Origin of the sequence: Wolbachia endosymbiont (group A) of Beris morrisii (assembly GCF_964028185.1) — a bacterium.
Lineage (GTDB): Bacteria > Pseudomonadota > Alphaproteobacteria > Rickettsiales > Anaplasmataceae > Wolbachia.
The window spans coordinates 402139-516866 of the sequence record NZ_OZ034760.1 but is presented as its reverse complement, the minus strand read 5'-3'; the positions used below and the strand labels follow the sequence as shown (position 1 = coordinate 516866).

The window sequence follows — 114728 nt, the reverse complement described above, 5'->3', positions numbered from 1 at the left end:
TTTTCATGCCTACCAAGAGAGATATGGTTTAGATATCAACACAGATCATACTTTTAAAGGCTTTACATATAACAACTTAGCAAATTTGTCTGACGATGATTATGATTCTATTACCGCGGATTATCACGAATACCATTATCACAGTGAGTCTATAGCTAATGATTTGACAACAATGATTTATGTTACTCTAAATTTGTATAATGAGAAAAATTACGGCACTTCTTCCCCAAGAGGCGAATTTATAAGAGATGTAGCAGAAGAATTAAAAAACATTGGATTAGACGATAATCAAGGAGAGTTAAATACAGAAGAGAGACCTAAAACAACAATTAATCAGGAGAAACAGGAAAAAGAATTAAAGGAATCTGATCAACAAGATGTTATAACAACTACTGATCACCCGCTAGATGATTATAATCATGATTATCACTTAATAGGCTAGCAAGTAGCGCTAGCAAAAATTAATCAGGAAAAAGGGTTAGAGAGAGCAAGATGTTATCTGATCACCCGCCAGATGAATTATAGTCGTGAGAACCTGTTTATAATCTTTTGAGGAGTAAAGGCTAGGTATACAGATTCCAAAATGAACGGTTCTCACAACCTTTAGTTTTTATTGCTGAAAATAATCATATTATCAAGTTTTTAACATTATTTAATACTAAGTTAATATTAATTCATTGATAAATTTTTAGCTATAGAAGCAGGTTTTTATTGAAGATAAAAGTATCTTCTATATGCTATATAGCAAAACATAGAATGCTCATGATTCCAACTATAGCAATTTTAAGTGGTGGATTTTCTTGTGAGAGAGAAGTGTCGCTTATGAGCGGAAAAGCAGTAAAGAAGGCGCTTGATAGCCTTTCATATAATGCAATAGAAATAGATGTTGACAGCAACATTGCTGAAAAGCTTAGAAAAATTAATTCGGGCCTTGCTTTTATCGCTCTGCATGGACCTTATGGTGAAGATGGCTGCATTCAAGGTTTATTGGAGATTTTAGGTATAAAATATACACACTCAGGAGTTATGGCTTCTGCTGTTGCTATGAATAAAGTGATGTCAAAGCATATATTTCGGTCCCTTAGTATCGACACTCCAAAAGGTTATGTAATTAGCCGAGAAGATCTACTAAAAAATAATATTAAAATCGATTATCCGTACGTCTTAAAGCCAATTAATGAAGGCTCTAGTATCGGAGTACACATAATTTTCTCGCATGAGGATCATTCAAAACTAAAAAACATGCTCCCAGCGCGTGACCAGGCAGTGTCTAGCTACTTGGATAACAAGAAAGGAGCTACTTGGATGACAAGAGACTTGATGATCGTAGAAGAATACATACCGGGCATAGAGTTACATACTGCTGTATTGCTGGATGAAGCAATTGGCACTATGGAAATACGACCAAAAAATAAATTCTATGATTATGAAGCAAAGTATACAGATGGATCTGCAGAACATATATTTCCTGCTGAAGTTCCTGACAATATATATAAAATGACCTTGGAACACGCATTGAAAGTTCATCAATTTTTAGGATGCAAAACTATTTCCCGCTCAGATTTCCGTTATAATCCCAAAAATAACACTTTAAAAATGCTTGAGATTAATACACATCCTGGCTTTACTGAGTTATCATTAGTGCCAGAAATTGCAAAATTGACAAAAGGAATCGATTTTAATGAATTAGTTAAAATTATTGTTGAAGCAGCACAAAAATGTTAGAGATTAAGTAAATGTTGAGCAATGTTACTAGAGGCCAAAGGAGTTTTTTGCGTAAGTGTGCCTTGGTTATTATCACAGCACTTTTTCTTACGCTAATACTCTACAGCTCACTTGATAAAATAATAAATCGATTTAATTACTACTTTACTTGGTATAATGACTGCCTATCCAGTTTATTACTCAGTAGTGGATTTTCAATCGACGAAGTAGTCGTGAGCGGCAATAAATTTACAAATAAAAAGGATATTCTAAGTTTGACAGATAGAATGCAACCTATCCTGTATATATCACTTTCAAAACTTGCCGGTAACATACAATCCGTAAGCAGATGGATAAAATACGTAAGAGTTCACAGAATTTTGCCCAATACTCTACACATTAATATAGATGAGCATAAACCGTTCGCTCTCTGGAAAGATAATAACAAAACTTCGGTAATTGATTTCGAAGGCAAAGTGATCATAGATGACTATCCAATAGATGATCTTGTTGTAATTACAGGACAAAACTCGTTATCAAACCTAGAATTTGTTAAAGATGTGTTAGAGAGTAAAGCTCAATTAAGTGACCACATTTCTTCTTTTGCTTATATAGGGAATAGAAGATGGAATATCATACTTGATAACGATTCCACAGTGAAACTGCCTGAAGATAACCCTTATAGTGCATGGGACTATTTAAACCACTTGCAAAATACAACTGATTTTACTTTCAGCAATTGGAGTATTATTGATATGCGTATTACTGATAAAATTTTTGTGAAGAGGTGATCTGCTGTCATCCAAGTAGCCCCTCTCCCTGTCATTCCAGTAGCCTCCTTCTCCTGTCATCCCAGTGCCCAGACTACTTGGATCCAGAAAAAAGAATGGTGTCATGAAAGTAGCTGACACTGGTTCCTTTATGACGGTGTCATTCCAGTGCTTGACACTGGAATGACAACTTAAGGTATCACCTATAATTACTAATCTAAAGCTGTAGCTAATTTTGCAAAAGCCCTATTGCAATTTAATTAATTGGCGTATAAGCTTTAAATAAAGCCTATGAAAAAAATGGAAGCTTGTTATTCGTTTGACGATATACTTCTTTTGCCAGCCTATTCTGATATATTACCTTACGATGCAGATACAAAAACTTATTTAACAAATAGTATAGAACTAAATATCCCTCTCATATCCTCTGCAATGGATACTGTTACTGAATCGGGCTTTGCAATAGCTATTGCCCAACATGGAGGGATAGGTTGCATACATAAGAATTTATCAATAGATGAACAAGTTTTAGAAGTGAGAAAGGTGAAAAAATATGAAAGTTGGATCGTATATAACCCAATTACGATTTCACCGGATAAAACAGTTGCGGAAGCAATTTCATTAATGAGAGAGCACAACTATTCTGGCATTCCTGTAGTCGATCAACGCAAGTTAGTTGGAATTTTAACTAACCGAGATGTGAGGTTTATTGAAGACCAGAACATGAATGTAAAAGTTTCCGAAGTGATGACAAAAGATAAGTTAGTGACAGTGCGGGAGCAGGGAGTAAATAGTGCCTCAGCAATGAAATTGTTGCATGAAAATAGAATAGAAAAGCTTTTGGTCGTAGATGAAAATTCTTGTTGTATAGGTTTAATTACGGTTAAAGACATTGAAAAATACAATAGATACCCAAATTCATGTAAAGACAGTAAAAGGCGGCTCAGAGTTGCCGCTGCAATTGGCACTGGTAAAAAAGATGGTATAGAAAGATGTGAAGCTTTGATCGGAGAAGAAGTTGATGTAGTAGTTGTGGATACTGCTCACGGTCATTCCGAAAACGTTATCAATACCATTAGGGAAATAAAAAAGATGTATCCTAATACGCAATTAATTGGCGGAAACATTGCAACAAAGGAGGCTGCTGAAGCGTTGATTGATGCGGGTGTTGATGCAGTGAAGGTTGGAATAGGACCAGGATCAATCTGTACAACCAGAATAGTTACAGGTGTTGGTGTGCCACAATTCTCTGCAATCAAGAATGTTGCAGAGGCGTGTAGAGCAAGAAACGTCAGACTAATTGCTGATGGTGGGGTAAAATACTCAGGAGATGTTGCAAAAGCTATTGCAGTTGGTGCTGACTCTGTGATGATTGGTTCGATTTTTGCTGGCACTGACGAAAGCCCAGGTGAGATTATCATGTATAAGGGCAGAGCATATAAAGGCTATCGAGGAATGGGATCTATTAGTGCAATGAAACGAGGTTCAGCTAGCCGTTATTTTCAAGATAAAGATTCAAAACTCAAATTAGTTCCACAAGGAGTGGAAGGAAGAGTTCCATTCAAAGGTCCGGCTTCAGGAGTAATCCATCAGTTGATTGGCGGATTGCAAGCTGCAATGGGATATACCGGTAACAGGAATATAGAAGAAATGAAGAAAAACTGCAAATTTGTGACTATTACTGCATCAGGATTAAGAGAGAGTCATGCTCATGATGTAGTCATTACACAAGAAGCTCCAAATTACGCTTATCAAACGTCCAATTTGTCAACCGATTCAGAGTAGTGACCGTTTATTATTTTGCACCCCAGTCTTTTTCAAATATTGCTAGCCCTTGGTCAGTAAGTGGGTGATTAATTAATTGTCTAAGTACTTTTGCTGGCACAGTAATTGAATCAGCACCAAGCCTTGCAGCTTCTATTACATGTGCTGGGCTTCTCACTGATGCAACAAGAACTTTAGTATCAAAACCGTAATTAGAATATATAGTACATATATCTTCTATTAGCGATAAGCCATCATAGCTTATATCATCAAGGCGACCAACAAAGGGAGAAATAAAACAAGCACCGGCCTTAGCGGCAAGCAGTGCTTGTCCAGGAGAAAAACATAATGTGATGTTAACAGGTATTTTATGCTCTGTCCACAATTTTTTACAAGAAATTAATCCTTCATATGTAAGGGGCAATTTTACCACAACATTATCAGCTATTTTAGCTAAGTTAAGACCTTCTTTGATCATCTCTTCATGCTTGTCAGCGACAACTTCAACACTAACAGGCCCTTTTATAATAGAGCATATTTCACGCACTAAATCCTCGTATTTATCTTTACGCCCGGACTTTGCTATTAAAGAAGGATTAGTTGTTATGCCGTCAATGAACTCCTTTAGTTCTTTAATTTCATTTAAATCAACGCTATCAAGAAAAATTTCCATATTAATATCCTATTAAAAAACTATCTTTACAAAACATTGTCATCTTTGAAGGCAAAAGTACAAAAATGGTGTTATCCCAGTGTCCGCTACAGAACTGCACGAACGTTCAGTAAGGCAAGGTGTCATTCCAGTGCGTGACACTGGAATCCAGCCTATTTCATCATAGAAATTGTTTTTGACATATGTTCCTAGAATCCCCTGCCAATTGCATGATTTGCAAATATTTTTATATCTGGATTCCAGTGTCACGCACTGGGATGACAAAGGTGAGCACTGGAATGACAGGGAAGAGAATACTGGATGACAGAAAAAAAAGCACTTGGATGACAAAAGTTGGGCTACTTGGATGACAAGAAAGTGATAACCGACTTTTTGCCTAAAACAACTAAGAAAGAAACTTCTCATCAAGATAACTTAAATATATACTAATTCTCTTATTTTTAAACGATTTCTCATCATGAATTGCACGATCAAAAACCTGAATTTGACTTGTTATAATGCTACAATTATTATTTGCAACTTCTAATACGCCACTATCAATTACAACCTTCTTTCCTGTTTGGTTACTCATTTTAACAGTAATCATACCAGGCAATAAATAAATTAAGTAAGGAGCATGGTGAGCTAAAATCATAAGCTCCCCTTCGAGCCCAGTTACTGAAAGAGAAACCACTCCACTGAATGAAATTTGATCGTCAGGAGAGAAAAATTGCACTTTAAAAGTATTCATAATCTTTAACTTTTATTTAGCTTCAGCTTGTATTAATTCAGCCTTTTTTATTGCTTCATCTACATTCCCCACCATATAAAAAGCAGCCTCTGGTAAGTGATCATATTTACCTTCAACAATCTCTTTAAAACTGGAAACAGTATCAGAAAGTGAAACAAATTTACCAGGCATACCAGTAAATATTTCTGCAACGTGAAAAGGTTGAGAAAGAAATTTCTGAATCTTACGAGCCCTATCAACAATAATTTTATCTTCATCAGATAGCTCATCCATACCAAGTATTGCGATAATATCTTGCAGTGATTTATAAGTTTGCAATATACGTTTCACCTCAGAAGCTACCTTATAATGTTCTTCACCAATGATTTCAGCAGATAAAGACTGAGAAGTTGAATCAAGTGGATCAACAGCAGGGTATATTCCCATTTCAGCTATTTGCCTTGACAACACTGTGGTGGCATCAAGATGAGAGAATGTAGTTGCTGGAGCTGGATCAGTTAAATCGTCCGCAGGAACATATATAGCTTGCACAGAAGTAATAGAGCCAGAAGTTGTTGAAGCTATTCTTTCTTGCATTGCACCCATATCAGTTGCAAGGGTTGGCTGATAACCAACAGCTGACGGTATTCTTCCAAGTAAAGCAGAAATTTCAGAACCAGCTTGTGTAAAACGGAAGATATTATCCACAAAAAACAGAACATCTTGGTTTTCACGGTCACGAAAATACTCTGCCATAGTAAGTGCTGTTAAAGCAACTCTAGCCCTTGCTCCAGGAGGCTCATTCATCTGACCATAAACCAAAACAGCTTGAGATTTTTCATGCTCATTTATATTTATTACATTTGAAGTGATCATCTCGTGATAAAGATCGTTACCTTCACGTGTTCTCTCCCCTACCCCGGCAAACACAGAAAATCCTTTATGAGCTTTTGCTATATTATTAATTAATTCCATTATCAGGACTGTTTTACCAACACCGGCTCCACCAAATAAGCCAATTTTTCCTCCTTTAAGATAAGGTGCAAGAAGATCTATAACTTTTATTCCCGTAACTAAAACTTCTTCCTGTATTCTCTGTTCAGTAAAACTTGGAGGTGCTCTGTGTATAGACTCTAAGTTATATTTTCCCTTCAGTGGACCACACTCATCTATAAGCTCTCCAACAACATTAAAAATCCTTCCTAAAGTTGAACGCCCAATTGGCACAGATATTGGTGCACCTGTATCAAAAAATTCATCCCCCCTTGACATGCCATCTGTGCTATCCATAGCAATACAACGAACTATATTGTCACCTATATGCTGCGAAACTTCTAAAACCAGCTCCTTATCCTTATATTTTAGTTTGCTTTTTAAAGCATTAAATATTTTAGGCAATTCACCTTCAAATTTTATATCAACAACTGCTTGAGTTACCTTAATCGCTCTACCTATATTCATCTCTTTACTTTTATCACCTAACACTATAATTCCATAAAAGAACTTCTAAAGAAAATAAATCTTATATTATTAATAGAAATTTTGCAACATTAAAACGCTTACTAGTTACGCTTCATTACAAACAATGCAAATGCATTTAATAGCCAAGTAATAATAAACAATACTAAGCTAAGCGCATAAGCAGCAAGAGTTTGTACACTATTGAAATCCTGATCTCCGGTAAGTAATGTAGCGATCTGCACGGTAATGGTAGTAACTGAATTAAGAGGGTTAAAAGTCAAATTTGCGTTGATTCCCACAGCCATTAGCACAATCATTGTTTCACCTATCACTCTTGAAATTGACAATAAAATTGCACTTAAAATTGTAGGCATTGCATAAGGTATTGTTATATGCCATATAGTTTCCGCTGGAGTTGCGCCAAGTGCCATGAAGCCATAACGCAAGCTTTTTGGAACAGATCTTATGGCATCTTCGAGTAAAGAAATAATAAAAGGAAGAATCATTATCCCAATCGATAAACCGGCAACTAAGGCACTTTCTGAGTGTATACTTAAACCAAAAAAATTTGCTACCTGCTTTATAAAGAAAGACAAAAACACAACCGCGAAATATCCATATACAACCGTAGGAATAGCAGACAAAACTTGCAAAGTTGTATTAACAATATAACGCACTTTCTCACTCGCATATTCACTAATATATATTGCAGAAAATAAACCAAGCGGAACGACAACTAACATTGCTATAATAGTTATAAGTAATGTACCCACTAAAAGCGGCGCTATACCAAAACATCCTACCTTCTCTTCATTGATAGTGACTACATTGTGGCCCCATTTCAAGCAAAACAAGAATTCTGAAATAGCTACTTTATTAAAAAAATTAATGGATTGAATAAAAATAGATAGCATTATAAATAAAGTGATAAAAAATGATATGGCCAAAGCCACAAATAACGAAAGTTTTATTATCTTATTTCTTTTATTTTTAAAGATAAAAGCAAGCATGAAAAAAAGTAACGCTATAGAAATAAAAGTTACAAAACAATTATTATAGAGTACTAACAACCAAGTTAGCATCCATACACAACTAAGATATAGATAAGATTTAACCTTATTTACCTCTTGAAACCTACTAAGACAAAATAAAAGGATTAGTAGGACAGGTATGACTATCACCGAATTCATTTTCCCATGCATCAAATTTTATTCTACAAAAATGTCATACAAGTTCACCATCATTTGACAATAAAGTAAAACAATTTAAAATAAATAATTATATTAATATAAAAACAATGAAGAGAACATTTCAACCAAAAAATTTGATAAGAAAGCGCAGACATGGATTTCGTTCACGTATGGCAACAAGAGCTGGAAGAAAAATCCTTAATAGGCGCCGTTCATTAGGGTGTAACAAATTATGCGCATAGTAAGTATAAAAAAAAAGATTTTTCCTTTGCTTTCAAAAATAAGTTAGCACTCAGCAGTCTTTTTTATCGTGGGCTTTATATATCACTGTATGCTATAAAAGAAAGAGAACCTGAAAAGTACATTCATACTATTAGAGTAGGTCTGGCTATCAGTAAAAAAGCCGGAAAAGCAGCAAAAAGAAATAAAATAAAAAGGCAACTACGAATACTTGCTAAAATTAGCATTTTAAATATAAGCAATATAGGGCACTACTACATAATACTAACTCATAGAAACATTATGCAAGCAAGTTATAAAAACTTACAAAAAGATCTAACTATTTGCTTAAAAAAGATAAAATAAAAAAAAATTTCAATTAAGGTATTTACAATTATATTTTTTATGATAACATAAGTAAAATTTTTAAAATAAATTAATGGGTGTGGGTGTTTAATGGTAGAAAGTAGAAAAGAACAAGATAAAAATCTCAATATAAATACAAATAATGTTAAAGAAGATTTTTATGAATATAAAGAATCTAGTTATCGTACACAATGGGAATTAGCATTTGAGCAAAGTCAATACTTAGAGCAGAATAAGAATAAGCCTAGACCGCAATTATTAGATTTGAACATAGAAGCGACTTCTCGTAATAAAAGAATTATTAAAAGGCGGTAAAAAGAAATTTTTATAAACTTGGCGGCGACCTACTCTCCCTTTTCAAGTACCATCAGCGCTAAAAAGTTTCACTTCCGAGTTCGGGATGAGATCGGGTGGTTCATTTTTGCTATAGCCACCAAGTCAATAAAAATTTCTAACTTAACAATTTTAACTTAATATTTAACACTGCATACACACATATAGAAAGCAAATAAATCAATCAGGCTATTAGTACTAGTTAGCTTCACATGTTACCATGCTTCCACACCTAGCCTATCAACGTGGTAGTCTTCCACGGCCTTAATTGGGAAATCTTTTTGAAGAGGGTTTCTTGCTTATATGCTTTCAGCAATTATCCCATCTATACATAGCCACCCAGCGATGCTATTGGCATAACAGCTGGTACACCAGAGGTATATCCATCTCGGTCCTCTCGTACTAGAGTCAGACCTTCTCAAATTTCCTTCACCCACGGCAGATAGAAACCGAACTGTCTCACGACGTTCTAAACCCAACTCACGTATCACTTTAATCGGCGAACAGCCGAACCCTTGGGACCTTCTTCAGCCCCAGGATGTGATGAGTCGACATCGAGGTGCCAAACGGTGTCGTCGCTATGAACGCTCGAACACCATCAGCCTGTTATCCCCGGCGTACCTTTTATCCGTTGAGCGATGACCCTTCCATACAGAATCACCGGATCACTATGACCGACTTTCGTCTCTGCTTGGCTTGTCAGCCTCGCAGTCAGGCAAGCTTATGCCATTATACTATCAAGCTGATTTCCGACCAGCTCTAGCTTACCTTCGCACGCCTCCGTTACTTTTTAGGAGGCGACCGCCCCAGTCAAACTACCCACCATACAATGTCCTAGTTCCAGATAATGAAACATAGTTAGATATCAAAAGTGTAAAGGGTGGTATCTCAAGGTTGACTCCATTATAGCTAGCGCCATAACTTCAAAGTCTCCCACCTATCCTGCACATCACACTTTTAATAGCAATGTAAAGCTATAGTAAAGGTGCACGGGGTCTCTTCGTCTAACCGCGGGTACCCCGCATCTGCACGGGGAATTCAATTTCGCTGAAGTGATGTTGGAGACAGTGGAGAAATCGTTACGCCATTCGTGCGGGTCGGAACTTACCCGACAAGGAATTTCGCTACCTTAGGACCGTCAGTGTTACGGCCGCCGTTTACTGGGGCTTCAATTCGGAGCTTGCACCCTTCCTATTAACCTTCCAGCACCGGGCAGGCGTCAGACCCTATACTTCCACTTACGTGTTTGCAGAGTCCTGTGTTTTTAGTAAACAGTCGCTACTCCCTATTTTGTGCCACCTACTCATAGTTACCTAAAAGCAGGTTACCCTTCTTCCGAAGTTACAGGTATAATTTGCCGAGTTCCTTCAACATCATTCTTTCAACACCTTAGTATACTCTACTCATCCACCAGTGTCGGTTTGCGGTACGGCCTCATAAATATAAGTGCTATTTCCTGGAGCTTCTTTTAAGCATAGATCAATCCAATAAGATCTATACAAATACGAAACCCGTCACACTTAAGAGGTTTAGGAATATTAACCTAATTGCCATCGACTACTCCTTTACGGACTCGCCTTAGGAACCGACTAACCCTACGCAGATTAACTTAACGTAGGAACCCTTAGATTTTTGGTGAGAGTGTTTTTCACACTCTTTTACGCTACTTATGTCAGCATTCTCACTTCCGATATCTCCAGCAGTTTTCACAAACCACCTTCACAGACTTACGGAACGCTCCGCTACCGCGCCTATTGATCGAAATCAATAAGCACTCACATCTTCGGTATACAGCTTTAGCCCCGGTACATTTTCGGCGCAGAAAAACTTATTTAGACAAGTGAGCTGTTACGCTTTCTTTAAAGGATGGCTGCTTCCAAGCCAACCTCCTAGCTGTAATGGTTTTTCTACTTCCTTCCCCACTTAGCTGTAATTTTGGGACCTTAGATAGTGATCTGGGTTGTTTCCCTTTCCACCACGGACTTAGCACCCGTAGTGTGCCTGCTGTATAATTAATTGTTGGTATTCGGAGTTTAGTTAGATTTGGTAAGACGGTGAATCCCCCTAGTCTATCCAGTGCTCTACCCCCAACAACATACATACAACGCTCTACCTAAATAGATTTCGCGGAGAACCAGCTATTTCCAAGTTTGATTGGCCTTTCACCCCTAATCACAACTCATCCAATAATGTTGCAACATTAACTGGTTCGATCCTCCAGTGTGTTTTACCACACCTTCAATCTGGTCATGACTAGATCACTTGGTTTCGGGTCTAATCCATAAAACTAAAACGCCCTATTCAGACTTGCTTTCGCTACGCCTACACCTAACGGCTTAAGCTTGCTTCATAGATTAACTCGCTGACCCATTATGCAAAAGGTACGCTGTCACTCTAAATATCAATAAATTGATATAGAGCTCCAACTGTTTGTAAGCACTTGATTTCAGATTCTATTTCACTCCCCTCCCGGGGTTCTTTTCACCTTTCCCTCACGGTACTTGTTCACTATCGGTCGTTAAGGAGTATTTAGGCTTGGAGGATGGTCCCCCCATATTCAAACAGGATTTCACGTGCCCCGCTCTACTCAAGGATTTAAAAGACTTTCTACTTATACAGGACTATCACCTTCTATGGTTACTATTTCCAGAGTATTCTAATTCTTATTCTTAAATCACTAGCCTTTTCCGCTTTCGCTCGTCACTACTAACAGAATCTCGGTTGATTTCTTTTCCTTTGGCTACTTAGATATTTCAGTTCACCAAGTTTGCTTTACATACTTAGTATGTAATAACTAGCTTAGCTAGTTGGGTTTCCCCATTCGGAAATCTGCGGATCAAAATTTGTTGACAATTCCCCACAGCTTATCGCAGCCTGCCACGTCCTTCATCGCCTCTTAACGCCAAGGCATCCATCAAGTGCTCTTAATAATTTATTTATCCGACTATATGTAGAATATGCAGAGTTAAATATTATTAAAATTGAATTGAGATTAAATTAATCTCTACCATAAAACTTGTCAAACATCTAAAAACTAAATTAATCTTTTATATATTATAACCTAACAAATAATATGTCAACGCCTTTTTGCACAAAACATTTACTTATATTATCAACAACAATATACTAGCAATCCTAAACAGTACAATCTGAGAAATATGCGGTAAACTTATATATACAGTAAAAATTAATGAAAAAGATATTTTGTAAGATAAAATGTGTTAAAATCAATTGCCTAAAAATGATAATGAACATTCGGAGTATTTCTAATGTATGAAAAGTAATCTCTCTTTTATAAAAAACGTTGCTTTAAATTGTATGTCTAAGCTCATTGGCGTATTAAATATTAAGAAAGTAAAACACTTCATTGTGAACAAATATAATACTCTTCATAAAGAAATGACAGTGCTTCTTGAAAAATCTAAAAACCTGTTAAATACCAACATTGAAATCGGTTTATATCACTTTTATAAAGGCAGCATATCAGATGCAAAGTTACGATTTTGGTTAATTAGCATATTTTACCCCCATCTACCTATAGTCTGGTATAACATCGGAAGGTGTCATTTTGCGGTAGGAAATACTAACAAAGCTTATAATTATTTAACAAAGACACTAAAATTAGATAGTGACCACGAGGAGGCGTCTTACTATATAAAAAAAATGACAAACTCAGCGCCTATTACAGAATTGCCAAAAAACCTCATAAGACAATATTTTGATTATACAGGTGAATATTTTGTTGAGCATTGGTTGATTGCTAAACAGTATAAAGGGCATGAACTTGTACACATGATAATTACAAAAATCTTCAACAACTCCACTTCTGAGCTCAATATACTTGACCTTGGTTGTGGAACTGGAATATGTGGTCATTTCTTGAAAATAAATAGTATTGGAAACCACATAACAGGAATTGACATTTCAAGTAGAATGCTAAATATTGCAAGAGGATGCTTTATAAAAGGTAAGCCTGTTTACAATGAATTAATACATATGGAAATGAAAGAGTTTCTTAAACAAGAGAAAAACCAGCAGTATGATGTAATTATCTTTGCTGAAGTGCTACATTATCTACATGACTTTCAAGAAGAGTTGGAATTAGCAAAAAGATCTACGAGCAAAAAAGGAGTTATTGTATGTTTAATAAGAAGAAAGGAAGGTGAAGGTATTGACTTTGTAAACAAAGGAGACTATTTTCGTCATTCAGAAAGTTATGTTCAACATGTTGCAAAAGAAATAAATATGCAAATAAGTTATATGAGTTACTGTAAAATATATGGCAGTCAGGTTGACGGTATCTTGTTTGCATTACAGCATCAACAAGAAAATCCGAAAAACCTAACTTAAAAATCGCTCAAAGTGGCTTTTAAGTATCTATATATAATAAAAGAATAAAAGGAATTTTATGAATAACATTACTATTAATTACGCAAAGGATAGCAAATTAACCGATTTTGGAAAAGCAGTTCTATCAGACAGGTATTTAATAGAAAATGAAAGTTATCAAGACCTCTTCATACGTATTGCCAATTACTACTCTGATAATAAAGAACATGCGCAGCGTCTTTATGACTACATGAGCAACTTGTGGTTCATGCCTTCAACACCAATACTCAGCAATGGTGGCACTAAGAGAGGGTTACCTATCTCTTGCTTTCTTAATGAAACCGAAGACAGCTTGCAGGGAATAGTTGACTTATGGAATGAAAATGTTTGGCTTGCTGCACGTGGAGGAGGCATAGGTAGTTATTGGGGAAATTTACGTTCAATTGGTGAGAGTGTAAAAGGCAGTGGTAAAACATCAGGAATTGTTCCATTTATTGTAGTGCAAAATGCTCTAACGCTTGCAATTAGTCAGGGATCCTTAAGGCGAGGAAGTTCAGCAGTTTATCTTCCTGTATTCCATCCGGAGATAGAAGAGTTTCTGGATTTACGTAAGCCAACAGGCGGTGACCCAAATCGCAAAGCGTTAAATATACATCATGCTGTAATAGTAACAGATAAATTTATGCAGGCTGTTGAGAATGATCAAGAATGGAATTTAATAAGCCCTCACAACAATAAGGTTATTTCAACTGTAAAAGCGCGGGATATATGGATCAAAATACTAACAGCAAGAGTTGAAACTGGAGAACCTTACATTATTTTCCTTGATGCAACAAATAACAATAAGCCAGAATCTTACAAAAAGCTCAACTTAGACATCAAGATGTCAAATCTATGCAGTGAAATAACTTTAACCACAGGTTATGATCACCTGAATAAGTCACGCACTGCTGTGTGTTGTCTATCATCCGTAAATCTTGAGTACTACGAAGAATGGAAAGACAATAAACTCTTCATAGAAGATATAATGCGTTTCCTTGATAATGTATTGGAAGATTTTATAAATAAAGCACCGAATGAAATGCAGCGAGCAAAATATTCTGCAGCCAGAGAACGCAGTATTGGTCTTGGTGTGATGGGTTTTCATTCATTTTTACAAAGCAAAATGGTTCCTTTTGAATCAGTAACAGCACAACAATGGAATAAAAAAATATTTAAGTATTTACGCGAGCAAGCAGATATAGTTTCTAAAAAATTGGCAGAAGAAAAGGGGGCATGTCCTGATGCCAAAGAAGTTGATCTAATGGAAAGGTTTACACACAAGCTCGCTATTGCTCCTACTGCCTCGATCTCCATTATTGCAGGCAATACCTCTCCTGGAATAGAACCATATGCAGCAAACGTATTCATACAAAAGACACTTACAGGCTCATTTGTAGTGCGAAATAAATTCTTGCAAAAACTATTAGCAGAAAAAAATCAAGACAATGATAAAGTATGGTCTTCAATTTCAACAAATGAGGGTTCCGTTCAGCATTTAGATTTTCTTAGTGAGCATGAAAAATTGACATTTAAAACAGCGTACGAGCTTGACCAAAGATGGATTATAGAACATGCAAGTGATAGAACTTCGTATATTTGCCAATCTCAATCAGTAAATCTGTTCTTACCTGCCAACGTACATAAACGTTACTTGCACAAAATACACATGCTTGCTTGGAAAAAAGGATTGAAGAGCTTATATTACTGCAGATCACAATCAATGCAGAGAGCTGACAAGGTTTCGCATGACATATTCAAAAAAAGTGAAATATTGCAACAAAAAACAGATATTGACTACGATGAATGTTTGTCATGCCAATAGTGACCTTATTCAGAAAAAGTAGAGAGAAAGTTAGGAGAGTAGACCAGGAAAACTTCCTTCCTGGCCCCTCGCAGAACCCTACGTGAGGTAGAGTGGGCAGCCAGCGAGTTACTTGTTAAGTACTTTTCCAACAACCCCTCTCCGAACCACGCATGATCGTTTCCGTATCACGTGGCTCTCCAATAATCTAACGTTTTAAGGAGTCACCATCATATTTTCCATATTGGATTTTCTTATGGCATTCATGACAAACAACAAGAGTTTTCCTCTGTCGTTCAATCATTCTCTTTTTCCATTCCGGTAGTTCAGTATTACGTTTACCTAGCAAATCAGCAAGTTTACGTACGTGATGTACTTCAATCTGCTCTTGTGATTTACATAATTCACAAGTTTGTGCCAATAGTCTTTGCTCTATTTCACTACGCTTATTCCATATTGGTATAAGGTTATCACTTATGCTTACCCATTTATTCCATTTTAGCGACACAGCACCAAAGTGTGTAATTAATGGTATCTTTGATGGTAAACGATCTACTCTGATTTGGATGACTTTTCGTTTTTCACCTTCATCGTTTTCAATCGTCGCACCAAATTTTCTATAAATTTTCCTGCAAGTTGTTTTGTATTTAGATGCTAAAGTCTTTACTAATGATACTTCCATCACATATTTCAGATAACTTAGTGTGTGAAGGTTGTAGGCCATTTTATAGTATTGTACAATTCCTCGATATTCAGTTTGATACTGAGCAACAATACTGTAAGCTGTATCAATTGTACGTTGAGGTAAATGTATCGGTTTACCACAACGCATATATTCAGAACACTTTTTCTGCTTTATATGATGTGGTACACGTAACCCAATACTACCGTTAATACATCGTTGTGTCCGATGATCATGTTTGTCATCTGCATGCAAAACATGTATTTCATAACCCAAAAAATTGGCTTTGCTATCACACGCATGTGTAATAAACGTTTTATCTTCATTAAGCATAAGTTTGAGCTCCTCATTGAGAAACCCAGCAATCTCATTCTTAATTTGTTCAGCTTCATTCTTTGGTCCTGCAAACCCTACCAGAAAATCATCAGCATACCTAACATACCAAAGACGTCGATAATTTAGATCGCAAGAATCCTTAGATGGCATACCCTGCACTAATTGACGCAGTTGTTTTGCTTGATCCCAGTTCCCTTGTTTTCTCATCATCGATACTTGCATGGTTAACCTTAAATATTTTGGATTTGTCCTTCTTCGCTTACCTCGGTTATTTGCTGGTATTAGTATATGCTCCACATGTTTATCTAACCGATCGAGTAATATGTTACTCAGAATTGGACCAATAATAGAACCTTGTGGTACCCCACTATGACTCTTATTGTACTTCCAATTTTCCATATATCCTGCTTTTAGCAGTCGATTGATTAGCTGAATAAAACGGTTATCTTGGAAGCTTTCACTCAGTATTTTCAACAACATAGTATGATCAATTGAGTCATAACATGCACTGAGATCTCCCTCTATAAACCATTTTGTACCTCTGCCTTTTTGCATTACTGCTCTTAATGCAGTGTGGCATCCACGCTTTGGTCGAAATCCATGTGAACATTCACTAAATTTAGGCTCATAGTAGGCTTCCAATATTAATCGGATTACTTCTTGAAGTAACTTATTTGACCATGTTGGCAACCCTAACGGCCTGCGTTTACCACTCTTCTTTAAAATATAGATACGTTTTACTGGTGTCCACCGATATCGCTCATAGCGTAAATCCTCTATGATTTTATCGATTTTCTCCAAAGACATACCATCAACTGTTTCAGTTGTCACACCTTCTGTCATAGCACCTTTATTACGACAAAGTTTGCCATACGCTCGAAGGTAAAGATCACTCTGATAAAGTAGGCGATATACGTTTTTAACCGGCAAATTTCTTTGTCCACGTTCACGTATAATGTTAAGTATTGTTTCAGCTTTCCGCATCTTGCGTACCTCCCAATTTCAACATTCAATTATCTGTCACCCTTTGCCCTGTATGTGGCTTTCCCACACTCCCCGGTGATTCGTTACTTTCACGACTACTACGATGACTCCGTAACCATAGAACTCGCGTTCCTTAGGTCATCCCATGTTCCGTCACTAAGAACTGTTCTAGATCAACTTAGGTTTTCCATTCATCCTCTTAAATAAGTTCACTACTTATCGTTCTACAGCCAGAATGTCACACAAACGAAAGTTTAATCTGTGCTTACCGTAGACATGGGGTTTTAAATGCGATACCCATGGATGTGAAGTCCCACCCCTGAAGATTAGAATTCAAGCAGTTTAGCTTTAACCATATTGATCAGGTGTTGCAAGCCGTTATCTTATACATCTTCAGATAACTCTCGCTTTACATACATGCTCTTGTCCTCCTTCCCTTTCGGGTTAAAGTTAGTTGTTCACCTCGAGGCCATTTATTCTGAACCCCGCTTAGCTCCGCTAAGTATTTCTTAATGCGTACCACGGCGCACACTCGCATCTCATAAAGCTCCCACTAATCATTGCCCTAGTCCTATACTTAATTTCCAGTGTACAAAAAGATTTGGTCTACTCTTTGCGATTCTTTCTAGTAACTTAGCTGCTTTGGTTTTATGCCCACTCAGCTTCTTATACTTTGTCTGAAACCACTTCCTGAGTTTTCTATTAAACATTCTTATTATGTCCTCTAGCGCAGTTATGTGATACTTCCCGTAATAGTTAAACCAACCCCTTAGAATTGGATTACATATTCGTGATATATCTTCTATTTCCAAGTTTGTTCTTCTAGCAAATTTCCAGCCTCTAATTTCTTTTCTCATCTTTTTCAAACTTTCTTTACTTACAGTCGGAGTAAAACTTACAAATAAACTACCATCTTTTCTATTTCGTACAAGTCTTTTTCGAAATTCGTACCCAAGGAATGTGAATGATACATTCTCATGATTCTCCTTCCGCTTTCCATCTTGACAATAGATAATTTTGGTCTTTGTATGTTTTATTTCCAATTTACAAATCTTCAGTCTCTGTTCAAGTTGACTCAAAATTAGTTGTGCTTGGTTCTTGCTTACACAATGTATAACACCATCATCAGCATATCTTGCCCACTTTATACTTGGATATTCTCTCCTCATCCATACATCAAAACTATAGTGCATAAATAGGTTGCTTAAGATAGGACTCACTACACCTCCCTGCGGTACTCCGCTGAGACGCTTTATCTTTGTTCCATCTTCAAGCTGTATATCTGCATCTAGCCATCTTTGTATGTATAAGAGAACCCATTTGTTTGCAGTGTGTTTTCTGACTGCTTTCATCAGTAGATTGTGGTCTATGTTATCAAACATTCCCTTGATATCAAACTCTATTAACCAATTTTGGTCGAAGCATCGCTTCCTGGTTTGTCCTATGGCATCTAATGCCGATTTATTTGGCCTATAACCATATGAATCTTCATCAAATACCTTCTCAAGCTCTGGTTCTAAAACACTTCTTACAACTTCCTGTGCTATACGATCGGAGACAGTTGGTATTCCAAGTGTCCTTGTCCCTCCATCTGTCTTAGTTATATCACAAGCCTTCACTGCGGGTGGAAAATAACTACCAGATGATAGCCTATTCCATAGCTTGTAAAGGTTCTTGCTTAAGTCTTGATCAAACTTTTCAATTGTTAGATCATCAATACCTGCTCCTCCTCTGTTTTCTTTAACTCTTTTATAAGCCAAAAACACTAGAGATTTTGGTATGTCAAAAGGCTTTGTTCGTTCAATCACTTTCATCCTCCTACAAGTTGAATGATTTACTAAAGTCGACTAGCTTAACCCCTTCGCTCCATGGTCATTACAACCACTTCTTCACTACTACGAGTTAATCCGCCCCAGTGATTTGTATCGCTACTCTAAAACTTGAGGATTAGCCTCTTGCTTATCTCGCTTTGCATCAAATCGACTGGTTCCTGCAGTTCCTTATCAAAGCCCAGATCAGACTCACGCCACCTTTATGCCGAACACCGCCTACACAGTAGTCAGGTTCCCTGTACGCTTTTAAGAGGAGAACGACTCACTCCCCCTTTCGATGTTCACTTCCCTTTTCGACACGTTCATCAGTGGTTCACTCACGTTCGTCTTTCTGATCCACACCTTCCAGCTTATATGCTGATTTTTCCTTAACGCTTATGACCCTATCTCTTGAATAGAGCCACTTAAGGTGGCTGCTCCTGAAAACCGATTTCGAAGGACCTTCCTTCATCTTCAATAAAGCTTCTCACAAACATTACTTTGTTTGTTACTGCAGCACACAGACGTTTTTGGAGTAAAATAAAACGTTTTTTCAAAATATGGCAAATAGAAGAGAATAGAAACAAAAACTTGCTTGACACCCTCCGCCAGCCCCCTTATCATGAAACTGAAGGTATTCAGTTATCTTCATCTGTGCAGATTAAACAGCAAGAAAACAACGTAGTTGGCGTCTTATTTTTAATTTTTTGCACTATGTGCACCTTATGTCTTCACAATATTTCTAGGTTTTTACCTATATAAGCTGAAACGCGCTTATAAGTCGTTTAAGACAGTATAGTACGCCAATTTGCAGGATTAGAGAGTGACAACTAGCTAACACGGGATTTCTTTTGCCTTTTTTTCTGCTTAGTAAATTTCTTAAACATTTAAACTAAGGTGAGTTGCATTTAAAAGCAGCTAAATTGCAGTGTTTAAGACTTTAAAAAACGCCAATACTGAAAATAGACAATGACTAGGGCTTCTTTTGCCTTTTTTTTCATTTGGTAAATTTCTTAATGTTTATAGCTAAAAGAGCCCAAGAGAGGTGTCATTCCAGTGCCCCTGTGATGTCATTCCAGTGCTTGACACTGGAATGGCTTTGTTGCATAGCAACCGAAAAAATCTGGTGGCTACTGACAAAATTCATTATAAATAACCATTTAACTGTTGAAGAAAAAATATGCCACAGAAAATGAAAGTCAGTAACCAAAACGAATATAACAAATTCCTTGAAAAAAGGGGAAATATTTTTCGTTACATCGATGAAGCTATCGAAAATTGGTATGAAAATAGTCCAAAAATGCAGGGCGGCAACTATATTTACAGTGATAAAGTCGTAATTTTGGTGCATATAATTGTCAATCTTTTTAGAATTGGTTTAAGACAAACGGTGGGGTTTATAAAAGGATATCTGCAACAAATAGGAAAAAAATTGGCAGTTATCAGCTATTCACAAGCATCAAGAAGGTTTAAAAAACTTAATATTAAGATAAATGATTGCAGGGTTGATAAAAGCAACATGGAAAATATTGAAATTATCATAGATAGCACAAGTATCAGCATTTACAGTAACACTCCTGGCCACAGTAAGGAAAACAGTGCAGATAGAAAGTACCGAAGCTACGAGCAAGTAAGAAAGTTACATGTTATGTTAAGTGTGAATAGTAAAAAAGCTATAGCTGCAAGATACAGTAATGGCGTCTACTCTGACCACTATGGAGCTTGCGATTTGCTTGAAGAAGTTAATTTTCAGCACAAAATTATATGCAGATAGGGCATACGATAGGCACAAACTTTATAAATTGTGTAAGAAATACGATATAAAGACAAAAGTTCTACCAAAAAAGGATGCAGCAGAACATTCAAAAATAGATTATATGTCTGACAGAAATGCTGCTATTAGGTTAATAAAATTATATGGACAAGATGGTGTAAAAGAGTGGAAAAAGGAAGCAATTTATGGAAAGAGATCTTACATAGAAGGATTTTTCTCAAGGTTGAAGCAAGTATTTGGATTTAGCTTTAGGAATAAATCTGAAGTAAATCGTGAAAAAGAATTACTAATTAAGTGCTATTTGCTCAACAAATTCACTGATATTGGTATGGCTAAATTTGAAATCATTACATAAATTTGTCGTAAACCATCACTGCTTAAGGTGCTATGCAACAAAGCCGTCTGGGATCCAGTTTTCTTTACAAATTCACCAAAAGTGTTTCATTCTATAACGCAAAACCCATACTCACCAAACCCAATGCATTACTTGCAATTAAGTTTCCTGGATCCCAAACTGGGATGACATCATAGGGGCGCTGGCCATAAGTGTTGAAAGTATCAAAAATAACGTGATATGAGATGATCAACGGCATGTAAATTACCTCCCGACAGTAAAACAATCGAACGTATAAAAGAGTCATTTAGATCCAATGTGAATTGCAGTAATGCTATTTTGAACCCATGTAGATTATTTTTGATTTTATAAACAAGAAATAACAAAGCAGATCATGTAAATATACACCTTCATGCCATTCATAGTATGGCTTAAAAAGTGCTTATATCCAAGATTTTGCTTTATAAATTTAAAGAACACTTCTATATCCCATCTGCGCCTATATAGCTCTGTTACTTCATAAGCTGGCATTTCAAACAAGTTTGTCAAAAACCATATTTCATCTCCAATTTTATTTCTGATTTTTATTAGCCGTAGATCATTGCCACTTTACCTCGTGCACGATAAAGATTAACTATTATATCTTCTAAAATCTCTGATCCATCCGATTTTTGTTCTCTTATAACTTTGTTCCTGCTTATAACATCATGTTTTCTTCCTACTTTAACTCTTGTGATAAATTTGTACTCCTTTTCATCAAATTCGGCAAAAGTTCCAACTTTTCTGATTCCTCTATCAAATAATAAAATATCCTCTTTTTCAACTTTAGCTTCATTAATTGCTCTCACTAATGCTATATCTTCACTACTTTCTTCTTGTCCTTTACAAAATCTTATACTTGTCGGCAATTGATCCTTTAATCCTACACTCACTTTAACTTGACTGTCGTTACTTTTACCGCCTATTTTTAGCCCATCTTTTATGAGATATCCCGATAAATTTATGATCGTCGAATCAAACTTATGTAAGTTATTTGATGTTTTTTGGGGTAATAGCTTTTTAATCTTGCTCATCAAATCAATATATACTCCCTTAAAATATTCTGGATTTATAACTTTTAACCTTTTTGACAAACCACTGTATGTTACTGTACTTTTATCGCTATTCTTATCCATTGTACACCTGTTTATTACCATTTCTAGCGCTCTTAGGCTTGTTTTTTGCCCCATTAATATTAACTTCATTAGACCTTTAAATATAATCTTGCCCAACAATTTAGTATTACATTTATCTACTTCACTTAATTTTCCTAGCCTTTCTAAATCCTCATCTTTTATTAAATTTAGTACTCTTTCTATTTGATCCATTATTGCCTCCTTTTTCTTGCAATAATAGTTCTTTATGTCTTTTTTGTGTTACTTTCAACACTTATGGGGCGCTGGCCTGACAATCGTCATCCCGCTACGTGCTAGCGGCTGAGATACCGCGGCGGTATGACGTAGGACTGCTGTCATCCCGCTGCTTGTTAGCGGCCGAGATACCGCGGCAGTATGACGTAGGACTGCTGTCATCCCGCTGCTTGTTAGCGGGATCTAGAGATACCGCGGCGGTATGACGGTTCGCGGCGGTATAGTAACTCGTCATTCCGCTACTTGTTAGCGAAATCTGCTGTGGCGACATAAACTCAAATCATTTCAAATTTCAATCCAAAGAGGTATCATCATGTCAAACAACTTCAATTTCAAAGAATTTTTTCACCATTACGAAGCAAACAGTACGTCAGATGATATACAACGGTACTGTATACTGTGGAAATCAGTGATAGCACAGGCAATGACTGATGCAGCAAGTAACTGTAAAAAAACAGAAAGCTTGGTGGAAAAACGTAAAGCAATTTCTTGGTTGTCAGACTTTAGTCAAGATTTTGTGCACACATGTATATTGGCTGATTGTGATCCGGTATACGTAAAAAACAAAATACAGCCAATCTTAAAAAGCCTTACTAGATAAAGCCTTTTTATATACTCAATGAGGTTTACTCCTTTTACCGAAAAAAATATCATGCAATCTCCTATCTATAGTTTTCTCTATATCTTTGACTAATAGCTGCTTTATCATGTTTACTTTCCGCTCTGCATCTTGAGCATGATGCTCATTGTTACCACTGTTATTGCTGTAATTATTCTTATCACTATAACTACTGCTACTTGGTTTACTACTGTTACTGAACTCACTACCCTTTTTTCTTCTTGTGATTATGAACTTGAGTATCTGCACTATCTTTTCCTTTAAAAAGGACTTCCAGCCTGTGCTAAGGAACAACTTATAGAGAAAATGCGGAGTAAGAAACGCCACTAATATTCGAATAGAAATTCCGTAACCGAGATCTTCCCTGTTTTCATAATACCACTTGCAATATTGAAACAAACGGTAAAACGCATTTTTGAAAGAGCCAAATTCTACAGCATACCAAAAACCATTGCTGAGAAACATGAGCATAATGCTGGATATATAAAGATACATTGTGAAGAGAAACAGTTTCACAGTTATATCTTTTAGACTACCTAATATATAATTTAATAATCTTAATCTATAGAAAAGTGATATCATTTTACACCCACTTCAACATGGCTGGGGTGGAAGGATTCGAACCTTCGCGTGGCGGTATCAAAAACCGCTGCCTTACCACTTGGCTACACCCCAATACTACTTACATCAATAACACTATTAGCCCAATTAGTAAAAGATTTATTTGCTTTTTCTATGGGCATCACAGCAATAGCTGGCTGATCATAAGAATGCATTGCTTCGATTTTTTCTACAATTTTATCAACTTGATCATTTTTGCTCTTCATAATTGCTACTACTTCACAACTATTACTAATTTTACCTTCCCATAAATACAGAGAATTCACTTCGGGAAATATATTGACACATACAATTAATTTCTCGTTTAACAATTCTTCAGAAACAGTTTTAGCTTCTTTAAAATTTGAAAAAGTTGTATAAACCAAAACTAAACTATTCATTAGAATCTATATAAACGCATTGCTACTATACTTCACTCAGGTTTATTCATCAAGAGAAAATAGATTAGATTTACTTCGAAATCCTGTCATTTCAGCGCGTGATGCTGGAACCTATAGCCAAAAGTTTACCTACAATCCGATAAGCAACAAATTCGTCATTCCGCTACTATAGTATTTCCCAAAACAAATGATAAAGGTATAATATGGAATTAATGAAATATGAGGTAAGTAATGGCATACAGTGTGGACTTAAGGGAGAAAGCTATCTCTTTGGTGGAAAGAGGGAAGTCAAAATCTGAAGTAGCAGATCTTCTAGAAATAGGAATTGCAACCTTGTACAGATGGCTGAAAAAGAAAGGAAACGGTGAAAGCCTGGAGGCAGGAAAGAATGGAAGTTTTATTCGAAAAATAGATCCAGAAGTACTCAAAGGATATGTCAAAAAACACCCAGCTAGCAGAAATGAAACAAAATCTAGGATTTGGAATAAATTCAATTTGGTATAGGTTAAAACAGCTAAAAATAACCTTAAAAAAAAGTCACAGAACGTAGTCAAGAAGATAGGCAGCGCTTTACCGATAAAATCTCAAAAATAGACCACTCTAGCATTTTATATATAGATGAAGCAGGAGTTGATAATAGATTATACCGAGAATATGGACGAGCTCCAAAAGGAGAAAAAATATATGCTCTGGAAAAAAGCGAGAGAGAGTAAGTATAATAGGCGGATGAGAAGTTCATTGCACCAATAAACTTTCACGGGAGAAAGAAGTATTTAATGCGTGAGATATTACTGCCACAGTTAAAGCGTGATAGTTATGGATAATGCTACATTTCATAAGACTCCTAAAACAAAGTCATTAATAGAGTCTTTTGGCTGTCATTTGTTGTACCTTCCAGCATATTTACCAGCTCACTTTTACCCACAAATATAAGAAGTGAGTAAGATAGATATTAAATAAAATTGGGACCAAAATGAATGAAGTAAGTACAAATGTGCAATATACTGATGGCTTAGGGGATAAATGGCTGGAAAGAGAGTTAAAACACGTTAACTTGGGGGATATAAGGCTTAATAAGAGACTTATTGAAACAAGCTATTGTATAGAGGGTAAGGCATCTGAATCAAAGCTGTAGTAGATGGAAAGAAGCCAAGGGTGCATACAAGCAATGAAAAGCTTAAGGATAAGGAAATTTATTTTTCCCATTATAAAGAAACTATGGAGAGAATAAAAGGAAATCAGTTCGTTTTTTCAGTTCAAGATACAAGTTCATATCTAAATGTGGTAAAAGTGGGCTAAAATGGCTGGTTTTGTATTATATTAAAACTATTATAAAGAAAAGTTCGAACAGATCTAGCAGTAGGGCACTGGGATGACACCTTTGTGTTTGAGGCAAAATCGGCTATAACACTTAACATACTGCCTTTGCAAACAAATGTTCGTACAGCTGTGTGCTTGACACTGGAATCTAGAAAACTTAATTGCAAGTAATGCATTGGGTTTGGTGAGTATGGGTTTTGCGTTATAGAATGAAGCACTGACCTTACCCATCACTGAATTAAAAGAAGTAGATATTCAAGCAACATAATGTTTGTAAAACTTAATTTGTACGCTTCCTAGTAATTCTGATATAGTTACTTTAGTTAAAGTCTACAAAAGTTTATAAATGGCAACCTTAAGTGTAAGAGAAGCTTTATGCACAGCAATCAGAGAAGAGATGCAAAACGACCCTGATGTGCTTATCATGGGTGAAGAAGTTGCAGAGTATGATGGTGCTTATAAAGTAACGAAAGGATTACTGAAAGAGTTTGGAGAAAACAGAGTAGTTGATACTCCTATTACCGAACATGGATTTGCTGGCCTTGCTGTTGGAGCGGCATTTGCTGGATTAAAGCCAATAGTCGAGTTTATGACTTTTAATTTTTCTATGCAGGCTATTGACCAAATTGTGAATTCCGCAGCAAAAACAAATTATATGTCAGGCGGACAACTTGGATGCCCTGTAGTATTTCGTGGACCAAATGGCGCAGCAGCAAGAGTTGCTGCACAACACTCTCAATGCTTTGCATCTTGGTATTCGCATATACCGGGGTTAAAAGTAATAGCACCCTATTTTGCCTCCGATTGCAGAGGTCTGCTTAAAGCTGCAATTCGTGACCCTAATCCGGTAATATTTCTAGAAAACGAAATAGCTTACGGACATGAACATGAAGTTTCTGACTCTGAGCTGTCAAATAAAGATTATCTACTTGAGATAGGCAAAGCTGCTGTTATACGAGAGGGAAAGGATGTAACTATCACTGCTTTCTCATTAAAATTAATGGATGCCTTAAATGCAGCAGATTTACTTTCTGATGAGGGCATAGAAGCTGAAGTTATTGACCTCAGAACCTTAAGACCACTTGACACTCAAACTGTTATTAACTCTATTCAGAAGACTAATAGGTTAGTTAGTGTAGAAGAAGGATGGCCATTTGCAGGAATAGGAGCAGAGCTGTCAGCCGTTGTCATGGAACAAGGATTTGACTACCTTGATGCTCCAGTTATACGCGTAACTGGCAAGGACATCCCCTTACCTTACGCTGCAAATCTGGAAAAAAAAGCATTACCGCAAGTGGAAGATATAGTTGAAGCCGTGTATCAGGTCTGTTTTAGAAAAAAATAACCCTATTAGTTCTTTTTTGTAATATCTCCTATTCCACATCGTTCCATAAAAGAAGCATCTGTAGTGTTTATACTAGCCATTACTTTCGTGACAATAGCTTTAGCACCGAAAAATACAGCACAAAATACACCTAGCGCAAAAAGAGCTGGCCATGGCATTCTACCAAATATCGCAAGCAAAGCTGCACCTATTATCACTACGGTCATAAGCGGTCCGCCTATTCCCCAAACGTAGCCAATAATATTACATATTACTTGAGCAGTTGTGTCAGCATTAGTGTCAGCAGCAGCACTCCCAACATGAGAAAAAGAAATAAATAATACTATAAGAAAAATATTGAAAATTCTCTTGATTGTAGGGTTCATCCCTATACCTTAAACTTAGATATTGTAATTATATCTAAAATACTATAATTTTTAGTAAAATTAGCATAAAGATTACTGCATAGCAAATGGTGTCATGCAAGTAGCTGACACTGGTTCCTTTACGACGGCAGCACTTTCTCCTGTCATCCCAGTGCCCAGACACTGGGATCCAGGAAAGTTTGCTTGTGGGCAAGCAAACTAGCATAGAAAGTAGCTAATTTATGTTAAATTCGATGAGATTGTGGAAAGTCTGGATCCCAGTGTCAAGCACTGGGATGACACCCTTCTTGGTGGAGATTGCTCTTAAATAACAATGCTCGTACAGTTGTGATTAAGCTAATGCATTGTCAATTCTTTTAGAATTGTCCTCAACATTATTTATTACTTGTTCAGCATTAACTTCATCAAAATTAGGAGAAGGCCATTTTGTTTGTACATAAAACACATCATGTATAGTTTTTGCAACAAGAAGAACTCCAGCAAGAGCAAATGCTGCCACTCCCGCATAACATGAGAAAGAGGCATCACATGAAGAGTACATCGCAAAAGCAACACAACTTATTAGAACTGCAAAAACTAACTGATGAAATACATTGGATTTATCGATTTTCCCATACTCGACTAATAATTTTTCAACTTCACTATCCCATACGTATGGTCCATTAATTTTTGTATTAGGATCTGCACCATTTTTTAAGAAAAGCTCTACAATTTCAATATTTCTACTCGATACAGCACGATATAATAGATTTTCCCCTTCATAAGGTTGGTTTATATAATCACCAAATTGTCCATTTTTGCTACTCTTGAACTTAGAAAAAAGCTTCTTTAGGTATTCTATATCGTTGCTAAAGGTAGCAGAACCGAAAACAGACTGTAGATCACTAAGAGAGTTAATATCATCATCTAAATCGACATAGTCAAAAGGCCTGGAATCTGGACCGATAAATTGTTCTGAAAGAGAGTCGAATGCAGTTGTTAATTCTCTATAAGTGAAAGACCATTTCTCCTGATGTCTTTCTTTCAATTCCCATTTTTCAGGATTATCACCCTCACTAAAACCTAATATTTTTAAAGCTTCCTTTCTATTCACAATAAATTTCCTACTGAAATATCTTAAGTTAATTATAACCCAAAATTTCAAAAAGCAAAGCTTTTTATATTAAATTGTGCCTATTGCACAATTCCATAACTGTACAAGCATTGTAATTTGATAGACTGGGAAAGGGTGTCATCCCAGTGCCCTGACTACTTGGATCCAGCTGAGTTGGTGAGTATAAAAGTATAGCTTCTACGTCATACCGCCGCGGTATCTCATCCGCTAACAAGCAGCGGGATGACGAAGTTATTATCATGCCGCTGCGAACCGTCATACCGCCGCGGTATCTCTTAGCCGCTAACAAGTAGCGGGATGACGAGGCTTATCGTCATGCCACCGCGAACCGTCATACTGCCGCAGACCGTCATACCGCGATTCATTCGCGGTATCTTTTAGCATAGATCCCGCTAACAAGCAGCGGGATGACGAGCTTATTGTCATACCGCCACGGTATCTCAGCCGCTAACACGTAGGGGAATGACGAATTACTTAACCATCATCTACACCGTCATACCGCCGCGGTATCTCTTAGCCGCTAACAAGTAGCGGGATGACGAGGTTATCGTCATGCCACCGCGAACCGTCATACTGCCGCAGACCGTCATACCGCGATTCATTCGCGGTATCTTTTAGCATAGATCCCGCTAACACGTAGGGGAATGACGAATTACTTAACCATCATCTACACCGTCATACCGCCGCGGTATCTCTTAGCCGCTAACACGTAGCGGGATGACGAGGTTATCGTCATTCCACCACGAACCGTCATACCGCCGCGGTATCTCTTAGCCGCTAACAAGTAGCGGGATGACGAGGCTTATCGTCATGCCACCGCGAACCGTCATACTGCCGCAGACCGTCATACCGCGATTCATTCGCGGTATCTTTTAGCATAGATCCCGCTAACAAGCAGCGGGATGACGGTTGTCAGGGTGTCATCCCAGTGCCTTGACACATAGCTGTACAAACGTTTTTGGCTTGACTCACCAGTGGGTGTCATGAAAGTAGCTGACACTGGAATCCAGGTTGCTCACAAGCAAACTAGCATAGAAAGTGGTTACAACGTTTTCGATGAGATTGCAGGAAGGCTGGATCCCAGTGTCAAGCACTGGGATGACACCCTACTAGCGGAAGTTACTCTCAAATGTTTGTTCATGTTAGCTATAAATATTAAGAAATTTACCAGATAAAAAAAAGGCAAAAGAAACCCCGTGGTTGGCTAATTACTTACATTATACTTTCAAGTATGGCGTTTTTTTATTCTAAACGCTTAATAACCGCGATTTAGCTGCTTTTAAGCTGCAACTAATCTAAATTATAAACGTTAAGAAATTTACTAAACAGAAAAAAAGGCAAAAGAAACCCTAGGGTAGCTAGTTATTCACTATCCATTTTTTAAGTTGGCGTTTTTTGATGTTTTAAATGCTTTATAAGCGTATTTCAGCTTGTGTAGGTAAAAACCTAGAAATTTGATAAAGACATAAGGTGCACATAGTGCAAAAAATTAAACATGAGACGCCAAATACGTTGAGTTTTTTTGTCATTTAATCTGTACAGAGAAGATAAATAAATAGCTTCAGTTTTCATGATAAGGGGGCTGGCAAAGGGTGTCAAGCAAGTTTTTTCGTTTAATCCGTTTCTATGAGCTACTTGGATGACGAGGAAGGAGCACTTACATATTTATGGCAACCTCATTACCTCCTCTCAAACAGTTTTTCAATATCACTGAGTTTCATTTCTATATAAGTTGGTCTTCCGTGGTTGCATTGCCCGGAATATGGGGTTTTTTCCATTTGCCTCAGCAACTCATTCATCTCCTCTAATCTCATTTTCCTGCCTGCTCTAATTGATCCATGACAAGCGATAGTAGCCAATATTTTGTTCACTTTATCCTCTACTGGCAATGTATCTTCTATTTCCGTTAATCTACCCACTATATTAATTAGCATCTCTTTCACATCTATTGCTCCCAAAATTGCAGGGATTTCTTTTACTATCACTTTATTCTCTGATTTGATTTCAATATCAAAACCCATTTCAAATAACTTATCTTTATAGATTTCAATCATCTCCATTCCAGCTTGATTTTTGATTTCAACCGTTTCAGGAAGAAGTAGTTTTTGTCTTTTTATACTTGATTTTTGTTTTAGGCATTCATATACTAGTCTTTCGTGGGCTGCATGCTGGTCGACTATAATCAATTTGTCTCTTACCTCGGCAATAATGTAAGTATTATAGACCTGACAGCGTGCAAACCCGAGTGGGTGGCTCTCTATCAAATCAACTTGCTCTAACACCTTTTTTTCTAGAACCATAGCCTCCGCTTGTGCTGGGAATTTCTGTATGCCGGTATAATTAAACGATTTTGACTGTTCTGATAAGCCTTTTGCTTTTTCATTTGGAGAGGCAAATTCTTTTATTAGTTGATTTTCAAAAGGACTTGGCCTCCTTTCGTAAAATTCTTTTTGAACATTAGACTTATCAAAAGGATCTGATAATGAACCTTTCACAAAACCCTCTATCGTATTAGTAGTTTTCTGGTCACTAGCTGGAATGACATCAAAGGTGCCTATCCTTCTTGACAACGCTTTAATTAATCCTCTTGTCACTATCTCATATATGAGCTTCTTATTCTGAAACCTTACTTCTGATTTATTTGGATGCACATTTACATCTACTTGATCATAAGGTATCTCTAAATGTAACGCTGCAAAAGGATACCTATCGCTTGGAATAAAATCATGATATGCATACCTAACCGCACCAATAAGTAAATTATCTTTAATTGGCCTTCCATTAACAAACGTATAGATCTGAGTTGACTTACCACGATTGACGGTCGGCTTACAGATGTGTCCCGTAAGTTTAATGCCGTCTTCTTCTTCATTGACCTCCAAAGAATTGCCCTGAAATTCTTCTTCTACTTCACACAATCTATGAAATAACGAAGTCTGCTTAGCGTATTTTAAGAGCTTTTTATTACCTGAAGTGAGAGTAAACCCTATATGATAGTTAATCATTGCTAGGTTATTTACAATATCAACAATGCTTTGAGTTTCTGCTCTTTCGGTTTTTAGAAATTTTAGTCTATTTGGGGTAGCGAAAAACAAATCTCGTACTTCAATATGTGTCCCTTGTGATAAAGAGTAAGGAGTTAGCTCCCCTATTTTCTCTCCACCTTCATAACTTATAGACCATGCTTCACTTGCTTCTCTTGCCTTAGACGATAATTTTATCCTACTTACTGCTGCAATTGAAGGTAGAGCTTCTCCTCTAAAGCCAAGATGCTTGATTTCTATCAACTCACTATCGCTCAATTTTGAAGTAGCATGGCGCATAAACGCAAGTTCTAAATCGTTTTTTTCTACTCCGTTACCATCATCTGTCACAATAATAAGGTTACGCCCACCACTTTCTATTTTGATCTCTATTTCTAAACTTCCAGCATCTATTGCATTTTCCACTAATTCCTTTACTACACTTGCTGGCCTTTCTATCACCTCCCCCGCTGCTATACGGTTTATGGTTTTTGTGTCTAAAAGAATTATTGCCATAGATTTATTATGAAACTGGTTTTTCTTTTACTTCTTTGGTCTGTTTCTCTCTCCACTTTTTTAACCTACCTGCAATTTCACTGTTGGAAATTGACAATATAGATACGGCGGTAATGGCAGCATTATATGCTCCATTTTCTCCTATAGACATGGTTGCAACTGGAACACCCTTTGGCATTTGAACTATAGAGAGTAGACTGTCCAGCCCATTTAATTGTTTACTATGCACAGGAACGCCGATAACTGGTAAACAAGTTAGTGACGCAACCATACCAGGTAAATGAGCTGCACCTCCTGCACCAGCTATAATAACCTTAAAACCTTCTTCTTGTGCAGATTTAGCAAAATTGAAGAGCCTTTCTGGTGTTCTATGTGCAGATATTATGAATATGTCATGTGAAACTTCTAATGCTTTTAACATACCGACGGTATGGATCATAGTGGTGTAATCTGACTCACTCCCCATAATAACAGCAACATCTTTTTTTATTTTTGTCATATTCAACACAATTTTACTTACTAACTAAATAATGTTCCAGCTAAAAAGCAACAAATATTTAAGTTATATTATAAATAGAATATATAGAATTCTCGTTAAAATGGAAATTTTAAAAATTTAAATAAATATCTATATTAAGATATAGAGTATAAACTTCTTATGTAAGATAAATTTATAAAATAATTATTTTTGTATTTCAAGCTTTGTAATTTTAGCTTGTTCTTTCTGTAAATGACTTTTTCAGATAGGCTGATAGTAAAATGATAATTTAAAGTTACTAGAAATTTGATTGAAATATTAATATACAATCAACTTAAAGTTTTAAATATTGATATCATATAATTATTGACAAGTTATATGATATTAATATCTTGGTATATTAAATATTATGTTATAATGTTTAATAAAGTTAATTGATATGTGAGTGTAAAAATTATGGAAATAATATCGTTAAATAACTTAGACAGTGCAGGAATAAAAACAAAGTTGCTTTATATAATAAATAAAATTATAGAAAAAAATGCTTGGACTCAGGCTTTTGCAGCTGAGAAACTTGGTATTGATCAGCCAAAGGTATCGCAAATTAAAAATGGTAAAATAGATGGTTTTTCTTTAGAGCGATTGTTAGGATTCCTAAAAAAACTTGATCATGAAATAACAATCACGATGACAGAAAGCCAAGAAATAAAATCTGAGGCAGAAAAAGTAAAACATGAAGTTGAATCGCAATAGATACAAAGTTGACAACTTGTTTTTTGTGATATAGTATAAAACTTATTAAGGTAGTATCTTATGGCTGAGTCTATTGTAGAAAAGTGTACAGAACAGGTAAGTAACCGTTTCAAATTGGTTCTATTGGCAAGTCAAAGAACACATGATTTAAATACAGGGGCAAGTAATCCAGTTCAAACAGCTCAGTTTAAAGACCATAAGAACACCATAGTTTCCTTACATGAAATAGCAGAAAAACAGGTGGATACTCATGACCTATTTAACCTTTTGGTAGGTAGATGCAAGGAGTACATGAAAGGAAATATGAATAATGTTTACAGCAGTAATACAAGTAAGCTAGCGAATTTATTAAATTTTTCTGATAACACAGATCTTGATGTAAGTCAAGAAAGCCAAGATTATGAAGTGGATGGTGAAATAAATGATCAAGATGGCGATGAAGAAGTATCTGTTTAGAAATCTACTGAAGTTACATAGTCTTTAAATGATTCACATTGCTATCTATACACTGTTGTTCTGTATGAGTGTAATGTTGTGTCGCATAGTCTCTAAGTCAAGTGATGTGTACAATAAGGTTTTAGCGTTCAATAATTTCTCAACGCAAGTAGTTGTACTCATAACAGCAATATCAATCATTCTGAATAATTTTTTTTTAATTGATATAGCATTGTTGTATGCTAGCGTTAGCTTTATATCAACTATAGCACTAATGAGATTAATGTTGTTTTAATAATTTATGATAGGATCCGTTCTTATATTTTTAGGCATTTGTTTAGTAATCATTTCAAGTGTGGGAGTAATTAGATTTCCTGATTTCTATACTAGGTTACATGCAGCAGGTATTACAGATTCTAGCGGTGCAACGTTATTGTTAATTGGTTTTGCTTTGCAGAATGGATTTTCAATCAATACTGTTAAAATAATATTATTAATTCTTATAATATGGGTAGCTAGCTCAACTAATGGCTATATTTTAGCGCGCACTTATTATAAAGTTAAGAAAAAAACTGTTAAAGAAGGTTAAGGTGTTAGAAATATTAAATGTAGTGCTACTTTTGTTGTTACTAACAGTTACGGTTTTTATAGTCTTCTCGCGACATTTAGTCGTAAGTGCTGTTCTAATGTGTGTATTTAGTTCACTTATTGCGCTTATATACTTAATTATGAATGCACCTGATGTTGCAATTACTGAAGCTTCTGTTGGTGCGGGGCTCAGTACGGTTTTTACGTTTGCAGCACTCTCCTTGATAAAGAATCATAAAGTAAATCTATCTCATAACCCTATAACGCTTTTTTTTATGTTATTTCTGGCTGTATGTTTGTCATATTTTATGATTCAATTGCCAGATTTTGGCAGCCACAATGCTCCGATCCACTTGCATGTTGCTCCTTATTATGTGGAAAATACCGAAAAAGCTACCGGTATTCCTAATATAGTGACAGCTGTTTTGGCAAGCTTTCGTGGTTATGACACGTTTGGAGAAACTATAGTAGTTTTTACTGCTGCGCTTTGTATAACGTTGATATTAAAAGAAGAAAAAGAAAATGATTAAAGATCCGATATTAAATGCAGTAACATTTTTGATGATACCTTTTATCATTTTATTTGGTTTATACATACAATTTCACGGTGATTACACTCCGGGTGGAGGTTTTCAAGCAGGAATAATTATTGCCTCCGGGATAATATTATATTCAATGCTATTTGGTGTATCTACAACTCTAAAAGCAATACCTTATTCTGTGATTAGATTGACTAACGTGTTAGGTATTTTAATTTATGGAGGAACGGGCGTTGCAACAACTTTACTTGGCCAAAGTTTTTTATCTTACGATATCTTGTCAGCCAATAATAGAACCGGTCAAAAATTGGGTATTTTTTTTGTGGAATTAGGTGTAGCATTTACTGTCTGCTCCTCTATGTTAATTATATATATAAATTTTGCTCGTAGGAAAAAACAATGACTTTATATAATTATACAATTATTATTATATTAATGGTGCTAGGTTTATATATTATTATAAACGATAAAAATTTAATCAAGAAAATGATAGGAGTAAGTGTCTTCCAAGCATCTGTTTTGTTGTTTTACATATCTCTAGGGTATATAAAAAGTTCCTTGCCTCCTATATTGGTTTCAAATTTTTATTCATATAGCAATCCTATACCCCATGTTTTAATGCTTACTGCTATAGTGGTTGGAATTGCAACATTTTCAGTTGGATTGTCCATAGCAGTAAAAATAGAAGAAAAGTATGGAACAATTGATCAAGACAAGTGTACATAAATTAACAGTATCTTAAACTATATGAAGTAACAAATAGCCACAAGTTAAAAGTAAAATTATAGACTTGCTCGTTGTAAGTTTGTTTGTTAATAAGGAATGAAATTATAAACTATAAAGGTAATGATGTCAACTATTAATGATGCAGAAGATAAGAAAAAAATTATCAGAGATCTTGTAACTAAAAGTATAAAAAAAGGTGGTTTTGTCACCTTTGATGATATAAATGATAAATTATCAGATGAAAATTTTTCGTCTGACTTTATAGATGATGCTATATCTTTATTGCAGGACTCCGGAATTAATGTGCTTGAAAGTAGCGAAGATGAAGAAGATGTTCCTTCCAACAGTGATGATAGTAAACTTGATGATGATGACACATCGCCAAATGTTACTGCAACTTTAGTACAAAATGATGATCCAGTAAGGATTTATTTACAAGACATGAGCTCTGTAAAGCTTTTGTCAAGGGCAGATGAAATCGAGATAGCAAAAAAAATTGAATCTGAAAAGCATAACATGTTACGTGCAATAATTGAAACATCAGTAACATTAAAGGTGATAAAAGTATGGCGTGATGATTTAAGTAGTGGAGCTCTCTTACTGAGAGAAATTATAGATCTGGATGCAATTTATAACTCTGATTTTAATGTGGTACCCAAAGAAGAGAGTGAAGAAAGTGCTGAAGATGTTGAGGATTCTGAGGATGTTTCTGAAGATGCTGAGTATTGTAGTGATGATGAGAAAGATAGTAAAAAAAGTGATGATGAGAAAGACGGTGATAATGAAGATATAAGTTCAGTCAATTTAAATGTTTCTATTCTTGAAATGGAAAGTGACTTATTGCCAAAGGTCATAGTTGCATTGGATGAGATAATTACTTTAACAAATGAAGCGTTGATATTAAGAAAAAATTCTAAAAATTTCTCTAATGAGCTAGAAATTTTGTATAATCAAATATGGTCTATGGCATTACAAATTAAGTTAAGTGATGCTGCTGTTGCCAGAATTACACAAGAACTTTATAAGATAAATAGATCCATCACGCTTGATGAGGCTAATCTTATTGCTGAGGCTAGAAAATACGATATCAATAGAGAAAGTTTCTATAAAGTTTATGATGACGTGCTTTTAAAGCACGAGTTGAAAGAGATAAGTCTTTTAAAGATCAATGAAAATCAGTCCTCTTTTACAGGTGAATTAAAAAACAAATTTTTAAGGTTTATAGACGATAACTCTGAACATATAGCTAGTACTTTGAACGGTATTAAGCAGCATATACAGGAAGATAACGTGCAAGAATTTAAGGAGCTAATCAGGAGAATACAAAAACACGAACGAGAAGTCTCTGAAGCAAAGCAAGAGATGATTAAGGCTAACTTAAGGCTAGTAGTTTCCATTGCTAAGAAGTATTCAAAAAGAGGCCTTGATCTGCTTGATTTGATACAAGAAGGCAATATTGGTCTTATGAAAGCCGTGGATAAGTTTGATTACAAACGTGGATATAAATTTTCAACTTATGGCACTTGGTGGGTAAGACAATCGATCACTAGGGCAATACCTGAGCAGTCTAAAGTAGTTAGAATACCAGTTCATATGGTGGAAATTATCAGTAAAATCAACAGAGCATTAAGAAAGATGACTCATGAGATGGGGAGAGAGCCGACGTTAGAGGAATTGAGTGTAGAACTGACAATGCCACTGGAAAGAATACGCAAAGTTATGAAAATAGCAAGGGATCCAGTAAGTCTTGAAGCTCCAACAGGAAAAGATGATAGTAGTACCTTCGGTGATTGTATAGAAGATAAGCGAGTCTCCAGACCAGAGGATGCTGCAATACTTGCTGACTTGCGTGGCATTACAACCAATGTTCTTGCAACTTTAACACCAAAGGAAGAAAGAATTCTAAGAATGCGTTTTGGCCTTGGTAAAGATGGGAAGGAGCATACCTTAGAAGAAGTAGGAAAAATTTTTAATGTAACACGTGAGAGAATTAGGCAAATAGAGGCAAAAGCACTGCGCAAGTTGAAACATCCAAGCCGCGCTAGAAAACTTAGAGGGTTCTTTTAAGTATACGTGTCAAGTTAAGAAGAAGCTGATTTTGCCCGGAAAAAGTGGAGAAAAAGTCAGAGCGTTTTTAAAATAAAACGTTTTTTCAAAAAGGTATGATATGAAGGAAATACACAATAAAGTTTAAAATGGGGGTTGTAAAAAAGTTGCACCGCTATTTTTCTTTTTTTACGAGCCTCATAAAACAACATGATAGGATACTAATCTACGGTAAATATTATGACAAACAAAAATGACAATTCTAATTCAAAGTATAGAAATTTTTATGTTCTGGGTGATAGTTTATCTGATAATGGCGCAATTATTGGAATTTTAAATAATTTATCCTTTGCAAAAAGCGTAAAGTTTGGTGACCCTTTTTATCAAGGAGGATCTTTTAGCGATGGCCCTACTGCTGTTGAATATGTAGCAAAATATTTAGATTTAGACGAATTTAAACCTGGGTGGAGTTATTCATTTTTTGGTAGATGCCACGAACAGCAAGGTCAAAACTATGCAGTTTCATGTGCAACAGCATCTGAAATTTTTGACCCTATTTTTTCTTATTTCTTCAATAAATTTCGTTTAGCTAACCAGCTAGATGCGGTAATTAAACATCATCCAGATATAGGTAAAGAAGATTTATTTTGCATCATAATCGGCGGAAATGATGTTATGATTGCCACTGCTTATGACGATACTAAAGCGGAAGAAGTGTTGGAACAAGCAGTGAGTGAAATATGTAATGCACTTAAGGTTCTAAATGAACATGGTGTTAAGCATGTAGTTGTTGCAAACGCACCTGAAGTTGGCTCAATACCAGCTTTTAATAGAGATGAAGAAGCAAGGGAACTAGCTACGAAGCTCACAGAGAGTTTCAATGCAAAATTGGCTAATGGCTTAGATTATATGAAGAAAAGTACAAATCTTGAAATAAAAGCATTTGATCTTAACTCTAAAATGAAAAGTATGCTTGGCGAATACAAGAGCAAAGGTTTAAATTGTCAAGATGCATGCACATCGAACATTGCAGACCAAATTGGGAGATTTAAAGAAAATATAAAAATACTCTTAAAGTTGATATTTAAAGGGGAACTTGACGTTCACTATAACCATGAGTGTAGCAAAGAAACACTAAAGGATTACTTCTTTTTTGATTATTTCCATCCAACTGCAGAACTTCATCATGAAGTTGGTAATGAAATGTATGAGTTGATTTGACACAGTTTTTTTGAACATATCCTTTTAAATAGTAACCGTTCACTCAATGGCGTCAACTTAAGAACTTTCATTAGCAAACTCTCCTAAAGACATGATGGCGTTTGGGCTTATCTACCTTATTGCGGCTGTCCTGGTCGGATTTTAACTTTAGCGCGTATACTTGCTCTATCAAAAAGGGCTTGAAAGTTTTTTGGCGCAATAAGTACCTGATAGAGTTTCTGCCTCATTACACCAAATAAAACTGAAAAATTTATCAGCAATTTTATCTGGATTCCAAGGCCCTTGTGATATGAAGCGACAATATATTACACATGACTAAGTTTGCCCAAAATTCTTGTAATACAGCCTCTAAATTTACGCCAGAAAAATTCTCTAACTCTGCACCTATTTTGAGTCGTTTATAGCACTCTTCTATATGCCACCTTAACACATAAGCTTTGCTCCAAAGTCTCGGTCAAAAACTCTGTTTCCCCATTGGCTAATGTAAGCACTATTACTCTTACTTTTTGGCTTTTCGTTTTATTTTCTAGCACAAAATCTAATTCACCAGATGAACCATAGCTTGCTATAATTTCTTTTTTGCAAGCGAAAAATAAAGTCTACTTTCAATTCATAATGCTGCTGAATAAATTTTAATGAAGACGGTCGTAGATAAATAATTTGATTTAATGAACGCATTTGAGTAACGACTTCAGGTTTCTGCTAACGTTTGCTCAATAGGCTGTTTGGATGCTTAAATTCTTTAAAACCTGTATTTATATCTTGCTTTAGAAAAAGCTTGCTTTGAGGGTGGAACTTAATGAGCTCACATTCTATTCCTAAACTTTTCTTAATTAACTTTAAAATCATAGAAAATACTGTCGTAAAAGCTTGTTCGTGTAAAACTCAACACAATGGATTCTCTGAAAAGCTTTCGAGTATATTATATTTTTAATTTGTAGAATAAGATTTTTTCCTTTTTGCATGTTTCACCTAAAAAGGACATATTTTAGACTTCTTTGTTGAAATAAAACAGAAACAAAAGTGCTGTTTATTGCAGCTTTTGGGTAATTTAATGGTAAAAAATTTAGAGAGAAGTTTTATACACAATCACTGATATTTTCCCTTAAGTTGACGCCATTGGCTGAACGGATACATCCGAGTAGCACATCCTTTACTTTGTGGGTATACTTTTTTTTGACATGTAGTTATATCTTTTTTAATACAAAGCATATATACTTATGCATTATATATTTTTTTGTATGAGGAGTTATATGAAAATAAAGAGATTGTGCGTTTTGGCTGTGTTGCTTACTTCATCTTTAGCAGGTGCAGCTAGTAATAGTGCAAGTAAGTCAGAAGATCAGTACTATGCAGGTTTAAACTTTGGTGCCGGATGGGGTGGCGGCTTAAAAATAAAACCTAGCGTTGTTTTTGGTTATCATTATGACAAAAACTCTAAGTTTGAACTTGAGGTTCTCACTGACATAAGTGATATAGCTGATAAAGAAAAAAGGAAAATAGGGGCTAGCTTATTGGCAAATTATCGTTATTATCCTGACCTTGATATTGATCCCGTTAAGCTATATGTCAGTGGAGGCTTAGGAGGATACCTACAAGTAATGCCTTTTAGCTTTGGTGAAGGTGAGGTAGTAGATAAAATACTGGGTTCTATTTCCTATAAACTGAAGGTTGGTGTTGATTATGAAATTACTCCACAGATAGTTGGTGCAGTTGGTATTACTGCAGGTGGACAACTAAGCGGTATAAAAGCATTACAAATACCAGATGCAACTCTGGAGGTAGGAATACGTTATAATTTTTAATGCTGCTAAATTGTAATTTAGTTCATAAAGGTAGAGACAATATTGAGGATGAAATAAACATCATTAAAAAAATCTGGAAATATATGAGATACTTTTCGAATATGGTTTTGAACGCTAACTATAGATTAGAAAAATAACAAGAAGAAGGGTAAACTCCAGTATTTGTAACCGTTCACGGATTGTGAGAATGAATAAAGAACTAGGTCCAAAGCGTGATGGTATGGATTTAGTATAAATAATACAGGATGCTTGTGTCCACTGGTTACATATAAATTCATAAGGTTTTGAGAGTTTTGAGTCTTTTTGCATAATATAACAAAGTTGTAAAGGTGATCTTTAAGTTGCTTATGTGATTGGTATACCTAAGCACTCCGTTCAACAAGCTAGAACTGCCATATTTGAATACATAGAAATTTTTACAATAAATAGCGTAGGCATTCTGCTATTAATTATTGCATTCCTGAACATTTTGATTCATCGTTCTTTTTGTAAAAAATTTTCTTAACTTTCTCTCTACTTTTTCTCCTATGATTGTTGTCCAATAAAAAATTCAAATTTTGTGAAATCTTTAAAAACCCAGTCATTTTTAAGAGTATAGAAAATAGTTGTAAGAAATTTCCTGGCAGTAGCAATAATAGCCTTAGCAGAACCACGCTTTTTTTTTACATAAGCTGTTCAGATAAGCGTATAGCAACCCAAGTACACTGCACTAAAGAATATCACGTTTGTTCCGATCGTGCACTGTTGATTAGATTTGTGGCACAATTCCAAAATATGCAGTAAGTTTCTCAGGCCTATGAAAATCATTAATGTCTCCAATTGTTGCAATAAAAATAGCTGCAGAAATTGGGCCAATTCCTTTTATGCTGATAAGGTTCAGGAAGCTGTTCGGCAAAAGCTATAATTTCCTTCTCAAGTTTTTTAAGACTTTCCCGAATAGCTTCCAAATGATAGCTAATTACTTCAATTTCAACCTTTTCTAAAGGATCCCAAGTATACTTTCCAATAGCACCCACCTTAGTTGTAAGTGCTTCCTTTTTAATTTTTATCCCATGGTAATTAAAAAGACCATGCATTTTATTGATTAAAGATACCCGTAACTGGTCTCTTGTTTGAAGAAGAGAAGCTAACTGCTTGCATTGTTTGCTTTGCTTCAGGCAACATACCTTTGCTTAGAAAAAAAGCAATAGCTCGCGCATCGTGCTTGTCCGTTTTGTTCACAGAGCGACGAACAACTTCAAACTGTCCAGGAGACCACGCTCTTAACATAAGGTGACACTGCGTCATAAAAAAAACAGCTATTGCCTGTTAGCTATTTCATCTGTTTCTTGAAGATTTCTGATAAAATTATTTAAGTCTTTTAAGCGAAACGTTTGAATATACTCCGATTTTCCTTCTTGCAAGTAACAAACAGTAAAACTATTGGTATAATGCCTATGTGACGCATATTTTTCCTCCAATTGCACATTTCAATATATCAGAGTACTGGTTGGTCCAAACTCCTATACGAGGTCATCACATTTTGTGAGCCTCACCGGTGGCAGAATCTGAGTAACGAGGTCTTCTTTCATATACTTTATACAAGAACACTCAGAAAAAGTGCCAACCTGCCACCTATCCACTCTGAGAAGTGATTATCTTCTCTTGCTTCCAACCAAGCAATACCTAATTCATACCTTCTGGGTAAGGTCAGTAGGTGGTAAAATATAAACATTTTATAAAGTGAAAAATGGACTTTTCAGGCCACTGCTGACTCAATACCCAGTCAATATCCTTTTTACCAGTTCTTTTACTGTCGGTACATAGCCATTCTCATAAAACGGATCTTGCTTGAATTTATATACATTATGTCCGGAAAACATGAGTTCATTTTCAATATCGCTGTCATGTATAATGTTTTGCAGTGTCTTTTGTATACAAAAACTCCGTGGATCTGGTTTTTGCCCTGTTGAATGGTCGCCATGATCTTTCCAATTGCTAAACAGGCAATGGCTCAAACATCCCATGCAATTGATTTGATCTTGTCTTATCTCTGCAAATTTGTCTGGCGTCACAAAAATAACAGTTGAATCTGGGGTTTTCATTGCTTCTGTGTACCCTGCTTTAGTCCATGTATTTGCCAGTTCTTTGTCTTTTGCAGTAAGGTAAATCTTCCTACCTCTGCTACCCATTGCAAATTCACTATTGAATTCCTTGCTGGCATTTTCTGAAAACTTTATTTGACGTGAATTCCGTTCCTGCAACTCACGTATGAAGTTATTTTCTACTGCAGATGAGTAAAATCCTGTTGGACTGAATTTATTTAAAAATACGTCACCTTCTTCTAAAGTGAGTAGCTTCTTTTTCCACTCTGCAGAAATTGGGCTTTCTTTCGTCAAAAGTGGACGAGTGCCAAACTGAAAAGCTATTGGTCCAATTTGCAGATTGTCAAACCAATGTTCCCAATCTTTCAAATGCCACACTCCTCCTGCCATAACAATTGGTGTTTCTGAAAGACCGATCTCGTTCATAAAAGATCTAAGCTCTGCAACTCTTTTAAATGGAGCCTGTGGTAGCTCTGGGTCTTCACTGTTACTCAGTCCATTGTGACCACCAGCAAGCCATGGATCCTCATAAACTACTCCACCTAGCCAATAAGAAGATATTTTTTGGTAAGCACGTTTCCATAATGCTTTAAAAGCACGCACCGATGAGATAATAGGGTAATAATAAACCTGATATTTAGCTGCAATTTCTCCAAGCCTATAAGGCATACCAGCACCGCAGGTAATACCATGAATCAAACCTTTCGCTCCTCCTAATATGCCATGAAGCACGCGTTCTGCTGTTCCCATCTCCCAAAGCACATTCATATGTACTCTTCCACGGCCTTTTGATATTTCATTCGCTATTTTTGCCTGACTGATTCCAGCTTTAATACTATACTCAATCAATTCACTGTGTTTTTCATTTCTTGTTTTGCCTTTGTAAATCAGCGGCACTAACTCACCATTATCATCAATAAGCTTAGCATTTGCACCAGAAAACGTACCCACAGCATCTGCTGCAGCAAATGCTCCGCTTGATCTCCCATCACTAACTGCAATGCCTTTGCCACCCTCGATGATTGGCCACACTTCCTTTCCTGAAACTACTATCTTTTTTATCTTATTTTTCAAAGCTTCCTCTTAATCTTTCACTCTATTTTACTTAATTACGAAAAAAATAATAGCTGTTTATTTTTTCTTGTGTCATTAAAGCTTCTATAGCTACTATCCTATCCACGCTGCACAAATATTGTAGTTTGAGAGCAATTTCCGCTAGGGAAGGGTGTCATCCAAGTAGCCTCTTCTTGTCATTCCAGTGCTTGACACTGGAATGGCTTTGTTGCATCGCTAGCTATGATGGATTAAAGATAAAAAAGATAGAGAATATCAGTAGCTTATTATTCTGGTATTTATAACAAGAACGGTCAGTGAATACCTAAATTTGAGTAAAAGAAATTTCACTACCACTCACTAATCCGGCTAAAATTCAAGAATTTCAATGCTTTAGCTATTTTCAATAGAATTAAATTTATTAATACAAATAACAAATTACTATTCTTAAATTTGATCAGATTGATTGCAAAAAAACAAGATTTTCTATAGGTTGCTTACAATCCTAACTATGTTAGCCTTTCATAGGTAGCGATACAACAAAGCCCACTGGAATCCAGGAATTTTGATTATAAGTAAGCATACTGAGCTGATGACTAAAGGTAGCTGTTTTATGCTAAAACAAACGTTTTTGATACAGAAGCTGGATCCCAGTGGGCTTTGTTGCATAGCAACTGAAAAAATCTGGTGGCTACTGACAAAATTCATTATAAAATAGCCATTTAACCTTTGAAGAAAAAATATGCCACAGAAAATGAAAGTCAGTAACCAAAACGAATATAACAAATTCCTTGAAAAAAGGGGAAATATTTTTCGTTACATCGATGAAGCTATCGAAAATTGGTATGAAATTGGGCCAAAAATGCAGGGCGGCAACTATATTTATAGTGATAAAGTGGTGATTTTGATACATATAACAACCCATCTATTCAGAATAGGTTTGAGTAGGATTTTTAGAGGGATACATTGAACAAATAGGAAAAAATTTGCAGCTATTCACAAGCATCAAAAGAAACTTAATATTAAGATCAATGATTGCAGAGTTGATAAAAATAATATGGAAGATATCGAAATTGCCATAGATAGCACAAGCATCAGCATTTATAACCTGGCCACAGCAAGGAAAATAGCGAAAATAGAAAGTATCGCAGCTATGAACAAGTAAAGAAACTACACGTAATGTTGAATATAAACAGCAAAAAAGCCATAGCTGCAAAATACAGTAACGGTCTGATCACTATGGAGCTTGCGATTTGCTTAAAGAAGTTCATGCCATAAAAGCACTATATGCAGACAGAGCATATGACAGACATAAACTCTATAAATTGTATGATGAATGCGGCATAAAGACAAAAATTCCTCCAAAAAACGATGCAGCAGAGCATCCAAAGTATGGCAGAGAGAAATGCTGCAATTAGACTAATAAAGTCATACAGCGAAGATGGAATGAAGAGGTGGAAAAGGCAAACAAACTACGGAAAAAGATCTTATGTAGAAAGTTTTTTCTCGCGACTGAAACAAACATTCGGGTTTAATTTTCGGAACAAATCTGAAATTAACCGTGGGAAGGAACTGCTACTCAAGTGTTATTTGCTGAATAAATTTATCGAAATAGGCGTGCCTAAGTTTGAAATGGCTACATAAGTTTTTCCTGATCTATCCAATACAAGGTGCTATGCAACAAAGCCATCCCAGTGTCAGCTACTTGGATGACACCATTTGCTGCACATTCAGGTTAAAACGTTCGCACAATTGTGTGCTTGACACTGGTCCTTTTTTCCAGATTCCAGCGTCATGTGCTGCCAAAAGGTAGGCTGTTAGTCTTTCACTTAAATCACAGTTGTACAAGAGATCTATTACATACTTGCTGTAAGAAATTTTAATTGTTGACATACCTAGTTAATAACAAGGTCTATTCTTTTTTAACCTGAGTGCAATTGCGTCTTCCCAAACTTCACCATTATGCAATAACTTTTCTTTATTGTACATTAGCTCCTCTCTTGTTTCAGTAGCAAATTCAAAGTTAGGACCCTCCACAATTGCATCAACTGGACATGCCTCTTGGCAAAGTCCGCAGTATATGCATTTTGTCATATCAATATCATAGCGCGTGGTACGGCGACTACCGTCTTCTCTTTCCTCTGCTTCAATCACTATTGCTTGAGCAGGGCAGATAACTTCGCATAATTTACAAGCTATGCATCGTTCTTCACCGTTTGAATACCTACGCAACGCATGCTCACCACGAAACCTTGGACTTAGAGGACCCTTCTCCATAGGATATCTCAACGTAACCTTTGGTTTGAACATATATTTCAATGTAATAGCAAACCCTTTAATTAACTCTACAAAAGACCAATACCAAGCTAATTTCTTGAGCATAAAATATTTAAAACTTGTGTCAGTCATTATAAATCATATTATCAGTTTTCAAAATAAATATTTTCACCTGGGTGACTTTTACAGCTTTTCTATATAATACATTCACTAGTATGATAGTACTGCATAAATATAAACTAGCAAGATAGATAAAAATTTTGAATATTTTCAAATTAGGTATTTTGGTTTCTTAAGTGTAATATTGCTAAGTAGTTTATATAAATAATGACAAACACAAATGAAACTATTTTCGCTTTATCGACCGTATTTGGTAAGTCAGGAGTTGCAGTAATTAGAATTTCAGGCAACTACGCGCTTAAAGCTTTAAATCATTTTCATATTAAGAAAGAAATTAAACCAAGATTTGCTACTTTAGTTGATCTATATGATGATTCCAATCAATTGATAGATAATGGAATAATCATCTATTTCCCTGCTCCAAACAGTTTCACTGGCGAGGACGTTATAGAGTTACAAGTGCATGGAAGCAAGGCAGTCATAAAAATCATCTTGGAGGAATTATCGAAAATTTTTGTTATGGCCAGACCAGGAGAATTCTCACTTAGGGCTTTTCTAAATGGTAAATTTGACTTAACGCAAATAGAAGGGATTGCAGACTTAATTGATGCTGAGACGAAAATGCAAGCTAAACAAGCGATTAAGCAGATATCAGGAGAATTGGAGAGACTATACAGCAATTGGAGGCAAAGATTAATAACGATACAATCCAAAATCGAAGCATATATAGACTTTCCAGAGGACATTTGGGCAGAAAAAAGTGAATTGGAAAAAATTAATAATGAAGTGCAATCTCTCGTGCAGTTGATACAAGAGCATTTAAATGATAATAGACGGGGCGAAAGGTTGCGTGAGGGTTTACATATTGTAATAACTGGTGAACCAAATGTCGGTAAATCAACTCTGTTTAATTTCTTAGCCAAGCGTGATATTGCTATTGTTTCTGAATATGCAGGCACAACAAGAGATATACTTGAAGCTCATATTGACATTGGCGGATACCCAATCATTCTCTCTGATACTGCTGGAATTCGTGAGAGTTCAGATCCAATAGAATCAGAAGGTATAAGTCGAGCGAAAAAGAGGTCTTTTGAAGCTGATTTAAGAATAGAACTATTTCCTTTTGAACAACGACACGATGTCAATTATCAAGCCACAGGCAATATACCATCTGTCGTTGACACACAACTATGCAAATATTGTAATCAACAAACGGTGTCATCCCAGTGCGTGACACTGGGATCCAGATATAAAAATACTTGCAAATTATGCAATAGACAATGGATTCTAGAAACATGTGCTGAAAACAATGTTCATGATGAGATAAGCTGGATTCCAGTGTCAGCTACTTGCATGACATCAGACCAAAATGACACCATTTATGTTCTGAGCAAAGCTGACGATGTTATCAATAATCACAATATAAAAATTAATGGCATAGATCTTTTACCCATTTCTATTCTAAAGGGAATAGGTACAAACAAGTTGATCTCTCTCATAAAAGAGAAGGCAGAGGAAAAATTTGGGCATGATAGAGACACTCCTGTGATTACTCGGCAAAGACATAGGAGTCACATGCAGAAAGCACTGGAACATTTACAACGTTTTAATATCGATAATCCAATTGAATTAATATCTGAAGATTTGAGGCTTGCTGCATTTGAACTTGGTGCGGTGATTGGAATTATTGATGTTGAGGAAATATTGGACAGTATATTTAGCAACTTTTGCGTGGGCAAGTAAAGCTTTTATAGATTGCTTAAAATCAAATGTTGTGATAGAAAAGAAATGGACGGATGGCCGAGCGGTTTAAGGCACCAGTCTTGAAAACTGACGTACGTGATGAGCGTACCATGGGTTCGAATCCCATTCCGTCCGCACGCTACTTTTAGCATCCCACTATGTTAGCTGATTTTTAGAGCTTATTTGGACTATGTGGTTTGTAACGCTGGAAATCTTATCTGATCTAGCCACATTTTTAAAAATACATCCCTTTGTAAATTGACCTTATTAGCGAAGAAAGCTAATATCTATAAATAGATTACCATCTGAATATGAAAACCGATATAGTAATAATAGGTGCAGGGCCTGTTGGAATATTCACTGCTTTTCAAGCGGGAATGCTTGATATGGGATGTCATATAATAGATGTTTTGGATCAAGCAGGAGGACAATGCACTGCTCTTTACCCAGAAAAGCCAATATACGATATACCTGGTTATCCTGTAATTACTGCCCAAAAATTAATTGAGCAGCTAATGGAGCAAGCTTCGCCATTTAAGCCTATTTACCATTTAAGTCAAAAAGTAGAAAAGATTTCGAATAACTGCGATCAAAGCTTTATTATCATAACTAATACAGGCACAGAGGTAAAATGTAAGGCTGTTATTGTTGCTGCAGGTAACGGAATGTTTGAACCTAACCGTCCACCCTTAAGTGGTATATTAGAATATGAAAATAAATCTGTATTTTACAGTGTAAATAAAATTTCTGATTTTCAGGACAAAACTATAGTCATTGCAGGGGGGGGTGATTCTGCAGCTGATTGGACTGTAGAACTTTCTAAAGTTGCAAAGAAAATTTATGTGATACATAGAAGAAAGGAATTTCGCTGCACTCCTGAAACTAGAAATAAATTAGAATCACTTGAAAATGATGGAAAGATAGAACTGGTAGTGCCATATCAATTACACGAACTAGCAGGAGGTAATGGGCAGTTGAGCGCAGTGATAGTAAAAAACATTGCCTCTAAGGAAGAAAAAGAAATATCCGCTGATTTTTTGCTGCCATTTTTTGGATTGTCAATGAATCTTGGTCCAATAAACAATTGGGGTATAGAGTTAGAACATAGCCGCATAGTTGTTGATCCGACTACCTTAAAAACCAGTAGAGATAGGATATATGCAATCGGAGATATAGCTACTTATTCAGGCAAACTAAAGTTAATATTAAGTGGTTTTGCTGAGAGTGCCATGGCTTGTTATGACATATACAAAGTAATCCACAACTCTCCAGTCAATTTTCAATACTCGACTTCAAAAGGAATTCACGGGAAAGAAAAACTTGCTTGACACCCTTCGCCAGCCCCCTTATCATGGTACTGAAGGTATTCATTTATCTTCAATCTGTGCAGATTAAACGACAACAGTATTACGTAATTGGCGTCTTATTTTTAATTTTTTGCACTATGCGCACCCTACGTCTTCACAACATTTCTGGGTTTTTACCTATATAAGCTGAAACGCGCTTATAAAGCGTTTAAGACAGTATAGCACGCCAATTTGCAGGATTAGAGAGTGACAACTAGCTAATACGGGATATCTTTTGCCTTTTTTTCTGCTTAGTAAATTTCTTAAACATTCAAACTAAGGTGAGTTGCATTTAAAAGCAGCTAAATTGCAGTGTTTAAGACTTAAAAAACGCCAATGTTCTAAAATAGATATTAATCGGGGCTTCTTTTGCCTTTTTTTTCATTTGGTAAATTTCTTAATGTTTGTGGCTAACATGAAGCTAAGTACGAACTTTGTTAAACACAACAAATGGTGTCATCCCAGTGCTCCTTTTTTTGTCATCCCAGTGCCCAGACACTGGGATCCAGTTGAGCTATTTCAACAAAAATACTGCATTTTGAGATGAACGTTTATTTTCACCAGACTTATTTACAAGTATAACAATTAAAGTCTGGATTCCAGACTGGAATGACATCATAGGGGCGCTGGGATGACACCATTCTTTTTCCTGGATCCCAGTGTCGGCTACTTGGATGATACCATTCTTTTTCCTGGATCCCAGTGTCAAGCACTGGGATGACAGGGGAGGGAGGCTACTTGGATGACAGGAGAAGGCACTAGCCTGACAACCGTCATCCCGCTACTCGTTAGCGGCTAAGAGATACCGCGGCGGTATGACGTAGATTGCTGTCATTCCAGTGCTTGGCACTGGAATCCAGCCTTTATTATGCAGCCACTTGGTTGAAATTAAGTCTTCTGGATCCCAGTGTCTGGGCACTGGGATGACACCATCATAAAGGAACCAGTGTCAGCTACTCGGATGACACCGTCATAAAGGAACCAGTGTCAGCTACTTGGATGACAGGGGAAGGTATTAGGATGACACCCTGACAACCGTCATCCCGCTACTTGTTAGCGGGATCTATGCTAAGCTTACTATTACCCACAAATAAAAACATAGTATTGTATTTACTCAAATAATTTAATTTTATTAACCTGAAAGCTTATTGGATTAAAATTATTAAACTAAGAGTTATAATTTTAGCAACTAAAAGCTGTAAATTGCACCATATAAACAATTATTTCAAGCAAAAGTTATGCCATTAAGAGCTATGCAACAAACATTTATATTTGTGGGTAATAGTAAGATGCTAAGAGATACCGCGGCGGCATGACAAGAAAGGAGTAGCAGGATGACAGAGAGTAATGCAAGAAAATAATTGGGTTTTTTGTAATGCTACAGAGTTCAGTGTTTTCTATAAATTTTCACGTAATTTGTTAGCAAAATTGACAGTTGCTGAAATACTGGGTAGAATGTTTACATAAATGAGCCTTCAAAGTCACTTGAAAATAGCAACGTCCAAGGGGTTTCTAAAACCCGTGAATAATCACTTTGTAAAATTCACAAGACCTATTAAAATATTTTTTTACTTTTCATCGTATATTTCTCAACATATTATCTTTAAAGTACTAAAATAATTAACAACATGGCATTATTAATAGTTGAATCACCTGCGAAAGCAAAGACAATAGGTAAATATTTGGGTAAAGAGTTCAAAGTAGCTGCATCCTTTGGACATGTGAGGGATCTTCCAGCAAAAAACGGTTCTGTCGATCCGGATAATGATTTTGTTATAAAGTATGAAATCATTGAAAAAGCAGAAAAATATATAAAAGAGTTAGTAAAAGCCGCAAGCAAAACATCAGATATATATCTTGCAACAGACCCAGACAGAGAAGGGGAAGCAATGGCTTGGCATGTGATAGAAACATTAAAAGAAAAGAAAGCAATCAATGATGAAAGCAACATTCATAGAGTAGTCTTTAATGAGATAACAAAGAGAGCAGTACAAGAGGCTATAAAAAATCCACGTGAAATAAATATGGACTTAGTGCGCGCACAGCAAACACGCAGAGCTTTGGATTATCTAGTTGGATTTAGTTTGTCACCACTGCTGTGGACGAAATTGTCGGGAAGCAAGTCTGCAGGACGCGTGCAGTCTGTTGCATTAAAGCTTATATGCGAACGAGAAGATGAAATCAGTAAGTTTATAACACAGGAGTATTGGAGCATAAAGGCAGAAATGCAAAATAGCAAAGATGAGGCTTTTTTTGCTATGCTAAGCCACTATGACAATAAAAAGCTAGAAAAATTTGATATTAAGAATGAAGAAGAAGCAAAGAACTTAGTTAGGGAGATTGAGTCAAGGCAATATGCTGTAAGCACAGTAGAACGCAAGCAAGTTAAGAGAAACCCTCTTCCTCCGTTTATTACTTCAAGTCTTCAGCAAGATGCAGTGAATAAACTGTATTTTAATGTGAAAAGTGTTATGCGCATAGCGCAAAATTTATATGAAGGTATCGATATTGGTGGTGAAACTGTAGGGTTGATAACTTACATGCGTACAGATGGGTTTCATATTGCAGATGAGGCTATAAACTCAATTAGAGGGTCAATTAAGTCATTATATGGTGATAAATATTTACCGCAGTCTCCTCGTAAATATGTAAAAAAGGTCAAAAATGCTCAAGAAGCACATGAAGCAATTCGTCCAACTGATATCAACAGAACGCCGGGTAGTATTAAGGATTACTTAACGCCAGAGCAATTTAAATTGTACGATTTAATCTGGAAAAGAACCATTGCAAGTCAGATGGAATCGGCGATCCTTGATCAAGTGGTAGTTGAAATTAGTTCTACTGACCAGAAAGTAATTCTGCGAGCAAGTGGATCAAGTATATTCTTTGATGGTTTTTATAGAGTCTACCAAGATAACATAGAAGCCGAAAATGAAGGCCTGCTACCTGTCATGAAAAAAGGGGAAGCGTGTAAGCTGATTTCAGTTGAGCCAAAACAGCACTTTACTCAACCGCCACCTCGTTATAGTGAAGCAAGTATCGTAAAAAAAATGGAAGAAATCGGTATAGGCCGCCCATCAACTTATGCAACAATTATTTCGGTATTACAAGATCGTGAGTACGTTTCATTGGATAGCAAAAGGTTTATTCCAAGCAGTCGTGGTAAAATCGTTACTATATTTTTAGAAACCTTTTTTCAGCGTTGTATAGAGTATGATTTCACAGCAAAAATGGAAGAAAAGCTTGATTTAATCTCAAATGGACATGCAGATTGGAAAAAAGAATTAGGCCACTTTTGGGTGCCATTTTTTGGTCATGTAAACTCTGTCAAGCAAATGACGCATGATGAAGTTTTTAGCGGCATTCACGATTTGGTAGTCGATTGGTTTTGTTCAGAAGAAGGAAGAAAAGAGGTGAATACGAAATGTCCTATTTGCTCTGATGGCATATTGAAATTGAACTTCGGGCGCGCGGGGGTATTTCTTGGATGTTCTAACTATCCTGAATGCAACCATACAAAAGAAATTACAGGTAGTAACGACAATTCAGAATATCCAAAAAGTTTAGGTGTAGATGATATAACAGGACAAGAGGTAGTAATTAAAAAAGGTCCTTTTGGGCTTTACCTGCAGTTTAATAATGAGTCAGAAAAGAAAAAAGCGGTTTCTATACCAAAAGATATAAATGTTAATGAGATTGATCTGAATACCGCTACTCAGTTACTTTCCTTGCCAAAAGTAATTGGAGAACACCCTGAAACCGGAAAGGAAGTAAAAATAGGCCTTGGACGATTTGGATACTATATTTTCTATGATGGTAAATACTTTTCTCTTAAGAAAAGCTCCAAAGAGGTGCTGAATACAGAATTGAGCGAAGCTGTACAAATTATTGCAAACAGTCCACGCAAAGAACTAAAGTCTCTCGGGGTTAATGAAAAGGGAAAAGAAGTTTTCATCTGCAACGGTAGGTACGGATTCTATATAAAATGCGGTAAAACAAACGTTGCTTTGGGCAAGAGTGCAGATATTGAAAGCATAGATTTGAAGAAGGCTTTAGAGTTGATTAAGGGTAAGAAATAGACTTCTTGCATAACCATATGCTCTTTATTGTCATTCCAGCGCGCGACGCTGGAATCTAGAAAAAAAGAACCTGGATGCCAGTGTCTGGGCACTGGCATGACACCCTTTCTGGTAGAGGTTGCTCTCAAATCACAACGTGCATACAACTGCAGCGGCATGATGTTTTATTTATTATAGCTATAACACTAAAGTTTACAGTTGAAACAAACCACTTGGCCACGTGGAACTGACTTCAGTTCATCAGTTGAAACTTGATTTGAGCAGAGTATGCATTTTATTGTGTTGCTTGGAGTAAGTGAGTTATCAACAGCAATTCTATCATCAAAAACAAAACACTCACCTTTCCAATTACCATTTTTATTATAAGTTTTTTCAAGGTAAGAAAGAATGCCGCCTTTCAGGTGGTACACATCGTTAAATCCAAGACTTTTCATATATGCTGTTGATTTTTCACATCTAATTCCACCAGTGCAGTACATAGCCACTTTCAGGTCTTTACTCTCAGAAAATGACTCTGCCCACTGAGGAAACTCACGGAAACATTGTGTATGTGGATTAATTGCATTTTTAAACTTGCCTAATTTCACTTCATACTCATTTCGTGTATCTATTACTAAAACGTCAGGTTGAGAAGTAAAATCATCCCAATGCTCTGGATCAACATATTTACCCTTAAGGGAAATATCAAGATTGCTTACACCAAGATTCACAATCTCTCTTTTTAATTTTACCTTCATCTTGCTAAATGGTTGATATTTTGCTGCACTCTCTTTCCATGTAAGATCTTTCAGCCTATAATCAGAATGTAGAAAATCAAATATTTCATCAATCGCGTTTCTTTTACCAGATATTGTTGCATTAACACCCTCTTCTGCAAGGAGTATAGTGCCCTTTAATTCAACGTTGTCGCATGCAGTTTTTATTTCGTCTTTCATGTCATAATAATTAGAAAGTTCTACAAAATGATAGAAAGTTGCAATGATGAAGCTCATGGTTACTAATCTATAAACTTAAAATATAATATATGAGATTATCAAGATATTCAATAGATCGGCTGTTAATTACTGGATATCTTCAGTTTTTACATATAACATTTTAATATTAAATATAGATTCAAATTAATGTTTTTAAGAGTATTTAAAAATATATTCTTATTTCTAGTAAGTATATTATTTGTCTGCCCAATATTATCATTAATATCAATTCTATTTACAGATACAGCGAATTCCGGATGGGTAATCAGCACACTTTTTCCTGAATATATACTGAGTACGTTAATTTTGATGATAGGAGTGGGGGGGATATCCTTCATATTTGGAGTAATTCCAGCTTGGCTCACCACATTTTTTTCATTCCCTGGAAGTAAAATTTTTGAGATTGCTTTATTCTTTCCGATATCGATTCCTGGATATATAGTAGCGTTCGTCTATGTAAATACGCTAGAGTTTTCAGGTCCGGTGCAAAGCTCATTAAGAGACATTTTAGATTGGAGCAAAGGTGACTATTGGTTTCCTGAAATAAAATCTCTAGGTGGTGGAATATTAGTGATGGGATTTAGCCTATATCCATACGTTTATATGTTAGTCCGCTCAAGTCTAAAGAATGTTAGTAACTCAGTCACTATTGCATCAACACTTGGTTTTTCCTCATTAAGGAGCTTACTTTTTGTCATTATACCCTCCATACGCCCATCAATTATAGCTGGGTTATCCTTGGTACTAATGGAAGTAATTACGGATTTCGGCACACCACAGTTTCTTGCTATTGATACTTTCACGACAGGAATATATCGCACCTGGTTTTTACTGCATGACAAATATTCAACTACTGTTTTAGCAGTTGCAGAATTGATTTTCGTTGCAACACTAATAGCTATCGAAAAAAAACTACAAAAAAAAGGAATATCCTACTCTTCAATCAATACCAATTCAGATTATCACAATAAACGGAGTATAAGTGGCGCTATACCGTTGATCTTTGCTTATCTTATGTGTGTATTGCCGATATTAATAGGTTTTATTTTGCCAATGATTCCGCTCATATATTGGAGCATAGAGAAGGGGTTTTTCATATACGAAGCAAGATTTTATAACATAATAGCAAATAGCGTTAGTTTATCATTTATCACCGCATTAATCTCAATTAGCATTGCAATAATGATTGGATATACGGCGCGTAAAAATAAGGTAATCAACAATATAGCGCGTCTCATTTCTCTGGGCTATGCGATTCCAAATGCAATTATCGCAATTAGTATAATAATATTTTTAAGCAAAATATCCTCTTTCATTACTCAATATATTGTGGAAATTAGCTTAGTAGGAACTATTGGTGCTTTAATTTACTCATATTTATTTCGTTTTTTTGCTATATCTTTCAAGGCAGTAGAATCAGGGCTCAAAAAAACACCAAATGAAATCGAGTGGACTGCATATACTATGGGTCATGGGCCTATTTCCACATGTTTGAATGTTCATATCCCTCTCATCAAGAAGAGTATATTATCGGGATTTTTGCTCGTATTTATGGATACTATCAAAGAGCTCACAGCAACACTCATTATAAGACCATTTAATTTTGAAACTATATCAACTAGAATATATGAACTTGTAAGCGATGAGCGTTATAGAGAAGCTGCACCATTTTCGTTAATGATAGTTATAATAGGATTAATTTCTACAGTCATCTTATTTAAACTTGATGATAAGGATAAAAAATAAACTATTTTGATAGTTAATGGGGTCTAGTGTTGACGTATGGACTATCCAAAGAAAAGGGTGGTATCATAACCTCAAAAATTTTTATGCTTTCTTCATTCAGAAATTCATACTTACCCTGCATTATTCCTGACGGTGCATTTAAGTATGCTCCACTTGTGTATTTGAATACCTCTCCAGATTTTATCACAGGTTGTTCTCCGATAACACCAACTCCGGCAATTTCATTTACTTTTCCCTTATAATCTATTATTTGCCAATGACGACTTAACAATTGAATAGTTGATTGGCTTTTGTTTTTTATCTTAACATTATACATCCATACATAGCAATTTTCATAAGGAATGGATTGCTCTTCAATGTAAATTGGTAAAACTGTAACTTCAACAAAGTTGGTAGTTAGTGTGTATTCTAGAATCATTATAGAATATTCATGATAAAAAGATGGTATTTTAATTATATACTTTTTTCATAGATTTTTCAAGTATACTTTAATTAGGAAATATCAATTTATAGTATGAATGAACCAGATGCGCTGAGCAAAAAAGTAATAGGAATAATAGGTGGTGGACAATTGGGTAAAATGGCTGCTATCGCTGCAACAAAACTTGGACAAAAAACACATGTCTTTGCCAGTGCTAAAGACGATCCGGCTTGCTCTGTTGCTGATGATTTCACAATAGCAGATTTCTCTGATAAGAAAGCGCTTGAATCTTTTGCACAGAGTGTGGATTTGGTCACTATTGAGTCTGAAAATATTCCATGTAGTGCAATTGATATCGATGTAAATTTTTATCCGGGTAAAAAAGCGTTACACATTGCGCAAAATAGGCTTAGAGAGAAAGATTTCATTAGAAGCTTGAGTATAAAAACTGCTGAATACAAAAGTATACAAAATTATAATGAGCTACTGAAAAGCAGTAGAGCTTTTGGCTATCCAACAAGGCTGAAAACAACAGAAATGGGTTATGATGGAAAAGGGCAATATGTGCTTGAGAATGATTCTGAAGTGAAGCAATTTGCTTCCTTTGATTGGAATACAGAGTACATTCTTGAAGCAAGTGTTGATTTACTGAAAGAGGTTTCAATAGTCGTTGCAAGAGATAAAAACGGTAAAGTAGCTTTTTTTCCTATAGCAGAAAATTACCACGTTGATGGAATACTTGATACTTCAACAGTGCCAGCTAGAATAGATAGTAAATTAACTCAAGAGGTACAACGAGCTGCAAAGAAAATAGCAAATGCGCTTGATGTAATAGGAATTCTGGCTATTGAATTTTTTATTACTAAGGATAACGAATTGTTAGTTAATGAACTAGCTCCAAGACCTCACAATTCTTGCCACTGGAGCTTGGATGCATGTAACGTTAGTCAGTTTGAACAGCTGGTTAGGATAATATGCGGGCTACCTATGCAGGAAGTAGTATTACGCTTTCCTTGTATGACAAAAAATATAATAGGTAATGATATATATGATTCTCATAAGTATTTGAGCAACGAAAAAGCTAGTTTAACCATATATGGGAAAAAAGAGGTTAGAGATAAGCGTAAAATGGGACATGTCAATATAGATTTAAGTTAACAGTTTTTCTACGTCATACCGCCACAACTGTACGAACATTGTGATATGATGAGATGTTACATAGTAAACGATGTCATTCTAGCGCGTGACACACAACTTGTACGAACATTGTTATTTAAGCACACCAGGAAGGATGTCTCCCAGTACCTCTTTTCCCGTCATCCCGCTAACACGTAGCGGGATCTCATTTCACTTTATGATGGCAGTGTCTCCTTCTCCCGTCATCCCAGTGCCCAGACACTGGAATCTACCGTCTTAAGAGTCAAGATAAAAATTGTTATTTTTTATCATGGCATTTAAACAAACGATAATTTTTCTCATGACAGCAACTAATGCAACCTTAGCAGCTTTGCCAGAATCAACCAAACGCTGCTTTCATTTTTCTGTTGTGGCGCATAGCAACAAGAGCTGACATGTATAGTGCTTTCCTTGCATCTCCTTTGATTTGAGCTTTGCCAACTTTTCTTCCACTTTCGCTAGTTTTAGGTGCAACTCCAACCAAGCATGCAATTTCTCTATTCTCTAATCTACCAAACCTCTGTCAGTAGAACGCTCGCCGTCTTTGACCCAATACCTTTATAGCTGATTAAAAGCTCATTTTTTCCTTTCAATTCAGCTATCACGTCTTCTATGTCTTGCCTAATTTCCTTCAATTGTTTTTCAGCAAACTCTATCTGTCTTTCTATATATTCTCTAGCTTTTCCCGTTGCATTTTGCAGACGACACTTATTTGCATGATTTAAATTACGCTCAACTGCTCCTAGCTCCTTTAATTCTTCTTGCTTTTGTACATCCTTTTACTTCACCGTCTTTACTGATAAATTCAGCGTATTTTTCCAGTAATTTAGCATCCAATTTGTCAGTTTTTGCGAAGTGATTGCAAGCTTTGGCAAATGCATATACCCGATTCGGGTGAGCTTTATGGACAGTTATCTTGTAACAATTTTGCAACGAGTTTTTCGTAGCCGCCGGTTTACACATAACTTGATGGGTAAATCGACTATATTTGTTTCTATAAACTTAGATATAGCATCATTCATGTTTGCTATGCGCTTATGCTTGCCATTAATTCAATGTTCCCTTGGAAACATCTACTCCCATAAAATTTATTCTAGCCATTTTTTTACCTATAAATATAATCAATGCAAATGTTGTATACAGGATTGTAATTCGATCTTTTAGATCCACCTACCGTTCGTACTACATTTTGCTTTAAGCCAGCAACGGTTTTTACCCAGACACAGTATCACTCCTTTGCTTATCATAGTCTTTTGACTTTTTTTAAGATACAATCCAGGTCTTTTTTTTTAGACTGGATCCTATCATAGGATGACAGAAGCAGACACTCCACATTGTCATTCCAGTGCTTTGACTACTTGGATCCAGCTGAGTTGGTGAGTATAAAAGTATAGCTAATGCGAGCTCTACGTCATGCCGCCGTGGTATCTCTTAGCCGCTAACACGTAGCGGGATGACGGTTGTCAGGGTGTCATCCAGTACCTTCTCTTGTCATCCCAGTGCCCAGACACTGGGATCCAGGAAAGTTTGCTTGTTTACAAGCAAACTAGCATAGAAAGTGGTTACAACGTTTTCGATGAGATTATATGGAAAACTGGATTCCAGTGTCAAGCACTGGAATGACATCACAGGGGCACTGGAATGACACCTCTCTTGGGCTCTTTTAGCTATAAACATTAAGAAATTTACCAAACGAAAAAAAAGGCAAAAGAAGCCCCGTGGTTATTATCCGCTTTAAAATATTGGCGTTTTTTATGTTTTAAACGCTTGACAAGCGAGATTCAGCTGCTTTTAATTGCAACTAACCTACGCTGCAAATGTTTAAGAAATTTACTAAGCAGAAAAAAAGACAAAGAATCCCCGAGTTAGCTAGTCTTTTACTATCTCTGTCGAGTATTGGCATTTTTTGATGTCTTGTAACGCTTTATAAGCGCGTTCAGCTTATTTAGATAAAAATCTAGATGTAGATGAAGTTTTGTAAAGACATACAGTATCTATATACTGCAAAAAATTAAACATAAGACGCCGATACATTAAGTAATCCTTACCTTTTAATCTGCAGATTGGCGAAAGCAAATACAATAGCTTCAGTTTCATGATAAGGGGGCTGGCGAAGCTTGTCAAGGAAGTTTTTGTTTCTACTGAATGACAGTTGTGGCTTGGGAGGTAGTGCAAGAAATCTGTTATTTTAATTGTGTGAAATTTAGTTTTGTGTTTCGTAATATTATACAATCAAATTGATAAAAGCTGTATTATCTCCTTGCAGCATTAAGTGTATATTTTTCGCTATTTTCTCTACTAAGGGAGTAACATTATCAAAATTTGAAAATTTTGATAACACATAATCTGCTAAGCTTCTTTGATCTTCAGGTCTACCCACTCCAAATCTCAAGCGCCAATAATCGTTGCCAATAAAACTATCTATGGATTTAAGTCCATTATGTCCAGCAGAGCTACCACCTTTCTTTATTTTTATTCTTCCAAGTTCCAAATCAGCGTCATCGTGTATGACAACGATATTATCTAGCGACAATTTGTAAAAGTTTCGTATTTTTGCAACAGGGATGCCTGAATTATTCATAAATGAATAAGGCTTTATTAACATGATTTTATTATCATTAATCATGCCAGAGGTTATTAGATAATCGGCTTTTTTAGAGAACGACTGGAAATTCCAATATTTGCAGATTGTATCAACGGTGATGAAGCCGATATTATGATGAGTTAGCTCATATTGACCACCAGGGTTACCAAGCCCAACTATCAGATGCACTATTCCTCTGTTTCTGCTTGAGGTTTTTCAACGTCACTATCGGCAGCAGAAATTGTAACAATGGTAAAATTTTCTTCTTCATGAGCTACAAACTTAACACCTTCTGGTAATTTTACATCATTAATATGTATAGACTGGCCAATCATTTTACCGGATAAATCAACTTCAATAACCTGAGGTATTTTATCAGGAGAGCATTTAACAGCAATAGAACGACACAAAACATTAAGCACTCCACCTAACTTGATTCCTGGAGCTTTACTTTCATTCACAAATGATAGAGGTATGTCTATTTTAATTTCGCTGCCTTTATCAACAAATTGAAAATCAACATGTTGCACAGTATCCTTCACTACATGCAATTGGATATCGCGAACAAGAGCATATTCCTTTTTGCCCGAAATATTCAGCTCTATCAAATGTGCAGAAAGAGAGCCTGATTTATATTGCTTCGTGAATTCCTTTGCAGACAATGTCAAATTTACATTATCATGGCCCTTTCCATATATGATCCCAGGAATGTTTCCTTTCTTCCTTAGAGAATGCATCGCTTTTGTTTTTGTTATATCACGTAACTCTGCATTAATTGTTACTATTTCTTGTTGCGTCATTGGTTACTCCTATTCAGCTAATCCTTTTAATATAATTTAGTAATAATATAACATAAAAATATTTATTTCAAACTTCATTCTTTCATACTAATTGTTTGTGAAAGGATTTATTTAGATATATATTTAAGCTTATTTAACAAGAACTATGGGCATTGATAATAAAGTAGTTTTTAGGATTTATAAACCAACAAGAACTGCAACACAATCTGGTTTAGGTAATACAAAATTCTGGCACCTAAAAATTGAATCTGGCTCTTACTACATTGAACCTTTAATGGGGTGGGTTGGCTCAAAAGATCCAAAAAAACAGATTGTATTAAAGTTTGATTCTCTTGAAAAAGCAGTATTCTACGCAAAAAAACGCAACGTTAAATACATAATTGAAATGCCAAAAAATGTTAAGAGGCTGCCAAAATCTTACGCAAGCAATTTCATACTAAAGTAAGTTGCACAACAAATGGTGTTATGCAAGTAGCTGACACTGCTCTCCTTTGTCATCCCAGTGCCCAGACACTGGGATCCAGGAATTTTATTAAGTTGGTAAGCATAAAAATAGCTGTTTTACGTTAAAATACAATGTTTTTGATGATTATGGAAAGGCTGGATCCCAGTGTCAAGCACTGGGATGACACCATTTGTTGTAAACTCACTTTTACTCTATGGTTATACTACCTTGCCGCTATCCTGAACGGATACAAAGTAAGTTTTATTGTGATGTGCTCATCTGTAAAAAATAAGACTTAATCTCACTGTTGATCATGGATTTTAAGTTGTGCTAGCACGCTGCGGCCATTTAAAGAGTCAAGATTTTTAACCTGGCTAGCCAGTATTAAAGAGTTATTTTTCAGGTATTTCTTTACAAGGCTTGCAAGTCTTTTTGGATTATTCAAATAGCTCCACTCTGCTTGTAAAACTTTTATATCACTTTGTACTAAACTAATTTCACTTTTTATTTTTATTAGCTCTCTATTTAACGACTGAACATGTAATTTTATCTTAAATAGTCCTACAATGCTAAGAAAAAACATAACTATTGAGATGATGCAGAAAGTTCTCACAACAACCTCTGTATAGCTCTTAGTTTTGCTGAGCGTGAACGCGGATTTGCACTTACTTCTTCTATACTTGCTTTGATCACTTTTTTATTTAGAAGAGAGAATGTCTTGCAATCAGTAGCACATAAATCTTTAAAAAAAGTTTTGACTATACGATCTTCTAAGGAATGAAAGGTGACGACAATTAATTTGCCATTCTCACTTAAAATCTCAGATGCAGCTTTAATGCCCTTTTCAAGTTCTCCCAGCTCATCGTTTACCCATATTCTGATTGCCTGAAATGTTCTGGTTGCAGGATCAATTTTGCTTTTTCCACGAAATACCACGGAACGTACAATATCCGCAAGCTCAAATGTAGTTTTGATAGTTTTTTTCTTCCGTGCACTTACTATTGCTCTTGCGATTTTGCGAGAATGACGTTCGCCTCCGTAGTTATATATAGTATTTGCGATTTCTTCTTCGCGTAAAGCGTTAACAAACGTTGAAGCGTTTATATAAGAAGAGTTATCCATGCTCATATCGAGTGGGCCATCATGTAAAAATGAGAACCCTCTATCTCCGTTATCAAGCTGCATAGATGAAACTCCGATGTCAAAGACCACTCCATCCACTCCATTTGATGTCATTCCAGCGCGTGACCAGTTATTTTTTCCAGTATCAAGTACTGGGATGACAGGAGATGACTCAACGCTGCTTAGTATACTTTTAATATTACTAAACTTCTCAATGAATAGTTTTATTCTATCGGGATATCTAACGATTAAATCATCATAAAACTTAGTTACCGTTTCATCTCTATCAATTGCATATACCTTGCAATCAGCTGACTCCAATATTGCTTTGCTATACCCTCCAGCTCCAAATGTGGCGTCTACGTATATACCACCATCCTGCGGTGATAGTAGTGATAGCATCTCTTTTAACAAAACTGGAGTGTGTGTCATAGTGCTCCATCAAGAGACTCTGTGCATACAAATAAAAATAACTTCCCACTAAAACATATGGAAGTATATAGGCAATAATATAAAAATACTTGAATATAGTCAATGATATAAAAATATTAAGATTCAATAAGATACTATTATTAATATAATGTTCAAATTTTTCTATTATATAAAAAAAAATAATGTATATTACTAAATACTAAACAAACTATAGAAAATTATGCAGCAAATAACAAAAGCAATATTCTCGAGTTTGATTTGTAACACTTTATTGTGGTATGACCACATGCTTTTTGGCCACTTAATAAACATAATAGGTGGTGTGTTTTTTCCATCGGATGATCAACTAACCAGCGTATTGAAGGCTTTTGGAGTGTTTGCAGTGGGTTTCTTAATGAGACCAGTCGGCGCTGCTATATTTGGTCACATTGGTGATAAGCATGGCAGAAGAGTTGCCTTATTGCTCTCGATTATATTAATGACTTTATCAACCGTATTAATTGCTTTTGTTCCAGGTTATCAAAGCATTGGAATACTAGCGTCAATACTGGTAGTTTGTTTAAGGTTATTGCAGGGTATATCCATTGGGGGAGAAGCAGGAAATGCACCATTTTTAATAGAACACGCTCCTAAAAACAAAAAAGGGTTTTTTGGCAGCATTGAAGTATTAAGCGCAATTTTTGGTTCAGTATTAAGCCTGATAGCGGTACTCATATGCAAAAAAGTATCTGATTTTGAATCTTGGGGGTGGAGATTACCTTTCATTTTCAGTTTAGCAATGGGATTAATTAGCATATATATGAGATATATACTTGATGAAAGTCCAGAGTATAAAAGACAAAAAAATCCGTCTAAATTGCCACTAAAAGAGTTATTAAACAATTACAAAAAGCCTGTTCTAATATCAATAGGTATTGACTTGGTTGAAAATGCGTCTCTCTATATATATTTGGTATTTTTCAATGTGCTTACGAATAAAATATTAACAGTAAATACTCATTTTAATCATATAGTGGAAATACTGAGTCAAATTGCGCTCGGAGGATTGACAATATTATTTGCTATACTTTCTGATAAGATAGGAAGAGAAAAAGTTATGAAGTTTGCATTTATAACTTTTGTAATAGTAAGTTATCCAGTTTTTTCAATGTTATGTACTGGCGATTACTTGCTCACTTTTATGGCACACATTCTTTTTATAATTCCAATAGCTGCATCGCTTGGTCCTGTCAGTGCACTTATGTGCGAATTATTTCCAACAAAGGTTCGGTACAGTGGATTTGGTTTATCAAGAAATATAGCTGCTGGATTTTTTGGTGGCCTTGCACCATTTATATGCACAACAATTATCAAGATTACAGGACAAGAGACTTCAGCTAGTTTTTACATGATTTTCTGTGCATTAATTGGGCTAGTTGCTATATCGCAAATTAAGGGTGAGCTTTCTTCAAAATCACCCAAAGTAAACCAAGTATAGTTGCAGTATAGCAGAATTTAAAAAAATCTAATTATAAGGTGGGAAATGCCAATTCTTAGGTGATAATGTGAATATTTCAGCACCATCTTTTGTTACTCCAATCGTATGCTCAAATTGAGCAGAAAGTGAAAGATCGCGTGTTGTTACTGTCCAGTCATCGAGTTTACTGAGCAGAGTCTCATGTTTTCCAGCATTAATCATTGGCTCTATTGTAAAAAACATACCTTCCTTCAAGACGAGATTTTCATCTTGATCATAGAAATGCACTACATTCGGTGGAGCATGAAAGACTTTTCCTATACCATGTCCGCAGTAGCTGCGTACGATAGAATATCCAAAACCTCTAATATATTTCTCTATAGCAAGCCCTATTTCATTTAGCTTATTGCCGGGCTTAACTTGTTTAATTGCTTCCATCAATGCATTATAAGTAGCGTCACACAAACGTTTTGCTTTTATTGATGGCTTGCCAACCCAAAACATGCGACTTGTATCACCATGCCAGCCATTTAAAATCACCGTAACGTCAATATTCAAAATATCTCCATCTTTAAGCGGTTTATCATCGGGAACACCATGGCACACAACTGCATTTTTTGAAGTGCAAATTGATTTTGGATACCCCCTATAGTTTAGTGGTGCTGGAATTGCACCTGCATTAATTATAAAGTCATGACATAGATCATTTAACTCATTAGTTGTCACCCCTACCTTTACGTACGGTGCAATGAAATCAAGAGTTTCAGCAGCAAGCCTGCCAGCCTTGCGCATAAATTCAAAATCTTCTTGTGAGTGTATAGTTATGTTCATATTCTCCATGTCTTATTGTAATTGGTGATCTTTTACGCTTACTCACAAGTACATAAACATAATAACTTTACATATTATAAAAATAAGTCCTATGGATCCTAGTGTCAAGTCATTTGTATGACAAGTGGTAAAACAGAAATCTAGACTGTAACTTTTGATTTAACCCAATTATACAATTTACTCATTTTACCATCCTGACCTAAAATACCAGAATTATTTTTATAAAAAGTGTCAACTATTAGCTTTATAGAACCTATAGCAGCAGAAAATACGGGATTTTTATCATACTCGCCATCAAGGCCACTAAGAGATTCAGGGCACCCAATTCGAACTTGTTTATTGAATATATAGCCTGCAATTTCCTTCATGCTTGTGAGTTGACTAGTTCCACCTGTGATCACTACTTTATTAATTGGATCTTTCTGCTCTTGAAATTGCTCTCTTACCATTTCAAGTATTTCTTCAACTCTTGGTCTTATGATGTTAATAAGCTCAGATTTGAATACTTGAGTAGGTTCATCATTTTCGTTGTTTTGCACTGTAATGTACTCATTCTCATCTATTGAAGTTACGATAGTGCTACCATACAGTATTTTTATATACTCTGCACGTTCTATGCTTGTGCATAGCCCGTAAGCAATATCTCGAGTGATATGAACACCACCAATTGGAACGCTGCTTGCATACACAAGTTTCCCTCTTTTGAAAATTCCAATTGCAGTGCATCCGCCTCCTATATCAACAATAGCAGTCCCGAGCTCTTTTTCATCTCCACTCAGACAGGCAAGACCTGCAGAATATGCAGAAGCAATACAACCTGCCATATTTAATCCACCATTATTGGTAATACAGTTTTCAATATTGGTAAGCGCTGGACGCGAAGCAGTGACAACATTAACATCAGCAGATAGTCTTTTTCCGTACAATCCACCAACCTCTTTTATGTCAGTCATGTCATCTAAGTGATATTTCAGTGGTATATTGTGAATGATAACATTGTCTTCAATATATTTCTCAAATGTTTGAAAAACTACACGTCTTATATCACGCTCAGAAATCTCATGGTTAGCTGCAATAATTTCATTATGTACATTGAAAGATGAGATGCCACATCCAGCAATGTTCACATATATCTGGTCTATAGTTTCTTCTGATACTTGCTCAGCTAAACCTATAGTTGATGAGATGGAGTAATTTGCGTGTTTTACATTAGTTATCGACCCACCGTTTACACCTTCTGCAATCTTATAACCCGTTCCTGTTACTTTATAGCTGAAGTTGCCATTTATCTTAACAATTAGACAAATAATCTTTGTTGTACCTATGTCTAAAACAGCAAAAACGTTTCTCTTTGGTTTTGCTATTACTGCAGAGTACATTAGTTAACCTTATTACGCAATTTCATTTAAATTGTAGCTTTCTTTTAATTTATATTTCTATTATAGATATAGCAACATTTTAATATACCCTAAATTCTGGACAAAAGGAAAAACAAAACATAGAATTATAATTTTTATGTCCATATTACCAATTGTAATTGCTCCTGATGAAAGACTAATCACACGTGCCAGTGAAGTAACAGATATAAACGATAAAATTAAAGAATTAGTAAATGACATGTTCGAAACTGTGTACGATGCAGAAGGTCTTGGCCTTGCTGCAGTGCAAGTGGGGGTGCTGAAGAGAGTTTTTGTTATGGACATTCAGCTAGAAACAATTGAAAATGAGCCAGCAGGATATGAATCAACTGGCAAATTTTGCATGATTAATCCAGAAATTACGGGATTATCCGATGAACAAGTGATTCTCAAAGAAGGGTGCCTTTCAATTCCAGAGCAAAGCTATGAAATTAAGCGTCCAAAGTATTTAACTGTGAAATATAAAGACTTAGATAATGAAGAACAAACACTAAAAGCTAGTGGTTGGCTTGCAAGGTGTATTCAGCATGAATTAGATCACTTAAACGGCATATTATATATTAGACATTTATCTAAGTTGAAGTATGATATGGCCATGAAAAAAGCACAGAAGGTTAAAAAGCATTATGAGTAATGAAGACCTAGAATTATTAAAATTTTACCATGAAGTGGGCGTTGATTGCACACTAACAGAGGGTGAAGAGGAAAAAAAGTTGGAGAGCAAAGAGGGTGTGCAACCCTCTGTTATCCAAACTGGGACCCAGAAGAAAGATGCAGATACGCGCTGGAATGACACTAAAGATGGAAAAGACATGTTTCCAAGTGACTGGATAATTGAAGCAAGGAAACTTGCAAGTAAATGTAGTAGTGTGGATGAATTAAGAAGTGCAGTTGAATCATTTGAAGGTTGTGAAATAAAAAAAACTGCAACTAATACTGTTTTTTCCGATGGTAATCCAAACGCAAAAATTATGCTCGTTGGTGAAGCTCCAGGGGCAAATGAAGACCTTCAAGGCATACCATTTTGTGGTGCAAGTGGAATGTTGCTCGATAAAATGTTAAATGCAATCAATCTTGATCGCACTAAGGTATACATAAGCAATACTGTATTTTGGCGCCCACCTGGCAATAGAAAGCCAACCGACCTAGAGCTTGATATGTGCAGACCATTTGTTGAGAAGCATGTTGCACTGGTTTCACCGCAAATTCTAATTTTGGTCGGGGGAATTGCGTGTTATAGCCTTCTTGACAGCACAAAAACTATATCGAATTTGCGTGGTAGATTTCATACGTACACTAACCAATATTTGTCCAATTCAATCACCACAGCCGCTATATTTCATCCAGCTTACCTACTTCGCCAACCGGCACAAAAACGTTTAGCCTGGGAGGATTTGAAGAAGATTAGGGAGTATCTTGATAACACCAATAACTGCACAAATACCTAATAAAGTGGTAGACCTCTTGCATAGTTTTTTGCAGCATGTTAACAATCGTTAGAAACGAAAAACCTACTTGACACCCTTCGCCAGCCCCTTTATCATGATAATGAAGGTATTCAGTTATCTTCATCTGTGCAGATTAAACAGCAAGAAAACAACGTAGTTGGCGTCTTATTTTTAATTTTTTGCACTATGTGCACCTTATGTCTTCACAATATTTCTAGGTTTTTACCTATATAAGCTGAAACGCGCTTATAAGTCGTTTAAGACAGTATAGTACGCCAATTTGCAGGATTAGGGAGTGAACACTAATTACCACGGGGTTTCTTTTGCCTTTTTTTCTGCTTAGTAAATTTCTTAAACATTTTAGCTAAAGTTAGTTGCACTTAAAAGCAGCTAAATTGCAGCGTTTAAGGCTTAAAAAACGCCAAATACTGAAAATAGACAATGACTAGGGTTTCTTTTGCCTTTTTTTCGTTTGGTAAATTTCTTAATGTTTGTAGCTAAAAGAGCCCAAGAGAGGTGTCATTCCAGTGCCCCTGTGATGTCATTCCAGCGCGTGACGCTGGAATCCAAAAAAAAGGATGATGTCATCCCAGTGCTTGACACTGGGATCCAGAAAACTTAACTTTAAATAAGTGGCTGCATAATAAAGACTAGATTCCAGTGTCAAGCACTGGAATGACACCGAAGGGGCTACTCGGATGACACCGTCATAAAGGAACCAGTGTCAGCTACTTTCATGACACCATTCTTTTTTCTGGATCCAAGTAGTCAGGGCGCTGGGATGACACCCTTTCCCAATCTATCAAATTACAATGTTCGTGCAGTTATGGAATTGTGCAACAGGCACAGTTTGACATAAAAAGCTTTGCTTTTTGAAATTTTGGGTTATACTTAACTTAAGATATTTCAGTAGGGGATTTATTGTGAATAGAAAGGAAGCTTTAAAAATATTAGGCTTTAATGAGGGCGATCACCCCAGTGAACGAGAAATTACAGTAGCATATAGAAAGTTAGCCCTTGAATATCATCCTGATAAACATTCAGGTGCGAGTAAGGATGTGCAAAAACAAAATGAGGAGAAATTTAAAGAATTAGGTGCTGCGTATAATTTTCTTACCGGAAATGATGTAAAAGAAGCTACAACATTTAGTGGTGAAGATTTAGATAGAGTTAGTTCTACCGATGATTTATTAATTCTTTTGCACTTTGCTATTTTCAATAAGCAAAAGGATTTTTTAGAAAAGTTACTTTCTAGGTTTAAAAGTGGTGAAGGCGAAGAGTTTGGTGATTATATTAACGAAAAGAACTTTACAACATTTGATAATTCACCGTTATATATTGCTTGCCTTCTGGGTTACACTGATATTGTAACACTGCTTTTAAAACACAAAGCAAACCCTGACTTATCAAAGGATTATACACCATTACTTACTGCATGTTCGATGGGTCGTGCTGATGTTGTAGAAATACTTTTAAAATACAAGGCGAACCCTAATTTATCAAGCGGGCCAAACAATTTTCTACCATTGCTTACCGTTATTTTTTCGCATACGAATGATAGTAATAAAGAAAATTACATTAAGATTACAGAGCTATTGCTAAAATATGCTGCAGATCCCAATACATTAGTAGAAGACAGTATTAGAGTTATAGAGTGTACTGAAAGCAACATCTTGAAGCGTACATTTATGTTGCATGGCAATAATAAGATTAAAAAATTAATGGTGCAATATGGTGGCGTTGACCGTCATTACCTTTTTACTTACGGGTTATTTGCCACTTGTTTTACTTCATGCATGATAATCCACGTTTCGTCTATTTATAAACTAAGTAATTATGAAATACCTATTTGTATATTTGCTATATTATTCTGTACATATAGGGCCTTAGAGGCAGCATTTTTTGCAAAAACAAAAGAACCTTCTCCTGAATTTGCTGAAGTTATTACTGAAAAAGTAGTAAATAATGTTGGGCTAAATGCCGAGGACAATTCTAAAAGAATTGACAATGCATTAGCTTAATCACAACTGTACGAGAATTGTTATTTAAGAGCAATCTCTACCAAGAAGGGTGTCATGCCAGTGCCCAGACACTGGCATCCAGATTGTAAGCAAGCAAACTAGCATAGAAAGTAGCTAATCTTATTTAAAACACAACGTTTTCGATGAGATTGCAGAAAGGCTGGATTCCAGTGTCAAGCACTGGAATGACATCTCCTGCTACGCGGATTACCTACAAATCATGATGTTTGTGCAGTCGTGAGCTTAATTCGCGGGCATCAAAAAAGTTCTTTTTTAAAAAACTTAAGTTATACTTATAAGTATTTGATACTTTTTATAGTGATTATGTCGAGTTTAAGCTGCCTTTATGGTGATAATGCAGAATTTGTGGAAGAAATGTATAGCCGTTATCTACAGGGCGATAAATCAATCGGGGAAGATTGGTATAGAATTTTTTCAAGCAATTTAGAAGTTAATAAAGCGGAGCCCTGCAATGCAACTAAGGTGGATGATTCAGTTTCTAGTTTGGCAAATTTTTTCAGGTCTTACGGTCATTTTTTTGCAGACCTTAATCCATTATCGCCAAATGAGAATCAATTAATAGATTATCAGAAATATTTGAGTATCTCTCCTACGGGTGACACTGGAATCTATAGAGATATTTACTGCAAGAATATCGGTTTTGAATTTATGCATATCTCCTCTTATGAAGAGAGAATGTGGCTGCAGGAAAAAATAGAAAGTCAGAGCTACAAACTGGATTCGCGAGACAAAAAAGAAATACTGAGGCACTTGGTCGAATCCGAAATGTTCGAGCAATTTCTCCATATGAAATTTCCTGGATATAAACGTTTTTCTATCGAAGGTGGGGAATCAGCTATCGTTGCAATTGAGAGAATCATTAGTGATTCTGCAGCTTTTAGTACTGAAGAAATAGTCCTTGGCATGGCTCATCGCGGACGACTCAATGTTCTAACCAAAGTTATGGGCAAAGAATATGCGGCAATGCTATCTGAATTTCAAGGCAATCTCGCATACCCAAGTGGTCTTGAGGTGTCCGGTGATGTTAAATATCACCTTGGTTACTCTTCTGATCGAACACTTGCCGGTGGTAAAAAAATACACTTAAGTTTATGTCCTAACCCATCTCACCTTGAGGCGGTAAATCCGGTTTTGGCTGGAAGAATAAGAGCAAAACAGAATATAAGGTCTGTGCTTGGCATATCAATTCATGGTGATGCGGCTTTCATCGGTCAAGGTGTCGTTGCCGAGACCTTGAGCCTAAGCAACATTGAAGGTTATAAAGTGGGTGGTATTGTGCACATTGTTATAAACAATCAAGTTGGTTTTACTGCTAACCCATGCTGCGCACGATCCTCTTTTTATTGCACTGATGTAGCAAAATCGATAGAAGCCCCAGTGTTTCACGTTAATGGAGATAACCCGGAAGCTGTGAGTTTTGCTGCAAGTCTGGCGATGAAATATAGACAGAAATTTAAAAAGGACGTAGTGATTGACATAATATGCTACCGCAAATACGGCCATAATGAAGGAGATGAACCGAATTTCACTCAGCCACTTATGTATAAGCTGATATCAAAACATAAAACTCCTGGAACATTGTATGAAGAAAAATTGACTGCAGAGAAAGTATTAAGCGGTGATGAGGTAAATAAATTACGCAGTGAATTCAGGGCAAAATTAGATAAAAGTCTTGCTGAATCAGCGGCTTATACTCCAAAAAAAGCTGACTGGTTCGGTGGAGTGTGGTCAAAATTAAGAAGAGCAAAGCTGAACGATTTGAGCGAATACTACACGGATTCTGGTGTTCCGCCAGATGAGTTGAAAAAATTAGGTGTGCATATAAATAGCAACATCCCAAGCAGCTTTAACATTAACAATAAGGTTAGAAAAATACTTGATGGCAGAATAGACAGTATAAATTCCGGTAGTAATATAGACTGGGCAACTGCCGAAAGTCTTGCGTTTGCATCACTGCTCACAGAAGGAATAGAAGTGCGTTTATCAGGACAAGATTCTGGTCGTGGGACTTTCTCGCACCGTCATTCAAGGCTTGTTGATCAGGTAACAGAAGAAGCGTTTATTCCGCTAAACAATATAAATGAAAAGCAAGCTCACTTTGAGGTCATAGATAGCGCTTTATCAGAGTATGCTGTAATGGGCTTTGAATATGGATATAGTCTTGATTCCCCGTATTCACTGGTGCTCTGGGAAGGACAATTTGGTGATTTTGCAAATGGTGCGCAAATTATGATCGACCAGTTTATCGCATCTGCAGAAACAAAGTGGTTGCGATCAAGCGGTCTAGTTTTGTTGCTGCCTCATGGTTATGAAGGGCAAGGACCTGAGCATAGCTCCGCACGTATAGAGAGATTTTTGCAACTCTGCGCAGAGGATAATATGCAGGTAGTTAATTGTTCCACTCCGGCAAATTACTTCCATGTCTTACGCAGACAAATGCATAGAGACTTTCGTAAGCCTCTGGTAGTGTTTACACCTAAATCGCTACTGCGTCATAGAAGAGCAGTTTCTAACCTATCTGACTTTGAAGGAAAATTCCTCACGGTAATCCCAGAATATAGAACAGGTTTAGTTTCGAATGATAAAATACGTAAAGTTGTAATATGCAGTGGTAAAGTTTATTACGACATAATTGAAGTATGTGAGGTACAAAAGGTAAACGATATAGCAATAATACGTTTAGAACAATTCTATCCATTTCCTGCCGATAAACTAAGCAGTGAACTTGAAAAGTACAAAAACGCTGAAATTATATGGTGTCAAGAAGAACCAAAAAATATGGGAGGATGGTTTTTTGTCAACCCATTGATAGAAGAAGTGTTGTCCAATCTCGATATTCAAGCAAAAAGACCTAAGTGTATCGCAAGACCTGCTGCTGCATCTCCTGCATGTGGCTATGCTAGTGTCCATGCTCAGCAACAGGAGGAAATTTTGAAGCAAGTTGTGCAGGGAATCTAGCACAATTGTACAAATATTGAGGTTTTTAAGCAAAAGTGGTGTCATCCCAGTGCCCTGACTACTTGGATTCAGGAATTTTATTAAGTTGGTAAGCATAAAAGTAGCCGTTTTATGTTAAAATACAACGTTTTGATGATTATGAAAAAGCTGGATTTCAGACTGGAATGACATCGTTTACTATGTGCCATATTGCAATGTTCGTACAGTAAGCCATAGGATGACAGAAGCGGAGCTATAGAAGCCGGTGTGGTTCTGTCGTATCCGTTCAGCCAATGGCGTCAACTTAAGGAAAAATATAAGCGATAGTGTGTAAAATTTCTCTCTAAATTTTTTATCATTAAATTATCCAAAGAGTGCAAGAAACAGCACTTTTGTTTCTATTTTATTTCAACAAAAAAGTTTAAAATGTGTCCTTTTTAGACGAGACGTGCAGAAAGGAAAAAATCTTATTTTACAAATTAAAAATACAATATACTCAAAAACTTTTCAGAAAATCCATAGGAGGGTTTGCTAATGAAGGCTCTTAAGTTGACGCCATTGGCTGAACGGATACCGTAACTTTTGGAAGGGATTTTGGCCATTGAGACGTGATTCAAAAATATTGACAACATTCTTTCCACGAACCTTTCCCCACGTTCTGACCAGGTGAAAAAGCTGTTTTTACGATAGCCGTCTAATTTGCCGTTCTGCAAGGTTGTTGATTGACTTCAGGCTTTCGTAAAAACTTCCACACCATATCCTCGGCCTTAACATCTTAGCAGCCATTCTCAAACCATTTACAAGCCTTGTCATTTCATGCCCCCCCTTTTTGCATTAGTTGTATAGCATCTTTTAATATTAACAAGGCCTATAATAGTGCAGCACTGCCTTACGTATTGCCAATCCGAATTCTACTTGCTGTAAAATAACACAATCTGCTACATCACTGCTAAGCTCAATCCCTCTGTTTATTGGCCCTGGGTGCATAACAATCGCATCTGGTTTTGCGTATGATAGCTTTTGTGAATCAAGTCCATACAAATGAAAATATTCTTTCTCTGAAGAACTATTATTCATGCGCTCTTTCTGCAGCCTCAAAAGCATAATTACGTCAGCATCCTTTATACCTTCAATTAATGAATAATGGACTGAATCTACTTCAGGAAAATGCTTACAAATCAAAGTTGGTGGTGCGACCAAGCATATTTTTGCTCCAAACATTTTTAGCAATCTTATATTTGATCTTGCAACTCTACTGTGCAGAATATCTCCACATATCACAACTTTGAGGTCCTTTATTTGCTTTTTATGATTGATGATTACAAGATAATCTGCAAGAGCTTGAGTTGGGTGTTCACTGCTTCCATCGCCTGCGTTGATTAGCGAGCAGCTAACATTCTTAGCCAGCATATTAACAGTACCGCTATTTTTTTGCCTGATTATCATGTAATCAGGATTCATTGCATTTAATGTTTTGATCATGTCTTTTAGATCTTCTCCCTTGTTAATAGAAGAAGATCTTATTGGCAAAGTTACAACATTTGCTCCAAGGCTTTTTGCTGCTATTTCAAAAGACGCAAGTGTACGCGTTGAATCTTCAAAAAATAAATTTATTACTGTCTTATTTTCCAAGATATGACTATTTGCAGCTTCTTTTTTAAGGTACTGGTTGGCCAACTTAGTTATATTTTCTACATCATCGACTGTAAGGTCTGAGATGTTTAACAAATTCCTTCTCTTGTTCATAGTTTCCTTTTCAACTACTTGAACCTATTCTACTTTCTTATTACCTTTTTTCAATAGACTTCTTGTGCAGCAATTGTTTTGGTGAAAGAACGGAAAAAGATAGTAAAGCCAAAATTAAGTTAGAAGGAAGAAAAAGTTCAGCGAGTCAAGAGTAAGGTATATTAGCATAAATCTTTCATCCCAATGTTTAGTGGCACTGGGATACCTTACACTATTTCCACTTACACTCATCCGCTATCATAACAGCCTCAAAAAGATGCCTCTCAAGTTCACTTAGAGGCAAATCACTTTGTGAATAATTTCCCCAAGATTTTAGTATATCGGAAGTTTCAACGCCTTCAATAATAGGGTATTCTTGGTTTTTTTTAGCGTATAACTCTTGGGCCTGCTTGCTTACTAAAAATTCCAATAAGACTATAGCATTTTCCCTGTTTTTTGCGTTTTTTGTTACTGCTGCACCACTGATGTTTACCATGACACCGTGATCGTTGCGATTAGGAAAAAAAGCCCCTAGCTTGTCTGCAACATTCTTTTTATTTTCTGATGAAAGAATTCTCGCAAAGTAGTAGCTGTTTACTATTGCAACATCTCCCTCACCAGCTGCTACGGCGTAAATTTGGTCAGTATCACCACCACTTGGTTTTCTTGCCATATTGCTCACAATTCCGCTTACCCATTCTTTCGTCTTTTCAAAACCATTATTTGCAATCATAAAAGCAATTAACGATCTGTTATATGGACTTGTAGAAGAACGCACTAATATTTTTCCTTTCCATTTTTCATTTGCTAAATCTTCATAAGTACTTAATTCCTTAGGGTCTACTGACTCTTTATTGTAAACCAATATCCTAGTTCTTTTTGTAAGACCAAACCAATAATCTTCACTGTCTCTAAATCTTGCAGGTATAACACTTTTTAAAACCTCTGAATCCACTTGAGATAAAAGCCCTCTTTTTTTTGCTAGAATTAAGTTGACTGCATCAGCAGTTAAAAATAAGTCAGCTTCACCCCCGTTTTCTATTCGTGAAAGTAGCTGAGAATAATCATCAATGATGTAACGTACTTTGATGCCTGTATTTTTCGTGAATTCATCAAACAAAGTACGTACTAATTCCTCTTTACGTGATGAATAAACATTTACCACTTGTGAGTCATTAGTTCCGTCGTTTCTGTATAAATAAGTAATAACTATCAATATAATTGCTATTAAGGACGTGAATATAAAGGCTTTTTTCATATTGGATAAAAAATAACTTCTTTCAGTTAAAGATACTCAAATAACGCAATCTTAGCAAGTGTAAAATTCGTTAGATAAGTCATGAGAGCTACAAAAACTTCCTTAACAAACTCCGCCAGTCCCCTTATCATGAAACTGAAGCTATTTATTTATCTTCTCTGTACAGATTAAATGACAAAAAAACTCAACGTATTTGGCGTCTCATGTTTAATTTTTTGCACTATGTGCACCTTATGTCTTTATCAAATTTCTGGGTTTTTACCTACATAAGCTGAAAAGCGCTTATAAAGCGTTTAAAACATAAAAAAACGCCAACTTAAAAAATGGATAGTGAGTAATTAGCTACCCTAGGGTTTCTTTTGCCTTTTTTTCTGTTTAGTAAATTTCTTAACGTTTATAATTTAGATTAGTTGCGGCTTAAAAGCAACTGAATCGCGGTTATTAAACGTTTAGAATAAAAAAACGCCATACTTGAAAGTATAATGTAAGTAACTAGCCAACCACGGGGCTTCTTTTGCCTTTTTTTTCATTTGGTAAATTTCCTAATATTTATAGCTAACATGAACAAACATTTGAGAGTAACTTCCGCTAGTAGGGTGTCATCCCAGTGCTTGACACTGGGATCCAGCCTTCCTGCAATCTCATCGAAAACGTTGTAACCACTTTCTATGCTAGTTTGCTTGTGAGCAACCTGGATTCCAGTGTCAAGCACTGGAATGACACCCACTGGTGAGTCAAGCCAAAAACGTTTGTACAGCTATGTGTCAAGGCACTGGGATGACACCCTGACAACCGTCATCCCGCTGCTTATTAGCGGCTGAGATACCGCGATTCATTCGCGGTATGACGGTTCGTGGTGGTATGACAGTTCGTGGCGGTATGACGGTTCGCAGCGGCATGATAATAACTTCGTCATCCCGCTGCTTGTTATCGGATGAGATACCGCGGCGGTATGACGTAGAAGCTATACTTTTATACTCACCAACTCAGCTGGATCCAAGTAGTCAGGGTGCTGGGATGACACCCTTTCCCAGTCTATCAAATTACAATGCTTGTACAGTTATGGAATTGTGCAACAGGCACAATTTAATATAAAAAGCTTTGCTTTTTGAAATTTTGGGTTATACTTAACTTAAGATATTTCAGTAGGAAATTTATTGTGAATAGAAAGGAAGCTTTAAAAATATTAGGTTTTAGTGAGGGTGATAACCCCAGTGAACGAGAAATTACAATAGCATATAGAAAATCAGCCCTTAAATATCATCCTGATAAACATTCAGGTGAGAGTAAGGATGTGCAAAAACAAAATGAGGAAAAATTTAAAGAATTAGGTGCTGCATATGAGTGCCTTACTGCACGAAGTTCAAAAACAATCGCAGAGATGACAGATGAAGAATTTGAAGATGTGATGGGGATGTCAGATGAGAGATTTGATATGTTCATGAAGAAGACAATGCAGTGTTGTATGAAGAACTTAGATGAGATTAACTCTGCTGACGATTTGAGTTCTTCTTTAAGTGCTGCTACCTTAGGCAGAGATGTAGAATACCTAAAGAAGCTTTTTTCTAAGTTCAAGAGTAGCAAGAATGGACAATTTGGTGATTATATAAACAAATCTTATGCAGGGGTAAGTCCATTAACTTGTGCTATATTGTCTCAAAATATTGAAATTGTAGAGCTTTGCTTAAAAAATGGTGCAGATCCTAACACAAAAATTGATGAATTATTCTTACGGAATAGTGAAGTTAAAAAATTATTAGTTGAATATGGGAGAATTGATAAATCCAGTGTATTTTGTCAGTTAGCTCTTGCAGTTCTAACAAGTTATGTTGCTTTTGCGATTTACTCTTCATGTGATGCCTCTTTCTTATGTTATGCGGGAGTGGCAGCATTTGCTCTTGCTGGAGTTCTTCTTGTTGCAAAAGCTATACATGATGTGTTTTATGTACAAACAAAATGGCCTTCTCCTAATTTTGATGAAGTTAATGCTGAACAAGTAATAAATAATGTTGAGCTAAATGCTGAGGACAATTCTAAAAGAATTGACAATGCATTAGCTTAATCACAACTGTACGAGCATTGTTATTTAAGAGCAATCTCCACCAAGAAGGGTGTCATCCCAGTGCCTTGACTACTTGGGTCCAGAAAACTTAGCTTTGAGTCAAGATAAAAACTGGATTCCAGCGGGCTTTGTTGCATCGCTAGCTATGATGGATTAAAGATAAAAAAGATAGAGAATATCAGTAGCTTATTATTCTGGTATTTATAACAAGAACGGTCAGTGAATACCTAAATTTGAGTAAAAGAAATTTCACTACCACTCACTAATCCGGCTAAAATTCAAGCATTTCAATGCTTTAGCTATTTTCAATAGAATTAAGTTTATTAATACAAATAACAAATTACTATTCTTAAATTTGATCAGATTGATTGCAAAAAAACAAGATTTTCAATAGGTTGCTTATAATCCTAACTATAGTTAGCCTTTCATAAGTAGCGATGCAACAAAGCCCACTGGGATCCAGTTTTCCATACAGTTTTATCAAAAATGCTTATTTTAGCATAAAGCAAGCTACTTTCTATGTTCTCCAACTTAGCGTCCAATCAAAATTCCTGGATTCCAGACTGGAATGACATCTTCATATTTGAGGGCATAGGGCTGAGCAAGCTGCTTTCGAATTATAATACAGTTGTTGTAGTATGATGTAGATCTATGCTCGCTTATAACTAAAATTTCACTTCCACTAGTGGAATGTTGTTCCAGCTATTGCTTCCATAGTCATCAATAGAAGCGTTTAAGTAATCTGTATCAAAGCGCACGGGCACATCAAATTCGAAGCTCGCAGTGATTATCGCATCTTTTACTGGTGGCTTCATAAATGTTATTTCTCCCGTTGAATAATTTACTGAATATTCACTCTCTTCTTTACCATTTGAATAAATCTTTACTGTCCCATGTACTGGCTTTTTGATCATGCGTATATGCTTATCTTCCCCACTTACATAAGTTTTGATTAGCTGAAAAGTCGTTTTTTTGTTATCTCCTATACCAATCTCTTGATTAATGGCTATAAAATCCGACCAATCCTTAAAACGAAACCCTATTGCTTTACCTTTTCGTGCATGAAAAAATGTTATTAATTCTAATAGCCGCTCGTTTGATCTGACCCCGTAAGCTATGTTGTATCTAGTACGTGCATGAGACCAATTGATGTTGCGCTGTTCACAACCATTATGAGTTGTTACAACGTCAGTGGAAAATTCCGGTCCTCCAGCGGAACCATAAGATATATTTTCTGGAAATCTAATTTCTGTGAATGACATATGTCCTCCTGTGAAAGTAAAATAGTTTGGTTGAAGAAAATGTTGTAATTTGAAAGTGTTTCACATAGTAAATGACGCTATGGAAAGTGGATAAGACCACTGAGTTAAACTGCTGTCATACCCACAATTACTATACTCAGGTTCATTTGAGTTGTCAAGCAAAAAAATAAAATTTTATGGCAAATTGAAACTAGCCTTGTTTATGACTTAATTCATCTACTTTTTTGCGTAATACATTCAAATCAGTTGCTCCTACAAACAGACTATCCCCAATTATTAAAAAAGGTGTACCACCTACTCCCAAATCTCTTACTAGGAGCTTACTGTCGTTTATCATTTGCTCAATTTTGTCTGCATTATTTTTCATGGAATTATTAAAATCGTCCTCATCAATCCCTATGCTTTTCACTATATCCAATATGCTTTCGTCTGAAAATCCTCCTTTGTGACTTAAAGCAGAATAGTGAAAGTCGAAATATTTTTCTTTATCAATAAAGTAAACAGCTAAAGCGCTTTTTGCTGCCCTTAAAGAGGCGTTACCAAGTATTGGAGCATCCCTAAAGATATACTTAATTTTACCGTCGTTAATTAACTGCTTTATATCATTCTTCATAGCTTTGCAATATCCACAAGAATAGTCAAAGAAGCCTGCAGCTACAACACTACTATTTTCATTTCCGGAGTAAGGATAAGTAAGGTCAAATATTTGATTCTTGTATTGTGAAATTTTACTTTTGGTCACATTATCTCGAGCAGCGTAACTACTTTTAATCGACTCCTCTTTGAGAGTTCTTACGATCTTATCAAAATTTCTACTGATATAATCATCTAATCTCTCACCTATATAATCATCGTTTAGCATTTGGCTGCGATTTGAAAGCCAATTATTTATTATCGGCAAGCTTGCTATTGCTATTATTAAAATCAATAAAAACGATACCCTAGACATACAATTTATTTAAAAACCTACAATATAAAACTTTTAGTACACATTTATCTGTATATTAAAAGAAGCATCTAATGTTAATACATAAAAACATTTGTATCAAGTGTATTTTATAGCCGGTTTTGTCTCAAATGCAAACTTTAACAATAAAAACTAAGCGTAAAACTAATCAGAAAGTTTAAGATGCAAACAGCAAAAGCGCGTGGAGCATAGATTTAAGTTGTTTGTTTTATTCCGCTGTGTATAATTTCAACAAACTCCGCGGAATAAACATATGAACGAGCCAATAATTGGTAGAGAAAAAGAAATAGCTATTCTACAAGACAAACTTCTTTCTCAATCAGCTGAATTTATTGCTGTTTATGGTCGCGTCGTGTGAATGTTGCATTATCTGCATTTTATCAGCATAATATAGAAGTAATGTAATGCAGATATTATGCCGATGCCAAATTATACGATTACCTCCAAAACCGCTAATTGCCTTATGAGGATTGAAGCAGCAAAAGAAAAAGTGTTACATTTGCCGCTCACTGTATCGATGCTTTCGTCTCTTCGTGAAACTGCACGGCTTTATACCACACACTACTCTACTATGATTGAAGGAAATCGACTTGAGCCTAAGCAGATTGAAGAGGTTTTAAGTGGTAAAAGCCACTTTCCAAAATATAGGAGAGATGAAAATGAGGTTAAAGGATATTATGCAGCTTTAACCCAAGTTGAACAATGGGCAGCGAGAACGATCCCTATTACTGAGAAAGCCATTCAAACGCTTCATGCTCTAGTAATGGCAAGTGGAAAATCTAAAGTCCCTTATCGTGATGGTCAAAACGTTATTCGTGATAGCCGTACACGTGCAATAATCTATATGCCACCTGAAGCAAAGGATGTATCAAAGCTTATGAGCAGTATGGTGGATTGGATTCGTGACAGTGAACAAGTGCCTTACCCAATTATTGCAGGTATTGCTCATTATCAATTTGTAACAATTCACCCTTACTATGATGGTAACGGTCGTACTGCAAGATTGTTGACTACATTAATTTTACACCTTGGTGGGTATGACCTAAAAGGGCTTTACTCATTGGAAGAATATTATGCTAAAAATCTAGGGGCTTATTATGAAGCAATAACATCGCACAACTATTACATGGGACGAGCTGAAGCAGATATCACTAAGTGGGTGGAGTATTTCATAGAAGGTATGGCAAATTCATTTGAGAACGTTTTACAACGTATAAATGAAGAAGAATACCACACTGATCAGACTGATCTTATACGTAAGCTTGATCCTAAACAACGCAAAGCTCTTGAGCTCTTCCAGGAGTTTTCCGCTATTACAGCTAGTCAGGTTGGCGAACTATTTAATTTTAAGCCTCGTACTAGTGCGCAACTTTGTAAAAAGTGGGTGGAAATGGGGTTTATCGAGATTGTAGATTTTTCCAATAGAGGAAGGAAATACAAACTTAGTAAGCAATATGAAGATTTGATCTCAAATTAACTGAAAGCTTGTTAGACAGAAAAGCAGTGCATAGATCAAATTTTAATAAAGTGCTTGAAAACTAAATGTAAACTTAAAATTTTAAAAACTGGAATATGTACAACAACTTACGCGACTTCATTAAAGCCTTAGAAGAAAAAAAAGATCTGATTAGGATTAAGGAGGAAGTTTCAACAGTTCTTGAAATGACAGAAATTCATCGCAGAGTTTTGTCAAACAAAGGGCCAGCTATCATTTTTGAAAATGTTGTCACAGAAAATGGCAAAAGTGCGATTCCTGTTTTGGTGAATTTATTCGGTACTATTGAAAGAATTGCGTTGGGACTGAACATCAACCCCGGTGAACTGAGAGATTTGGGTAAACTTCTCGCATTTTTGCGATCACCTGAGCCGCCAAAAAACTTTAAGGATGCTATAAAAATGTTTCCTCTATTAAAAGTCGTGTTATCGATGCGAAGCAAAGTCGTGAGCAAGGCTCCATGTCAAGAGGTAGTGCTAACCGGAGATGAAGTGGACCTAAGTCTACTGCCCATTCAAACATGCTGGCCAAATGAACCTGCACCACTTATCACCTGGCCGATTGTGGTAACAAAAGGACCCACGAAAGATAAACAAGATAATTTCAATCTTGGAATATATCGTATGCAGGTCATAGATAAAAAAACGACTCTAATGCGCTGGCTTGCACATCGTGGTGGTGCAGGTCACCATAAACGATGGAAAGAGAAGGAACAAAATATGAAATTTCCTGCTGCTGCTGTGATCGGTAGTGATCCTGCAACGATTATTGCTGCAGTAACCCCGGTGCCAGAAACATTGTCAGAATACCAATTTGCTGGACTACTGCGAAAGAAGCCGCTTGAGCTTGTAAATTGTAAGACTATTCCGCTTCAAGTGCCAGCTCACGCGGAAATCGTTCTGGAAGGCTATGTGAGTTTGGATAGATATCAAGACGAAGGGTCATACGGAGACCACACTGGCTACTATAATTCTGTTGAGCAATTTCCTGAATTTAATATTACTGCAATTACAATGCGTAAAAACCCGATATATCTTAGCACTTTCACTGGCAAGCCACCTGATGAACCATCAATTCTTGGTGAAGCACTCAATGAAATTTTTGTGCCCATTCTTATCAATCAATTTCCAGAGATAGTGGATTTTTATCTACCACCAGAAGGTTGTTCATATAGAATAGCGGTGGTATCGATAAAAAAGTCTTATCCAGGACACGCAAAAAGAATTGTTATGGGCATACTTTCTTTTCTCAAGCAGTTTTTATACACGAAGTTTATTATCGTTGTTGATGATGATATAAATGTACGTGATTGGAAGGAAGTGATGTGGGCAATATCAACGAGAATGGACCCTGTGCGTGATACAATCATGATAGAAAATGCACCTATTGATTATTTAGACTTTGCTTCCCCTGAAAGTGGCCTTGGAGGTAAAATGGGATTTGATGCGACAAATAAAATCCCGCCTGAAACCAAACGAGAGTGGGGAAAGAAAATTGAGATGAGTGAGGAAATAGTAAGAAAAGTTACGGAAAAGTGGGAAGAATATATGGACTAGACTTCTTGCATAAAAGCAGAAAAAAGTTTGGCGTTTTTTGTAATACCGCGATTGTATCCGTTCAGCCAATGGCGTCAACTTAAGGGAAAATATCAGTGATTGTGTGTAAAATTTCTCTCTAAATTTTTTATCATAAAATTATCCAAAGAGTGAAAAAAAACGCTGTTGTTTCTATAAAAAAGTTTAAAATGTGTCCTTTCTATAAGGAGACATGCAGAAAGGAAAAAATCTTATTTTACAAATTAAAAATACAATATACTCAAAAACTTTTCAGAAGATCCATAGGAGGGTTTGCTAATGAAGACTCTTAAGTTGACGCCATTGGCTGAACGGATACAAGTTACGACTGCTTAGTTCTTTATTCATTTTCACAATCCGTGAACGGTTACTTGTTTTTAGCGTTAAGCAGCAAAATTAATAATTTGAGAATTTTCCTGAAAAAACTTACCACAGACTGGTCATAATTTTCTGTGAAAGACAGATATAGAAAAACTAGAATATCCACCTTAAGTTCATTGAATTTTCTTACCTTTGCTTCTTAACTTGATGCGTATGAACGCTCCCTAAGTTCGCCATTGCCTGAACGGATACAATTATTTTAACTATAAGAGCGTTTTACTTTTTACTCAGCATATCCATCATAACTGGCTTACTTTTAGTGATTCATGGAGTTAAAAAAGTCAGCGTTGCTCTTTGTTAAAAGTAGTTTATCACGTAAAAATTCCATTGCTTCAACAGATCCCATAGGATTAAGTATTCTACGCAACACCCATATTTTATTTAGTATAGCCTTATCAACTAATAGCTCTTCCTTCCTTGTTCCGGATTTTGTAATATCAATAGCTGGAAATATACGTTTATCAGAAAGTTTTCTATCAAGTATGATCTCAGCGTTTCCTGTACCTTTAAACTCTTCAAAAATCACTTCATCCATTTTTGAACCAGTTTCTATAAGGGCTGTAGCGATGATTGTCAAAGAACCACCATTTTCAATATTACGAGCCGCTCCAAAAAAACGCTTTGGTCTCTGCAGTGCGTTTGAATCCACACCACCAGTTAGAACTTTCCCAGACGAAGGAATAACAGCATTATAGGCACGTGCAAGTCTAGTAATATTGTCAAGTAGAATTACCACATCTTTTTTATGCTCAACCATTCTTTTAGCTTTTTCTATTACTATTTCAGCAAGCTGTACGTGACGGTAAGCAGGCTCATCGAACGTAGAACTTACTACCTCACCTTTTACAGAACGTATCATATCTGTTACTTCTTCAGGTCTTTCATCTATAAGTAACACTATTAATTCTACTTCAGGGTGATTTATAGCTATAGAGTTAGCCATTTGCTGAAGCAATACAGTTTTTCCTGTGCGAGGTGGAGCAACTACTAACGCTCTTTGCCCTTTTCCAAGAGGAGCTACTATATCTATAGCACGCATGCTTAAGCCTTTTTTATCATCACCATTATTACACTCAAGTACTATGCTTTCCTCAGGATAAAGAGGAAGCAAATTATCAAAATGGACGTACTTTCTTAATTCACTTACTTCAGTAGAGTTTATACTTTGAACCTTAGTTAAAGTAAAATATCTTTCTTTATCACCAGGTGGCCTTATTTCTCCATATGCCATATCTCCTGTACGTAAATTAAACTTCTTTATTTGCCCGTTAGAAATATAAACATCATCGGTACTTGGGGCATAATTTGCACTTGCTGAACGTAAGAAACCAAAACCATCAGGCAATATTTCCACTATTCCACTCCCTGTGGTTATGCCTCCTTCTTCACTCATTTTCTTCATTAAGCTGAATATTATTTCCTGCTTTAGCATTCTACCATTGTTTTTACCGTTAGTTAAAATTTTTCTTTCTTCAGCTAACTCCAACAATTCTTCTGCTGTTTTCTCTTTTAATTCGCTCAGATCTAATGTTTTTCTGTTTTTTTCAGTACCTTCATTAGCTATCTGGTTTACTGTATCGTTATTGTGAACTCGTTCACTTGTTTCAGGTTGAGCTGTAACTTTTCCTTTTGCTAAAACATCTTCATTGATTGTTGTCATAATCCTCCAAAAATTTTAATTGATGCTTACTAACCTAAAATGTGACTACAAGATAATAAATTAGGCTGAGCTAGTTTTAGTGCGTATTAAGCTTAATTATCATTAAACTCCGTACTTTACTTATATTATACTAATAAACACTAGCAAGTCAAGTTAATTTAATGTTAACAAAGCACAAAAATTTGAGGATTTTCAATAGCTATTCTTTATATTTTTTAACCTTTCTTGCTTCTCTTCTTCTACTTTTGCTTTTTCCACTTCTGCTTCTAAATTTTCTTGGCTACATAAGCCAAGTAGTACAGGATCTTGGGGTTTTATATTTTGCATGTTATGATGAGATCCATCTCTTATCTGCTCAACTGTGTAATTTGTTGTACTAATTAATTTAGCTATAACGTTATTGTCCAAGATAGGAAATTTTTTTACTAGATAATAAATCGCATCAGGTTTATCTCTACGCCTTGCCGTAGAAGCAAAGCCAAGAATGTTACCAATCGCCTTACTCCTTTTTTTTATATTTTTTATAATCAAATTTGGTACACGATTTGGATTTTTTTTGCAATCATCGATTTCTTTTTCAGTAATTATCCCAGAAATAATAGGGTTATATTTTTCAACTTCTATTTCCTCATCAGCTATGTCTTGTACTTCTTCAAGGGCCAACCTGCAGCATTGTGCTATTTGATTAAAAGTTAAACCAGTGTTGTCTACTAACCAAGCAGCTATTTGCATTAGAAACTGTTTATTTCTATCGTTATTGCCCTTAGAAGATTCCATTGACATCAAAAAAGCATCTCCCATTTAAAGTATCCCTTACTGTTATACAGAGCTAAAATATAAACTATTAAAACTAAAAAAGCATTAATTTTGTCATTCAATGACTTTTTGTTTGTCACTTCCCACCTCTTAAGTTAATTAAATGCGCTTACCTTTAAACATATTTCCCCTTCTTAAGGTATAGTATAACTCAGTTAAACATATGTTTCTATTTAAGATTAGAGAGTTAAATTTTAAGTTAATATATTGTAATATTATATATATTAGCTAATAAAGCAACAGGTTTACAAGCATTAAATTATCACTATTCTATAATTAACCATTAATTAACTGAGTTTAAAATGAATGTTAAAAATTTTTTCACTAAAGTAACCGTTGTCCTTTTAGCTTGCTTGTTAATCTTCATGGGAATTGGTAACCTTTTATCAGGTGATGATGAAAAAGAAGAGGTAGCTAGGGTTGGAAAAGAAGTTATAACGTCAGATGAGTATAAATCACTATATCAAAATTATGAAAAGCAAATTTCTGGATCTGATGCGAGTAGAGAACAAGTAAAAAAGCTGAAATATGATTTGCTTAACGCACTTATAGAGCAAAAACTATTGTTTAACCTAATTAGTGAGCTGGGGTTGACAGTTGGAGAAGAGTCTATAAAAAACCATATTAAAAACACCAAATACTTTCAAAATGATAAAGGCGAATTTGACAAAAATAAATTCCATGAAACGCTAAATGACCTGCATATGACAGAGAAAGAGTATATAGCAAAGCTAGAGAAAGTCCTGCCTGCAATGATGTTCATGACTTCATTATTTAAAGATAATTATCCAGTAACTTTTGGCGAGAGAGTTGATGAGCAGATATACAAAAGTCGCTACCAAACTAGAGTAGTGGATATTGTTAAAATAACTGAAGATGCAGTTACAAACATTCCTGAACCAGATGATCAAGCCTTACTTGATTTGTACGAAAGAAATAAATCCCATTTTTATTATCCTGAGTATCGAACTGCGCAATATATTTCCTTAGGCCAAAAGTATTTTGAAGATCAAATCAAGATCTCAGATGAAGAAGTTGATGGTATAATAGAACAACAGGAACTAAAAGATCAAAGAGATATATTCAATGTAATATTTTCTACCAAAGAAGAAGCTGAGACAGCAAGAAGAGCATTTGAGGAGGGTAAAACAAGCTTTGAACAGATAGTAGAAGAGTTTGGCAAAGCAAAACTTGAGGAAACTAGAGTAAATAATATAACTAAGGATTTTTTACCAGAAGATGTGAGGGAAAAGGTATTTGCTCTCAAAGTAGGTGAAGTAAGTGAAGTTTTAGCAAGCAGTTTTGGTTGGCACATAATAAAAGTGGAAGGTGCGCATCAAATCTCTGATGAAGACTTAGTTGATTTAAAAAAAGATATAAAGTCAGTTTTAACTAACCAAAAGTCTTTTGAAAGAGTCAATGATTTCATAAACCAAGTGAACTATAAGATATACAATGGTTCAACAATTGAAGAAATATTGAGTGAATATAATTTACCTATACAAACTATTGGTCCAGTAGATGCGAATGGAAAAGATCAAAACGGTAATAACGCAGGAGATTCTAGTGATTTGATTTCTTTCATTTTTTCGCGAGAAAAGGAGCAGAAAGGTTATTTTAAGGGCGTTGGGGACGCTGTTGTTAGTGTAAAAATCATTGATATCGTTCCACCCAAATTGCAAAGTTTTGAAGAAGGCAGGGCATTAGCGGTAGAGCTTTGGTGTAGTGAGTTTATAAAAGAAAGAATGTTTAAAATTGGGCAAGAGGTTGCAGTTCAACTAAGAGAAAAAACAGATTTGGAAGAAATTCAAGGTGTGGAATTAGTTAAAGGTCAGCAGATGCACCGCAATGAAGTGGATCAACAAAACTACCCCTTTTCTTTTGTAGAAGAGATTTTCAATATGAAAACAACTGATTCAGTGACAGACCCTATTCAATACAATAATGAAATTATAATAGGTGTTCTAAAAGAAATGCATTCATCAAATGGTAAATTAAACACGCTTGACACCGGAAAACGTGTGATGATATCGCTAAAAGAGCAATTAATTAGCTATCTGGAATCAAAGTATAAAGTCGAAGTTAATCACGCTATACTTGATGATATATAGCCAGATAAGAATTAAATCCTTATAAGAACCTGTTTTACCTCAAACGCATCCAGTGCTCCGAACTTGGACCCAGAAACTTACTAAGTGGCTGCATGATGCAAACTAGATTCCAGTGCCCGGTGCTGGAATGACACCCTACATTATTGGTAATTATATTATAAGGTGCAAAAGTTGTATAATTCATTTGACTTAAAACGGCTCATTGTATAAAATTGTGACTAATATATGAATAAAGGTTAACATGGCAGTTAAAATAAGGTTGGCGAGGTTTGGCGCAAAGAAACGCCCTTTTTATAGGATAGTTGTAGCTGATTCACGAGCACCAAGAGATGGGCGTTTTATTGAGAAAATAGGACAATATGATCCAATGTTACCAAAAGACAATAAAAATCGTGTTGTGGTGAAGGCTGATAGATTAAAACATTGGCTAAGCGTAGGCGCGCAAGCAACTGAAAGAGTACTATGGTTCATTAAAAAAGGCATAGTAACTTTAGAAACAGAACCAAAGAAAACAGAAAAGAAGAAAGTAGAGAACGAGAAAGCACAGGGACAAGAAGCATAAGTCTCTTTAAAATGCTAAATACTGATTTAACAAATAATGGTAAATTAGACGATGTCGTATCTTCTGATTTATCAGCTATGAAGGACTTTATCTTCAAAAATGTCAATGATGAAGGTGCTAAGCTTGCTACTGATATTATATCTCATCTTGTTAGTTCAGGTGGAAAAAAAATAAGGCCTAAACTAGTTTTTATTATATGTAAAATGCTAAACTATTCTGGGGAGGATAGGATCAACGTTGCTGCATCGGTAGAGTTTATACACAATGCTACTTTACTTCATGATGATGTGCTTGATGAAAGTGAGGCACGCCATGGAGTTAAAACAGCGAATAAGATTTGGGGAAATAAATCAAGCATTTTAGTTGGTGATCTATTGTTGACTCTAGCATTTAGATGGCTTATAGAGTGTGGAAATTTAAATATTCTCTCTATTTTATCTAAAGCATCGCATTTACTTGTGAAGGGTGAAATAAAGCAGATGACAACACGTTTTGACCCCCACACAGTCAGGGAAAATTATTTTGATATCATTGGAGAAAAGACAGCATCTTTATTTTCTGCATGCTGTGAAGCTGCATCTACAGTATCTGGTGCAACAAATGACGAAACAGAGAGGCTAAAGAATTTTGGTTTTAATTTTGGTATGGCATTTCAAATAGTTGATGATATGCTCGATTATACTGCTAATCAAGGCACTTCTGGAAAACAAGTCGGAAAAGACTTTTTCGAAGGTAAAGTCACCTTACCTGCTATTATAGCATACGAAAAGGGCAGTCCAGCAGAGCAAAAATTCTGGGAAAAATGCTTTTCTTCAGCTAGAGACAATTTTGACCAAGCATTACACTATATTAATCACCATAATGCCATTCAGCTTTCTATGGAAAAAGCTAGACACTACATTAATATGGCGCAAAATAATATTAGTACTTTTTCTGATTCTTTTTATAAAACTACTTTAATTGACTTTTTAAATGCGAGCATAGAAAGACGAATGTAGCTAGCGCTTGATATTTTCAGATTAATTGCTATATATTTATTAGATTCTTAAGGGTAATAATATGTCAGACAGCAGTAAAGAGAAAAAGAAGAAGTTTACCGATATGGTAAGTGGGCAGAAAGGTGACGACCAACAAAGTGATAACCATAAGCAAACTGATGATTTAAATGAAGATCTCAATACATTAAAAGAACGTGCAGCTCAGCTTGAAGATCATTTACGCCGTGCTGTTGCAGATAATGAAAACGTCAAACGTATAATGCAAAAGCAAATTAGCGATGCAAGTGACTACGCAGTCACAAAGTTTGCACGTGATATGATCGACTCGTGCGACAATTTAAAAAAAGTAATAGAAATTTTGAAAGACGGTGATCCTGTTCATGAAGGAATCAAAGTAGCGCATCAAAAAATTATAAATGATCTAAAAAAACATGAAATAGAAGAAGTAGACCCACTTGGTGAGCTTTTTGACAGTAATTTACACCAAGCCGTTGTGGAAAGAGAGGACGATGAAAAAGAGCCTGGCACTATTATAGAAGTATTACAAACTGGTTATACTATCAAAAATAGGTTGCTCCGCCCTGCAATGGTTATTATTTCTTGCTGATTGTGGAAACGATTAGCAAAACGCATAAGGTACATGTGTAATGACAAGTATTGTCTTTTCAGGTATCCAGCCAAGTGGCGTACTACATTTAGGTAATTATCTTGGTGCAATCAAACAGTGGATAGACTTACAGGATAAATACAAATCTCTTTTTTGTATTGTCGACCTACATGCAATCACAGCAAATAAGCTTCCCGCAAGTGAATTAAAAAGTAATATTTTCAAAACAGCAGCAGCTTATATTGCATGTGGAATAGATCCAGAAAAGTCCATTATTTTTAATCAGTCCACAGTTAGTAGTCATGCAGAACTGGGCTGGCTGCTTGGGTGCTATACACCAATTGGTTGGCTTAATCGCATGACTCAATTTAAAGATAAAGCTGGCAGCGATAAACAAAAAGCCTCTCTTGGATTATATAGTTATCCAGTACTTATGGCTGCAGATATATTGTTGTATCAAACTAAATACGTTCCTGTTGGTGATGATCAAAAACAGCATTTGGAGCTTGCACGTGATATTGCATCAGCTTTTAACAATCATTATAAACTGGATTATTTCATCGTACCTGAAATCTTAACTTTGGATTGCACATCAAGGATAATGAGCTTAAGAGATGGTACAAGCAAGATGAGTAAATCTGACCCTTCAGAATATTCGTGCATTAACCTTGATGATACGGATGACTTAATTGTCAAAAAAATAGAAAAAGCAAAAACAGATTCAATTCTAGGCTTTGCTACTTTAGAGTGCCGCCCGGAAATAAGCAATTTGATAAACATTTATTCAGTGCTTAGTAATTTAAATGTGGAAAAAGTATGTGAAGAAGTGAACAAACATGACATGAAACACTTCAAAAAAGAGTTAGCTGATTTAATTATCAGTGTTATATCACCCATACGTGAGGGGATGAATGATCTTTTAAAAGACCAATTCCATTTACATGAAATATTAAAAAAAGGCACAAAGAAAGCAGCAGAAATTGCAACCCATAATATAAAAGAAATCAAGGATATTATTGGATTTGCTCAATATCTGTAAGGTTCCAAAGTGTAGGTATAAATAAATCAGGAAATTTTGTTCACTTTTTTTGTCATCTAAGTAGCTGACACTGGAATGGCTTTGTGTTTGAGGCAAAACCGGCTATAACACTTAACATACTGCCTTTGCAAACAAATGTTCGTACAGTTATGTGTCAGCTACTTCTATGACATCATAGGGCTTGCATGATATCCTTCTTGGTAAAGTAAGAAATCTGTCTCTAGTTTTACTTTGCTTTCTTGAGTGGACTTGCTAAACTGATAATACATTATGTTAATTTAATTTTACCAAGGGGGTGAGTATGATTCCAAAAACACGTAAAGAGGCATTTAAAGTTCTAGAATTGTCAGAGAATGCAAGCGCAGAAGAGATTAAGAAGGCATATCGCAAGCTTGCACTCGAATGGCATCCCGATAAATGGTCAGATAAAAGCCAAGAAGAGCAAAAGACAACAACAGAAAAGTTTAAAGAAATATCAGTAGCATATGGAATATTAACAGGCGAGATCAGCGAAGAATTCATTAGCCAACAGTCTAATGATTATTGGGATGATTTGATTGATAGAATTATTAAAGAACAGCGAAACAACCTCTATGGCTCACATTTAAGTAAAGAAGAGAAAGATTTATTTTCTGCTCTTACAAAGAGAGATCTAGCCCGAACAAAAATTTTGTTAACAAAAGTTCAGAACATCAACGTAAAAACCAAACCTTTTGGTATTGAAGATGCTCAAGAATCGATATTGCACCACGTTGTAAGAAATTCTTGTAAAAATCCTGATTGGATAGAGTTTCTTGAAGAAGTTTTATCAAAATATAGCCCTGGTAATTCAACACCAGCTTATGATAGTAATATCGAGCTATACTCAAAACTTAACACAATAGATGTGAATACTATTAGTGTATATGAAGGTACTCCTTTAATAGTTGCGTGTAGATTAGGCAACCTTGATGTCGTAAATGTGCTTTTAAAGCACGGAGCAGACCCGAATATAGGTGGTCATTATGGCATATCACACTACACACCACTTCATTATGCTTTAGAAAACAAAAAAAATGATATTGTTAAGGCACTTTTTGAACATGGTGCTAAAATTGAAAAGTTATGCACTAGCGATTTCACAGCATTTGCTAGGAGAGAAGTGGAAATACTCTTACCATATATGTCGAATAGACAAAAAAGTATGGTCTTAGAAAGTATTGCTTACTTTAATAAGTATGAGAAAAGCTTAAATGATCATGATACTAAAACTGTAAAATTACTATTGAAGACAGGCGCTGACTCTGAATTTTGTGATGAAGAAGGAACCGTTAGTGCATTAAGTTGGGTTCGATACACAAAGAATGATCTTGAAAAACTATTCACTGAACACAAAGAAAATGTAATTAATAACAATTCACATCCAAAACAAGATCCTACTCTAGGAATTTCTCCGAGAAGACGGACAATTATCCGTTCAGCACTACTGCTTGGTGTTATAGGAGCCACACTGGCTGCAATGGGAATTATACCTGAAATTGCTGTTATTGGAGTAATTGCAACTGTTGTGTTGTCAGGAATCGCTGGTGCTATAGTAGGTGGTGTAGCGGGGTATCTTGTTGATGTAGCAATAAATCAATGCCGTGATAATACAGTTAATCAGCAGTGTGCAGCTCAGTAGTTCAAAAATAAGACCAATCCGGTAAAGAAGCATTTGTGGGAGTGGAAACCATTTTTTGATTTTTCTTTACTAAGTCTACTAAATATAGTTTAGAGTTGCTTGGTGATTCTGTTCTTGTAAAAATGATTTCTCTGCCATTTGGTAGCCATGCCGGGGATTCAATTTTATGCCCCTCTGAAAGCAGACGTTCTTCTTTGCCATCTGGCTTCATAACTCCTATGTAAAATTTTCCTGACTGAATCTTTGTAAAAGCTATCAGATCTCCTTTTGGCGACCAAACAGGCGTAGCATATCTTCCACTTCCAAAACTAATTCTTTTAGGTTTTTTACTTTTGTTAGTAAAATCGATAACGTACAGTTGCTGACTTCCACTTATATCAGAACTAAAAACCATATACTTTTGATCTGGAGAAAAAGAGGGAGAAGTGCTTATAGCTGAGCCTTTAGTAATTTTTTTTGTTCGTTTACTACTTAAATCTAAAGATAATATATTCGTTTTACCACCCAATGAGTGGGAAATTAAAAGAGATTTACCATCAGGAGAAAATCTTGGTGCAGAAACAACTCCTTCAAATGCGCTGATCATTGATTCAGTGTTATCTTTTAAATTTTTTAATATTATATAACTTTTACCATTTGCATATGAGATATAAACAATACCCTCTCCATTTGGTGAGAATCTCGGTGTTGACACAAATCTATCGCCATTTGTTAAGTATTTTATATTACTTCCATCTTGATTCATCACAGCAATTTTACGCACAGATTTGTAATTGCTATCTTTTTCTTCAGCGATATACGTGATTTTTGTGTTGAAGTGCCCTTTCTCACCAATCAATCTATCATGTATCACATCCGAAACAAGGTGACCAATTTTTCTCCAGTCTTTTGCTGGAAAAACAACTGACTGAGTAAGTAATTCTCTTCTTGTAAAAGTGTCAAACAAACGAAATGATAGCTCTAATGCACTACCAGATACTTCGCTTAAACTTACTGTGACTACAGTATCGCTTTTCCAAGATTTAGATTCAGTTTCTACGTCACGTTTTACATTAAATAAGCCACAATTAGATAAATTTGTTCCTATTACCTTTGCAATATTTTCGCTTAATTCGCTTTCCAGCGCTGTTTTACATGTACATTTAGATACAACAAGACCAATGTTACCAACACTGCTTTTTTTTATATCAACATATAAAGCAGCTTTTGTAAAATAAGGAATAAATAACGAAATAAATAACACCAGCTGAACGAATAACTTCATTAGACTTCCTGCTTTGCTCTCTATCATCCCAGCAAACGTTTACTTTTGAAGGTAAACTGCACAACAAACGACGTCATGAAAGTAGCTGATACACAACTGTTCGAACTTCTCGTGTTACAGTAGGTGACATTAACCTCTGATGTCATCCCAGTGCTTGACACTGGAATCCAGTTTTCTGGCAATTTCATCGACAATGTTGTATAGTGCGCTTGTTTACAATCAATTTTGCTGGATCCCAGTGTCAAGCACTGGGATGACACCTTTGTGTTTGAGGTAAAATCGGCTAACACACTGCCTCTGCGAACAAATGTTCGTACAGCTGTGTATCGGAGCACTGGGATGACACCATTACCGGCAGGGATTGCTCTAAAATCACAACGTTCATACAGTTGTGTGCTTGACACTGATTTTTTTTATGGATTCCAGCATTGCATGCTGAAATAACATCAAAGAATACATTGTTAACTTCTTACTCAAATAATGGTTAATAAAAGAGGTATATTTCTATACCTGTTCTATCTGGACTTCAATTATAGGTCTTTTTAGTAAATATTCCTTTAAGATACTAAATATTGAACTTTCAATCTTATTTCTTATTTTTTTTGTCGGCTGTAAACTAAACGCTGACTCAACCTTCTCTATGATCCTTTGCATAATAGCTGCATCTTCTGGCGCTTCGAAAACACCAGGTGCAAATACTTTTGGTTTAGCAAGCAATTTATTTTTCTTGTTTACAACTGCTGTCACTACAATAGCTCCAGCATCTCTCATTTTCTTACGCATTTTTATAACACTGCACTCCGGATGACGTAGCAACATACCATCAATACCAAAGTAGTCAACATCGATTGAATCAACTTTTTCTCCGTTCTCCAAATTAACAATATCACCTGGTGCAATCATTATTGCTTTTGCCACACCGCACTCTTTAGCAAATTTTACATGTGCATGCGTGTGAATATATTCGCCGTGAACTGGAATAGACATCTTCGGTTTTATTAAAGAATACATTTCCTTTAGCTCTTCTCTTGTTGGATGCCCAGAAGCATGAACATGCTCTGTTTTTTCAGTAACAACTTCTACCCCCATCTCAATAAAGGCATTGAGCATGTTGTGCGCACGAGTTTCATTTCCAGGAATGATTTTTGACGAAAAAATCATGGTATCACCTTGCTGCATTTTAAATGCTTGATGACTCTTAGCAGCAAGTCTTGCGGTAGCTGCCAGTGGCTCACCTTGACAACCTGTGCAAAGTAGCACCAGTTTTTCCCTTGGAAAATTTACTGCTTCCTTTGCTTCTAGAAACTCAGGAGAATCAGTTAAATAACCACTATCTTGCGCAACTTTCACTATTCTCCATAAAGATCTACCAAGTAAAACTACTTTTCTATTTAGTACTTTTGCAGCTTGGCTTATCGTTTCAATTCGTGCCACATTTGAAGCAAATAGCGAAACAGCAACTAATTTTTTAGACCGCTTTATTATGTTATAAATATTATTATAAATTTCACCTTCTGACTCAGGGTGATGCTTGCTTAATATATTGGTTGAATCGCAAATTGCTGCAAGCAGATTACCTTTATCGCCAATTTCTTTTAAACGCTCCATATTGGAAGTTAATCCAACAACAGGTTTTGGATCGAATTTCCAGTCTCCAGTATGAAGTGCACTACCCATTTCAGTGCTAATTAATATTGAATTTGCCTCAGGAATTGAATGAGTTACATTTATAAACTCAACGGTAAAAGGACCCAAATTTATGCTGCCATTTATGTCTACCTCTTTCACAGGTACCACACCTTCCAATCGAAACTCCTTTAGTTTCTCCTTGAGAAAATTAACCGTAAACTTTGTTGTATATATGGGGCACTGCAATTCTTCCCACAAGTGGGGCACTGCACCGCAGTGGTCCTCATGTGCATGTGTAATTATTATTCCAAGTAAATCTTTTTTTCTTTGAGCAATAAAATCTACATCAGCAATGAGCAGCTCAACACCTGGCATAGTTTCATCTGCAAAACCGATACCAAGGTCGATCATAATCCACTTGCCTTGGTAATGATATAGGCTAACATTCATCCCGATTCTTCCTACTCCTCCAAGAGGAAGAAATAAAAACTCATTTTTGTTTATATTCATTAAATTTAAATTATTAAAACCTGAGAATAGCAAAACTTCGACCTTAAATAAAGAAATTTATTGCTTTTACATAGTTTTAAGGAACTGAGAAGTCTCTGTTGGCTAATAATAACACTATTGTTAAGTTTTCCATTAATAAGATCAAAGAATTGCAGGATTAAATGAAAACCCGTAAACAGTTACCCCTTCATGTCATTTAGCAGATTTCTTATTTTTTTTTTACTTTACTAAAAAACCCTTCAGATTGCTGTTGTACACTTGCATTTTCCTCTTCTTCAAGCGCTTTTAATAGCTCAATTTGCTTTTTAGTTAAATTCTTTGGATTTAAAGTCTCAACTATTACCTGTACATACAAATCACCACGAACATGTGAGTTCATATATTGCATACCCTTCTCCTTACAACGTAACTTGGTACCAGTTTGAGTGCTCTCTGGAACTTTTACTTTTATTTTAGCTCCATCAATTGATTGTACATCGATTTCACCACCAAGCACTGCTAGTGTCATCCTTATAGGCACTTTACAGTGTAAATCTGCTTTATTTCGAGTAAAGATTTTATGGGGAACTATTTTCACGTATACGTATAAATCTCCACTTTTTCCACCTCTTGCTCCAGCTTCTCCTTTACCACTTACCCTTACCTTAGCTCCTTCTTCTATGCCTTTTGGAATTGAAACGGATATATTTACTTCATCTCTTCTACGTCCACTTCCACCACATTTCTTACATTTATTTCGTATTATTTCTCCTTCCCCATAGCATGTAGTACATGTTCTTTCGATGGTAAAAAAGCCTTGTTGAGTTCTAATCCTACCGCTTCCCTGGCATGTGTGGCACTGAACTGGTTTAATTGCTCCTTCGCCACCTGTGCCTTGGCATGTATCACATTTTACATTTGTCACATAATGTATAGGCGCTTGTATTCCTTTAAATGCATCTTCCAAGGTAATTTCAAGATCATAACGTAGGTCTGCTCCAGATACTCCTGTTGTACTTCTTTTTGCTCTCGATCTACTTGCACCACCACCGAATCCTCCACCAAAGAAGTCATTGAATATGTCGCTAAAATCTCCTGCAGAGCTGAAGCCTTGAAATCCACCAGAAGCACCTTCGTGGCCATAACGATCATAGCCTGCCCTTTTCTCAGAGTCAGATAGAACTTCATATGCAGCTGTTACTTCTTTAAATTTTTCCTCTGCTTCTTGATTGCCAGGATTTCTATCAGGATGATATTTTAACACTAATTTTTTATACGCTTTTTTTATCTCATCAATACTGGCATTTCTGCCTACTTCCAACAGATCATAGTAGTCTTTTTTGCTCATATATAATAGTTTAGTGTTTAACCTTTAAAGATAGGTATTGCATATATTAATTTCAAGTGTGACTTCTGTTTCCTATAAAATGTGGTGCACCCTGAGCGACTTGAACGCCCGACCTTTTGATCCGTAGTCAAATGCTCTAATCCAACTGAGCTAAGGGTGCTCTCATAAAGTTAACTTTAGCAGATTTTGTAGCTTGATTCAATTAATTTGGTTAAAAATAAAACTGTTAATTTTTATCACGCGTGAAACCCGCAAAAAATTGCATTTGCTTTCTTAAGAATCATTTTATGGTCAAGCCCACAACTATACGAACATTTGCTTTTGTTAAGTACAACAAATGGTCAGCGCGTGACTGTGGCCCTACCCAGAAAAAGTAGAGAGAAAGTTAAGAGAATTTTGTCATGAAAATGATGAATCAAAAAGTTCAGGAATGCAATAGTTAATAGTAGAATGACGTCGTTGTTTATTATAAAAAATTTCTATATACTCAAATATGGCAGTTCTGGTTTGTTGTGCAGAGTGTTGCGAAGTATCAATAAGTAACTCCCTCTTAAGTGAACTAAAAAAGCCCTCCGCAACGGCATTATCGTAACAACAACCTTTGTGACTCATGCTAGATATGACACTTTTTGTATCCAATAGATATTGATAATTTTTTGAAGTATATTGTGACCCTTGATCGCTATGTAACAGTAGATCTTTAGCGGGTTTGCGCTTATTAACAGCCATCAACAAAGCATCTACAACTAGTTGTTTAGCCATTGTATGACTCATTAACTACCATGCGTGAGAATTATTGCTGCCAACAACCTTCCTTGGTTTTTATATAAGTAATCCCATACTTTATTTGGTTGCTCAGTGATAAAATTTTGATCTAATATATTAGGAGCAATAACCATATTATTTGGTTGTTTTTTAGTTTTAAATCTTCGTCTAAGTTTGGCTATAATGTCATTTTCCTGCATAACATTTTGCACTGTTTTGATGTTATAATTTTTGCCTAAAGCTTTTATGGATTTTAGGGCTGTGTTGTGATGCTTTTTTGAATATCTCCTAGAAGCTCTTCTCTTGCTAATTCTTTATTGTTTTTTTCCTTAGCAACCCATTTATAATAACCACAAGCAGATACATCTAAAAACCTGCATAATTCCTGTATTTTATAGCAGTTTCTATGTTCTTTTATAAAAGAATATTTTACTCTTTTTGGTTGGCCAGGGCTTTTTTTAAAATGTCTCTCTCTCGTTACTCTTGCTAGTTCTTTCTTCAAATCAAACCTTTCTTTGTCATAAGGAGCCAATTTTCCTTTGCCTGGCTGCTCCAGACATTTTTTCATTATATTTTCTTGCTTAACAAATCGCCACTTATACCCAGATCCCTTGCTATTTTTGCTGATGGTTCTTTTACTAGTTTTATAGCTTCCAATTTAAACTCTGTTGTATATTCTCTTCTATTTGTCATATTACACCTCTTTGAAAAAACGTTTTATTTTACTTCAAAATCGTCTTAACTTTCTCTCTACTTTTTCTCCTATGATTGTTGTCCAATAAAAAATTCAAATTTTGTGAAATCTTTAAAAACCCAGTCATTTTTAAGAGTATAGAAAATAGTTGTAAGAGCCTGTTCATAATCTTTTAAGGAGTAAAGCAGTGAAAGCAAGAACGACCATTTGCAGGCTAGTGTTGAGTTTCCGCTCACAATTTTTCCACAATCTTCTACATTTTTCTAACCAAGCAAAAGAGCGCTCCACAACCCATCTTTTGGGCAACACAACAAAGGAATGTAATTCATTTCTTTTTACCACTTCAACGTTTGCACCAATAATCGTTTTTATTTGAGTTGCAAAATTCTCTCCAGTATAGCCTGCATCAACAATCGTTTTTATTTGAGTTGCAAAATTCTCTCCAGTATAGCCTGCATCAACCAGTACATTTTTTACTCTCGAGAGGTTTTCTTTTGCATTTTCGACCATTCTCACAGCACTGCTACGGTCAGTTATCTCTGCTGTCGTTATATAAATTGCATGCTTGCGTATCTACTGCAATATGGCGTTTTATTCCTGAAATCTTTTTGCCTGCATCATAGCCTTTTTCTTCAGCAGTATCTGCATTTTTTACACTTTGTGCATCAATTATGCAGAAGCTGGTTTTTTCTTTCCGACCATTGTTTTGTCGGACCACGCCAACTATTTTTTTTTAATACCAGCTCCAGAACACTTTCTTTATTTACATCTGATTTTTCACTCCACTTCTTAAAATAGTCGTAACAATTGCGCCATTTTGGAAACTCTTTTGGTAACATTCTCCACTGGCAGCCGCTTTTTAAGACGTATAGCACCCCACAAAATACATCATATAAATCAAGTGTTCTTGGTTTTGTCTTCTTTCTGCAAGATTCCAGATCTGCTACAATAATCTCAAACTTTTCTCGACTTATGTCACTTGGGTATAAACTCCTCATATATCCTCATTTATATACACTATCTCTTAGTTTATTCCTTTCTTGAGATCATGTACAGGCTCTAAGAGGAAATCAAAACAGAACAGTAAACAAGAAGTCGACTTATTCTGAAAAAGGTGGTAAAAGATTGTGGGATTTGATGAATCGCATGTCTTGTCAAGGAGAAATTCAAGTCTGCTCGCGATAATAAACCTCAAAGAACAGCAGTTTTAGAAGTAAAGTTTAGTAACTTTGTGATGAATGCATCAAAAAATAACGCTAGACGTAAAACCCAAAAACTTCCTAATTTAAATTTAAATGCTGTCTATGTTATAGAAAAATATCCCCCATTTGGCGAAGAGCCTATGAACTGGATTTTATTGACAAATATAAATATTAATAATTTTGAAGAAGCAGTAGAAAAAATACAATGGTATTGCTTAAGATGGAGAATAGAGGTTTTTCATAAAATTTTGAAATCCGGTCTTAAAGTTGAAGAATGTAGGCTCCAAACAGCAGATAGATTAATCCGCTTTCTTACAATTATGAGTATAATTGCATGGAGAATATTCTTTATCACATTGGTAGCTAGCAAACCTTTCTTGTACTGTCATACTGACTGATGATGAATGGAAGGTTTTGTATACCAAAATGCTTAAGACAAAAAACTATCCTGTGACCCCACCACCTATAAGAGAAACCGTGAGGTGGGTGGCCAAATTAGGAGGGTTCTTAGCCCGCAAAAATGACTTAGCTATAGCTCTGTGGAAGGGATGGAAACGTCTCTTTGATTTAGCAGAAGGATGAAGACTTGCTCATGAATTCTATACTTGTGGGTAATAGTAAGGTTCGGAGAGGGGCTGTTGGAAAAGTACTTAACAAGTAACTCGCTGGCTGCCCACTCTACCACAAGTCCGGTTTTGAAGTCGAGTGGGGAGAGGTGACTTTCCTCACTTAGACGACTGTGCTTGACACTGGAATGACAAGAAAAGTGGCGCTGAAATGATATCGTTTACTATGTAACATCGTATCATATTAAAATGTTCGTACAGTTAACGGTTTGCACTAGCTATAGCCACCTTATTCTCCGTAATAGTTAAAAAATCAGTAGAAAGTTACTGTAAGTTTATGTATCTTGAGGTTATGATTGTTAAAAATACGTGATGTATGGACAATTTCATCAGAGTTAAGGGCGCAAAGGAACATAATCTGCAAGGTGTAGATGTCAATATACCGAAAAATAAGCTAGTTGTTATAACTGGGCTAAGTGGTTCTGGCAAGTCTAGCCTCGCTTTTGATACAATTTATGCGGAAGGCCAACGCCGGTACGTTGAAAGCCTATCAGCTTACGCGCGTCAATTTCTCAACATTCAGGATAAACCAGATGTTGAGTCGATTACAGGTCTCTCTCCTGCAATATCTATCAACCAGAAATCGATCTCAAAAAATCCAAGGTCAACAGTTGGAACTGTTACCGAAATTTACGATTACTTGCGCTTAGTATATGCACGAATAGGAGTTCCTTATTCACCTGCAACTCAATTGCCAATAACAAAACAAACGGTGTCTCAAATTGTAGATACTATAATTGCGTTACCTTTAGAAACTAAAATATATATACTTGCCCCTGTTGTGCGTGGTAGAAAGGGAGAACATCTCAAAGAGATATTGGAAATTAAAAGACAAGGTTACGTAAGGTTCAAAATAGATGGTGAAGTGTACAATGTAGATGACTTGCCTAAACTCGATAAGAACAAGAAACACGACATTTTTGTGGTTGCAGATAGAATATCAATATTGGGCGATATAGGAAATCGACTGCCAAGTAGTATAGAATCCGCACTAAAACTTGGTAATGGTCTAATGTATGTAGAAGTAGTAAACCTACCTGACAACCATAATTCTGAGTATAACAATGGCCAAATTCTGACTTTTTCAGAGAATTTTGCATGCCCCGAGTCTGGTTTCACTCTTGAGGAAATAGAACCAAGATTATTTTCTTTTAACAGCCCTTACGGTGCATGCGGTTCATGTAATGGGCTTGGTAAAAAGCTGGCTGTTGATGTAAAACTGATAGTGCCAGATGAAACTCTTTCAATATCTGAGGGTGCTTTAAAGCCAGTAGGGCAGGCAGCACGCCAAATGTACACAAGTTATGGATTTCTAAAAAGTGCAATTCTATCACTGGTTGAAAATTGTAAATTTAGCCTTGATGTTCCGTGGAAGAACATAGATCAAGAAGTAAAAGATATGATACTCTTTGGCTCTGATAAATTTCAAGGTTTGGTCAGTATCCTAGAACGTCAGATGGATTATGATGAAACGCTTGTTGAGCGATATTGCTCTGTCACTCACTGTAAGGAATGCACTGGCTATAGATTAAAAAAAGAAGCGCTTACAGTAAAAATTGATAGCAAACATATAGGTGAAATATCAGGGCTCAGCATCGATGAATCCCTTAAGTGGTTTGAAAATTTGCCAGACAAGCTCACAGAACAACAGAAGCAAATCTCAAGTAAAATATTAAATGAAATAATCAAGAGGCTAGCATTTTTAAAGAATGTAGGGTTGAATTACCTAACGCTTGATCGAGAATCTAGCACTCTCTCTGGCGGCGAGAGTCAGAGGATCAGACTTGCTTCACAAATTGGCTCTGGTTTAACAGGAGTGCTGTACGTGCTTGATGAACCTTCGATAGGCCTTCATCAATGCGATAATGATCGGTTAATTGCTACACTGAAAAACTTGAGAGACATGGGTAACACTGTAATCGTTGTTGAGCATGATGAAGATACAATAATGGCTGCTGATTATGCGATTGATATTGGTCCTGGAGCTGGCGTAAATGGTGGAAAAGTTGTTGCAGAAGGAACACCAGACCAGGTGCAAAGAAATTCAGGGAGCATAACAGGGCAATATTTGAGTGGAGAGAAAAAAATTTTAATTCCAAGGAGAAGAAAGCAAGCAACTCAGTTCATAAAAGTAATAAATGCATGTGAAAATAACTTAAAAAATGTGAACGTTAAATTTCCTATAGGGAATCTTATTTGTGTTACTGGAATATCAGGAGGGGGAAAATCAAGTTTAGTCATAGAAACGTTATATAAATATTCAGCACATAAGATACATCATTCGTCTGCAAGGTATGGCCAATGCGATAAGATAGAAGGTCTTGAATATATAGATAAAATTATAGAAGTTGATCAGTCGCCAATTGGTAGAACTCCGGCGTCAAATCCAGCAACATATGTTGGTATGTTCACTCATATAAGAAATTGGTTTGCAGGTCTTTCGGAGTCAAAAGCAAGGGGATATAATATAGGCCGGTTTTCATTTAATACCAGAGGGGGAAGGTGTGAGGCTTGTAAAGGTGATGGGCACTTAAAGATAGAGATGCATTTTCTACCGGACGTTTATGTGAAGTGTGAGCAGTGTAAAGGGCGAAGGTATAATCGGGAAACATTGGAAGTTACTTATAAAGAAAAATCAATCTCTGATGTGCTTGATATGACGATAGATCAGGCTTGTGATTTTTTTGAAAACCTTCCAATGGTAAAAGAAAAGTTGGTTTCTTTGCAGGAAGTAGGGCTTGGCTATATAAAACTCGGACAGTCGTCAACAACGTTGTCTGGGGGTGAAGCACAACGAATAAAGCTGTCCAAAGAGCTATCAAAACGATTTACTGGAAGAACATTGTATATTCTTGATGAGCCAACAACTGGATTACACTTTGAAGATATAAATAACTTACTAAAAATACTCCATAGATTAGTCGATCTGGGAAACACTGTTATAGTTATCGAGCACAATTTGCATGTTATAAAAACTGCAGATTATATAATAGACATCGGACCAGAGGGCGGAATAAAAGGCGGAGAAGTGATTGCTACTGGAACTCCAGAAGAAGTGGCAAAAACTCCAGAAAGTGTTACAGGCAGGTATCTTAAAACGTATTTATTATAAACTATTTCTTAATTATATTAGGCTACGTTGCACATTTATGATTTGGAGATGAGAATGTCAGTATATCAATATTTTAAAAGGTATGCTAAATATGGAATTGTGCCTGCTAAGGAAGTAAAAAATCACACACCAGTTCCAGAGAATAGTTTCTATAAATCTGTACGTTACGTTGATAATGTGCTAGGACCTGTGAAAGATGTAATTTGTGGCGTTGAGAGTAAAGACAATTATAACAAGTATTATCAAGATAATGATAAATGTGAATACGTGGGCCACAGAGCAGAGGGAGTGTATTCATTGTGTACACTGGGTGCTGTTTTAGCAGCCAACATAATATTGCAACCTTTATTTTTGATAGTGGCATGTTTGTCATACTTTCCAGTCAAGTTATTGTCAAAAATAACAGGGGACTATTGTTTTAAAACGGATACAAAATCATTCGTTAATTATTCAAACATATTTTTAGAAATGGGGCGAGATTGTGCTAATGCAGTAGCTAGAGTATTTAACAAGATTGTAAGTTATGCTTGCGCTGCTATCATTTGGGCTGCCGCGTCAATCATAACGCCACTTGTGTGGGCTTGTGACAAAGTGCAAAGTAAGTTGAGTGAAGTACAGAAGCCAGAAAAACATCAGCTTTTATCTAATCGGAGTGATTCGGAGACTACTTTAGTCAATGGTATACCGCAAACTGAGTTATAAGTTCTGCTTTTTCAGCAGTGGCTCAGTTTGAATTACATTGAGATGAAATAAAAAGTGAAAGAGTGTAAGCACAAGTTACTTTAGCTATACTATATAAATTTTATAATATATTTAATGAATTGTGAACCTTCTCTTACTAAAAAAAGCTACAAATCTCATATTTCCAAACGTATGCGTAAGTTGCGAGTGTATCATTGATGAAAATCTTAATCTGTGTAGTGAATGCAACAAAAAAATCAATTTTCTAACTAAGCATTACTGCAATGTTTGTGGCGTAGTAATCTCAGACAATATTTATACGTGTGGTAAGTGCATCATCAATCCTCCACCGTTTAAAGTAATAAGATCAGTTTTTGCTTATGATCAACATAGTAAAAACATGATTATAAATTTCAAATTTTTTGATAATTTGAATTACGTAAAAATCTATGCAAAGTGGATACACCAAGCTAATCAGGACACGTTTCAGAACGCAGAGGTCATAATTCCTATACCGTTACATAAAATGCGCTTGTTTAAACGTAAATATAATCAAGCAGCACTGCTTGCAAAAGAGTTGAGTAAGTTGTCCAATTTATCCTATACGCCATTTGCAATAAAACGTCTTCGCCATACTGCGCCTCAAGCTGGTCTTTCACTTAAACAGCGTGAAAAAAACTTAAAGAAGGCTTTTAAAACAAGCAACAAAGAAATTATCAAAAATAAAATCGTGATATTAGTTGACGATGTGGTAACAACCGGAGCAACTGTAAGATCTTGCTCTCAAGAAATTTTAAACTCCGGTGCAAGAGAAGTGAGAGTGCTATCACTTGCAAGAACAGTGAATGATTGTGAAAATCAGTATGTTAAGGCATGATTTTTAATAACCTCAACATCACTGAACTCAAAAGTTTGGCTTCCTACAATTTGGAATTTCTCATGTCCTTTTCCTGCAACCAGCAGAATCATACCTTCGTTATGGGCAATATCTATACCTTTCTCTATAGCTTCTCTTCTATCTTCTATCTCTAGCGCATCAGGGCAATGTAGTAAAATACCACGACGAATTTCTGCCGGATTCTCATCACGCGGATTATCATCTGTGATTATCACTTTGTCTGCATACATTTGTGCTATTTTACCCATTTCTGCACGTTTTGTTTGATCACGATTTCCACCGCATCCAAAAACTAGGACTATTTTTTTGTTAACGTGCCATTTTAAAGACAATAGGGCTTGTTTAAGCGCACTTGGAGTATGAGCGTAATCCACGAATGCAAAAGGTTTCACTTTTTCCATTCTTCCTGGTGGAGAAACGAGTTTTTCTACGCATATTTCTCTGTAATTTAATCCAGATATACCAATTGCACATAGCAGATTATATGCTTGAAATTTTCCTAAAACTGGGAAAAATGTATTGTAAATTTGGTTATCAATTTTTACTGTAAGATATTGACCATTAGGGGTTGGTGTTTGCTCTAATAAAGTAATATCAGAGCCTGTTTTTCCATAGGTGATAATTTTGTTGCTGCGTTTTTCAGCTATTTTAAGCAATGCGCCGTATTCATCTATATCCGCATTTAAAATCGCTGTTTTTCCTTCTGGTAATACCTCGTAAAATAACCTTTTTTTAGTTTCTAAGTATTCACCGAGATTTTTATGGTAATCTAAATGATCTTGCGAGAAATTAGTAAAAGCTGCAGCACTCAACTTTAATCCATGGATTCTGTATTGATCAATTCCATGACTTGATGATTCCAACACTAAGTGTTCTACATTTATACCACGCAATGTTGCGTAAAGGTCATCTGCACCTGGAGTGGTAAGACTGTTGCTATTATCTTTTCTGCCATTATTGATGCATGTTCCAAGTGTTCCAATAGACGCAGCATTATAGCCAGAGTTTTGCCAGATCTGGCGGCAAAATTCTACCACTGAAGTTTTACCATTCGTACCCGTTACAGCAGCAACATATTTGGGCTGTTTAAATTGATAAAACCTGCTGACTATTTCGCTGTATATTTCTTGAGGGTTTGGGTGGAAGATACAGATTCCAGCATCACGCGCTGGAATGATACCAAGGCTTGAAGCTTCTGTCATCCAAGTAGCTGACACTGGGATCCATCTTTTTTTTTCCTGGATTCCAGTGTCACGCACTGGAATGACACCATTTGTTATGCAATCACTTGCAATTATCGCTTTAGCTCCACAAGATAATATCTGATCTATGTAAATCCTATCCCTTTCTGACACACAAACAAAAAGATAACCTTCCTTGACTCTCTTGGGATTACATGTAACGCCCTTGATTTCAACATCAAAGTTAACATCAATAATGTTATGCAGTAATTCTCTCAGTTTCATGCTTTACTCTGCCAGCTTTGATATTCGAACATGGCAACCTTGCTAGTGCAGCATTTAAATCAGAGATTAAATCTTCAGGATCTTCCAGTCCACAAAATATCCGTATAAAACTTCCACCATAGTCTGAACTCATTACGGATCTTGACATAGATCTACGATCTATTGGTAATATCAAACTGTCGCACCCTCCCCAAGAAGCACCGATACCAAAAATTTTCATGTGATCAACCATGCAGCTTAGTTCTTCACATGAATATTCTCTATCCAGTGCTATACTGAATGTGCCGCTTGCTCCTTTGAAGTAACTTTTCCATAATTCGTGTTGAGGATGGGAGGGAAGTGCTGGATACAAAACTTTTTTGATTTTTGAATGTTTTTCTAGCCACTTTGCCACTTCCATTGCTGTATTTTGGTGCCTTTTCATACGTGTGTACAATGTTCTAAGTCCCCTATGTGCAAGGTAGCAGTCGTGCGATTGAATGGTTACTCCATAATTTTTATAGCTCTCATAAAGCAATTTAAAAATTTCACCTTCAGCAATAATAGCTCCCATCACTAAATCTGAGTGACCGGCTAGATACTTTGTCACCGCATATAGTGCAACATCAATTCCATAATTAAGCGGCTTAAATAACAAAGGAGTGGCCCATGAATTGTCGCAAACGGTTACGATTCTGTGTTCCTTAGCAATTTTTACTATATGCTCTACATTCGAAATCTCAAACGTTACAGAACCAGGAGTCTCGATCATTATCAATGAAGTATTACTCTGAATTAAATCAGTTATATCCTGTATTGGATCATAAAAAGTTACTTCTATTCCTCTTTTTGGTAGCTCATTTTCGGCAAATCTCTTAAGTCGGTAATAACTATTATCTTGTATCAAGACATGCGAACCCGCTTTAGTGAAAGTCAAAATAGCAAAAGTAAGTGCAAACAATCCGGAAGGATAGATTAATGCTTGTCCCCTACCCTCAACTTCAGCAAGCGCATTTGAAAGATAATGAACAGTGGGAGTACCAACATTACTATAGCTGTAATCTCTTGCAACACCATCGTTGATTACATCGTATATACTTTCTCCATTTGCAGCATTTAAGTAGTCTTTGTAAGTAGGAAATAATATGGTAGAAGAATGATAAACTGGCGGGTTCATAGAACCTTTATAGTCATTAAATTTTCTTCCTGCTTTAACTAATAAAGACTCTTCCTTCACATTTTTATTCTTTATTTTTTAAATTGTACTCGTTTTGCGTATACAAGTGAAGAGAAATTGCATGTATTAGCTCTATCTTACTCTTTAATAATTCATAGATCAATTTATGCCTTTTGAGAGTGTTCATTCCGATAAAGCTGTCAGATATTAATATTAGCTTGATATGTGAAGGTAGTGTTGAAGATGAAGCAAAATAATGATCAGCATGCTTTGCTGATTCATCGATAATGTTGATATCAATTACATCTATCGAATCGCGTATCTTTTCTTCTATCGTTTTAATAATATCCATAATGGCTCCTTTAAGCAACAATACGCTCCTCTTGTCATCCCAGTGTCAGCTACTCGGATGACAGGAAAAGTGATCACAATTACTTATTCTCTTCTTTATTATCTATGTCTTGATAATCAGAATCTACTACTTTTTCTTCTTTATCATTTGGATTCCCTTCTGATGAAAAGCCATTTCCAGCACTATTTTGTTGTGAGGCATTATACATAGCTTCCCCAAGCTTCATAGAGATTTGAGAAAGGTTGGTAACTTTCTGCTGGATTGAATCAGCGTCATCAATGTTATCAGATTTACTCGCTTCTTTTAGCTCATTCAATGCATTTCCAATAGCAGATTTATCTTCAGATGACACTTTATCACCATACTCTGTCAGAGACTTTTCTGTAGAATGAACTAAACTATCCGCCTGATTCTTCACTTCAATAAATTTCTTACGCTTTTCATCTTCTTGTGCTTTTTCTTCAGCTTCTTTTACCATGCGATTTATTTCATCATCAGATAGACCACCTGAAGATTGAATGCGTATTTTTTGCTCTTTTCCAGTAGCTTTATCTTTTGCAGAAACGTGTGCTATTCCATTTGCATCTATGTCAAATGTTACTTCGATCTGAGGAACTCCACGAGGAGCAGGAGGTATCCCTTCCAAACTAAACTGACCAAGTAGCTTGTTATCAACTGCCAGTTTTCTTTCACCCTGATGCACCTTAATTGTAACAGCTGTTTGGTTATCTTCTGCAGTTGAAAACACTTGAGATTTTTTAGTGGGAATAGTAGTATTACGTTCAATAAGTGGAGTGAATACTCCTCCTAGAGTTTCAATACCAAGAGAAAGTGGAGTCACATCAAGTAGTAACACATCTCTTACATCACCTTGAATGATTCCCGCCTGTATTGCAGCTCCAATTGCTACAACTTCATCAGGATTCACTCCTCTATGTGGGTCTTTGCCAAAGAGTTCTTTAACTTTCTCTATGACTTTTGGCATACGAGTCATGCCACCAACGAGAACCACTTCGCCAATTTGACTAGCAGACAAACCAGCATCCTCAAGAGCTTTTTTACAAGGAGCCATAGTTCTTTCGATTAAATCATTCACTAAGCTTTCAAGTTTTGCTCTCGTTAATTTCATATTTAAGTGTTTTGGACCACTTGCATCAGCTGTAATAAACGGTAGATTTATTTCCGTTTCCATTGCACTTGATAATTCAATTTTCGCTTTTTCAGCAGCTTCTTTGATTCTTTGCATAGCCATTGGATCATTTTTCAAATCAATGCCATTACTTTTCTTGAATTCATCTAGTAAATAACTCACTATTGCGTTATCAAAGTCTTCACCTCCAAGATGAGTGTCACCATTTGTAGCCTTTACTTCAAAAACCCCTTCACCTATTTCAAGTATTGAGACATCAAATGTACCACCACCAAGGTCATACACCACTATTGTGTGCCCATGTTTCTTATCAAGACCATAAGCAAGCGCTGCGGCAGTCGGTTCATTTACTATTCTGAGTACATTTAATCCGGCGATTTTTCCTGCATCTTTTGTTGCTTGACGTTGAGAGTCGTTGAAGTATGCTGGCACTGTTATCACAGCATCTTTTACTTCCTCTCCAAGATAAGCTTCTGCTGCTTCTTTCATGTTTTGTAGTATAAATGCACCAATTTGGCTAGGAGAGTATTCTTTATTATCAGTGGTTTTAACCCATGCATCACCATTTTTTGCTGCAAACACTTTATACGGCACGTTTAGATTTTTCATTTCAGAATCACCGTATTGACGGCCTATTAATCTCTTAGTAGCAAAAAAGGTATTACTTGCATTGGTGGTTGCTTGCCTTTTTGCTGGAGCACCAATCAATTTTTCTCCTGATGAAGTAAATGCAACTATAGATGGAGTAGTTCTTGCTCCTTCTTTATTCTCTATTACCTTTGTGTCTTTGCCCTGCATTATTGCAACACAAGAATTTGTTGTTCCGAGATCTATACCTATTGCTCTTCCCATAATGAGTACCCCATTGTAAATATTATCTGATATAAGAATATATAAGTATAGGACTTATTAATTACAAGCCCAATTTAGGAGTTCTAATTAGTTATTAGAACTTAAAAGGCGCGAAAGCCACTTAGTCAGCCAAAAATTGCCTCGTAGTTTATTTGAATTATCAGCTTCTTCATTGCTGCTATCCCCAATTTGGTATCCAGAGTTCTGTAATGGCTTATAATCGTTTAAATTAACATCATCTCCTTGTTTTAAAACAAATGTATTTACATCTAAACTGTTATCAATACTGACGTTCAATGTAATATTAAACTCTTTTTCGATTGTAGAAACTGTATTCCGTTTATTATTAAAAATATGCGCTATAACTGCACTGTGCGCTACTAAATCAAAAGACTTATTTCGATTCTTATTAGCAATATGTTGTAAGTCCCTTAGTATCGATGCAACAATTACTTCGTTTGATTTTACTCTTCCAGTACCTTTGCAGTGTAAACACTCTGTAGTATTAATTTCTTGTATGTTTGGTTTGATTCTTTGTCTTGAAAATACCATTAAACCAAAGTCATTTATGTAGCTAAATTGAACCTTAGCTTTATCATCTTTAAACGCTTGCCTTATAGCAGACTCAACAGCTCTGCAATACTGATATTTCAACATATCAATAAAATCGACTACTATTAATCCTGATAGGCCCCTAAGATTCACCTGTCTTGATATTTCAGGTACTGCTTCCATGTTGGTTCTATAAGCTGTTTCTTCTATGCTATCTTCTCCTGTCATCTTTCCTGAATTTACGTCTATTGAAACAAACGCCTCAGTTAAAGTTATTATCAAAGACCCACCAGATGGCAATTCTACTCTATTGCTATATAACTCAGAAATTTGATCTTCAATTCCATAGTAAGTAAAGATCGGAACATAACCTCTATACAATCTATAGCGCAATTTACTACCTTTTAGTGCATTGTTAGCATATTGCCTAACTGCTTCAAAAGCTTCCTTTCCAGACACTATAACTTCTATACCATCGCTACAAAAATCACGAACAGATCTCATAATTACATCTGCTTCGTTGTAAATTAATGATGGAGCGTTTACAGAGAAGGCATTTTTCTGAATGTTCTGCCATAATGAGGATAAGTAATCGTAATCCTGCTCAATTTCTTTCTTACTTTTTCCTGAACCAACAGTTCTTACTATTAAACCTGATCTTTTTGGCAAGTTTATTAAATTTAGTATATCCTTTAACTGCTTTCTGACATTAGCATCTTCAATTCTGCGGGACACTCCACCTTTGCTCATGGAATTTGGCATGAAAACACAGTATCTACCCACTAAAGTTATGTATGTTGTAAATGAAGCTCCTTTATTGCCTCGTTCCTCTTTAGTTAGCTGAACCAATATTTTTTGATTTACTGAAATAACATCTTGTAATTTGTATTTTTTATATAAAGGTACCTCTCTTACAAAACCACTACCTGACTCGTTGACATTCTTACTAGCTGCAGAATCTGAAGAAATATTTGCTGGGGCTTCTTCTGTACAATCGTCATTTGAGTAGCTCTCAAAGATAGTTTCCTTTTCTTTTTCTGGAATATTGAAGTAATCTAGAGATATCTCAGAAAAAGACAAAAAACCTTGCTTATTTTTTCCATATTCAATAAATACGGCTTGCAAAGAAGGCTCTATACGCTTTATATAAGCAACATATATATTACCTCTTAATTGTTTTTTTTCCTTGAATTCTTGTTCAAATTCTACAACCTTATTATTAACTGACAAGGCAACTCTTACCTCATTAGAACAGGTGGAATTTTCTATCAACAATAACCTTTTGCCACTATTTGCCACTTATTTACCGTTTGCTTTTTATTCTGAAGTTAACTTTATGCTACTTAATGCACTGTTGATTGTCAAGAATTTTACGATCTGCATTATTCGGTTGACTTTTAGTGTTTTGCGTAATAAACTCGCATAGAATTTATTATATCATTATAAGTATGACGAAAAAAAATGCTTCTTTGCTTGTTAAGTTAGTCAGCACTGCAATCAAGACAACAAAAACTGGTGAAGAAAAATCAACTGGCTATTTTTATGTAAAAAAGCGTAATCCAAAAAAGCTCACCAGAAAACTGGAGTTTAGGAAGTATGACCCAGTAGTCAGAAGGCATGTGTTATTTAAAGAAGAAAAACTAAAGTAATTTTTTTATAAGGAATTTTATTATTATGCAAAATTTACAATTAAGTTATCCTATAATAGTAGAGTTGGGGGATGTAAAAGATACAAAACTGAAATTAATAAAGATCATTGCACAATTAATAAGTAAGCAGTACACAACACAGAAAAAAGCAGCAAACGCTCTAAAGATTGATCAGCCTAAAGTATCTCAAATCAATAGATCAAGAGTCGAAGGGTTCTCCTTAGAATACTTGCTTAACTTATTGATTGCATTGGGCCAAGACATAAACGTAAGAATAAAGCATAATTCTAAACCTGCATAATATGGTATCCGTTCAGCGGAGTGGCAAAATAAGGTAGACAAGATAAATCAATCCCGGTGTCAAGCACTGGGATGACAAGGTATAAACCTTATCGTCATGCCGCCGCGAACCGTCATACCGCGATTCATTCGCGGTATCTCTAGATCCCGCTAACAAGTAGCGGGATGACGGTTATCAGGCCAGCACCCCTACGATGTCATCCCAGTGCTTGACACTGGGATCCAGGAATTTTATTAAGTTAGTAAGCATAAAAGTAGCCGTTTTATGTTAAAATACAACGTTTTGATGATTATGAAAAAGCTGGATTCCAGTGTCAAGCACTGGAATGACACCATTTGTTGTAAACTCACTTCTTCTTGATTTGTAGAACAATAAAACAGTAAGCTAAAAGGGAGCTTATTACTCAACAAAACAAGACTTAAAATTTTGTGCAATGCTATTGATTATAGCTAGATATGCATCTTTTCCAGGCTCTATGTCTGATCCAATAGGATCAAGAACTACCATTTTTGCGTTATTAGAAAGGGCATTAGGCTTTATGCTATCTTCCTGTGAATGAGCAAATATACATTTAACGTTTTCTTCCTTCATTATCTTTTTTAGCTTCATTAAACTCTTCATACCTATGTAAGAATCCTCTTCTATAGAAAGAATGGCGCTTGGGTGATTTAAACCAAAATATTTTTCAAAATATTGATAAGCATCATGAGTGACGATGTATTTTTGATTTTTAAAATCATTCAGTTCTTTCATGATTTCTTTTACTTCTTGGTCTATTTTTTTTATAGCTTTTGTTGCATTAGAGTTGTATCGATGGGAATTTTCTTTATCTATGTTAGACAATGTTGCACTTATAAAAAGTATCATGCTCTTTGCATTTTCGGGACTCAGCCAAATGTGTAGGTCTTTTTCATCTTGAATATTAGTGATTTTTCTAGAAAATGAATGTGGCCGAGCAGGAAGTAGGTTGATTGCCTTTGACAATTGCACTAGTTCTTTATTATTTTTAGCGAAAGTTTGAACAAACGTCTCTAAGTTATCGTCAGTGTAAAATATGACATCACTTGATTCCAAATTACTCGCATCAGATGGCTTTAATATATAATTATGCGCAGATGTTGCATAGCCAAGCAATTCCGGTTCTAAAATCCCTTCTGTAACAGAAGCCACAAGTGAGTGGATAGGTTTGATTGTAGCTACAACTTTTAAATTGGATGAAAAAGCAATATTATAGTATAGTGTAAAT

At 35.8% G+C, this 114728-nt stretch carries 120 protein-coding genes, 3 tRNA genes, 2 rRNA genes and 8 pseudogenes (2 of these 133 only partly in view); 66 read left to right on the top strand and 67 right to left on the bottom strand.

Features of this window, described 5'->3' with window-relative positions:
* The 4 genes and pseudogenes from ABWU69_RS02590 to guaB form a co-directional block, all read left to right on the top strand.
* A protein-coding gene (locus ABWU69_RS02590) for a hypothetical protein (RefSeq protein WP_265035384.1) crosses the window boundary here: on the top strand, positions 1 to 442 show its end. It extends 872 nt beyond the left edge of the window; only the last 442 of its 1314 coding nucleotides appear in the window; its start codon lies off the left edge, out of view; the stop codon is at positions 440 to 442.
* Positions 443 to 756: 314 nt separating this feature from the next.
* A pseudogene (locus tag ABWU69_RS02585) lies at positions 757 to 1732 on the top strand (D-alanine--D-alanine ligase).
* Positions 1733 to 1736: 4 nt separating this feature from the next.
* Positions 1737 to 2495 (top strand): cell division protein FtsQ/DivIB, encoded by a 759-nt coding sequence (locus ABWU69_RS02580; RefSeq protein WP_265035382.1) that lies wholly within the window; start codon positions 1737 to 1739, stop codon positions 2493 to 2495.
* Between the two features lie 270 nt (positions 2496 to 2765).
* Entirely contained in the window at positions 2766 to 4259 is a 1494-nt protein-coding gene (gene guaB / locus ABWU69_RS02575; RefSeq protein WP_265025727.1) for an IMP dehydrogenase, read from the top strand.
* A 10-nt stretch (positions 4260 to 4269) separates the two neighbouring features.
* Here guaB and fsa read toward each other — a convergent pair whose 3' ends face one another.
* The 5 genes from fsa to pstC all read right to left on the bottom strand — a co-directional run bounded on the left by fsa (position 4270) and on the right by pstC (position 8271).
* On the bottom strand, positions 4270 to 4911 hold the full coding sequence (gene fsa, locus ABWU69_RS02570; RefSeq protein WP_265025728.1) for a fructose-6-phosphate aldolase: 642 nt from the start codon (positions 4909 to 4911) through the stop codon (positions 4270 to 4272).
* Between the two features lie 39 nt (positions 4912 to 4950).
* Positions 4951 to 5316: a hypothetical protein gene (locus ABWU69_RS02565; protein WP_265035380.1), complete on the bottom strand. Its 366-nt coding sequence runs from the start codon at positions 5314 to 5316 to the stop codon at positions 4951 to 4953.
* A complete protein-coding gene (locus tag ABWU69_RS02560) occupies positions 5297 to 5641 on the bottom strand; it encodes a F0F1 ATP synthase subunit epsilon (RefSeq protein ID WP_265035378.1) in 345 nt (114 codons plus the stop codon). Before ABWU69_RS02560 ends, ABWU69_RS02565 begins: the two co-directional genes overlap by 20 nt.
* A gap of 12 nt (positions 5642 to 5653) precedes the next feature.
* Positions 5654 to 7081 (bottom strand): F0F1 ATP synthase subunit beta, encoded by a 1428-nt coding sequence (gene atpD, locus ABWU69_RS02555; protein ID WP_265026639.1) that lies wholly within the window; start codon positions 7079 to 7081, stop codon positions 5654 to 5656.
* Positions 7082 to 7182: 101 nt separating this feature from the next.
* Positions 7183 to 8271 (bottom strand): phosphate ABC transporter permease subunit PstC, encoded by a 1089-nt coding sequence (gene pstC / locus ABWU69_RS02550; RefSeq protein WP_265035377.1) that lies wholly within the window; start codon positions 8269 to 8271, stop codon positions 7183 to 7185.
* 107 nt (positions 8272 to 8378) lie between these two features.
* On the opposite strand from pstC, the gene rpmH reads away from it, so the two are divergent.
* From rpmH to ABWU69_RS02535, 3 genes and pseudogenes are all read left to right on the top strand, one after another.
* Positions 8379 to 8513 (top strand): 50S ribosomal protein L34, encoded by a 135-nt coding sequence (rpmH, locus tag ABWU69_RS02545; protein ID WP_006279898.1) that lies wholly within the window; start codon positions 8379 to 8381, stop codon positions 8511 to 8513.
* Positions 8514 to 8580: 67 nt separating this feature from the next.
* A pseudogene (gene rnpA / locus ABWU69_RS02540) lies at positions 8581 to 8856 on the top strand (ribonuclease P protein component); the annotation flags it as partial.
* A 90-nt stretch (positions 8857 to 8946) separates the two neighbouring features.
* Positions 8947 to 9171: a hypothetical protein gene (locus ABWU69_RS02535; RefSeq protein ID WP_064125319.1), complete on the top strand. Its 225-nt coding sequence runs from the start codon at positions 8947 to 8949 to the stop codon at positions 9169 to 9171.
* Positions 9172 to 9187: 16 nt separating this feature from the next.
* Here ABWU69_RS02535 and rrf read toward each other — a convergent pair.
* Both rrf and ABWU69_RS02525 read right to left on the bottom strand, forming a co-directional pair.
* Positions 9188 to 9294, bottom strand: a 5S ribosomal RNA gene (gene rrf, locus ABWU69_RS02530).
* Positions 9295 to 9360: 66 nt separating this feature from the next.
* Positions 9361 to 12127: ribosomal RNA gene (locus tag ABWU69_RS02525) — 23S ribosomal RNA — on the bottom strand.
* A 335-nt stretch (positions 12128 to 12462) separates the two neighbouring features.
* On the opposite strand from ABWU69_RS02525, the gene ABWU69_RS02520 reads away from it, so the two are divergent.
* Positions 12463 to 13539, top strand: a complete 1077-nt coding sequence (locus ABWU69_RS02520; RefSeq protein WP_265035376.1) for a methyltransferase domain-containing protein — start codon at positions 12463 to 12465, stop codon at positions 13537 to 13539.
* A 58-nt stretch (positions 13540 to 13597) separates the two neighbouring features.
* Positions 13598 to 15382: a ribonucleoside-diphosphate reductase subunit alpha gene (locus ABWU69_RS02515; protein ID WP_265035375.1), complete on the top strand. Its 1785-nt coding sequence runs from the start codon at positions 13598 to 13600 to the stop codon at positions 15380 to 15382.
* 187 nt (positions 15383 to 15569) lie between these two features.
* Here the strand turns inward: ABWU69_RS02515 and ABWU69_RS02510 are convergent, their stop codons facing one another.
* From ABWU69_RS02510 to ABWU69_RS02500, 3 genes are all read right to left on the bottom strand, one after another.
* Entirely contained in the window at positions 15570 to 17363 is a 1794-nt protein-coding gene (locus ABWU69_RS02510; RefSeq protein WP_265034303.1) for a reverse transcriptase/maturase family protein, read from the bottom strand.
* 557 nt (positions 17364 to 17920) lie between these two features.
* The gene (gene ltrA, locus ABWU69_RS02505) at positions 17921 to 19171 is read right to left on the bottom strand and encodes a group II intron reverse transcriptase/maturase (RefSeq protein ID WP_353284965.1); all 1251 of its coding nucleotides are present in this window, start codon (positions 19169 to 19171) and stop codon (positions 17921 to 17923) included.
* A 428-nt stretch (positions 19172 to 19599) separates the two neighbouring features.
* Positions 19600 to 19776, bottom strand: a complete 177-nt coding sequence (locus ABWU69_RS02500) for a hypothetical protein (RefSeq protein WP_353285356.1) — start codon at positions 19774 to 19776, stop codon at positions 19600 to 19602.
* Positions 19777 to 20190: 414 nt separating this feature from the next.
* Between ABWU69_RS02500 and ABWU69_RS02495 the strand changes: the two genes are divergently transcribed.
* From ABWU69_RS02495 to ABWU69_RS02485, 3 genes are read left to right on the top strand one after another with little or no spacing between them, the layout of a single operon-like run.
* On the top strand, positions 20191 to 20370 hold the full coding sequence (locus tag ABWU69_RS02495; RefSeq protein ID WP_265034536.1) for a hypothetical protein: 180 nt from the start codon (positions 20191 to 20193) through the stop codon (positions 20368 to 20370).
* Positions 20355 to 20948 (top strand): transposase, encoded by a 594-nt coding sequence (locus tag ABWU69_RS02490; protein WP_353284976.1) that lies wholly within the window; start codon positions 20355 to 20357, stop codon positions 20946 to 20948. Before ABWU69_RS02495 ends, ABWU69_RS02490 begins: the two co-directional genes overlap by 16 nt.
* Positions 20890 to 21303, top strand: a complete 414-nt coding sequence (locus tag ABWU69_RS02485; protein WP_353284975.1) for a transposase — start codon at positions 20890 to 20892, stop codon at positions 21301 to 21303. Before ABWU69_RS02490 ends, ABWU69_RS02485 begins: the two co-directional genes overlap by 59 nt.
* Positions 21304 to 21394: 91 nt before the next feature.
* Here ABWU69_RS02485 and ABWU69_RS02480 read toward each other — a convergent pair whose 3' ends face one another.
* From ABWU69_RS02480 to ABWU69_RS02465, 4 genes are all read right to left on the bottom strand, one after another.
* A complete protein-coding gene (locus ABWU69_RS02480) occupies positions 21395 to 21589 on the bottom strand; it encodes a hypothetical protein (protein ID WP_353285355.1) in 195 nt (64 codons plus the stop codon).
* 59 nt (positions 21590 to 21648) lie between these two features.
* Positions 21649 to 21813, bottom strand: coding sequence for a transposase (locus ABWU69_RS02475; protein WP_353285420.1), 165 nt, complete (start codon positions 21811 to 21813; stop codon positions 21649 to 21651).
* 56 nt (positions 21814 to 21869) lie between these two features.
* Positions 21870 to 22649, bottom strand: coding sequence for a hypothetical protein (locus tag ABWU69_RS02470; protein ID WP_353285354.1), 780 nt, complete (start codon positions 22647 to 22649; stop codon positions 21870 to 21872).
* 94 nt (positions 22650 to 22743) lie between these two features.
* On the bottom strand, positions 22744 to 22926 hold the full coding sequence (locus ABWU69_RS02465) for a hypothetical protein (protein WP_265034673.1): 183 nt from the start codon (positions 22924 to 22926) through the stop codon (positions 22744 to 22746).
* 78 nt (positions 22927 to 23004) lie between these two features.
* Between ABWU69_RS02465 and ABWU69_RS02460 the strand changes: the two genes are divergently transcribed.
* Positions 23005 to 23292: a hypothetical protein gene (locus ABWU69_RS02460; protein WP_265025998.1), complete on the top strand. Its 288-nt coding sequence runs from the start codon at positions 23005 to 23007 to the stop codon at positions 23290 to 23292.
* 15 nt (positions 23293 to 23307) lie between these two features.
* Here ABWU69_RS02460 and ABWU69_RS02455 read toward each other — a convergent pair whose 3' ends face one another.
* The 3 genes from ABWU69_RS02455 to cutA form a co-directional block, all read right to left on the bottom strand.
* Complete coding sequence (locus tag ABWU69_RS02455; RefSeq protein WP_320157463.1) at positions 23308 to 23892, bottom strand: hypothetical protein; 585 nt, start codon at positions 23890 to 23892, stop codon at positions 23308 to 23310.
* 18 nt (positions 23893 to 23910) lie between these two features.
* Positions 23911 to 23985: transfer RNA gene (locus ABWU69_RS02450), tRNA-Gln, on the bottom strand.
* Entirely contained in the window at positions 23976 to 24311 is a 336-nt protein-coding gene (gene cutA, locus ABWU69_RS02445) for a divalent-cation tolerance protein CutA (protein WP_353285353.1), read from the bottom strand. The genes ABWU69_RS02450 and cutA overlap by 10 nt, the downstream gene beginning before the upstream one ends.
* 231 nt (positions 24312 to 24542) lie before the next feature.
* Here cutA and ABWU69_RS02440 point away from each other — a divergent pair, with 231 nt between their 5' ends.
* The 3 genes from ABWU69_RS02440 (at position 24543) to ABWU69_RS02430 (ending at position 25446) form a co-directional block, all read left to right on the top strand.
* Positions 24543 to 24815 carry a transposase gene (locus ABWU69_RS02440; RefSeq protein WP_265025917.1) on the top strand — a complete coding sequence of 91 codons (273 nt, stop codon included), beginning with the start codon at positions 24543 to 24545 and terminating at the stop codon, positions 24813 to 24815.
* Positions 24816 to 25127: 312 nt separating this feature from the next.
* Entirely contained in the window at positions 25128 to 25244 is a 117-nt protein-coding gene (locus ABWU69_RS02435; RefSeq protein WP_353285352.1) for a hypothetical protein, read from the top strand.
* Positions 25245 to 25284: 40 nt separating this feature from the next.
* On the top strand, positions 25285 to 25446 hold the full coding sequence (locus ABWU69_RS02430; protein ID WP_341818659.1) for a transposase DNA-binding-containing protein: 162 nt from the start codon (positions 25285 to 25287) through the stop codon (positions 25444 to 25446).
* Positions 25447 to 25606: 160 nt separating this feature from the next.
* On the opposite strand, the gene ABWU69_RS02425 is transcribed toward ABWU69_RS02430, so the two are convergent.
* On the bottom strand, positions 25607 to 25807 hold the full coding sequence (locus ABWU69_RS02425) for a hypothetical protein (protein ID WP_353285351.1): 201 nt from the start codon (positions 25805 to 25807) through the stop codon (positions 25607 to 25609).
* Positions 25808 to 25977: 170 nt separating this feature from the next.
* Here ABWU69_RS02425 and ABWU69_RS02420 point away from each other — a divergent pair, with 170 nt between their 5' ends.
* Positions 25978 to 26976, top strand: coding sequence for a pyruvate dehydrogenase complex E1 component subunit beta (locus tag ABWU69_RS02420; protein WP_265025990.1), 999 nt, complete (start codon positions 25978 to 25980; stop codon positions 26974 to 26976).
* A gap of 5 nt (positions 26977 to 26981) precedes the next feature.
* Here ABWU69_RS02420 and ABWU69_RS02415 read toward each other — a convergent pair whose 3' ends face one another.
* The 4 genes from ABWU69_RS02415 to ABWU69_RS02400 all read right to left on the bottom strand — a co-directional run bounded on the left by ABWU69_RS02415 (position 26982) and on the right by ABWU69_RS02400 (position 29440).
* Positions 26982 to 27341 carry a TrbC/VirB2 family protein gene (locus ABWU69_RS02415; RefSeq protein WP_265034666.1) on the bottom strand — a complete coding sequence of 120 codons (360 nt, stop codon included), beginning with the start codon at positions 27339 to 27341 and terminating at the stop codon, positions 26982 to 26984.
* A 331-nt stretch (positions 27342 to 27672) separates the two neighbouring features.
* A complete protein-coding gene (locus ABWU69_RS02410) occupies positions 27673 to 28434 on the bottom strand; it encodes a hypothetical protein (protein ID WP_265034665.1) in 762 nt (253 codons plus the stop codon).
* Between the two features lie 64 nt (positions 28435 to 28498).
* Positions 28499 to 28744, bottom strand: coding sequence for a hypothetical protein (locus ABWU69_RS02405; RefSeq protein ID WP_265034664.1), 246 nt, complete (start codon positions 28742 to 28744; stop codon positions 28499 to 28501).
* A gap of 567 nt (positions 28745 to 29311) precedes the next feature.
* Positions 29312 to 29440 (bottom strand): hypothetical protein, encoded by a 129-nt coding sequence (locus ABWU69_RS02400; protein WP_341812837.1) that lies wholly within the window; start codon positions 29438 to 29440, stop codon positions 29312 to 29314.
* On the opposite strand from ABWU69_RS02400, the gene ABWU69_RS02395 reads away from it, so the two are divergent.
* A complete protein-coding gene (locus ABWU69_RS02395) occupies positions 29439 to 29630 on the top strand; it encodes a hypothetical protein (protein WP_265034661.1) in 192 nt (63 codons plus the stop codon). The two genes, ABWU69_RS02400 and ABWU69_RS02395, sit on opposite strands and share 2 nt — an antisense overlap.
* 504 nt (positions 29631 to 30134) lie before the next feature.
* On the opposite strand, the gene mutL is transcribed toward ABWU69_RS02395, so the two are convergent.
* Positions 30135 to 31994, bottom strand: coding sequence for a DNA mismatch repair endonuclease MutL (gene mutL, locus ABWU69_RS02390; RefSeq protein ID WP_265026108.1), 1860 nt, complete (start codon positions 31992 to 31994; stop codon positions 30135 to 30137).
* Between the two features lie 7 nt (positions 31995 to 32001).
* Positions 32002 to 32493, bottom strand: a complete 492-nt coding sequence (gene purE / locus ABWU69_RS02385; protein ID WP_265034659.1) for a 5-(carboxyamino)imidazole ribonucleotide mutase — start codon at positions 32491 to 32493, stop codon at positions 32002 to 32004.
* Positions 32494 to 32928: 435 nt separating this feature from the next.
* Here purE and ABWU69_RS02380 point away from each other — a divergent pair, with 435 nt between their 5' ends.
* From ABWU69_RS02380 to ABWU69_RS02340, 9 genes are all read left to right on the top strand, one after another.
* Positions 32929 to 33225, top strand: coding sequence for a helix-turn-helix domain-containing protein (locus tag ABWU69_RS02380; RefSeq protein ID WP_010081926.1), 297 nt, complete (start codon positions 32929 to 32931; stop codon positions 33223 to 33225).
* Between the two features lie 60 nt (positions 33226 to 33285).
* Entirely contained in the window at positions 33286 to 33681 is a 396-nt protein-coding gene (gene rpoZ / locus ABWU69_RS02375) for a DNA-directed RNA polymerase subunit omega (RefSeq protein ID WP_265034658.1), read from the top strand.
* A 28-nt stretch (positions 33682 to 33709) separates the two neighbouring features.
* A complete protein-coding gene (locus ABWU69_RS02370) occupies positions 33710 to 33955 on the top strand; it encodes a monovalent cation/H+ antiporter complex subunit F (protein WP_320109922.1) in 246 nt (81 codons plus the stop codon).
* A 6-nt stretch (positions 33956 to 33961) separates the two neighbouring features.
* Positions 33962 to 34249 (top strand): monovalent cation/H(+) antiporter subunit G, encoded by a 288-nt coding sequence (gene mnhG / locus ABWU69_RS02365; RefSeq protein WP_265026105.1) that lies wholly within the window; start codon positions 33962 to 33964, stop codon positions 34247 to 34249.
* A gap of 1 nt (position 34250) precedes the next feature.
* Positions 34251 to 34778, top strand: coding sequence for a DUF4040 domain-containing protein (locus ABWU69_RS02360; RefSeq protein ID WP_250294918.1), 528 nt, complete (start codon positions 34251 to 34253; stop codon positions 34776 to 34778).
* Positions 34771 to 35190 (top strand): Na(+)/H(+) antiporter subunit B, encoded by a 420-nt coding sequence (locus ABWU69_RS02355; protein WP_265026104.1) that lies wholly within the window; start codon positions 34771 to 34773, stop codon positions 35188 to 35190. The genes ABWU69_RS02360 and ABWU69_RS02355 overlap by 8 nt, the downstream gene beginning before the upstream one ends.
* On the top strand, positions 35187 to 35513 hold the full coding sequence (locus tag ABWU69_RS02350) for a cation:proton antiporter subunit C (RefSeq protein WP_265026103.1): 327 nt from the start codon (positions 35187 to 35189) through the stop codon (positions 35511 to 35513). Before ABWU69_RS02355 ends, ABWU69_RS02350 begins: the two co-directional genes overlap by 4 nt.
* Before the next feature lie 123 nt (positions 35514 to 35636).
* The gene (rpoD, locus tag ABWU69_RS02345; RefSeq protein ID WP_265034657.1) at positions 35637 to 37580 is read left to right on the top strand and encodes an RNA polymerase sigma factor RpoD; all 1944 of its coding nucleotides are present in this window, start codon (positions 35637 to 35639) and stop codon (positions 37578 to 37580) included.
* A 219-nt stretch (positions 37581 to 37799) separates the two neighbouring features.
* Positions 37800 to 38780, top strand: coding sequence for an SGNH/GDSL hydrolase family protein (locus tag ABWU69_RS02340; RefSeq protein WP_353285350.1), 981 nt, complete (start codon positions 37800 to 37802; stop codon positions 38778 to 38780).
* A gap of 70 nt (positions 38781 to 38850) precedes the next feature.
* On the opposite strand, the pseudogene ABWU69_RS02335 reads toward ABWU69_RS02340, so the two are convergent.
* Positions 38851 to 39745, bottom strand: a pseudogene (locus tag ABWU69_RS02335) (transposase).
* Positions 39746 to 40033: 288 nt separating this feature from the next.
* Here ABWU69_RS02335 and ABWU69_RS02330 point away from each other — a divergent pair.
* Positions 40034 to 40585, top strand: a complete 552-nt coding sequence (locus tag ABWU69_RS02330) for an outer membrane beta-barrel protein (RefSeq protein WP_265034655.1) — start codon at positions 40034 to 40036, stop codon at positions 40583 to 40585.
* A gap of 125 nt (positions 40586 to 40710) precedes the next feature.
* Here ABWU69_RS02330 and ABWU69_RS02325 read toward each other — a convergent pair.
* The 3 genes and pseudogenes from ABWU69_RS02325 to ABWU69_RS02315 all read right to left on the bottom strand — a co-directional run.
* Positions 40711 to 40944: pseudogene (locus ABWU69_RS02325) on the bottom strand (hypothetical protein); the annotation flags it as partial.
* 166 nt (positions 40945 to 41110) lie between these two features.
* Positions 41111 to 42045 (bottom strand): annotated as a pseudogene (locus tag ABWU69_RS02320) (transposase).
* A 294-nt stretch (positions 42046 to 42339) separates the two neighbouring features.
* On the bottom strand, positions 42340 to 43743 hold the full coding sequence (locus tag ABWU69_RS02315; protein WP_341812836.1) for an NAD(P)H-dependent flavin oxidoreductase: 1404 nt from the start codon (positions 43741 to 43743) through the stop codon (positions 42340 to 42342).
* 125 nt (positions 43744 to 43868) lie between these two features.
* On the opposite strand from ABWU69_RS02315, the gene ABWU69_RS02310 reads away from it, so the two are divergent.
* The gene (locus ABWU69_RS02310) at positions 43869 to 44027 is read left to right on the top strand and encodes a hypothetical protein (RefSeq protein WP_265026097.1); all 159 of its coding nucleotides are present in this window, start codon (positions 43869 to 43871) and stop codon (positions 44025 to 44027) included.
* Between the two features lie 217 nt (positions 44028 to 44244).
* On the opposite strand, the gene ABWU69_RS02305 is transcribed toward ABWU69_RS02310, so the two are convergent.
* Entirely contained in the window at positions 44245 to 44430 is a 186-nt protein-coding gene (locus ABWU69_RS02305) for a hypothetical protein (protein WP_265034653.1), read from the bottom strand.
* A gap of 34 nt (positions 44431 to 44464) precedes the next feature.
* Here ABWU69_RS02305 and ABWU69_RS02300 point away from each other — a divergent pair, with 34 nt between their 5' ends.
* From ABWU69_RS02300 to ABWU69_RS02290, 3 genes are all read left to right on the top strand, one after another.
* Complete coding sequence (locus ABWU69_RS02300; RefSeq protein ID WP_265034652.1) at positions 44465 to 44692, top strand: transposase; 228 nt, start codon at positions 44465 to 44467, stop codon at positions 44690 to 44692.
* Positions 44693 to 44975: 283 nt separating this feature from the next.
* Positions 44976 to 45140, top strand: coding sequence for a hypothetical protein (locus tag ABWU69_RS02295; protein ID WP_265026094.1), 165 nt, complete (start codon positions 44976 to 44978; stop codon positions 45138 to 45140).
* Complete coding sequence (locus ABWU69_RS02290) at positions 45115 to 45366, top strand: hypothetical protein (RefSeq protein WP_265026093.1); 252 nt, start codon at positions 45115 to 45117, stop codon at positions 45364 to 45366. The genes ABWU69_RS02295 and ABWU69_RS02290 overlap by 26 nt, the downstream gene beginning before the upstream one ends.
* A 57-nt stretch (positions 45367 to 45423) precedes the next feature.
* On the opposite strand, the gene ABWU69_RS02285 is transcribed toward ABWU69_RS02290, so the two are convergent.
* Positions 45424 to 45615 carry a hypothetical protein gene (locus tag ABWU69_RS02285; protein WP_265026092.1) on the bottom strand — a complete coding sequence of 64 codons (192 nt, stop codon included), beginning with the start codon at positions 45613 to 45615 and terminating at the stop codon, positions 45424 to 45426.
* A gap of 6 nt (positions 45616 to 45621) precedes the next feature.
* Entirely contained in the window at positions 45622 to 46104 is a 483-nt protein-coding gene (gene nuoI, locus ABWU69_RS02280; RefSeq protein WP_265035700.1) for an NADH-quinone oxidoreductase subunit NuoI, read from the bottom strand.
* Positions 46105 to 46326: 222 nt separating this feature from the next.
* On the opposite strand from nuoI, the gene mnmE reads away from it, so the two are divergent.
* From mnmE to ABWU69_RS02265, 3 genes are all read left to right on the top strand, one after another.
* Positions 46327 to 47862: a tRNA uridine-5-carboxymethylaminomethyl(34) synthesis GTPase MnmE gene (gene mnmE / locus ABWU69_RS02275; protein ID WP_265034651.1), complete on the top strand. Its 1536-nt coding sequence runs from the start codon at positions 46327 to 46329 to the stop codon at positions 47860 to 47862.
* A 47-nt stretch (positions 47863 to 47909) separates the two neighbouring features.
* Positions 47910 to 47997 (top strand) — tRNA-Ser (locus ABWU69_RS02270).
* Between the two features lie 176 nt (positions 47998 to 48173).
* Entirely contained in the window at positions 48174 to 49190 is a 1017-nt protein-coding gene (locus tag ABWU69_RS02265) for an NAD(P)/FAD-dependent oxidoreductase (RefSeq protein WP_265026089.1), read from the top strand.
* 584 nt (positions 49191 to 49774) lie between these two features.
* Here the strand turns inward: ABWU69_RS02265 and ABWU69_RS02260 are convergent.
* The gene (locus ABWU69_RS02260; RefSeq protein ID WP_353285349.1) at positions 49775 to 49921 is read right to left on the bottom strand and encodes a hypothetical protein; all 147 of its coding nucleotides are present in this window, start codon (positions 49919 to 49921) and stop codon (positions 49775 to 49777) included.
* 915 nt (positions 49922 to 50836) lie between these two features.
* Here ABWU69_RS02260 and topA point away from each other — a divergent pair.
* On the top strand, positions 50837 to 53287 hold the full coding sequence (gene topA, locus ABWU69_RS02250) for a type I DNA topoisomerase (RefSeq protein ID WP_353285348.1): 2451 nt from the start codon (positions 50837 to 50839) through the stop codon (positions 53285 to 53287).
* 185 nt (positions 53288 to 53472) lie between these two features.
* Here the strand turns inward: topA and ABWU69_RS02245 are convergent, their stop codons facing one another.
* Complete coding sequence (locus ABWU69_RS02245; protein ID WP_353285347.1) at positions 53473 to 54279, bottom strand: rhodanese-related sulfurtransferase; 807 nt, start codon at positions 54277 to 54279, stop codon at positions 53473 to 53475.
* Between the two features lie 129 nt (positions 54280 to 54408).
* Here ABWU69_RS02245 and ABWU69_RS02240 point away from each other — a divergent pair, with 129 nt between their 5' ends.
* On the top strand, positions 54409 to 56007 hold the full coding sequence (locus ABWU69_RS02240; protein WP_265034644.1) for an ABC transporter permease: 1599 nt from the start codon (positions 54409 to 54411) through the stop codon (positions 56005 to 56007).
* A 13-nt stretch (positions 56008 to 56020) separates the two neighbouring features.
* Here ABWU69_RS02240 and apaG read toward each other — a convergent pair whose 3' ends face one another.
* Positions 56021 to 56422 (bottom strand): Co2+/Mg2+ efflux protein ApaG, encoded by a 402-nt coding sequence (gene apaG / locus ABWU69_RS02235; protein WP_265026666.1) that lies wholly within the window; start codon positions 56420 to 56422, stop codon positions 56021 to 56023.
* Between the two features lie 99 nt (positions 56423 to 56521).
* Between apaG and ABWU69_RS02230 the strand changes: the two genes are divergently transcribed.
* Positions 56522 to 57586, top strand: a complete 1065-nt coding sequence (locus tag ABWU69_RS02230; protein ID WP_353285346.1) for a 5-(carboxyamino)imidazole ribonucleotide synthase — start codon at positions 56522 to 56524, stop codon at positions 57584 to 57586.
* Between the two features lie 133 nt (positions 57587 to 57719).
* Positions 57720 to 57845 carry a hypothetical protein gene (locus ABWU69_RS02225; protein WP_353285345.1) on the top strand — a complete coding sequence of 42 codons (126 nt, stop codon included), beginning with the start codon at positions 57720 to 57722 and terminating at the stop codon, positions 57843 to 57845.
* 99 nt (positions 57846 to 57944) lie between these two features.
* Here ABWU69_RS02225 and ABWU69_RS02220 read toward each other — a convergent pair whose 3' ends face one another.
* The 3 genes from ABWU69_RS02220 to ABWU69_RS02210 form a co-directional block, all read right to left on the bottom strand.
* A complete protein-coding gene (locus ABWU69_RS02220; protein ID WP_353285419.1) occupies positions 57945 to 58097 on the bottom strand; it encodes a transposase in 153 nt (50 codons plus the stop codon).
* A 16-nt stretch (positions 58098 to 58113) separates the two neighbouring features.
* Entirely contained in the window at positions 58114 to 58239 is a 126-nt protein-coding gene (locus tag ABWU69_RS02215; protein ID WP_265025856.1) for a hypothetical protein, read from the bottom strand.
* A 97-nt stretch (positions 58240 to 58336) separates the two neighbouring features.
* Positions 58337 to 58567 (bottom strand): hypothetical protein, encoded by a 231-nt coding sequence (locus ABWU69_RS02210; RefSeq protein ID WP_265034407.1) that lies wholly within the window; start codon positions 58565 to 58567, stop codon positions 58337 to 58339.
* Positions 58568 to 59092: 525 nt separating this feature from the next.
* Between ABWU69_RS02210 and ABWU69_RS02205 the strand changes: the two genes are divergently transcribed.
* Complete coding sequence (locus tag ABWU69_RS02205) at positions 59093 to 59227, top strand: hypothetical protein (RefSeq protein WP_265035737.1); 135 nt, start codon at positions 59093 to 59095, stop codon at positions 59225 to 59227.
* Between the two features lie 601 nt (positions 59228 to 59828).
* Here ABWU69_RS02205 and pth read toward each other — a convergent pair.
* Both pth and ABWU69_RS02195 read right to left on the bottom strand, forming a co-directional pair.
* Entirely contained in the window at positions 59829 to 60377 is a 549-nt protein-coding gene (pth, locus tag ABWU69_RS02200) for an aminoacyl-tRNA hydrolase (RefSeq protein WP_265034640.1), read from the bottom strand.
* Positions 60377 to 60988 carry a 50S ribosomal protein L25/general stress protein Ctc gene (locus tag ABWU69_RS02195; RefSeq protein WP_164224796.1) on the bottom strand — a complete coding sequence of 204 codons (612 nt, stop codon included), beginning with the start codon at positions 60986 to 60988 and terminating at the stop codon, positions 60377 to 60379. Before ABWU69_RS02195 ends, pth begins: the two co-directional genes overlap by 1 nt.
* Before the next feature lie 145 nt (positions 60989 to 61133).
* On the opposite strand from ABWU69_RS02195, the gene ABWU69_RS02190 reads away from it, so the two are divergent.
* Together ABWU69_RS02190 and ABWU69_RS02185 are read left to right on the top strand one after the other, a co-directional pair.
* A complete protein-coding gene (locus ABWU69_RS02190; RefSeq protein ID WP_265034639.1) occupies positions 61134 to 61433 on the top strand; it encodes an ETC complex I subunit in 300 nt (99 codons plus the stop codon).
* Between the two features lie 140 nt (positions 61434 to 61573).
* Positions 61574 to 61732, top strand: a complete 159-nt coding sequence (locus ABWU69_RS02185) for a hypothetical protein (RefSeq protein ID WP_353285344.1) — start codon at positions 61574 to 61576, stop codon at positions 61730 to 61732.
* 2 nt (positions 61733 to 61734) lie between these two features.
* On the opposite strand, the gene ABWU69_RS02180 is transcribed toward ABWU69_RS02185, so the two are convergent.
* Both ABWU69_RS02180 and rsmH read right to left on the bottom strand, forming a co-directional pair.
* Positions 61735 to 62046, bottom strand: coding sequence for a hypothetical protein (locus ABWU69_RS02180; RefSeq protein WP_265016323.1), 312 nt, complete (start codon positions 62044 to 62046; stop codon positions 61735 to 61737).
* The gene (rsmH, locus tag ABWU69_RS02175) at positions 62043 to 62987 is read right to left on the bottom strand and encodes a 16S rRNA (cytosine(1402)-N(4))-methyltransferase RsmH (RefSeq protein ID WP_265034638.1); all 945 of its coding nucleotides are present in this window, start codon (positions 62985 to 62987) and stop codon (positions 62043 to 62045) included. Before rsmH ends, ABWU69_RS02180 begins: the two co-directional genes overlap by 4 nt.
* Positions 62988 to 63207: 220 nt before the next feature.
* On the opposite strand from rsmH, the gene ABWU69_RS02170 reads away from it, so the two are divergent.
* Positions 63208 to 64464, top strand: a complete 1257-nt coding sequence (locus tag ABWU69_RS02170) for an MFS transporter (RefSeq protein WP_265034637.1) — start codon at positions 63208 to 63210, stop codon at positions 64462 to 64464.
* 27 nt (positions 64465 to 64491) lie between these two features.
* On the opposite strand, the gene map is transcribed toward ABWU69_RS02170, so the two are convergent.
* The gene (gene map / locus ABWU69_RS02165; RefSeq protein WP_265034636.1) at positions 64492 to 65274 is read right to left on the bottom strand and encodes a type I methionyl aminopeptidase; all 783 of its coding nucleotides are present in this window, start codon (positions 65272 to 65274) and stop codon (positions 64492 to 64494) included.
* 140 nt (positions 65275 to 65414) lie between these two features.
* Positions 65415 to 66653, bottom strand: coding sequence for a cell division protein FtsA (gene ftsA, locus ABWU69_RS02160; protein WP_265034635.1), 1239 nt, complete (start codon positions 66651 to 66653; stop codon positions 65415 to 65417).
* Positions 66654 to 66789: 136 nt separating this feature from the next.
* Here ftsA and def point away from each other — a divergent pair, with 136 nt between their 5' ends.
* The 6 genes from def to ABWU69_RS02130 all read left to right on the top strand — a co-directional run bounded on the left by def (position 66790) and on the right by ABWU69_RS02130 (position 73140).
* Positions 66790 to 67326, top strand: coding sequence for a peptide deformylase (gene def / locus ABWU69_RS02155; RefSeq protein WP_353285343.1), 537 nt, complete (start codon positions 66790 to 66792; stop codon positions 67324 to 67326).
* Positions 67319 to 68140: a uracil-DNA glycosylase family protein gene (locus tag ABWU69_RS02150; protein WP_265034633.1), complete on the top strand. Its 822-nt coding sequence runs from the start codon at positions 67319 to 67321 to the stop codon at positions 68138 to 68140. The genes def and ABWU69_RS02150 overlap by 8 nt, the downstream gene beginning before the upstream one ends.
* A 487-nt stretch (positions 68141 to 68627) precedes the next feature.
* On the top strand, positions 68628 to 68762 hold the full coding sequence (locus ABWU69_RS02145; protein WP_265034632.1) for a hypothetical protein: 135 nt from the start codon (positions 68628 to 68630) through the stop codon (positions 68760 to 68762).
* Between the two features lie 99 nt (positions 68763 to 68861).
* A complete protein-coding gene (locus ABWU69_RS02140; RefSeq protein ID WP_265034631.1) occupies positions 68862 to 68999 on the top strand; it encodes a hypothetical protein in 138 nt (45 codons plus the stop codon).
* Between the two features lie 64 nt (positions 69000 to 69063).
* Complete coding sequence (locus ABWU69_RS08015) at positions 69064 to 70161, top strand: ankyrin repeat domain-containing protein (protein WP_406832632.1); 1098 nt, start codon at positions 69064 to 69066, stop codon at positions 70159 to 70161.
* A 324-nt stretch (positions 70162 to 70485) separates the two neighbouring features.
* Complete coding sequence (locus tag ABWU69_RS02130) at positions 70486 to 73140, top strand: 2-oxoglutarate dehydrogenase E1 component (protein ID WP_265034630.1); 2655 nt, start codon at positions 70486 to 70488, stop codon at positions 73138 to 73140.
* Between the two features lie 837 nt (positions 73141 to 73977).
* Here ABWU69_RS02130 and ABWU69_RS02125 read toward each other — a convergent pair.
* From ABWU69_RS02125 to ABWU69_RS02115, 3 genes are all read right to left on the bottom strand, one after another.
* Complete coding sequence (locus tag ABWU69_RS02125) at positions 73978 to 74865, bottom strand: aspartate carbamoyltransferase catalytic subunit (RefSeq protein ID WP_265034629.1); 888 nt, start codon at positions 74863 to 74865, stop codon at positions 73978 to 73980.
* A gap of 211 nt (positions 74866 to 75076) precedes the next feature.
* Positions 75077 to 76102 (bottom strand): extracellular solute-binding protein, encoded by a 1026-nt coding sequence (locus tag ABWU69_RS02120; RefSeq protein ID WP_353285342.1) that lies wholly within the window; start codon positions 76100 to 76102, stop codon positions 75077 to 75079.
* A 526-nt stretch (positions 76103 to 76628) separates the two neighbouring features.
* Positions 76629 to 76814 carry a hypothetical protein gene (locus ABWU69_RS02115; protein ID WP_265034627.1) on the bottom strand — a complete coding sequence of 62 codons (186 nt, stop codon included), beginning with the start codon at positions 76812 to 76814 and terminating at the stop codon, positions 76629 to 76631.
* 131 nt (positions 76815 to 76945) lie between these two features.
* On the opposite strand from ABWU69_RS02115, the gene ABWU69_RS02110 reads away from it, so the two are divergent.
* Both ABWU69_RS02110 and ABWU69_RS08010 read left to right on the top strand, forming a co-directional pair.
* A complete protein-coding gene (locus tag ABWU69_RS02110; protein WP_265034626.1) occupies positions 76946 to 77197 on the top strand; it encodes a hypothetical protein in 252 nt (83 codons plus the stop codon).
* A gap of 64 nt (positions 77198 to 77261) precedes the next feature.
* On the top strand, positions 77262 to 78164 hold the full coding sequence (locus ABWU69_RS08010; protein WP_406832628.1) for a DnaJ domain-containing protein: 903 nt from the start codon (positions 77262 to 77264) through the stop codon (positions 78162 to 78164).
* 665 nt (positions 78165 to 78829) lie between these two features.
* Here ABWU69_RS08010 and ABWU69_RS02100 read toward each other — a convergent pair.
* Both ABWU69_RS02100 and ABWU69_RS02095 read right to left on the bottom strand, forming a co-directional pair.
* The gene (locus ABWU69_RS02100) at positions 78830 to 79426 is read right to left on the bottom strand and encodes a TIGR02217 family protein (RefSeq protein ID WP_265034625.1); all 597 of its coding nucleotides are present in this window, start codon (positions 79424 to 79426) and stop codon (positions 78830 to 78832) included.
* Positions 79427 to 79616: 190 nt separating this feature from the next.
* A complete protein-coding gene (locus ABWU69_RS02095) occupies positions 79617 to 80375 on the bottom strand; it encodes a DsbA family protein (protein ID WP_265034624.1) in 759 nt (252 codons plus the stop codon).
* Positions 80376 to 80808: 433 nt separating this feature from the next.
* On the opposite strand from ABWU69_RS02095, the gene ABWU69_RS02090 reads away from it, so the two are divergent.
* The 3 genes and pseudogenes from ABWU69_RS02090 to ABWU69_RS02080 all read left to right on the top strand — a co-directional run.
* Complete coding sequence (locus ABWU69_RS02090; protein WP_353285341.1) at positions 80809 to 81870, top strand: Fic family protein; 1062 nt, start codon at positions 80809 to 80811, stop codon at positions 81868 to 81870.
* Between the two features lie 95 nt (positions 81871 to 81965).
* Entirely contained in the window at positions 81966 to 83444 is a 1479-nt protein-coding gene (locus ABWU69_RS02085) for a UbiD family decarboxylase (protein WP_265034622.1), read from the top strand.
* Positions 83445 to 83833: 389 nt separating this feature from the next.
* Positions 83834 to 83986, top strand: a pseudogene (locus ABWU69_RS02080) (IS4 family transposase); the annotation flags it as partial.
* 113 nt (positions 83987 to 84099) lie between these two features.
* Here ABWU69_RS02080 and rho read toward each other — a convergent pair.
* Complete coding sequence (rho, locus tag ABWU69_RS02075) at positions 84100 to 85503, bottom strand: transcription termination factor Rho (RefSeq protein ID WP_265034621.1); 1404 nt, start codon at positions 85501 to 85503, stop codon at positions 84100 to 84102.
* A gap of 192 nt (positions 85504 to 85695) precedes the next feature.
* Positions 85696 to 86304 (bottom strand): cell cycle transcriptional regulator TrcR, encoded by a 609-nt coding sequence (locus ABWU69_RS02070; protein WP_265026455.1) that lies wholly within the window; start codon positions 86302 to 86304, stop codon positions 85696 to 85698.
* Between the two features lie 317 nt (positions 86305 to 86621).
* Between ABWU69_RS02070 and ABWU69_RS02065 the strand changes: the two genes are divergently transcribed.
* The 6 genes from ABWU69_RS02065 to ABWU69_RS02040 all read left to right on the top strand — a co-directional run bounded on the left by ABWU69_RS02065 (position 86622) and on the right by ABWU69_RS02040 (position 93296).
* Positions 86622 to 88430, top strand: coding sequence for a peptidylprolyl isomerase (locus ABWU69_RS02065; protein ID WP_341812831.1), 1809 nt, complete (start codon positions 86622 to 86624; stop codon positions 88428 to 88430).
* 241 nt (positions 88431 to 88671) lie between these two features.
* Positions 88672 to 88992 carry a 30S ribosomal protein S16 gene (gene rpsP, locus ABWU69_RS02060; protein WP_006279266.1) on the top strand — a complete coding sequence of 107 codons (321 nt, stop codon included), beginning with the start codon at positions 88672 to 88674 and terminating at the stop codon, positions 88990 to 88992.
* A gap of 11 nt (positions 88993 to 89003) precedes the next feature.
* Entirely contained in the window at positions 89004 to 89990 is a 987-nt protein-coding gene (locus ABWU69_RS02055) for a polyprenyl synthetase family protein (protein ID WP_265034619.1), read from the top strand.
* Between the two features lie 61 nt (positions 89991 to 90051).
* Entirely contained in the window at positions 90052 to 90597 is a 546-nt protein-coding gene (locus ABWU69_RS02050) for a nucleotide exchange factor GrpE (RefSeq protein ID WP_320157462.1), read from the top strand.
* 40 nt (positions 90598 to 90637) lie between these two features.
* A complete protein-coding gene (gene trpS, locus ABWU69_RS02045; RefSeq protein WP_265034618.1) occupies positions 90638 to 91636 on the top strand; it encodes a tryptophan--tRNA ligase in 999 nt (332 codons plus the stop codon).
* Between the two features lie 301 nt (positions 91637 to 91937).
* Positions 91938 to 93296, top strand: coding sequence for an ankyrin repeat domain-containing protein (locus ABWU69_RS02040; RefSeq protein ID WP_265034617.1), 1359 nt, complete (start codon positions 91938 to 91940; stop codon positions 93294 to 93296).
* Position 93297: 1 nt separating this feature from the next.
* Here ABWU69_RS02040 and ABWU69_RS02035 read toward each other — a convergent pair whose 3' ends face one another.
* The 10 genes and pseudogenes from ABWU69_RS02035 to ABWU69_RS01990 form a co-directional block, all read right to left on the bottom strand.
* The gene (locus ABWU69_RS02035; protein ID WP_265035696.1) at positions 93298 to 94560 is read right to left on the bottom strand and encodes a Tol-Pal system protein TolB; all 1263 of its coding nucleotides are present in this window, start codon (positions 94558 to 94560) and stop codon (positions 93298 to 93300) included.
* A gap of 23 nt (positions 94561 to 94583) precedes the next feature.
* Positions 94584 to 94964, bottom strand: a complete 381-nt coding sequence (locus tag ABWU69_RS02030) for a hypothetical protein (protein WP_265034616.1) — start codon at positions 94962 to 94964, stop codon at positions 94584 to 94586.
* 100 nt (positions 94965 to 95064) lie between these two features.
* Positions 95065 to 96699, bottom strand: a complete 1635-nt coding sequence (locus tag ABWU69_RS02025) for a ribonuclease J (RefSeq protein ID WP_265034615.1) — start codon at positions 96697 to 96699, stop codon at positions 95065 to 95067.
* A 208-nt stretch (positions 96700 to 96907) separates the two neighbouring features.
* Positions 96908 to 98026: a molecular chaperone DnaJ gene (gene dnaJ / locus ABWU69_RS02020; RefSeq protein ID WP_353285340.1), complete on the bottom strand. Its 1119-nt coding sequence runs from the start codon at positions 98024 to 98026 to the stop codon at positions 96908 to 96910.
* Positions 98027 to 98108: 82 nt separating this feature from the next.
* Positions 98109 to 98186 (bottom strand) — tRNA-Arg (locus ABWU69_RS02015).
* Between the two features lie 239 nt (positions 98187 to 98425).
* The gene (locus tag ABWU69_RS02010; RefSeq protein ID WP_265026441.1) at positions 98426 to 98800 is read right to left on the bottom strand and encodes a DDE-type integrase/transposase/recombinase; all 375 of its coding nucleotides are present in this window, start codon (positions 98798 to 98800) and stop codon (positions 98426 to 98428) included.
* Positions 98800 to 99003, bottom strand: coding sequence for a hypothetical protein (locus tag ABWU69_RS02005; protein ID WP_265034612.1), 204 nt, complete (start codon positions 99001 to 99003; stop codon positions 98800 to 98802). Before ABWU69_RS02005 ends, ABWU69_RS02010 begins: the two co-directional genes overlap by 1 nt.
* A 41-nt stretch (positions 99004 to 99044) precedes the next feature.
* Positions 99045 to 99359, bottom strand: coding sequence for a hypothetical protein (locus ABWU69_RS02000; protein WP_353285339.1), 315 nt, complete (start codon positions 99357 to 99359; stop codon positions 99045 to 99047).
* On the bottom strand, positions 99359 to 99484 hold the full coding sequence (locus tag ABWU69_RS01995; RefSeq protein ID WP_265026438.1) for a transposase: 126 nt from the start codon (positions 99482 to 99484) through the stop codon (positions 99359 to 99361). The genes ABWU69_RS02000 and ABWU69_RS01995 overlap by 1 nt, the downstream gene beginning before the upstream one ends.
* 163 nt (positions 99485 to 99647) lie before the next feature.
* Positions 99648 to 100483 (bottom strand): annotated as a pseudogene (locus ABWU69_RS01990) (IS5 family transposase).
* Between the two features lie 61 nt (positions 100484 to 100544).
* Between ABWU69_RS01990 and ABWU69_RS01985 the strand changes: the two are divergent.
* The 4 genes and pseudogenes from ABWU69_RS01985 to ABWU69_RS01970 form a co-directional block, all read left to right on the top strand.
* Positions 100545 to 101269 (top strand): annotated as a pseudogene (locus ABWU69_RS01985) (IS4 family transposase); the annotation flags it as partial.
* A gap of 360 nt (positions 101270 to 101629) precedes the next feature.
* Complete coding sequence (uvrA, locus tag ABWU69_RS01980; protein WP_353285338.1) at positions 101630 to 104425, top strand: excinuclease ABC subunit UvrA; 2796 nt, start codon at positions 101630 to 101632, stop codon at positions 104423 to 104425.
* A 54-nt stretch (positions 104426 to 104479) separates the two neighbouring features.
* A complete protein-coding gene (locus tag ABWU69_RS01975) occupies positions 104480 to 105127 on the top strand; it encodes a hypothetical protein (protein WP_353285337.1) in 648 nt (215 codons plus the stop codon).
* A gap of 121 nt (positions 105128 to 105248) precedes the next feature.
* Positions 105249 to 105983, top strand: a complete 735-nt coding sequence (locus tag ABWU69_RS01970) for a ComF family protein (RefSeq protein ID WP_265026435.1) — start codon at positions 105249 to 105251, stop codon at positions 105981 to 105983.
* Here ABWU69_RS01970 and ABWU69_RS01965 read toward each other — a convergent pair.
* The 5 genes from ABWU69_RS01965 to ABWU69_RS01945 form a co-directional block, all read right to left on the bottom strand.
* On the bottom strand, positions 105965 to 107470 hold the full coding sequence (locus tag ABWU69_RS01965) for a Mur ligase family protein (protein WP_353285336.1): 1506 nt from the start codon (positions 107468 to 107470) through the stop codon (positions 105965 to 105967). The genes ABWU69_RS01970 and ABWU69_RS01965 overlap by 19 nt on opposite strands.
* Positions 107445 to 108686 carry a cystathionine beta-lyase gene (gene metC, locus ABWU69_RS01960; RefSeq protein ID WP_353285335.1) on the bottom strand — a complete coding sequence of 414 codons (1242 nt, stop codon included), beginning with the start codon at positions 108684 to 108686 and terminating at the stop codon, positions 107445 to 107447. The genes ABWU69_RS01965 and metC overlap by 26 nt, the downstream gene beginning before the upstream one ends.
* A 4-nt stretch (positions 108687 to 108690) precedes the next feature.
* Positions 108691 to 108978, bottom strand: a complete 288-nt coding sequence (locus ABWU69_RS01955) for a BolA family protein (RefSeq protein ID WP_353285334.1) — start codon at positions 108976 to 108978, stop codon at positions 108691 to 108693.
* A 79-nt stretch (positions 108979 to 109057) separates the two neighbouring features.
* Positions 109058 to 110980 carry a molecular chaperone DnaK gene (gene dnaK / locus ABWU69_RS01950; protein ID WP_353285333.1) on the bottom strand — a complete coding sequence of 641 codons (1923 nt, stop codon included), beginning with the start codon at positions 110978 to 110980 and terminating at the stop codon, positions 109058 to 109060.
* A gap of 87 nt (positions 110981 to 111067) precedes the next feature.
* Positions 111068 to 112831: a ribonuclease E/G gene (locus tag ABWU69_RS01945; protein WP_265034605.1), complete on the bottom strand. Its 1764-nt coding sequence runs from the start codon at positions 112829 to 112831 to the stop codon at positions 111068 to 111070.
* Positions 112832 to 112980: 149 nt separating this feature from the next.
* On the opposite strand from ABWU69_RS01945, the gene rpmG reads away from it, so the two are divergent.
* Positions 112981 to 113181 carry a 50S ribosomal protein L33 gene (gene rpmG, locus ABWU69_RS01940; protein WP_265026429.1) on the top strand — a complete coding sequence of 67 codons (201 nt, stop codon included), beginning with the start codon at positions 112981 to 112983 and terminating at the stop codon, positions 113179 to 113181.
* A gap of 25 nt (positions 113182 to 113206) precedes the next feature.
* Positions 113207 to 113482: a helix-turn-helix domain-containing protein gene (locus ABWU69_RS01935; RefSeq protein WP_265026428.1), complete on the top strand. Its 276-nt coding sequence runs from the start codon at positions 113207 to 113209 to the stop codon at positions 113480 to 113482.
* Between the two features lie 12 nt (positions 113483 to 113494).
* Here the strand turns inward: ABWU69_RS01935 and ABWU69_RS01930 are convergent, their stop codons facing one another.
* Together ABWU69_RS01930 and ABWU69_RS01925 are read right to left on the bottom strand one after the other, a co-directional pair.
* Positions 113495 to 113638: a hypothetical protein gene (locus ABWU69_RS01930; protein ID WP_174515970.1), complete on the bottom strand. Its 144-nt coding sequence runs from the start codon at positions 113636 to 113638 to the stop codon at positions 113495 to 113497.
* A 243-nt stretch (positions 113639 to 113881) separates the two neighbouring features.
* Positions 113882 to 114728 carry the 3' portion of a zinc ABC transporter substrate-binding protein gene (locus tag ABWU69_RS01925; protein WP_265034603.1) on the bottom strand. Its footprint extends 35 nt past the window's final position, so 847 of the gene's 882 nt are visible here — the last part of the coding sequence; its start codon lies off the right edge, out of view; its stop codon occupies positions 113882 to 113884.

Excerpts from the sequence above, each read along its gene's own strand:
- ABWU69_RS02580 (WP_265035382.1), top strand. The coding sequence starts at position 1,737 with ATGTTGAGCAATGTTACTAGAGGCCAAAGGAGTTTTTTGCGTAAGTGT.
- guaB (WP_265025727.1), top strand. The coding sequence starts at position 2,766 with ATGAAAAAAATGGAAGCTTGTTATTCGTTTGACGATATACTTCTTTTG.
- fsa (WP_265025728.1), bottom strand. The coding sequence starts at position 4,911 with ATGGAAATTTTTCTTGATAGCGTTGATTTAAATGAAATTAAAGAACTA.
- ABWU69_RS02565 (WP_265035380.1), bottom strand. The coding sequence starts at position 5,316 with ATGAGAAGTTTCTTTCTTAGTTGTTTTAGGCAAAAAGTCGGTTATCAC.
- ABWU69_RS02560 (WP_265035378.1), bottom strand. The coding sequence starts at position 5,641 with ATGAATACTTTTAAAGTGCAATTTTTCTCTCCTGACGATCAAATTTCA.
- atpD (WP_265026639.1), bottom strand. The coding sequence starts at position 7,081 with ATGAATATAGGTAGAGCGATTAAGGTAACTCAAGCAGTTGTTGATATA.
- pstC (WP_265035377.1), bottom strand. The coding sequence starts at position 8,271 with ATGAATTCGGTGATAGTCATACCTGTCCTACTAATCCTTTTATTTTGT.
- rpmH (WP_006279898.1), top strand. The coding sequence starts at position 8,379 with ATGAAGAGAACATTTCAACCAAAAAATTTGATAAGAAAGCGCAGACAT.
- ABWU69_RS02535 (WP_064125319.1), top strand. The coding sequence starts at position 8,947 with ATGGTAGAAAGTAGAAAAGAACAAGATAAAAATCTCAATATAAATACA.
- ABWU69_RS02520 (WP_265035376.1), top strand. The coding sequence starts at position 12,463 with ATGAAAAGTAATCTCTCTTTTATAAAAAACGTTGCTTTAAATTGTATG.
- ABWU69_RS02515 (WP_265035375.1), top strand. The coding sequence starts at position 13,598 with ATGAATAACATTACTATTAATTACGCAAAGGATAGCAAATTAACCGAT.
- ABWU69_RS02510 (WP_265034303.1), bottom strand. The coding sequence starts at position 17,363 with ATGCGGAAAGCTGAAACAATACTTAACATTATACGTGAACGTGGACAA.
- ABWU69_RS02495 (WP_265034536.1), top strand. The coding sequence starts at position 20,191 with ATGTTTATAGCTAAAAGAGCCCAAGAGAGGTGTCATTCCAGTGCCCCT.
- ABWU69_RS02490 (WP_353284976.1), top strand. The coding sequence starts at position 20,355 with ATGCCACAGAAAATGAAAGTCAGTAACCAAAACGAATATAACAAATTC.
- ABWU69_RS02485 (WP_353284975.1), top strand. The coding sequence starts at position 20,890 with ATGGAGCTTGCGATTTGCTTGAAGAAGTTAATTTTCAGCACAAAATTA.
- ABWU69_RS02480 (WP_353285355.1), bottom strand. The coding sequence starts at position 21,589 with ATGACTCTTTTATACGTTCGATTGTTTTACTGTCGGGAGGTAATTTAC.
- ABWU69_RS02475 (WP_353285420.1), bottom strand. The coding sequence starts at position 21,813 with ATGCCAGCTTATGAAGTAACAGAGCTATATAGGCGCAGATGGGATATA.
- ABWU69_RS02470 (WP_353285354.1), bottom strand. The coding sequence starts at position 22,649 with ATGGATCAAATAGAAAGAGTACTAAATTTAATAAAAGATGAGGATTTA.
- ABWU69_RS02465 (WP_265034673.1), bottom strand. The coding sequence starts at position 22,926 with ATGACGAGTTACTATACCGCCGCGAACCGTCATACCGCCGCGGTATCT.
- ABWU69_RS02460 (WP_265025998.1), top strand. The coding sequence starts at position 23,005 with ATGTCAAACAACTTCAATTTCAAAGAATTTTTTCACCATTACGAAGCA.
- ABWU69_RS02455 (WP_320157463.1), bottom strand. The coding sequence starts at position 23,892 with ATGATATCACTTTTCTATAGATTAAGATTATTAAATTATATATTAGGT.
- cutA (WP_353285353.1), bottom strand. The coding sequence starts at position 24,311 with ATGAATAGTTTAGTTTTGGTTTATACAACTTTTTCAAATTTTAAAGAA.
- ABWU69_RS02440 (WP_265025917.1), top strand. The coding sequence starts at position 24,543 with ATGGCATACAGTGTGGACTTAAGGGAGAAAGCTATCTCTTTGGTGGAA.
- ABWU69_RS02435 (WP_353285352.1), top strand. The coding sequence starts at position 25,128 with ATGGATAATGCTACATTTCATAAGACTCCTAAAACAAAGTCATTAATA.
- ABWU69_RS02430 (WP_341818659.1), top strand. The coding sequence starts at position 25,285 with ATGAATGAAGTAAGTACAAATGTGCAATATACTGATGGCTTAGGGGAT.
- ABWU69_RS02425 (WP_353285351.1), bottom strand. The coding sequence starts at position 25,807 with ATGCATTACTTGCAATTAAGTTTTCTAGATTCCAGTGTCAAGCACACA.
- ABWU69_RS02420 (WP_265025990.1), top strand. The coding sequence starts at position 25,978 with ATGGCAACCTTAAGTGTAAGAGAAGCTTTATGCACAGCAATCAGAGAA.
- ABWU69_RS02415 (WP_265034666.1), bottom strand. The coding sequence starts at position 27,341 with ATGAACCCTACAATCAAGAGAATTTTCAATATTTTTCTTATAGTATTA.
- ABWU69_RS02395 (WP_265034661.1), top strand. The coding sequence starts at position 29,439 with ATGAAAGTAGCTGACACTGGAATCCAGGTTGCTCACAAGCAAACTAGC.
- ABWU69_RS02400 (WP_341812837.1), bottom strand. The coding sequence starts at position 29,440 with ATGACACCCACTGGTGAGTCAAGCCAAAAACGTTTGTACAGCTATGTG.
- mutL (WP_265026108.1), bottom strand. The coding sequence starts at position 31,994 with ATGGCAATAATTCTTTTAGACACAAAAACCATAAACCGTATAGCAGCG.
- purE (WP_265034659.1), bottom strand. The coding sequence starts at position 32,493 with ATGACAAAAATAAAAAAAGATGTTGCTGTTATTATGGGGAGTGAGTCA.
- ABWU69_RS02380 (WP_010081926.1), top strand. The coding sequence starts at position 32,929 with ATGGAAATAATATCGTTAAATAACTTAGACAGTGCAGGAATAAAAACA.
- rpoZ (WP_265034658.1), top strand. The coding sequence starts at position 33,286 with ATGGCTGAGTCTATTGTAGAAAAGTGTACAGAACAGGTAAGTAACCGT.
- ABWU69_RS02370 (WP_320109922.1), top strand. The coding sequence starts at position 33,710 with ATGATTCACATTGCTATCTATACACTGTTGTTCTGTATGAGTGTAATG.
- mnhG (WP_265026105.1), top strand. The coding sequence starts at position 33,962 with ATGATAGGATCCGTTCTTATATTTTTAGGCATTTGTTTAGTAATCATT.
- ABWU69_RS02355 (WP_265026104.1), top strand. The coding sequence starts at position 34,771 with ATGATTAAAGATCCGATATTAAATGCAGTAACATTTTTGATGATACCT.
- ABWU69_RS02350 (WP_265026103.1), top strand. The coding sequence starts at position 35,187 with ATGACTTTATATAATTATACAATTATTATTATATTAATGGTGCTAGGT.
- rpoD (WP_265034657.1), top strand. The coding sequence starts at position 35,637 with ATGTCAACTATTAATGATGCAGAAGATAAGAAAAAAATTATCAGAGAT.
- ABWU69_RS02340 (WP_353285350.1), top strand. The coding sequence starts at position 37,800 with ATGACAAACAAAAATGACAATTCTAATTCAAAGTATAGAAATTTTTAT.
- ABWU69_RS02330 (WP_265034655.1), top strand. The coding sequence starts at position 40,034 with ATGAAAATAAAGAGATTGTGCGTTTTGGCTGTGTTGCTTACTTCATCT.
- ABWU69_RS02305 (WP_265034653.1), bottom strand. The coding sequence starts at position 44,430 with ATGAATTTTGTCAGTAGCCACCAGATTTTTTCAGTTGCTATGCAACAA.
- ABWU69_RS02300 (WP_265034652.1), top strand. The coding sequence starts at position 44,465 with ATGCCACAGAAAATGAAAGTCAGTAACCAAAACGAATATAACAAATTC.
- ABWU69_RS02290 (WP_265026093.1), top strand. The coding sequence starts at position 45,115 with ATGGCAGAGAGAAATGCTGCAATTAGACTAATAAAGTCATACAGCGAA.
- ABWU69_RS02285 (WP_265026092.1), bottom strand. The coding sequence starts at position 45,615 with ATGTCAACAATTAAAATTTCTTACAGCAAGTATGTAATAGATCTCTTG.
- nuoI (WP_265035700.1), bottom strand. The coding sequence starts at position 46,104 with ATGCTCAAGAAATTAGCTTGGTATTGGTCTTTTGTAGAGTTAATTAAA.
- mnmE (WP_265034651.1), top strand. The coding sequence starts at position 46,327 with ATGACAAACACAAATGAAACTATTTTCGCTTTATCGACCGTATTTGGT.
- ABWU69_RS02265 (WP_265026089.1), top strand. The coding sequence starts at position 48,174 with ATGAAAACCGATATAGTAATAATAGGTGCAGGGCCTGTTGGAATATTC.
- topA (WP_353285348.1), top strand. The coding sequence starts at position 50,837 with ATGGCATTATTAATAGTTGAATCACCTGCGAAAGCAAAGACAATAGGT.
- ABWU69_RS02245 (WP_353285347.1), bottom strand. The coding sequence starts at position 54,279 with ATGAGCTTCATCATTGCAACTTTCTATCATTTTGTAGAACTTTCTAAT.
- ABWU69_RS02240 (WP_265034644.1), top strand. The coding sequence starts at position 54,409 with ATGTTTTTAAGAGTATTTAAAAATATATTCTTATTTCTAGTAAGTATA.
- ABWU69_RS02230 (WP_353285346.1), top strand. The coding sequence starts at position 56,522 with ATGAATGAACCAGATGCGCTGAGCAAAAAAGTAATAGGAATAATAGGT.
- ABWU69_RS02225 (WP_353285345.1), top strand. The coding sequence starts at position 57,720 with ATGTCTCCCAGTACCTCTTTTCCCGTCATCCCGCTAACACGTAGCGGG.
- ABWU69_RS02210 (WP_265034407.1), bottom strand. The coding sequence starts at position 58,567 with ATGTGTAAACCGGCGGCTACGAAAAACTCGTTGCAAAATTGTTACAAG.
- ABWU69_RS02195 (WP_164224796.1), bottom strand. The coding sequence starts at position 60,988 with ATGACGCAACAAGAAATAGTAACAATTAATGCAGAGTTACGTGATATA.
- ABWU69_RS02190 (WP_265034639.1), top strand. The coding sequence starts at position 61,134 with ATGGGCATTGATAATAAAGTAGTTTTTAGGATTTATAAACCAACAAGA.
- ABWU69_RS02185 (WP_353285344.1), top strand. The coding sequence starts at position 61,574 with ATGATTATGGAAAGGCTGGATCCCAGTGTCAAGCACTGGGATGACACC.
- rsmH (WP_265034638.1), bottom strand. The coding sequence starts at position 62,987 with ATGACACACACTCCAGTTTTGTTAAAAGAGATGCTATCACTACTATCA.
- ABWU69_RS02170 (WP_265034637.1), top strand. The coding sequence starts at position 63,208 with ATGCAGCAAATAACAAAAGCAATATTCTCGAGTTTGATTTGTAACACT.
- map (WP_265034636.1), bottom strand. The coding sequence starts at position 65,274 with ATGAACATAACTATACACTCACAAGAAGATTTTGAATTTATGCGCAAG.
- ftsA (WP_265034635.1), bottom strand. The coding sequence starts at position 66,653 with ATGTACTCTGCAGTAATAGCAAAACCAAAGAGAAACGTTTTTGCTGTT.
- def (WP_353285343.1), top strand. The coding sequence starts at position 66,790 with ATGTCCATATTACCAATTGTAATTGCTCCTGATGAAAGACTAATCACA.
- ABWU69_RS02150 (WP_265034633.1), top strand. The coding sequence starts at position 67,319 with ATGAGTAATGAAGACCTAGAATTATTAAAATTTTACCATGAAGTGGGC.
- ABWU69_RS02145 (WP_265034632.1), top strand. The coding sequence starts at position 68,628 with ATGTTTGTAGCTAAAAGAGCCCAAGAGAGGTGTCATTCCAGTGCCCCT.
- ABWU69_RS02130 (WP_265034630.1), top strand. The coding sequence starts at position 70,486 with ATGTCGAGTTTAAGCTGCCTTTATGGTGATAATGCAGAATTTGTGGAA.
- ABWU69_RS02125 (WP_265034629.1), bottom strand. The coding sequence starts at position 74,865 with ATGAACAAGAGAAGGAATTTGTTAAACATCTCAGACCTTACAGTCGAT.
- ABWU69_RS02120 (WP_353285342.1), bottom strand. The coding sequence starts at position 76,102 with ATGAAAAAAGCCTTTATATTCACGTCCTTAATAGCAATTATATTGATA.
- ABWU69_RS02110 (WP_265034626.1), top strand. The coding sequence starts at position 76,946 with ATGACGGTTCGTGGTGGTATGACAGTTCGTGGCGGTATGACGGTTCGC.
- ABWU69_RS02100 (WP_265034625.1), bottom strand. The coding sequence starts at position 79,426 with ATGTCATTCACAGAAATTAGATTTCCAGAAAATATATCTTATGGTTCC.
- ABWU69_RS02095 (WP_265034624.1), bottom strand. The coding sequence starts at position 80,375 with ATGTCTAGGGTATCGTTTTTATTGATTTTAATAATAGCAATAGCAAGC.
- ABWU69_RS02090 (WP_353285341.1), top strand. The coding sequence starts at position 80,809 with ATGCCGATGCCAAATTATACGATTACCTCCAAAACCGCTAATTGCCTT.
- ABWU69_RS02085 (WP_265034622.1), top strand. The coding sequence starts at position 81,966 with ATGTACAACAACTTACGCGACTTCATTAAAGCCTTAGAAGAAAAAAAA.
- rho (WP_265034621.1), bottom strand. The coding sequence starts at position 85,503 with ATGACAACAATCAATGAAGATGTTTTAGCAAAAGGAAAAGTTACAGCT.
- ABWU69_RS02070 (WP_265026455.1), bottom strand. The coding sequence starts at position 86,304 with ATGGGAGATGCTTTTTTGATGTCAATGGAATCTTCTAAGGGCAATAAC.
- ABWU69_RS02065 (WP_341812831.1), top strand. The coding sequence starts at position 86,622 with ATGAATGTTAAAAATTTTTTCACTAAAGTAACCGTTGTCCTTTTAGCT.
- rpsP (WP_006279266.1), top strand. The coding sequence starts at position 88,672 with ATGGCAGTTAAAATAAGGTTGGCGAGGTTTGGCGCAAAGAAACGCCCT.
- ABWU69_RS02055 (WP_265034619.1), top strand. The coding sequence starts at position 89,004 with ATGCTAAATACTGATTTAACAAATAATGGTAAATTAGACGATGTCGTA.
- ABWU69_RS02050 (WP_320157462.1), top strand. The coding sequence starts at position 90,052 with ATGTCAGACAGCAGTAAAGAGAAAAAGAAGAAGTTTACCGATATGGTA.
- trpS (WP_265034618.1), top strand. The coding sequence starts at position 90,638 with ATGACAAGTATTGTCTTTTCAGGTATCCAGCCAAGTGGCGTACTACAT.
- ABWU69_RS02040 (WP_265034617.1), top strand. The coding sequence starts at position 91,938 with ATGATTCCAAAAACACGTAAAGAGGCATTTAAAGTTCTAGAATTGTCA.
- ABWU69_RS02035 (WP_265035696.1), bottom strand. The coding sequence starts at position 94,560 with ATGAAGTTATTCGTTCAGCTGGTGTTATTTATTTCGTTATTTATTCCT.
- ABWU69_RS02025 (WP_265034615.1), bottom strand. The coding sequence starts at position 96,699 with ATGAATATAAACAAAAATGAGTTTTTATTTCTTCCTCTTGGAGGAGTA.
- dnaJ (WP_353285340.1), bottom strand. The coding sequence starts at position 98,026 with ATGAGCAAAAAAGACTACTATGATCTGTTGGAAGTAGGCAGAAATGCC.
- ABWU69_RS02010 (WP_265026441.1), bottom strand. The coding sequence starts at position 98,800 with ATGAGTCATACAATGGCTAAACAACTAGTTGTAGATGCTTTGTTGATG.
- ABWU69_RS02000 (WP_353285339.1), bottom strand. The coding sequence starts at position 99,359 with ATGAAAAAATGTCTGGAGCAGCCAGGCAAAGGAAAATTGGCTCCTTAT.
- ABWU69_RS01995 (WP_265026438.1), bottom strand. The coding sequence starts at position 99,484 with ATGACAAATAGAAGAGAATATACAACAGAGTTTAAATTGGAAGCTATA.
- uvrA (WP_353285338.1), top strand. The coding sequence starts at position 101,630 with ATGGACAATTTCATCAGAGTTAAGGGCGCAAAGGAACATAATCTGCAA.
- ABWU69_RS01975 (WP_353285337.1), top strand. The coding sequence starts at position 104,480 with ATGTCAGTATATCAATATTTTAAAAGGTATGCTAAATATGGAATTGTG.
- ABWU69_RS01965 (WP_353285336.1), bottom strand. The coding sequence starts at position 107,470 with ATGAAACTGAGAGAATTACTGCATAACATTATTGATGTTAACTTTGAT.
- ABWU69_RS01955 (WP_353285334.1), bottom strand. The coding sequence starts at position 108,978 with ATGGATATTATTAAAACGATAGAAGAAAAGATACGCGATTCGATAGAT.
- dnaK (WP_353285333.1), bottom strand. The coding sequence starts at position 110,980 with ATGGGAAGAGCAATAGGTATAGATCTCGGAACAACAAATTCTTGTGTT.
- rpmG (WP_265026429.1), top strand. The coding sequence starts at position 112,981 with ATGACGAAAAAAAATGCTTCTTTGCTTGTTAAGTTAGTCAGCACTGCA.
- ABWU69_RS01935 (WP_265026428.1), top strand. The coding sequence starts at position 113,207 with ATGCAAAATTTACAATTAAGTTATCCTATAATAGTAGAGTTGGGGGAT.